Origin of the sequence: Pontibacter sp. E15-1, assembly GCF_022601975.1 — a bacterium.
Lineage (GTDB): Bacteria > Bacteroidota > Bacteroidia > Cytophagales > Hymenobacteraceae > Pontibacter.
Genome location: NZ_JAKVIR010000023.1, coordinates 1 through 104924 on the forward strand (window position 1 = coordinate 1; position 104924 = coordinate 104924).

The window sequence follows — 104924 nt, forward strand, 5'->3', positions numbered from 1 at the left end:
GCGGTAAAGTCGGGCATGGCGGTAATAGATTTAGTTTGGTCACTAAATATTACGTGCCATGCCTTTTTTATTCATAGCATCTCTACCACACAACTTGGGTTACGTATAAAGCAGCACAGATTCTCGAAAAACAGAAAGAGCAGCGGATACATACATCCGCTGCTCTTTCTGTTTGGGACGAGGCTAAACTATACCGGTTTGAACCATACCTTGAGGATGCTGATAAAATGTACCTAATCTTGGTTGTTACTTGTCTTTCTGCACCTTAATGAAAACTGGGAAATGATCGCTGTAGCCCCCGATGTATAGATTCCCGGAGTATGTACGGATGGGGGTGTCCCGATATTTTCCGTAAAGAAACTTGATGTCGTTGCGATCATACACGGCGGCAGAGCCGCGTACGTACTGAAGCCCTGGCTTGCCGTTCAGCAGCGACTTTGAGATCAGAATCTGGTCAGGCATTTGGAAGTCCCCCCGGCTTGCATAGCTGCCTAAGCCATTTACATAAGGCAGGTATAGGGTATTAAACAACTCCTCTTGATAAGAAGGATCAGGACGGCCATTCGCTTTCAGCGCATCACGCATCACGGTAGTGCGCGGCTCCGCGTTAAAATCGCCCAGCACAATGATTTTGGTGTTAAGGTCTGCGGCTTGTTGTGCCTTAATTTCCTGCCGGAGCACAGACGCCAATTTTCGCTGCGCCGTATCGTTTAGCTTGCCCCTTTTGTTCTTTTCAGCCGGAGGCCAGTGCACGACATAAAAAGTGACCAGTTCGCCCCTCAGCTCCCCTTTAACCTGCAGCATGGCCCACCCAGTCGGGTTCTTGCCTCCACTATCAATGGTTTTGGTGCCGGTCGGCTTAAAATGCCTGGGTTGATAGAGCAAGGCCACGTCCTGTGTCTTTTCATTAGGCAGGTCATTATGGATGATCCCGTATTTATGCTTGCGTAGGGGAGGTGTGTTGATCAGGTCTTGCAATACTTTCTTGTTCTCCACCTCGCTGAGCCCTACAACCGCCGGACCATCCTGTCCGCCTATGCCGCCAATTACAGCTGCAATGTGCTTCAGCTTTGTTTTGTAGCGTGTGTCAGTCCATGCTTTTGCGCCTGTCGGCAGGTAGGCGTCGTCGCCATCCCCCGGATCATTTTTCGTGTCGTAGAGGTCCTCTGTGTTGTAAAAGGCCAGTGTGTAAGGCTTTATTTTGGAGGAGCTTATAGGGAACTTGGAGCAGCTGGAAACCATGCTCAGGGTAAAAAAAAGTAAGAGAGTTTTAATTCCGTGCCGCATCATGTAACTTTGTACGCATATATCTGAATAACCATATTACGAGATTACTATACTATAAAGTTTAAAAAACTGATAAATGAAGAAGTCTGAAATATACTTTAGCATTGCCCTGGATGATAACCGCGTGCCCGAAGCCATCAGCTGGCGGGCTACCGACGCAGGCGACAAGATTCATTTTGCGAAGGCCATCAACATCTCGCTCTGGGACAGGGATGAAACCGGAACTATGAAAATCGACCTGTGGACGAAAGACATGCCCGTAGACGAGATGAAATATTTCTACATCGACACAATGGGGGCCATGGCCCAGAGCATTGCAACCGCTACCAGCGACCAGGTGATGGCCAAGAAAATGCGCGACCTCTGCGAAGAACTGATGAAGCACGTTGAGGACGAGAAGCAACAAGGCGACCAGGCATAAATTCCCTTATACATATACAAACCGAAAGCCGCCCTATAAAGGCGGCTTTCGGTTTGTATAATTTAGACTGTGCTTAATTGAAAGCGGTTGCGTCTCCGGCAAGCGTTTCAGGAGTAGTCAGGTCAATGTTAGCAGCTATCTCTCTATCCAGTGCCTGATAATTTTTACGGTTGCCAAAGTAGTGGTTGTATTGCACGGTACTCAGCACGTCTTCCATCAGGCGGTCTCGCTCGGCATACACATTCTGGCTCAACCGTTCAATCTCAGCCGCGTTACCCGCATTCTGTAGCTCTATGTCGGTTAACTGTTCGGCTACCCGCGTGTTTATTTCCAGCGTTTTCCTCGACTGGTAATTATTAAGTTGTAATCCGGTGATCATGTGGTTCGACAACTGCTTGGCCCGTGCACCAGCCATTGTCTTGGTCGCTTTGTCGCCAGCAGGCCTGGTAGGCAGCTTGGTTCCGGTGGCTTTCACCGCAAAGGTAGAACCAAACAACATGCTCAGCATTACAAAAAATCTTCTCATTTATATACCCTTCCTTTCGTTTCGTAATTAAAAAAATGTCCTTTCAGTTATACGTGTAAAGAAAGCCCCCGAGTTTTAAATTTGGATTATTTAAGTGCCAAGACAGTCAATATTATTCGCTACACACTGATAACCAGTGTATATGCAAAAAGCGGCATCCTGAATGGATGCCGCTTTTTACACGATGATGAAAGTATTACTGGAAAATACCTGACTGATATTAATTTACGTTCCCTGCCGTAGCGCCTGCAGAGGCAACATTATTATTGTTGCCACGATAAGCAGTGTTCGCCATAAACTCTTTGTCCAGAGCCAACAGGATTTTACGACTGCCATAATAATCGTTATACTGCTCTGTGCTTAGTATATTCTCCAGTTTGGTATCGCGGATAGCACAAACGCCATCGCACAATTCCTTTATCTTGTTCTGATTGCCAGCATATTCCTGCTCAATGGAGAGCATTTTCTGAGCGACAAAAAGATTAATTTCACTTATTTTCCTTGACTGATAGTTGTTGAGCCTGAATTCCCGAATCATCTGATGCGAAAGGTTTGTGGCTCTCTCCTGAGCGATTGTAGCTAAATTACCCTGTGCAGAGGCTGCAAAAGCGGAACCAAATATCATGCAAGCTATTACCAGTATCTTCTTCATAGTTTTCCTTTCTTTCGTTTTAAGTTTGAGTTGTTTTGTGTGTATGCAACGCGGGTCGGGTCTGAAAAATTCCGAAAGCGGTACAATTTATTAACGACTTATATAGTGCATATATTATGCCAAAAAGCCTGTTTTTATTATAAAAACAGGCTTTTTGCTTGTATGGGGAATGTTTCTTTTACCACTTGTTTTTCCACATCATCGACTCGACAGGCGTAATGGTGCGGCGGTTGTATTTCGCATCCTCCTTGGTGTTGTAATAGTTTTCTATACCGCCACTTACCTCGAAGTATATGAGCTGTCCCACCGGCATTCCGTAGTATACCCTAACCGGCATCGACACAGAGATCTCCAGCGTCCAGGTGTTGCAAAAGCCAACGTCGCCTTTGCCGGCTGTGGCATGAATGTCGATGCCTAGCCTGCCCACACTTGATTTACCCTCTAGAAAAGGCACGTGTGCATGTGTCTCCGTATATTCGAGCGTGACACCCAGGTACAGCATGCCAGGCTGAAGCACGAAGCCCTCCTCAGGTATGTCAAACACTTCTATCTCGTTATGCTTGCGGGCATCCAGCACTTCATCTTTGTATGTGGCCAGATAACGCCCCAAATGCACATCGTAGGAGTTCGTGCCCAGGCAATCACGGTTAAAAGGCTCCACCAATATGGTGCCTTTCTCTATTTCTGTTAAAATCTGCTTGTCTGTTAAAATCATGGTGTGGCAATCATATAGGGTGTAAAAGTAAACAAATCTGCCGTGAAATGACAAAGCGGGCAAAGGAATGCAACGGAAGGAGAGGTTAATTTTATACAGACTAAGCTGCAAAGCGCAAGTTCGGGGCATCCTAAAGGCATCATACCCCATCACGTAAAAGCGCAGCGTCCGGTATGGAGCTGCGCTTTTACGTGATGGGGTATGATGCCTTTAGGCCTTTAGTACTTCCTGAAGCGATTCGTAGTTGGCCTGTATGTATTGTTCAGCCAGGTTCTCTGTGATGGCAGTGGACAAAAACAACGCCTCATACTGGGAAGGGGCAAGGTAAATTCCCCGCTGCAGCATGCTGTTAAAATATCTTCCGAACAGGGCCGTGTCCGAAGTCTTGGCCGAGTCAAAATCTACTACTTCTTCATTTGTGAAAAAGATGCTAAACATAGAGCCAATACGGTTGATGGTATAGGAAAGCCCCAGCTGCTGCATGTTCGCCTGCATGCCTGCCACTATGCTTGCGGCAGTGCTGTCGAGCTGGGTATAGGTTTCCGGGTGATCCTTTAAGAACGTAAGCATTGCCATACCTGCCGACATGGCGATCGGATTGCCAGACAATGTACCCGCCTGGTATACCGGACCGGCCGGAGACACATAGTCCATAAGCTCGCGCTTGCCGCCATAGGCACCAACCGGCATTCCGCCGCCGATAATCTTACCAAGCGTTGTCATGTCCGGGGTCACGCCAAACAATTCCTGCGCGCCTCCTGGGGCCAGTCGAAAACCAGTCATCACCTCGTCAAATATCAGCACGATGCCTTCCTGGTCGCACAGGGTGCGCAGGCCTTGCAAGAAACCTGGCTGGGGTGTCACAAGGCCCATGTTGCCGGCCACGGGCTCCAGGATGATTGCCGCTACCTGGCCCTTGTTTGCCGCTGTCAGTGTTTTCAAGGCTTCCAGATTGTTGTAGGGGGCCGTGAGGGTGTCGTTGGCGGTGCCCTTTGTTACGCCCGGGCTGTCCGGAACGCCAAGCGTTATGGCGCCGCTGCCCGCCGAGATCAGGAAGGAATCGCCGTGGCCATGGTAACAGCCCTCAAACTTGATGATTTTGTCGCGACCGGTATACCCGCGCGCTACCCGTATGGCCGACATGGTGGCTTCGGTGCCTGAGTTAACCATGCGCACTTTCTCGATCCCCGGCACCATGCTTACAATCAGCTCCGCAATCTCAACCTCCTTGCGCGTGGGTGCCCCGAAAGACAGGGAGTTCGGGATCGCCTTTTGCACAGCCTCGTTCACCACCTCCGCGGCATGGCCTAAAATCATCGGGCCCCAGGAGTTGATCAGGTCCATAAATTGGTTGCCATCTTCATCGTAGAGGTAGGGGCCTTTGGCAGACACCATAAAACGAGGGTTTCCTCCAACGGCCTGGAATGCCCTGACCGGCGAGTTGACGCCACCGGGTATGCTGTTTTGCGCACGTTGGAATAGTTCGTTGCTGACAGTTGCTTGTATCATAAATGAATAGTGTCTGGGTATGGTGAATGGCTAGAAAACAGGATTAACCACAATAAGTTGCAGGTTTTCCAGCTTTGTAATGGGTACATACTGATTGTCGGGTTGCACGTGCTGCCTGTCGCTGGCGCTGGTATAGCCGATGCCCGGATAAAACACACCGGATTGAATCCCCGCACTGTTTAGTTGCTGGTTAAACTGGGCACCATACTGCTGCAGCATGGTGCCAAAGTAATAGAGCATCTCGAAACCGGCATAGGCATACACGGACGGGGGCAGGTTATAGCTGCTAAGGTATTTTTTGCGGAACCAGGCAGTGGCAGGGCGTTGCCGATCGATGTATTTCGGGCTGATAAAGTATATTTCCAGGTTGTCCAGCTGGCGCAGCGAAATCTGGTTAATGTCAAGCCACTTCTCATACGTGATAAGGGGCATCGTCGCGGCTTTCCCCTGTATTAGGCTGATCGCATTCACGGCCGCCGTCATTTTATCAGAGAACACGGCCAAATGACCGACGTCTTTCAGATCCAGAGAATTAAATAGCGTGGCTGTGGCGGTAGTCTGGCCAGAGCTGATTTTTTTATACACTTTTACTTTTCCGCCCAATTTAATAAACTGCTTTCGATAATGGGACGCGAAGGTAGTGTCGTCTTTTGCGTTCTCATACACGATAATGGCGGTTTTTGGGGAAAATTGCTGGTATGCATAAGCGGCCGCCTGCCTTGCCTGCGTGGCAACGGACGACTCAAAAAGAAACACATGCTCATTGCCGTAAGCCATCTCCAGGTCCTGCGAGAGGGGGTTGATGACGTTCACCTGGTTCTGCGTCGCAAAGCGCGCAGCCACTTTCGCAGTAGATTTGTAGATTGGGCCTACGACAAGGCTCATCTGCTTCATTTCAGGCAACTCCAGCACACGCTTCACACTCATGGTGTCGGCGCCCGTATCGTAGGTGAAAAGGTTCAGGTGAATGCCCTGCTGTTGCAGTGAGTCAAGTGCCAGTCTCATACCCGCATACATATCTGTCACGAACTGACTTTTGCGCGCCGTGACCGATGGTGCCTGCTGTAGCTGAAAGGGGAGGAGAAGGGCCACGTTAAACCCCTGGCTGTTGAGTGCCTCTTTGCTCAGGTGACGGTTCCTGTCTAGGTTGAAGCGCGACACAATGTTCTCGAGCGTCTGCCGGTCTTGCGGTCGGTACCACCCATTGAGCAGCTTGTCGGCATATACCTGCGCGACCGTTTTGTCTGAGGAGAATTGCTGTTGCAAGCGCGTGAAGGCGGCTTTGTCGTTCAGCTTGTTCAGGTAATACCGCTTCAAGCCTTCCGCGTCGCTCTCCAGCGTTGAGCCCTTGAGTTCTTGAAGCTTGCTCAGTGCCCGGGCGTAGTCGCCCTGCTCAAACAGTGTGTTCGCCAGCAGATAGTCCGCATCGGCCATGCCAGCCCATTTAGGCTGCTGGTTCTGCAGTTGCAGGAGCATCTCGTAAGCCTGATCCGGCTTGTTGTTCTTGAGCGCCGCAAGCGCATACAGGTAAGATGCCTCCGGAGCGTATGGGCTTTCACGGGAGGTTAGCGGAAGCAACTCAGCCATGGCCAGTTCGTAGCGCTCCTGCTTCAGCAGTATTTTCCCGTTGCTATAGTGTGTCGCGTTATCCTGGGCCTGTGCGGGCACCGCAAGCGCGCCCAAAAGCAGCAGGCCCGCAACCTTGTTCCAAAAGCTTCTCATCTGGTGTGTTTCTTTTAGGCAATTTTTCTTGAAAGGACAGGATGCATAGCCAAGTGGTTACCCGCTCTTCATCCCCTCCCTCCAAGGGCTATAATATTTATTCCCACTCTATGGTGGCCGGTGGCTTCGAGCTTATGTCGTAAACCACGCGGTTCACGCCTTTCACCTTGTTGATTATTTCGTTTGAAACATCCGCCAGAAACTCGTACGGCAAACGGCTCCAGTCGGCGGTCATTCCGTCTATGCTGGTTACCGCGCGCAGTGCCACCACGTTCTCGTAAGTACGCTCGTCGCCCATCACACCCACCGACTGCACCGGTGTCAGGATTGCGCCCGCCTGCCATACCTCATCATACAGCCCGCTTTTTTTCAGGTTGCTGATAAAGATATGGTCTACCTGCTGCAGTATCTGGACTTTCTGCGCAGTAATGTCGCCCAGGATGCGAATAGCGAGGCCCGGCCCGGGGAAGGGGTGGCGCCCGAGAATGGTGTCGTCGATCTTGAGCGTCTTGCCTACCAGCCGTACCTCGTCTTTAAACAGCGCCTTTAGCGGCTCCACTACCTGCAGTTTCATAAAGTCTGGCAAGCCACCAACGTTGTGGTGTGATTTAATGGTGGCAGAAGGGCCTTTCACGCTCAGCGACTCAATCACGTCAGGGTAAATGGTGCCCTGGGCCAGCCATTTCACATCCTCAATCTTATGCGCCTCGTCGTCAAACACCTCGATGAACACACGGCCGATGGCCTTTCGCTTCAGCTCAGGGTCTGTCAGGCCTTCCAGGGCGGTATAGAATTTGTCTTTGGCGTTAACGCCTTTCACATTCAGGCCCATGTGCTTGTAAGAGTCCAGCACGGTCTCGAACTCATCCTGGCGCAACAGTCCGTTGTCTACGAATATACAGTATAGGTTTTTGCCGATGGCATGGTGGATCAGCATGGCCGCCACGCTGGAGTCTACGCCCCCGGAAAGGCCCAACACCACCTTGTCGTTGCCGATTTGCTCCTTCAGGGCCGCCACCGTGCTGTCCACGAACTGCTCCGAGGTCCAGTCCTGGTGGCAATCGCAGATGTGAACCACGAAGTTGCGGAGCAGGGTCTTGCCTTCGTCGGAGTGGGTTACCTCCGGGTGGAACTGAATGCCGTAGGTGTCCTGGCCGCGGAGCTTGTAAGCCGCCACGCGAACACTCTCAGTGCTGGCAATCACTTCTATGTTTTCCGGGATGTCTCGGATGGTATCGCCATGCGACATCCATACCACGGAGCCGGGGGTAAGTTCTTTGAGCAGGCGGTCGGCATTATGGAGCTCGCTCAGGCGGGCGCGGCCATACTCGCGTATGGTGGAAGGCGTGACCTCGCCACCGTGCTCCTGTGCGATCAGCTGCGCCCCATAGCACACGCCCAGCACAGGCAGCTTGCCCAGATAGTGACTTAGGTCGATGACAGGATGATCTTCGTCGCGCACTGAGCACGGACTGCCTGAGAGGATAACGCCCTTGACGTCTTCGGTCAGGGCTGGCACATTGTTATAGGGGTATATTTCGCAATATACGTTCAGTTCGCGGACCCTTCGGGCTATAAGCTGGGTGTATTGCGACCCAAAATCGAGGATGAGAATTTTTTCTGGCATGCGCAAAGTTAAGCTGCTTTTACAGTTTTGCCAATTTTATTAGAGATAAGCATGGCCCCGTATCCATGTTTCGGGTGCTGCAGGGCATCTGGTAGCATTATAGGGCCATTTTTATACCTGCTATACCTATGTTATACCAACGCCGCACCAGAGGAAATTAATATGCGCTGCAAGCGCCTGATTAAAAGCATAATGCGGGAAAGGGGGCCATTGAATCAATTTTTTTAGGCGATAAGGCTTGCGGCCAACGGAAAGTTAGGTATCTTTGCAACGGCAAATCGGCACGGCCAGCTCCTGCTGAACTCCCCCAGGACCGGAAGGTAGCAAGGGTAGGTGGTTGAGCGGCGCGATGTTCGGTTTGCCACTTTTTTATTCCCCCCTCCGCGTCGCCACGACGAATCCTAAATTTTCCCGGCTTAACTTTCCTGATTCTCAATTAATGCGTTAGATTTGTAGCTAATCTATATACCAGCATTATGAAATTCTTTATTGACACAGCTAACCTGAGCGATATTCAGGAGGCATATGATTTGGGCGTATTAGATGGCGTTACCACCAACCCATCGCTGATGGCAAAAGAGGGTATCTTTGGCCACGACAACGTGATGGCCCATTACAAAAAAATCTGCGAGATTGTGGATGGAGACATCAGCGCAGAGGTTATTGCGACTACATTTGACGAAATTGTGCGTGAAGGCGAGGCGCTTGCAGACCTGCACCCGAACATCGTCGTGAAAGTGCCTATGATCCGCGAGGGTATAAAGGCTATCCGCTACTTCAGCGAAAAAGGAATCAAAACAAATTGCACGCTCGTTTTCTCCGCCGGCCAGGCGTTGCTGGCTGCCAAGGCAGGGGCAACATACGTATCGCCTTTCGTGGGCCGCCTGGACGATGTGTCTACCAACGGCCTGAGCCTGATAGAGCAGATCGTGCAGATCTATGATAATTACGGATACCAGACAGAAGTGCTGGCAGCGTCTGTGCGCCACGTGATGCACCTGGTGCAGTGCGCCGAGATCGGGGCCGATGTGGTAACATGCCCGCTGTCTGTGATCCTGGGCTTGCTGAAGCACCCGCTTACCGACAGTGGACTGGCTACTTTCCTGGCTGACCACGCAAAAGGCAACAAATAGTTTAAATTACGAATTGTGAGTTACGAATTACTTATGGTAAGATGAACGAGCAGCGGTATATCTCCTGCGCATCAAGCCAGATTCGTAATTCATAATTTATAATTCTCTACATGTATATCATCAAAGTAAAAGGCAAAGCCAAAATCCCGGACTATATACAGCTCCGCGACAACAACTTTGTTTTGATAGCTTACTTTAGGGCTGACCGCCCGCTCAAGAACCTCGACCGGTATGGCCTCGACGGGAAAGAGGAGGCCTTGGCTGCGGTCATCGCTTCGCTTGAGTTCGGTAAGCTTCAGGAACTAACTATTTAAGTACTGTATGAGCTTTTCCACAACCCCTGTGGTGTCTTTGCGCGATGTCGCTATATATCAGGACGTGAACACAATCCTCAGCAATGTCAACTTCGACATCAGCAAGGGTGAGTTCGTGTATCTGGTGGGGCGGACCGGAAGCGGTAAAAGTTCATTGCTCAAAACGCTCTACGCTGACCTTCCCCTTCTTACCGGGAACGGCTCCGTGGCCGACTACAAGCTGACGAATCTCCCGCGCAAGCAAGTGCCGTATCTCCGCCGCAAAATCGGCATCATCTTTCAGGACTTTCAGCTCCTGATGGACCGGTCTGTGACGGACAACCTGCGGTTTGTGCTCCGGGCCACTGGCTGGAAAGACAAGTCGAAGATTAAGCAGCGCATCTCGGATGTGCTGATGCGCGTCGGCCTGGACGCATCCTCTTCTAAAATGCCGCACCAGCTGTCGGGTGGCGAGCAGCAGCGCATCGTTATTGCCCGTGCTCTGCTCAACGAACCGGTTATACTCTTCGCCGATGAGCCTACCGGCAACCTGGACCCCATGGTGGCAGATGGCATCATGAGTCTGTTTATGGAGATCAACAACTCCGGGACAACCGTGCTGATGGCCACGCATAATTACGAGATTATTAACCGTTACCCGAAGCGCGTGCTGAAGTGTGAGCACGGAAAAGTATTGGACTCCCAGGTGCAGGAATTTACATTAATGAATGGTTTCTGAGCTGTCCATACTGATACCCATCTACAACCATGACGTTACGGCGCTGGTGCATACGCTGCTGGCCCAATGCAAACGCTTACCCCTTACCTATGAAATCCGGCTGTATGATGATGCCTCCTCCGAGCAGTTTAGAAGCATAAACCGGCCGCTTTCAGAAATCGAACACGTTGTATACCAGGAATTGCCTGAGAATATAGGCAGGGCCGTTATTCGCAATCTGCTGGCGGAGCAGGCGGCTTACAAACATTTGCTGCTGCTAGACAACGACTGCCTGCCAGTGTCTTACAATTACCTCTATAATTACTTAAAAGAGACTGCGCAGCACGATGTGATTGTGGGGGGAGTGAACTATGTGGCGGAAGTGCCCCGCCGGGATTATCGCCTGCACTGGAAATATGGGAAAAAGCGAGGATCAAGGCAGGCAGAAGCACGCCAGGAAAAGCCCTATAATGACATTTTTCTTTGCAATGCGCTTATCTCAAAGTCGGTGTTCCTGAACTTCCCGCTACGACAAAGCCTTAAGCGGTATGGCCACGAAGACACCGTGTTCGCTCATGAACTAAGTCAGCATCAAATCCGTGTGAAGCACATTCAGAACCCCGTCGTACACCTGGGTCTCGAAAAGGCCCCGGTCATGCTGCAGAAAACAGAGCAGGCGGTCCAGAACCTGGTGCAGTTATATGAGGAGGGGAATACGCTTCATTCTATCCGCCTGATAAAGGCTTACAGTATGCTCAGGGGCTTGGGCCTTCACCAGGCCTTCACTGTAATTTTTTCCAGTATAGAGCGGATCGTGCAGCAAAACCTGTGTTCTGCGTACCCGAGCCTGTTCTTGTTTGACTTATACCGGCTTTATTTACTCAGCAAGCTCATGAAATAAGGCATAGCGTACGCTACCTTACCTGCTGGCAGTTTCTTTTCTTATTTCCTGATACCGCGCTTTTGCCTTTTCTATACTGCCTCGTGCCTCCTGTCCGAGATCTTTCTCAACAGCGATGTATCGGCTGTTCAAAGCGCTCCACCACCCTTCAATCAGGTTCCAGTCACGGGTTTCGTACTGCGTGGCATTCTGGGTTACCCCGGCTATAAACCGCTCATACGTCGCGGCAATGCTTTCTGGGGCAAGGTCGCTCAGGTCATCCTGCTGGATTTCCATACCCAGTAGCTGCCGTCGTAGTTTATACCGGTGGCTTGCCTCCAGCTGCTTTCGGCGGCGGTTTTCGTTGGCCACATTGTAGCGGTCTTTCAGGTCCTGGATTTCTTCCTGCTCCTCAGGCTCATACTTGTCATTGTACTGCTCTACCCGCTGCCGGAGCGCTTGGTAATTTTCAGCTCTGGTTTGCTGCATCTGCGCCCAACTCACGCTGTCATCCTGCATGGCACGCAGCTCTGTTTCAGAAAGGGAGTCCTTTTCAAAATCGGTCACATATTGATCATACTCGGTATAGGCAATTTCACTTTCCTTCTTCTCCTTTTTACTGCCACTGTTGCAGGAAAGCAGTAACGGAACGAAAAAGATACTTGCAGTGAGTTTTAGCAAAAGGCGCATCATGTATTTTTTAATGGTTTAGCAATCTGTAACGCAGCCGTAGGTGCTTGGTTTCGGTCATAGTGCAATCGGGAGCCAGTGTGGGGGGCGGGAGCACAGGCCGGGTATAAATCCAGGCGATGCGTATATTTGCTGAAAAGCAGCTTAGTTGTAAGTATGGAAGATATAAAAATGGCGGCGACGAAAGGGCGTTACACTTTGCTAAAACCGGAGTTGGACGCGGCCTTCAGCGCTGTGATGGCGCACGGTATGGCTGGCAATGGCGAAGAGGTAAGCCGCATGGCCCGATCTTTAGAAGCGTATGCGGCTGTTGCCCACGCCATACCCTGCGCCACCGGGGCAGATGCGTTCCGGTTGGCCTTGCTGTCGCTGGATTTACCCGCTGGCGCAGAGGTAGTGCTTCCGGCTTTCAACGACCCGAAGGCGGCAGGTCTCGTGTCATCGCTGGGGTATACGCCGGTTTTCGCCGACGTGCTGCCCGATACATTTACGCTGGATCCCGTCTCTGTCAAGAATGTGCTCTCGCCCCGTACAATGGCAATCGTGCCCGTGCACCTGTACGGGCAATGCGCCCCCATGCAGGACTTGATGGCTTTGGCAGAAGAGCACAGTTTATGGGTGGTGGAGGACTGCACCCAGGCGTGGGGCGCTGTTTACCAAGGGTATGAGGGGAAAGCGCGCAGGGCGGGAAGTTTGGGCCATGTCGCGTTTGCCACTTTCTTCCCCACAAAGCCATTTATCGGTGCCGGGGAGGCTGGTGCTGTGCTCACAAATGATGCTGCGCTCTACAAACGCATGCTTCAGCGCACAGATGCTGGCCAAAACATACCTATGTCCGGTGGACCAGCAGAAGCGGCCCCGACGCTGGATGCCTTGCAAGCGGCCATGCTCGAAGTGAAAATCAAGCATTACGATGCGCTTCAGGCTGAACGGCAGGAGGTGGCGCGCTATTATGACAGCGCGTTTGAACCTGTGGGCTTGGTCCGGGCGCCAAAGCGGGCTTCGTATTCAACCCATGTATTCCAGCACTATACCATCATAGTAGCCCCGTCGCTCCGGGACGGGCTCCGCGAGCACCTGCTGCAACGCCATATTCCGAGTGAGGTGTATTACCCATACCCTTTGTGCTGGCAGCAAGCTGATGCACACCCCATACCCATCACCGGTTGCCCGGTGTCTGAAAAGCTTTCACAGAGCCTGCTTTCGCTGCCCATACATACCGCCCTGCAGGAAGATCAGCTGGAGTATATATGCCAGCATGTGCTGGAGTATATACTTCAGGTCGGGTAAATCGGCAGGTATAAATTGCTATTGGTTAGCAGGTTAACGTGTTTGGCTTGATCCAAAGCTAAGGCACCCGCTTGGTGCTGATGGCTAAAGCTTCCAGCCAGTGAGCGAATAGAGTTGCTGCCGAAGCCAGTCGTTCAGGGCGGGGTAAATGCGAAACCCCGTGCTCATACCCCCATACAGCACAACGATCAGCAGGGAGCGCACGGCCATATCCAGAAACACATTCCCAAGGAAGGGCAGGAGATAGGCAGCCCCCAGCGAGAGCCCGGCCACCAGAATCAGCTTCGCTGCACTCCACGTGAAGGGTTGCATGTTGTAGATCAGCTGCACAAAAATAAGGCGGGCAAGGTTCATGAAGCTGTAGGAAATCATGGAGGCGAAAGCGGCCCCGTTAATGCCGTAGAGCGGTATAAAGTACCAGTTCGTCCAGATGGTGAGCGCTGCCAGCACGATGTTGAAGGCCAAATCCCAGCGGTATTTTTCAGACGTGGCCAAAATTACCCCATTGAGGCTGGTGGCCAGGTCCACGATGCGCGCGACGGACAGAAACAGCACCACGTATTTCCCCGCCCGGTATGAATCGGGCATGAAGGAGTATATGTTGTCGATGTTGGCCCAGATGCCGATAAACAGGAGCAGCCCCACGATGAGGTTCACCATGGTCACGTTCTTGTAGAGGCACTCCATACCTCCCATGTTCGCGTCTTTCCAGAAATCGGCCACCTGCGGGTAGGCGATTTTCAGAATCGAACGGGCGGGCACCAGAATCGCGCTCGTCATAAAAAAAGCCGTCGTGTAGATACCGTTGTCACTCAGGCTGTAAGAACTGATCATCACCTGGTCGATGGTGGTGATGATGGTGGTGGAGATGTTGCCCAGGAAGGTGAAGAAGCCATAGTAAAGCATCTCGCGGATGGGAATGATGCGCAGCCCCGCCCACATCGGCCGCACAAAGAACTGCTTCAGCCAGATGGTATAGGCAACCAGCACCAAGGCTCCCGCCGAATTAAACACGACATAGAGCAGCACAAACTCCCTGAAATCGATCATGCCCAGCGCAAACACCGATATCAACAAGGTAGTCAGAATCCGGAGGAGAAAATCCTGCACAAAGGAGGAGACGATGGTTTTGTACAGCGACCGCAGGTAGGCCGTGAACATGTTGAAGAGCAGCGTGAAAAGCGCCAGCGGAATGATGAAGTAATAATACTCCAGTATGAGCGGCGACTTCGCCTGGTAATAGTCCACCACCACGGGCTTGAAAAGCAGGAACAGCCCGGTAGCCAAGGCAAAGCCAAGCAGCGGCACCGCCAGCAGCAGGAACAGGAACCCGTGGTGCTGCCGCTCTTTGTTGCGGAAGTAGGGGAAATAGCGGGCGCTCATGTTCACAAAGCCCAGCGCCGAGAACTGCGCGAACATCACGGAGATCGTCAGCATCAGGCGCGTGAGGCCCACCTGCGCCTCATCCAGAAAATTCGGGAAGAGCAGAATGGTGTTGACGTACCCGATCGCGATGCCAGCGTACGAGATGACGGTATTCCAGATTCCTTCGCGCTGTAATTTGCCCATGTACTAAAGCTCAGTCGTGCAAAGGTAGTCTATAAATAGAATATAGCGGAAAGATTGTGGCCGCGCGCAGGGCAGTTCTGCGCCCGAGTCTGATCCATACGCTGCGGATCTACAGTTTTGTAGCCTTTTCTGTAATCCTGGCGGTGGCTTCGGCACATGTCAGAAACGCCGTGTTGGCCTGCTGCAGTTGTCGCAGCAGGTGGTGCAGTACCTCGCTCCAATTTGGCTCGCCTGCAGGGGTAGGATACTCAGAATAAGAAGAAAAATTCTCGTTGTGCCACAGCAGCGTAAACAAGCCCCTGAATTTGATCACTTCTTCCAGCATGGTTTGCAGCAGCCTCAGCGCCTCAGAGGGCTTTACATTTAAATAGCCGGGATGGTATAGGGAGGTATCCATCAGGAGAAGTGGCAGTTCTAGATAGCCGAAGGCTTCCCCGGTTTCGAAATTGAAAGGGAAGAAAGGATGGCAGAAGGAGTTCCGAAAGCCGAAATGCTCGGCAAAGCCCAGGGTGGTATCGTAGCGCAGGCCGCTTTGCTGCAGTACCTGTGGGGTATGCTGCGGATCGTGGCACAGGTAATGGAAGCGGTTTCCGCTTACTTTTGTGGGCAGTTGTGCCATCTCAGCCCTAAGTTGCGGCCCGTGCACCGCAGTGCCGAAGCTACCGTGTATACCTACCTCGTGCCCTGACGCCATCAAGCCCAGAATGGAATCCTGACAGGCCCGACGCGTCACGTCATAGTCGGCGTTCGGATGCCCCTGATAGCGCTGCAGGCTGGTAAGAAAAAAAAAGGTGATACGTGCCTTGAACCGATCGGCTGTGGCAGTTACCTCCCGCAAATTCTGCCAGGCATCCCGCCCCCTTATTTTCTGCAGGAGCAATGAGGAGAAATCAGACAGGGCTCCTTGCTTCAATCGCTGCAGCCCGGCCACCTTCCAGGCGCTTTGAAGACGGTCCACATCGCAGGTGAGGCACGTGGCGAAGCTGTTGTTGTCCCAGGGGTCCGCTTGCAGCCCGACGTGGTATACCCGTTCCAAAGTCTCGCGCAGTATCTCGAAATAGTAGTTGACGACCGGCACCGTGATGAAGCCATGCGCTGCCTGCACGCTAGCCGGGTAAGGGTATCGGCCGAACTTGTCCCGGGCTTTACTGTGATGCTCCTGCCAGCCGCTGAGCAGGTAAAAGGCAGAGGCCAGGATATCGTAATTGATCTTTGCGCTGCCGTCCGGGAAATAGGTAACCAGCTCTTCCTGTTCGTTTTCCTCGAAAAAGAAGGGGAGCCGAACGCCATGGTATACTTTCCAGACAAGAGACTCGGGCCGCGCGCGTTTCCCCTCAAAGAATTGCCCTTCATACTGCCTGACGCTCACGCTTGCCCCATGTGCTGGCCCATACGCCAGAGGCAGTGTGCGGGCCTTCGGGTATAGGAGGTATAAGTGGCGGAGTATATAGGGTAGTATGTCCAAATGCGTTACCTGATAACCTCTACCCAGCCTTTGTAAACTCTGTGTGTTACGCTGCTGGTAAACTGGTAGTAGTACATCCCGTCGGGCATACCCACGGCAGACCAGGAATTGTCATAGTGGTCTTTTTGGTATATAGGCTTGCCCCACCGGTTCATGATTTTAAGCGCCAGAGAGTTTTGTTCCAGCCCTTGCACGACGAATGCATCGTTTTTCTGGTCTCCGTTCGGAGTAATAATGTTCGGTATGGCGAGGCATTCTCCGTTTGAAACCACAATCTCTTTTTCATACGCACAACCATTTATCGTGAGCCTGATGGAGTATGTACCCGGGCTTGTCACCGTAATCAGAGGCGTATTTTTTCCATTGCTCCACTGGTAGCTGGCACCCGCTGTGGTTGCGTCGAGTACCACAGGTGCGCTGTCGCAGGTAAAGACCTCCTTAGGGAAGTTAAAAACCGGCTCCGGAGAGAAGGAAATGCTGATCTCTTCTCTTGCCGTGCAACCAGTAGTAGTGGTCAGTTCCACCCAGTAAGTGCCACCCTGAGTGACGTTAATCGTAGCGGATGTTTCTCCGTTACTCCACAAAAGGGAGCCATTGCCCGTGAAGTCAGCACGGAGAGTACCGGCTGTGCCTGCGCAGAAACTTGCCGGTGCAACGATGGCAAGTTTCGCCTCATTGTTTGCAGTGGCGGCAAATTCCCCATAATTTTCGTTCGCGGAGTAGAGCATGATGGGGGATGATGTTGTGTCCGCTACCTGGGTCCAGTTCGCGGCGGTATTATCTTGCCTGCGGTAAAGTTTACTGCCACACTTCAACCCGTATTGCTTGAAATACACTTTATATTTTCTGCTTCCCTCGCCAACCTTAAACAGGCCGTAATATTCTTTTACATCTCCAGGCGCAGTTATACCCTTTGTCGAAGCCGGTGGCGAATTAATGGTATAAAGGTGAAACCCCTTGATTGCCGGATCGACTTCATGAACAGAAAAGTTGGCCCGGCCAGTAACCATTTCAAGGGAGGCGTCCCAATTGTTTGTGTAGCGGTACACGCTTTTGTCGCCTATGGGTGCGCCGGAAACTTTCCAGGAAGAAGCCGGGGCAACATTTTGGAGAGTTCCATTTAATTTCAGCGAACTCAAATCTTGAACTAGAGTGGTTCCACTGTTATCAAAATTAAAATAAGCCACCAACTCAGACGAAATAGCGGCTAGCTTTGAACACATTCTTTCTCTGATTTCATCTATTGTAAGGGCCTTCTTCCATATTCTAACCTCATCTATCTGCCCTACATAATACTCGTCATCCACTAAAAAATATTTTCCGATTGCAAGAGGAGCATTGTTAATCAAGCTCGTATTATAATAGTTGGTTTGAATTGATCCTTTGAGAATTCCATCTACATAAATTGACCAAGTGCTTCCATCACAAGTCCCAGCTAAATGATGCCATTGGCCATCATTTACATCGATGTTAGAATAACCTGAAATGCGGTATATACCAGAACCATCCCTTCCAGCGAAAGCTGCTTTGCCATCCTTTATAATAAGATGGTACCCACGCTCTGCTCCATAGCGGTCGTACTTCCCGGCAACCCATTGATATTTGTTTGCAGTTGTTTTTACCCAAGCTTCTACGGTGACTTGATTTGTAATGCCCCTGTTGGATGTGCTGCTAAGAACGTAGCCATAATTACCGTCCAAAATCAGGGCGTTGCCTGGGCCTTGGCCGTATGTGTTCAGGCTTTGCAGAACAATTAAAATAAAAATTGAACCGCATTGTAAAATTTTGTTCATAGGTATTAAAGCGCTTTTAAGGGGCAAATAAATTATATGTAGGAATGAATATATTAAGATTTTATCAAACTGCAAATATGTTTTAGCGCTAACTCACCGCTTTTGCCATCTTGGGGGGTGGCCACGGTTGCATTATAAAACCGTGCCCTGTGATATACCTCCGGCCTAGTATCCAGCTTTGTGGCTAAGAGTTGGACTAACTCTTCCGCGCTGCCAGTTACGTCCACCAGACCATGCTGTATAAATCCGTAGTAGTCGTGCAAGTGTTGGGTTGGGTTAAAATCATAGAAGATACTCCACACATTCAGTAGCACGGCCTCCAGGTGTATACCAGAGGTGCTGCTTATTTGCACGTCTAACTGCTTGAGATAGTCAAATACATGCTGCTCTTTACCATTAGAAATAGTTATGTTTCGGGCGATTTTTGTGAGGGCAGACCTGTTCCGGGTATCCCGGGGGTGGGGGCGGAGGATGAATGTCAGACTGGGGAACGCGTCGCTCAGCTTGCGCAGCAACCCCGCCACTTCTTGCAGGTCATCCATCATGTTACAGCCTATACCGACTGTTCTGATGTGGGTACTGTGATTGCGAAACGGCACATAGGCATCCGCTTTGGGCATGCCCACCAAGGCCACCTGCCCCTGCACCGGGCCGCATTGCAGATACTTGTCCAGCGAGTCCTGGCCCTCTAGCAGATTAAGGTCAAAGGTAAGCGGGGGAAACAAATTGCTCACGCTGGCATGTTGAATATAAACCGTTTTTATTTGAAGGGCTTTCGCGGCCAGCAGCATGGCTCTGGCATCGGCGTTATGGTCGTTGGCGAACACCACCGCAGCAGGCTGGTAGCGGCGCAGCTTCTGAAGGTATACCTCATAAAATCCGATCGCATCATACAGCAGATCGAAAAAACGAAGGGTGCTCGCTCTTTTATGACGCAAAAACTGTAACAGGAGGAATGGGAGCTTGTAGTAGTAAAGCACTTTGCGTCGCAACGACAATCGCGCTACCTCCTTTTCATACTTGCCGATGTTCTTGCCCTGCCCCGCCACCAACACACTGCCAGGCAGGCGCTGCTGCACAAACCGGAGGCTATCCACGTTGTTCTGACTCACCACATACAGCCACACCTTCCCCCGGAGTGTTGCCGGCTCCTCTACTGACCGGAAGAGGTTCCCGATCAGACGAAGCAAGGTATGGCCCACGACCCTGACCATCCGCTGTAGGATAGATTGAGGGGAGGCGGCATCCTTGGCGCTTTCTGGCAAGCAATAAAATCCGTTGGAAAAATGCAGGTAAAGGATATCACTGTAAAGGGTATACCACCGCTTCATACGCTATACCAAATCCCAACTGAGTGGGGTGCCTGCTCTTAGGTGCTGTTTGGCCGTTTTACCTAATATCTCCTCATAATGCTTTGGTGCCAGCCCCAGTCCGGGCCGGATAACCCTTAGGTTTTCCTTCGTGAAGGTTTCTCCGGGCATTATGTCTTTGGCCACGTATAGTGAGCGTTTGAAGAGGCGGCTCTTTTCTTCTGCCCGTTGCACTCCGTATTGCACATGCCCGATGGCCTGCCAGGCTCTTTCAGTTTCCACTACCAAGGCCTGCAGTTCGTCTGGTTCTAACGAGAACGCTGCATCAACGCCCCCATCGGCCCTGCTTAGGGTAAAGTGCTTTTCAATCACCGTTGCCCCGAGGGCCACGGCAGCGACGGCAGCCCCGATGCCCATCGTATGGTCAGAAAGCCCGACTTGCACATCAAATAACGCCTGCATATGCGGGATAGTAACCAGATTGGTGTTTTTGGGGCTAGCAGGGTAGGTGCTGGTGCATTTCAGCAGTATAAACTGTTCACAGCTACCCTGCCGCAGTACCTGTACTGACTGATCCAATTCTGAAACGGTTGCTGCACCTGTGCTGAGGATAACCGGCTTGCCCGTGGCCGCCACTTTTCGGATCAGCGGGTGGTCAGTGTTTTCAAAAGAAGCAATTTTATACGCAGGCGCTCCCAGACTCTCCAGAAAATCCACGGCTGATTCATCAAAAGGGGAGGAGAACGCCAGCATGCCGTTCGCTTTGGCACGCTCAAAAATAGCCTGGTGCCACTCCCAGGGGGTATAAGCCTGCTTGTATAAGTCGTATAGCTCCCGACCCTTCCACAGGGAGTCCTCGTCCTCGATGGTTAAGGCCCCGGGTAGCGTCATAGTGTCGGCGGTATACGTCTGGAGCTTGATCGCGTCGGCACCTGCGGCAGCGGCGGCGTCCACAATGGCGAGCGCCCGCTCCAAAGATTGGTTGTGGTTGCCAGACATCTCCGCGATGATGAACGGTTTGTGAGCCGGGCCAACCATCCGGCCGCCTATGTTGATTTCCTGTATCATATTCAAAAGCTAAACATAGCGTGTCAACGGATGTTTAAGGCAAATGTGAGGGCCTCAGGGTGCAATGCGTCAGGCGTAACCCTCACGAAGCCCGCTTTCTCGAATGCTCTGATAGACGCGGGGTTGCCAGGTTGCACCATACCCTGTGCTGTTTTCACTGTGGGACTGCTTGCCCGCAGTGCCTGTATTCCTTTCTGCAAGACCGTATGTCCCAAACCCTTCCCCCGAAAGTCGGCAGCTATCGAATAGCTGATCAGCGCCTGTTCGCCGGATAGGGTAAACCGTATGTTGGCGGCGGGTGTTCCGTCGGACTCAGCTATATATAAGAGGGTGTTCTCGTTTTTTAGCACCGAATGAAACCACTGGGTATGATTTTCCAAGTTTATGAGGCTGTTGTTGAAGGAGTGTTTCCGCACGTCTGGGTCGTTCGCCCATGCAAACAACAACTCAAGATCGTCAGAACTGGCCTCTCTCAGGTGCAGGCTGGCCCCAAGGCTTAGACCGGAGAATACCTGTCTGAGCCGTTCGCCGCTTTGCCCATCGAAGTGTTCGCGCTGCCTGGCTACCTGATCTTGAAAGCGTGTGGCTAGTGCAGCATCCTCTAAACGTCCGGGTAGCTGGCAGTATGGCTGGGCGATCCCGGTCTCTATCAGGAAACGGTATAAATCTGCCTGGTTATCAGCAGTCTGTTCAACGTACAGCAAACCGCCCACTGCAGCATACTCATACGCCACCCCGCTTGCCGACGTGATGGCTACGGCACAGCTTTGCATCAGGTCGCACATGTGCTGCGCCGTCAGGTTTTGGTGCAAGATTATACGCTGCTGGTGTTGGAGCCAACTTTGGAGTTCAGTTTGATGTCTGTAGGCGCTGCCGGTCACAACCTCGATTTGCAGAGATGGCTGTGCCTCACGGAGCTCTTTGGCAATCTGCAGGGTTAGATTCTGCGGGTCAGCACCACCCAGGTTTATAAGCACCCTCACTATTGCAGCTGGAAAATCTCTAGGTATGCCAGCAATAGCAAGGAAAGGGGGGCGAAGGAGCGCAAAGGAGGGGCCCAGGCAGAGCTTTGTGTAAGGAACCGACTCATACATGGCCGCCTGAACTCCTCCTGACTGATTGATCACCGCGTCGGCAACAAATGGGTACGCGTGTATGTCATCAATACATACTAGCTGAGCATTTTTGGATTTTATACCCTCCTGATAAACTGTCCCGAAGGCGTAGCCATCCAGTACCACGATTTCCTCGGCTGAGATATAGGCATCCAACTCATGTATAAACCTAAGTTCTTCCAGGGTAGCAACAGGCAGCACGATCATCCCGCCGCATACCGCCATTATTTGCTTTTGTATCTCTTTGGAAGGCGATTGAATGGCAAAAACACACTCAAATTCATCGCGCAGCATAGCAGCAAGCGCAAGCGAGCGTACCACATGTCCCAGCCCGATCTGGCTGTTACCGTCTGCCCTAAAAATGATGCGACGCTTTTTAGTCATAGCCTTTATCTTTTACATGCTTAAGCACCCTTGAAAAGCCACCAAGTTGTAATATTTTTTCAGCCTCTTTAAATTCTTGGCTTTCTGATGCGAATGCTATACGCTGTGTATGGTGCGAATTGACCTCATATAACCACTGATTCTCTTGCAGGAGTTTCTCAATATCAGTAAGCATGAAGTTTTCTAAGCAATCTGATTTATATAATTTTGCATATATCAGTGACGCCAAGGCATAGTCTGAAGGATAATCGACTGTGAGCCTTAAGGATTTGCAGCTTGATTCAAATTTCACGGTTTGCTTCTCGAAATCGTTTGCCCTGCGAATAAATGAAGTTACATGTTCCTTATCAAGGGGTTCTTTTGCACCTTGTGCTGCTTTAATCAAGGCATTAAGCTGAACTACTTCCACATTCATTCCTAAAGGGAGGCCTTCTGTTGTAGTATAGTCTACTGCCGAAGCTACATGTTGCTGGAGAGTATGCGCAATGATCTCAGGAGACACAAAAGGATTATCACCGGTTAGCCTTATAATTACATCTAATTCATGCGCTTTAGCGGTATCAATAAATCGTGCAAGCACATTCTCAGAGGAACCCCTAAAACATGTAATTTGGTTCGTAATACATAGGTGTTGAACTGCATCATCTACAGGGTGATCTGTAGTAGCTACAACTACTTTAGAAAGGCCTGTAGCGGCTGCGGCTCTAGCAACTATGTGCTCCAGCATAGTAGGACCGCCATTAAAGGGAAGCGGTAACAATACCTTGTTAGGAAGTCTTTCTGAACCAAGTCTAGCCTGAATTATTGCTCCTGCTCTTACCATGCTGTCCACCCTCCGTCAATTACCAAATTTTGGCCCGTCATATAGGAGGAAGCATCAGAAGCTAAATAAATAAATGCTCCCTTCAGTTCATCTGGATTTCCAATTCTACCTAATGGGTTCTTCTTTTTTAATTTTTCTACAAAAGAGATATCCTGCTGCACCTTGTTGCTCGGAAAAGTGCCGGGGGAGACCGTATTCACATTGATATTGTATTTGCCTAAATAGCATGCAAAATAACGCGTTAGCTGTAAGGTCCCAGCTTTAGCTGCCCCATAATGCGGAGGATTCAGAAAAGAGGGACTTTCATCGTAAATATTAAAATCAGGAGATACTAGTCCATACATAGATGAAACATTTATGATGCGTCCTCCTTGTTCTTTCATATAGGGAATAGCTTCTTTAATGCATCGGTATACGCTATTTAGGTTCCCGTCTATGCCATATGCAAACTCTTCGTCACTAAGTTTCTCTGGGTTTTGTCCTTTTGAATAGTACGCATTATTTACAAGCACATCAATGTGCCCTTCCAAATCCTGAATACTTCGAAAAGCGTTTGCAACACTTTGTGCTTGCGACACATCACAAAGCTGGAATTTGATGTTATCCAATTGTAAAAGGTCAAATGCCTCAATAAATTTATCTTTATTTCGCCCAAGTACATACACAGTGGCTCCTGCTTCTGCCAAGCCGGATGATATAGCTGTGCCGAGATAACCATAGCCTCCTGTTACCAAAACCGTTTTACCATTCAAAGAGAAAAGTTGCTCAAGTCCTGTGTTCATTTGGCTGGCCAATTATAGGGTAGGATGATTTTTTCATCGTCTACACGAAAGTTTTGAAGTTCCCGGTAAGCCTGATGTGATAATTCCTTTTTTGAGAAATCTATATTTTCCTGTAAAGTTTTAAGACTTTCGACACCTATAACAGCTTGCGAAACATTGGGGTTAGAAAGCACAAACCACAGTAACAAAGCCCCTAAGGGCAACTGATATTGTCTTGAAAGCTGATGCAGTTTTTTAATTTTTGGTGCTATAGATGAAAAAGCGCCCGGCAATTTTTCTGGTGGCATAAAATAGAGCCCCTGTAGATAAACAGAACGGACATGTGTCATGATCCCGTTTTGTCTGAGTAAGGGCAAAACGCTTTCAAATCGCCGATCGAAGACGCTGTAAGGGAATTGTATAATATCTACCTTAGCCTTGTTGTCTATAATTTCTATTGCTTCTGAAGGGTGGTAGAGAGAAATGCCTATTTTCCCTATTTTACCTTCTTTCTTCAGCTGCTCAAACTCAAGCAATATCTCTGGTTTTTTTTTATATATAGAGTAGTTGTGCAGCATATATGTAGACACAGTTGTAACCTGGAGTCTTTTCAATGATTCCTCTAATGCTTCCGCAACAGGCATATAGGAGTCCAGGGAAAGGTATTTTGTTATGATTTCAAAATCTTGCCCATTTTCATGTAAGGCGTTCCCGATAGTTTTCTCGCTATCACCATAAGCCGCAGCTGTGTCTAGGGTAGTGATGCCAGCACTGCCAGCAAGTTCAAGTATAGCATTTGCCTCCTGCTGCAAAATTTTTCCTTCCCTGTTACTAATACCGTAGTCAAGTCCAAACTGAGCAGTGCCTAAAATGAGACGGTTAATAGTATAGTCGTTAAACTGCTTCACCTGCCAACAAACTCCTTTACCTTCTCAATCACAAACGCCTGCTCTTCCTGCGTGAGCGAGGGGTACATGGGCAGGCTGAGGCATTCAGCGTAATAGTACTCCGCCTCCGGGAAATCGCCTTTGCTGGAGCCGAGGCTGCGGTAGTAGGGCATGGTATGGGCGGGTATATAATGCACCTGTGCGAAAATCTGGTTCTCCCGCAGAAAGTCATACAAGCCTTTGCGGTCCTGCACCCGGATGATGTATAAATGGTACGCGTGGCCCGTGTCACCGGCAGGGCTCAGGGACGCGGCCGCTGTTTGCATGGTTTTGATGCCCGCCACTTCCCCGAAGGCCGCATCGTAAATCCTGGCGATGCCTTTTCTGCGTGCCAGCCCTGTGTCGGCGCGCTGCAGCTGCGAGATGCCAAGGGCGCAGAGCATGTCGGGGATGCGGTAGTTATACCCCAGTTCCTGCATCTCCATATACCAGCCGCCGTGGTTTTCCTCCATACGCTCCGGGTCGCGGGTGATGCCGTGGGTGCGCAGTTGCAGTAGCTTTTGATAGTGTGCCTCGCTGTTGGTCGTGATCATACCTCCCTCGCCGGTGGCAATGTGCTTTACCGGGTGAAAGGAGAAGATGGCCAGATCAGCAAACTGCCCGTTGCCGCACATCTGCCGCTCACCATTGCTGTCGTGGAAGTAACCGCCCGGCGCGTGGGCAGCGTCCTCGAGCAGCCAGAGGCCGTGCGCATCGGCAAGTTGCCGGAAGGCTTCCATGTCCACCGGGTTCCCGGCAAAGTCGACAGGTATAATGCCCTGGTAATAGCCTTTGGGCTTGCTTTCGAGCAGTTGCCGTACCTTATCTATATCCAGCAGAGCCGTGGCAGGATCGATATCAGCAAACGCCACGGTGCCGCCGCAGTAGCGCACGCAGTTGGCCGAGGCCACAAACGTGATGGGCGTGGTGATGATGCGGGTAGTTTCGTTTACCCCCAATGCCAATGCCGCCAGATGCAGCGCCGCCGTGCCGTTCGATACCGCAACGGCATACGTTGCCCCCACATACGTGGCAAAGGCCTGCTCAAAGGCGGCCACTTTCGGGCCCTGCGTCAGCAAGTCGGAGCGCAGCGTAGCAACCACGGCTTCAATGTCTGCCTCCGTGATGTGCTGGCGACCGTATGGGATGGGGTTCTGCGTATTGGGTTCTGACTTTATCATCGAATTAGGATTAGAGACTAAAGATCAGGAATGGTGATGACAGCGTGTTCTTGCAGCTGCATCCATTTCTAATCTCATCTTCATAAAGTATACATGCCGGTTCTATACCGTAAAACCAGCGTCCACATGCTGCCTGATTTCTTCCCGCAGCTGATCCACGTTCATCCAATCGGTGTTCGTGCCGGAGTTATACTTAAAGCCTACCTCCACCATCTTGCCCTTGTGCGCTTTCAGGAAGTCGGCGGGTGCCCAGGTGGGAGTGGAGGGTAGGATTACGTAGTATTTGTCCAGCTCTACCGTGTTCAGCGAGTCTGTTTCCGTGATCATCTCCTCATGCAGTTTTTCTCCTGGCCGGATGCCCACGATTTCCTGCCTGCAGTTGGGGCCGATGGCCTCGGCGATGTCTGTGATCACGTAGGAGGGAATCTTCGGGACGAAGATCTCGCCGCCCCAATGGTGCTCCAGCGCGTGGAAGACGAGCGCGACCCCTTCCTCCAGCGAGATGTTGAAGCGCGTCATCTTAGGGTGTGTGATGGGCAGCACGCCTTCCTGCCGCTTCTTCAGGAAAAAGGGAACCACAGAGCCTCTGGAGCCAATCACGTTGCCGTAGCGCACCACAGAAAACCGGATGTCGCGTTTGCCTTTCATGTTGTTGGCGGCCACAAATAGCTTATCGGAGCAGAGCTTGGTGGCGCCATACAGGTTAATGGGGGCAGCCGCTTTGTCAGTAGACAGGGCCACTACGTCTTTCACCCCCATGTCGAGGGCGGCGTTGATAACGTTCTCAGCTCCCAGCACATTGGTCTTGATGCACTCCATCGGGTTATACTCTGCGGCGGGCACCTGTTTCATGGCGGCGGCATGCACAATAATGTCGATGCCCTCGCAAGCACGCTTGAAACGGTCTCCGTCGCGCACATCCCCTATAAAATAGCGGATGGAATTGTATTTGCTGTGCGGAAACACCTGCGCCATCTCAAACTGCTTCAGCTCGTCGCGGGAGTAGATGACCAGGCGCTTCACCTCCGGGAAGCGCGCGTACACCATCTCCACAAACTTCTTCCCAAAGGAGCCCGTTCCGCCTGTTACCAGTATTGATTTATGATTTAGGTCTAATGCCATTCGGTATATATCGAGTTTAGAGGACGGGTAGCATCGTATTACCCAATCCTGCGCAAGATACTTGTTTCCTCCACAAGTTTCAATCCTGGCCAGTTATACAGGAAGCGCTTATTTTTGCCCGGTTAGCTGCTTCACCAACTTGGCCAAGTCCGATGCAAGGGACTTTCTGGAGTAGCGCGCGTGGTTTATGTAGGGCAGGTCCTGGTTCGGGTTGATTTTCCAGGCTTTGCTCAGTTGGTCGAGGTGGTCTACCATCAGGTCGTAGGCGGTGTAATGAAAAAGCCTCCCGGCGCCACACTCGTCTATGATGCGGTCGGTGTCGGAGTGCACGGGGCCGAGGCAGATGATGGGTTTGTTGGACGCCAGGTACTCGAACAGCTTGCCCGGAACGTTGGCGTACACGGCGTCCACATCGGCGATGGCCAGCAGCAGCACGGTGCTTTGCATCAGATAGGCAATTGCCGCCTCGTGCGGCACATAGGGTATAAACTCGGTAATGCCTCCCAGTCCCGCTTGCTCGATGCGCTTTTTAAGGCCCTCCGACACCTGACCCACAAACCGCAGCCGGTAGTCAACCGCGTCGTGCACCGACATGGTATGAGCCAGTGCCTTCAGAAACACGTCAATGTTATAAGCCTCCGTGATCGTGCCGGTATAGGTGATGCACAGCTCCTGTTTGGGCGGCTGAGAGGGGAGGGTGAAATCCTGCTCGTCATACCCGTTCGGGATAACGTGGATCTTCCTCGGGTCGATGCTCACGGGCTTGTTGAGAAAAAGGCGCTTGGTGTCCTCGCTGGTCACCACGATAGCATCGGCCTGCTCCAGCACTTCCCGCTCGTATTTCTCATCGAGCCGGCGGGCCAGGGCGGTATGGTGCAGCTGGTCGTAGTAGTGGATGTTGGTCCAGGGGTCGCGCAAATCGGCGATCCAGGGCAGCTGGTGCTTCTTCTTTAGCTTCAGGCCGATGAGCTGGGTAGAGTGCGGCGGGCTTGTCGTAATCATGGCTTTGTAGTTTCCGTTCGCCAACAGCTCTTCGGCCTTTTTCAGGGCATGTTTGTTCCAGCCCACGCGTGCGTCGGGTATAAACAGGTTGCCGCGCACAAACTTAAACACCTTGTCTACCAGCGTGTCCTTTTCTTTCTGGTTGGCAAACCCGCTGAACGGGATCTCTTTCTTGCCCGTAAGCTTCTTATAGTACTCAAAAGGCTCCGTGGTTGCTGTCCGGTGCACTTGCAGGCCATCCGGAACCTCTTTTTCGAATGTCCGGTCGAGGAGGGGGTATGAGGCCTGCGCCTCGTCCACTGTCAGCACGGTGGGGCGTACCCCAAACGCAGGGAGGTGTTTGCAGAATTTCAGCCCGCGCTGCACGCCCGGTCCTCCGGAGGGGGGCCAGTAATAGGAGATGTAGAGCAGGTCAATCGTGTCTGTTGCTTTCAATCGCTTTTGTTTTCCTGTAGACTCAAATATAACGATATTATTACGCACTGCCGCAATTGCTGTTCATGCCGCCCTGTCTTGGGCTTTCTCCACAAATCGCCGTAAAAAAGAGGAGACAGGGGGATGCCGCAATTCTCCCTTCCGTTATTCGTAAATAACCAGGATAATGCTTATTTTTGTAGATAAACCCAGAGAAAGATGTTTGATAATTTAAGTACCAAATTAGACCGCGCCTTTAAAACACTCAAAGGCCAGGGAAGCATTACAGAGATAAACGTGGCCCAGACCATCAAGGAGGTGCGCCGCGCCCTGGTGGATGCGGACGTAAACTATAAAGTTGCCAAAACTGTCACCGACAAGATAAAGGAAGAGGCCATGGGCCGCGATGTGCTCATCTCCGTTTCGCCGGGGCAGCTGATGGTGAAGATCGTGCACGAGGAGCTGACCGAGCTGATGGGCGGACAGAAGCAGGACATCAGCCTGAAGGGCGAGCCGGCGGTTATCCTGATTGCGGGTTTGCAGGGTTCTGGTAAGACTACCTTCACGGGTAAGCTGGCCCACCACATCAAGCGCCAGGGCCGCAGTGTGCTGGTAGCCGCCTGCGACGTGTACCGTCCGGCCGCGATTAACCAGCTGCAGGTTTTGGCCGGTCAGGTAGGCGTGGAGGCGTATACCGAACTGGAGAATAAAAACCCGGTGCAAATTGCCCTCAACGCCATCGAGCACGCCAAAAAGACCAATAAGAAAGTTGTCATCATCGATACCGCCGGTCGTTTGGCCGTAGACGAGGCGATGATGAAGGAGATAGCCGACATCAAGCAGGCCGTAAAGCCGTCTGAGACGCTGTTTGTGGTAGACTCCATGACGGGTCAGGATGCGGTGAACACGGCCAAAACCTTTAACGAGCGCATCAACTTTGACGGCGTGGTGCTGACCAAGCTCGACGGTGACTCGCGCGGCGGTGCGGCCCTATCCATCCGCGCTATTGTGGAGAAGCCGATCAAGTTCATCTCCACAGGAGAGAAAATGGAGGCCCTCGACCTATTCTACCCAGACCGTATGGCCCAGCGAATCCTGGGTATGGGCGACGTGATCTCATTGGTGGAGCGTGCGCAGCAGGCCTTTGATGAGGATGAGGCGAAGCGCATCAACAAGAAGATCCGCAAGAACCAGTTCAACTTCGACGACTTCCTGACCCAGCTGGAGCAGATCAAGAAAATGGGTGACATCAAGGACCTGGTGGGTATGATTCCGGGAGTGGGCAAGGCCCTGAAGGATGTCGAGATCGATGAAAATGCCTTCAAACCGATCGAGGCGATCATCAAATCGATGACGCCCGTGGAGCGCGAAAACCCCGACATGATCAGCGGTAGCCGCCGCGCCCGTATCGCCAAGGGCAGCGGCACGGACCTGACACAAGTAAACAACCTGATGAAGCAGTTTAACGACATGCGCAAGATGATGCGCTCGATGAACAAGATGTCGGGCAAGCGTGGCGGGCTGGGCAACCTGGCCAACATGATGAAGCAGCGTTAAGCTTTCTTTTGATACCCCTATACCGTCAGCGGCTGCACTTGGCAAAAGTGCAGCCGCTGACGGTATAGGGGTATGCCATTGGCGGCCGGGTTGCTGCGCTAGTGCTGTATTTCTCTCTGAGAACTAGCTTCTTAGCATACCAATTTTAAACAAGCAGTTTGACAGCGGCCTAATAATTTTTTTTATCCTCCTGTTGCTCCCACGCCACAAATCCTTCTTTTGCCTCATCGGGAAGCAATTGGTGCATGGGTATCCGGCGGGCATCGATGGGCTTTTCCATTTCCTCATAGATCAGGGCGTCGTCAAAGCCAATTTTGGCAGCGTCCTGGCGGGTGTTGCCATAGTATACCTTGCTGCACCTGGCCCAGTAAATGGCGCCGAGGCACATGGGGCAAGGCTCACAGCTGGTATATAATTCGCAGTCGGAGAGGTCGAACGTGCCCAGCGCCTGCGATGCTTTCCGGATCGCGTCTACCTCTGCATGGGCAGTCGGATCGTTGGAAGAGAGCACATTATTGAAGCCGCGGGCAACAACCTCGCCCTTCCGCACGATCACAGCCCCAAACGGCCCGCCATACCCCTGCTTCATTTTCTCCACAGAAAGGCGAATAGCCTCCCGCATAAAATCTTGTTCTTTTTCCATATAGGATGCTATAGTTTGGCTGCTTTCTAATGTGTTGATCCATATATGAATCAACAACTTTTTTGCCCGCTTTGTATATTTCTGAATGTATAAAAACATTGCCCAATTTCACGATAGGAGCAGTCATACCCATAACGAAGAAAATATACGCTGTTGCTGTGTGAGAGGGAAATATATTAGTTTCTCGTGGAGAGGCAAAATCAATGCGTTACACAGAAGTATTCGCAAATAGGAGGTATACGTTGAAACACTTCAACTTAGAATTGTATTTAGCAGGCCTGCCACTACACGCGGATAGCAATCGGAATATATGGCACAGGCGTAAAAAAATAGCTTACTCGACACTTGTGCGCTTGGATTGCATACTCGTCGTGTAAGCTATTGCATTTTTACCTATCGGTATAGCTTGGGTGAAAATGTTGCTGCTTTGTTTTAGTGTATTTACGGCACTTATTCAATAAGGGTTAAAAAATATAATAAAATCTGGTTAATGTTACCTATTCACGCATCAAGCCCTGAGAATCGGCAGTTGATGCTTCAAACATCTAATCGGGGAGGGGATGCGTATGATGCAATGTGAAATGCTAAACAAGTATCCCTATGAAAAACAGATTAAGCTTATCCGGATTATGTGCGCTATTGCTCCTGCTTGGTAGTTTGGGCAGTTGCACCACCACCCGCGAAACAGAGGTGGAAGACGAGCTCAGCGACTTCAGAAGTTGGGTAACCCGCGAAACCTCGCAGCTTGCCACCCGCACAGAAGAAGACTGGAAGCGGGCAAAGCAGGATTTCAAGACACGGACAACTGAACTGGACCTGAAACAGGAAAAATTCTCGGATGAACTCAAGAAAGAGTATAGCCAACTGAAGCAGGAGTTTAATAAGGCAGACGAGTCGTATATGAGTAGCCGCAGCGAGGCGCAGATGGCTGAATGGGATCGCAATCTGCTGGGCTCATACGCCGACAAGAGCACCATAAACGAGTCGAACGTGCGCGAGGCCTACCTTGCCTTCATGCAAAATGTGCGTGCACAGAAGTCTGAGTGGACCAACAAGGAGTGGGACATGGCCAAAATGGTGCTCCAGAGTTTGAATGACCGCAAAAGTGAGCTTACCTCGGACATCGACACCGACTCGGAGGTAAAAATAAAGGCGCTGCAGATGGAGTTCAGAACCCTGGAAACGGCCGCCGACATAAGCGGAAACTAAACGATTATCCGGCCCTCTTTTGCATCGCCATAAAGAACCGATTGGCCCATAACGTGCCGGTAGCCGCTCAGCCAGGCCAGGATGGCATCGAACTGGTGCCAATTTTGAGGCCTTTCTTTTAGCGGAAAAGGCAGCAAGCCTTGCAAGCTTTCCACACAGGTGGGGAGCGTTGCAAGGCTTTTTTTATACCCCTCCGGAAGCTGCAGGAGCAATTTTGCCAGGGCAGCGGGGTATGTCTCCAGTAGGCCAACGCCTTTTTCAGCCAGCTGTACCCGCAGTTTAATGGCACGCGCCGTTAACCCGCCAATAAACATCGGAGACATAGCGCCCAGTTCACGGTCGGCCTGGCGATAGAAGAAATCGGATGAAACAGCGTATGGCGTCTGGCTGTATACGCCTGGCAACGTAAGCGGCGCATCCATATACATGATTTTGGGCTGCAGGTCTGCGGTCAGTTGCAGCAGCCAGCTGTCTGCGTCCTGCCCCTTCTGGCATTGCCATACCTGCAGCTGCGCCTGATGCAGCATGGCCACTGCTGTGGTGCCGGCAAGTTTTGCGCCGTAGTCTACCCCAAAGTGCTTTAAATTTGCTGCTTCCATGTTTGTCGATGTACGTTACTGTTCAATAAACGCAGACCTCCCCAAAAGGCTAACTTTGCCACTAAAGGGCCATGGGGGCGTCTTTGCGCTGAAAGCTTCCCGTCATTTTACCGTGCAGTGTCGAGGCCTTCCAGTATCCACTGGCGATGATGCGCCGGATCGTGAAAAGGGGCGCGTCCGCATCCTGACTGGTGGCGAGCTGGAAGGCTGCCGTGAAGCCCCGTTGCTGCAGTTCAGGTATAACTTCTTTGTTCCAGAGTCCGAAGGGATAGGCAAAGTAGTTGACGGGCTTCCCGGTTATTTCTTCCAGCACCTGCTTTGGCTTCTCTACCTGGGTATACCAATCTTCAGGTTTCAGCTTCTTCACGTTCTGATGGTCCCAAGTATGGCACCCGATCACGTGCCCGTTGTCTGCGAGTTCTTTCACCTGGGCTCTGCTCATGTAGCGTGGCCTTCCCATGGAGACCGTCATCACGAAAAAAACACCCTTAAAGCCATACTTGTCCAGAAGGGGGGCCGCCACAGTGTATTGGTCCAGGTTCGTGTCATCAAAAGTCAGCATCACGGGTTTTGCCGGGAGCGGGGCACCCGTGGTGAGGTAAGCCAGTAACTGGTCGGGTAGGATGGCGTGATACCCACTGTCAGCCAGCATTTTGAGTTGCTCTTCAAAACGTTCGGTCGGCACGATATAATCCTTGGCCTGTTTGGAATCCGAGGTGCGCCAATCCCGGATCTGGTGATAGCACAGGATGGGCACCTGCGGTTGCAGGAGAATGGTTGTCGCACTTGCCGCCAGGTTTACCACGGGAGCAGCTTGAGGTAGCGGTGTTTCTGGCTGAGGAGCCTGGGGAGGTGCAACTTCAGCTACCTCATCCGGCACCGGTGTTGAGGGTTGGTTATTAGGCGCGTCGCTTTGGCAGGAGGCGATAAAGAGTGCTGTGGCAAAAAGCAGAAGGCGACAGTGAACGAAGGGAAGCGTCATGTGTATATAGGGCAAGGTGTGGCCTAAATTACGATTTTTAGCTATACCTGATTTGCCTGGGGCGCTATCTTTTGGGAGCGGCCCGCGTTTATTTCAGAAGCTCGTGCTGTATATGCCGGATGGCGCGCAAATGATGGTCAAAATGATCCTGAAGGAAGGTGAGGGTTTGGGAGATGGTGAGCGGCCCAACATGCGGATGCTTGAATATACACCTGTCCAGTAACTCATCCGGGAAGTCGGTCAGCACGTCTTCGAGCTGAAAGCGGTTGTCGTCCCACTCGTGGCGAAGCGCAGTGAGGGAGACGTGTGAGGGTATAGCTGCGACAGCGGGCGGTGCCGCATACTTTTTACCTGAGCGCAGCGCCAGCTTTAGTGCCAGCGATTTTATGGCGTTTGACAGTGACGCAGCAGGCAGATCATGCGCGTGCTCAAGTTTGTACAAAACATAGTCCATGGCTGACTTGTCGACAAGAAGCACGTGGGCGAGATGTTGTACTATAGACCACTTGCCTTCTTCGACCGAAGTGTTTAGCTGCTCGTCATCCAGGCCTTCAAGTTCGTCCAGAAGCCGGTTTCGCGAGTTTTCTAAACCAAGGTATTTTGTCTCCAATTTAAGATTCATGAGTTGAATTGAATTTGGCGACGTTGTGCGAGGATATGCTTGCATTACTAACATGGGTTAAAAATACGGTTATTTTTATATTATCCAATATAGTATTTTAGAATTTTATACGTTATACCTGATTGGTCGCTCTTTGTATACGTGCTGAATCTGCTTTGTAGGGCCAATATTAGCCTGCGTTGGGCTTTTAGAGTTGTGTAATTGTAACGAAATTGCCTCAAATAAATTATAATCGCATGAGCAATGACCCAATGGGGGCCGCGATGCTGGATTACCTGCAGGGCAATGCCGCAGCAGAGGTGATCGTGGCCAGTAACCTGACAGAAGATGATATCATTCCGGCTTATTACCTGTTCCGGGAGGAAAAGGAAATGCCTGAGCTGGAGTTGCTGGCCCTTGCGGCTTGCCAAGGCGCTGTTCTGGATGTGGGCGCCGGCGCCGGAAGCCATACCCTCGCCCTACAGAATCGGGGCCATGAGGTTACCGCCCTCGATTTTTCTGCTGGCGCCGTGGAGGTGATGCGGCAGCGGGGTGTCCGGAACGTGCTGCACCAGGATATACTGGACCTAAAAGACGCGCGGTATGACACACTGCTTCTGCTCATGAACGGGATCGGCATTGCGGGCGACCTGTCGGGGCTCGACCGGTTTCTGCGGCACGCCAAATCCCTCCTGAAACCGGGCGGGCAGCTGTTACTGGAGTCTTCGGATATCCTATACATGTTTGAAGACGAGGACGGCTCTGTGCTGCTCGACCTGAATGCTGGCTATTACGGGGAGGTAAAATACAACATGACCTATAAAGACCACGAGAGTGGCTGGTTCAACTGGCTTTTTATCGATGCCGCCATCTTGGAGGACCATGCCACGGAGGCGGGCTTTGGCTTTGAGGTGTTGTATGAGGGCGAGTTCGGGAATTACCTGGCCCAACTGACTTTGCTAGCCTAGGCCTGGCAGAAGCACATTTAACCGAAGTCCAAATACAGTTATACATGTCAGACGCAACTTATCCTTTCATCCCATACCAGCCGATGCGCTTCTCCGAGGAGGAGACGCTGGAACGGGCGGCGGCATACCAGCAGTTTATGCAAAGGCGCCGCAGCGTCCGGGACTTCTCTGCCAGGGCGGTGCCCCGCGAAGTTATCGAGCAGTTGATCATAACGTCCGCCTCAGCCCCCTCCGGGGCACACAAACAGCCCTGGACTTTCTGTGTGGTGTCTGACCCGCTTCTGAAAAAGCAGATCCGGGAGGCTGCCGAGAAAGAGGAGCGGGATTCGTACAGTGGACGCATGACGCCGGAGTGGCTCGAAGACCTTGCGCCCCTGGGCACCGACTGGCGCAAGCCTTTCCTGGAAACTGCCCCGTACCTTATCGTCGTGTTCAGGAAAGCCTATGACTATACTCCAGACGGCACCAAACGCAACAACTACTACGTGGCCGAGTCGGTGGGCATCGCCTGCGGCTTTCTGATCGCCGCCATACATCAGGCGGGCCTCGTGACGCTGACCCATACCCCGAGCCCGATGAATTTCCTGAGCAGGCTTTTGCAGCGCCCCGACAACGAGCGCCCGTTCCTGCTGCTGCCTGTCGGGTACCCTGAGGTTGGGGCCAAAGTGCCTGATCTGAGCCGCAAACCTCTGGAGCAGGTGTCGGTATGGTATGAGCAAAAGCCAGCCCACTGACTTTTCTGTTTTTTGCGTTCTTCTTCCATCCTGGCGTGAGCAGTGCCGTAAGATAAAGCACTGCCTTCAAAATAGGCCCGCATTTGAAAAAATCATAGCCATCAAAACACATGAAAAAATCGTTTCAAACGACGTGGGATATCACCAAGGAAACCTTTAAGGACTTTTCGAATGACAAGCCGCTGGACTATGCCGCCATTATCGGCTTTTATACCATTTTCTCACTCCCGGCAGTGCTTATCATTATTATCCGCATTGCGGGGGCCGCCTTTGGCCAGGATGCCGTGCGCGGGGAGGTGGTGAAGCAGATTGGCGGGGTGGTGGGCCGCAACAGCGCCGAGCAGATTCAGAGCATCATTGAGAACGCCAGTCAGTCGGATGCCACGACCATTGGTACACTGGTCGGCGTAGCGACCATGATCTTTACGGCCACCACAGTTTTTGTGGCCCTTCAGGATTCTATCAATGCCATGTGGGAGGTAAAAGCGAAACCCGAGAGAGGCTGGATAAAGCTGATTCTTGACCGGATGCTTTCGCTTGCCCTGGTCGTGAGCCTTGGGTTTCTGTTGCTGGTGTCGCTTTCGGTGGATATTGTGATGGGGGTAATCAACAACTACTTGCGCGAGAACCTGACGGGCGTTGCGGTCTACCTGATCACAACGGCCAATGTGGTTATCTCCATCCTGATCAGCGTGCTGATTTTTGCCGCCATTTTCAAGGTGCTGCCTGATGCCAAAATAAAGTGGCGCAACGTATGGGTGGGCGCTTCTGTCACAGCCATCCTGTTCGTCATCGGCAAGTATATCCTCAACATCTACTTCCAGCACGACCCTTTGGCCGACACCTACGGGGCGGCCGGTTCTTTGGTCCTGATCCTGGTATGGGTATACTATGCCTCGGTTATCTTTCTGCTCGGGGCAGAATTTACCCAGGTATACTCTCGCGTAAACGACAAGGGCATCCGGCCAAAAGACAATGCCGTCAAAGTTAAGACGGAGGAGATAGAGTCGGAGGGCTAGAAATATCGCCTAATGGCGCACCCAGGGGTGTTGCTGCCGGGAGATGCGGAAATCCTGTATGGGTATAAACAAAACAGCGAAGCAACCTGTGAAGGTGCTTCGCTGTTTTGTTTATATACCTGATGTAAGGCAGGCTATTTTGCTTCTTTCTGGTACATTACCTGTTTTACGGCGTCGATGGTGCGCTCTACGTTGGGCAGGGAGGCCTCGATGAGGGTAGGTGCGTACGGAAGCGGCACGTCGCGGCAGGTCACGCGTTTTACCGGTGCGTCCATATAATCAAAGGCGTTGCTCTGGATATGGTAGGCCAGTTCGGCAGAGATCGATGCCAGCGGCCAGGCTTCTTCCACCACCACCATGCGGTTCGTTTTCTTCACCGACTCAATCAGTGTCTTGTAATCGATAGGGCGCACGGTGCGCAGGTCAATCACTTCGGCGCTGATGCCGTCTTTGGCCAGCTCCTCGGCGGCGGCAAGCGCCACTTTCATGATCTTGCCAAAGGAAACGATGGTCACGTCAGTGCCTTCGCGCTTGATGTCGGCCACGCCGATGGGCAGGGTATACTCTTCCTCAGGCACCTCGCCTTTGTCGCCGTACATCTGCTCCGACTCCATGAAGATAACCGGGTCATTGTCGCGGATAGCTGATTTCAGCAGGCCCTTGGCATCATATGGGTTTGAGGGCACCACAACCTTCAGGCCGGGAGTGTTGGCAAACCAGTTCTCGAAGTTCTGAGAGTGCTGCGAAGACAGCATGCCCGCACTGCCAGTCGGACCACGGAACACCATCGGGGCGCTGTACTGGCCTCCGGACATAGACATGATCTTCGCGGCAGAGTTGATCACCTGGTCGATGGCGACAAGCGAGAAATTGAAAGTCATGAACTCGATGACAGGGCGCAGGCCGTTGATTGCGGCGCCCACGCCGATACCGGCAAAGCCAAGCTCAGCAATCGGGGTGTCAATCACGCGCTCCGGGCCAAATTCGTCCAGCATGCCCTGGCTCACTTTGTAAGCCCCGTTGTAGTCGGCTACTTCCTCACCCATCAGAAATACACGCTCATCGCGGCGCATTTCCTCAGACAGTGCTTCGCGCAGGGCTTCTCTAAACTGTATACTTCGCATATATGATGTTTTAATTCTTCTGTTCTGAAAGTAAAATTAAGAGAAGTCTGTCAATTTCCAATGTCTTATTTCTTTTATGCGGCGGCTATTGCTGCAGCAAGGCATCTTTGTATGGGGCTTTGTCGCGGTAAGGCGCAAATTCAAGGTCATTAATCGCTTTTTCCATCAACGCCTTATCAGAATGCACGGCTTTGCGAAGGTGCTGCTCCAGCAACTGGGCATCGTCTGTCCGGGCCCCGATGAGGGCAAGGCTATAGTGCGCCAGTCCGTCGTTAGGCTTTTCCGCCAGTGCCTGGGTATAAAACTCTGCGGCCCCCTCGTAATTTTCTTTGAGAAGGTAGCTCAGGCCGAGGTTCATGTTGGTTTGGTATCCGGACCCGGCATAGCGTAGGCTTTCGATGGCCTCGTTATACTGACCCGCTTCAATCTCCAGCGCGGCTTTATCGGCAAACACCTGCTGCAGTAATTGCTCGTCGCCGCCAGCCTTGATGGCACTGTCATAGAATTTAAGTGCATCCAGCAAAGCGCCTTGCTGATGGTATGCACTGGCCAGGCTATAATATACCTCCAGGGAAGGATTGCGGAAACTGGCGTACGTCAGGTTATGGATGGCCTTGCTCAGCAGAGCCTGCTTCACGGCTGGCCGGTACTCTTTGCGGGCCATCTCGTTGTATACCACCCCCAGGTTATAGTAGGCGGGCCACTTGTCTGAGGTTTTGATGGCAGCCTCGTACAGTTTGCGCTTCTCGTCGAGGAGGGGGGTGAGGGTGGCCGCATGCTGCAGTTCCTGTTCCGTCAGCACGTCGCCAGCGGTGTTTTCGGTAGCCATCTTCTGCGCCAGCACATAGAGCTCATAATCCGGCTTCCGGTTGCGGTTGTAGTCAACCTCCAAGCGCGCGGCCCGCAGACCGGGGTAGATGTAGTGCTCGATGTAGGTATAAACAGGCAACTGTCGTAGGGCCTTCAGCTTTTCGGTTTGGCTCTGGCTGCTCTCCAGAATGCTGAGGGCTTCCTTTTTGTCAGGCTTGGGGAGGGGGGAGGTCTGTAACCTTTGCTTCAGCAAATCCATCGGGGCAATCTCCACAGCCGTTTGGATCGTAACCTTCTTCCCACTGTAATCAAGCGTGCCTAGCTTTTTGCGGTACAATTCCTCAAGGGCTTTGGCGCGTTTCCGGGCCAGGTTAGGGCCTGTCTCGTCTGGCGACTGGCTGGCGGTGATCGTGATCTGCTGCGTACTCACATTATCGAGCACATACTGTTGCAGCAGTTGCTCCTCGGGGCCGTGGTTGCTCTGTAGGGCGGTTTTGTTAGGGTCGAAGTAAAAGACAACCGTGCCCGGCTGGCTGGCAGCGTCCTGGTACGTGTCCGCTAAAAAGCTGAAGGAATTGTTGCGCACCAGTAGCAGCGGTGTAGTCACCAACCCGACCGCCACTTCTTTCGGGGAGGTATAGCGCACATCGCCTTTCGCGTCGTCCATGGCGCGGCCCTGCACCAGTAGCCGACCCGGGTTTTTCTCGGGAGCGTAAGGAAACACCAGTTGCCGGATGACGGTGGGGGTGCCATTTTCATAAACAAACTCCCCAAACTTGAAGCTATAGGTGGCGATGTCCTCGCGCTTCATGCCATACTCGTAAAAAATATCCAGTTTATACGTCTGTTTCTCCCGGATGAGCTTCTCGGGAACTTGTGCCTTCAGTTCGAAGTTAACATACTGTCCGTTGGCTACCAGTGGGTTAGGCATAACCGTGACGGTTTGCTTTTTTTCGGCTGTGCTCACCATGCGTTGGAGGGTGCAACCGGAGCCAGATACGCTGAGGGCAAGGGTGAGTGAGAGTATTAGATTTTTGTTTTTTTTGTACTGCTGCATATCCTGTTATTCTCTTTAGTCGTAAAATGTACTCGCAGAGCCCTATAAATCCGTTATAAATTGCACGGAATATAACCCTGTTTTTTGGCTTTTGTCGGGCAAAAGCGTAAATTTAGTTATTCTAATCTACAACAATGAAGCGTCTACAGTACTTTATCGAGTCCCAGGCATTTGGGGTATGTACGATGCTGGGTGATAAGCTTGGCATCGCTACCAGTAGCATCCGCCTGTCGTTTATATACCTTTCTTTCCTAACCATGGGCTCGCCCGTGATCTTGTACCTGATGCTGGCTTTCTGGATGAACGTGCAGAAAAGCTGGCGACGCGAGCGCAGCACTGTCTGGGACTTATAATTCCCGCACGGTCCGCTTCTGCCTCACGAAATATTGCCATACGATACTCCCCCTGTAAACGCCGGTCATCTCCGGAAAATTACCTTTTTGACGCTGTGCCTTTCGCTGACTATGCCAGTAGTTTCGGTTGCGCAGCAGATCTACATGCGCGTCTAACACAGCCCGTGCGTCCTCTTTTTGCCCGGCCATCACCATTCGCAGCGCAGCCACCCAATCGAGCAGTACCCGCAGCAATAGCGTAGAAAGCAATTCTTTGGAGGGGATATTCTTGTAAAGCAGCGCCAGCCCGTTGCGGAAGTTGAGGTATGTTTTGCGGGGGTTTGATTTGTGCAGCGTGCCACCACCGACGTGCAACACACTGCTTTGGCCGCTGTACATTACCTTATACCCGGCGTTTTTGGCCCGCCAGCAAAAGTCGATCTCCTCCATGTGCGCAAAAAAGGCGGGCTCCAATCCTCCGAGCGACCTGAATACTTCCGCACGCACAACCATGCAGGCACCGGTCGCCCAGAAAATCTCCTGCACGTCGTTATACTGCCCCCGGTCTTCCTCGAGCGTTTCGAACAGGCGGCCTCTGCAGTACGGATAGCCCAGGTAATCGAGCAGGCCCCCGCCCGCGCCGGCATACTCGAAAAAATCAGGATGCTGCTGCGAGAGGATCTTGGGCTGGCAAACCGCGATGCCGGCATCTGCGTCCATCAACCCGATGACGGGCTGCAGCCAGCCCTGCGGAACGGCCACATCGGAGTTGAGCAGCACATAGTAAGTTGCCTCCACCTGACGCAAGGCCAGGTTATACCCCTCGCAGAAGCCAAAGTTCTCGGAGAGCAGAATGCGGCGCACCTGCGGAAAGCGGGCTTCCAAAAAAGCAACGGAACCGTCGGTGGAGGCATTGTCGGCCACGATTATCTCGCAGCCAACGCTGTGCGCCACCACCGAAGGCAGAAACTCCTCCAGATACCGCAGCCCGTTCCAGTTTAGAATGACGATGGCTACGCGCGGGGAATTATAATCCAAAGCTTCCTAGGTCTAGGCCGGGTATGTTTGGCAACAGGCCTTCGGTGTGTTTCTTCATCTCTTCCTGGGCGCGCTCACCGGCTGTCAGCATGGCGTTGTTTACGGCAGCCACTACCAGGTCATTCACCATCTCGCGGTCATCGGCGTTCAGGATCGAGTCGTCAATCTCGATTTTAAGGAGCTTGCGCTGCCCGTCCACTGTGGCTTTCACCAGCCCGGCACCAGACTCGGCGGTAACGGTGATATCCTTCAGCTTTTCCTGCGCTTCTTTCAATTTGGCCTGGACTTCTTTCATCTTGCCCATCATGCCGAACATGTCAAACATAGTTTCTTGTTTTGTGGATGTAAGTGTACGTGTACGAATTTTAGGTTGATTCGCCTGCGCTCTCCGCAAATATACGCATAAGCTTGTTTTGCGGAAGCTTAAGCCCGCTTCCTCGCGCGGGCAGTATGGCTTCAGGTATGGCCTGGCCGGTATACCGTTACGGGTTTAGCGCAACAGCGTCACCGTGCCCGTTCGGCGCTTTGCCGCCCCAGATTTTGAGACAGCGTTTATCTCATAGGCATACGCCCCGGTCGGCAACAATTTTCCGTTGTAAGTTCCATCCCAGGCGGGTTCGGACGCAGTGCCTTCATACACCACACGGCCTGAGCCGTTGTAAATCCGAATAGTGTAGTCGCTAAAGAAGCGCCCCTTCACCTCAAATGTGTCGTTCAGGCCGTCCCCGTTTGGGGTGAAGCCGCTGGGCACATACAGCTGTAGTTCCTGTTCCACCTCCACCACATTGGAGTAGGTGACGGAGCCATCGCTTAAGCTGCCTTTAATGCGATAACGAAGCCGCTGCAGTTCATCTTGCAGCGACCGGTCAGTATAAGTTTCGCCGGAGGCCGGGTAACTGCTGATGCTGTTGCCTGCCTCATCCAGTACTTCAACAGTATAGCTGACCATACCTGTCGGAAAACCTGTGTAGGCAGACCATTCCAAAAAGACAGCGGCACCGTCTGGCTGTTGTTTTGCCCTCAGGAAAATAGGGCAGGAGATAGCGCTAAGCGGTGAGGTATTGCCGCAAGCGTTGGTATAGGTGGCGCGGTAGCAGGTCGCAGCTAGTGGGTCGCTGTCTGTGAACTGCGTCTGCTGCCCCTGTGCGAGGGCTTTGAAAATGCCGCCAGCGACACTTCGCTCCAGGTAAACGGTAGGCCCATCCTCACCCTCCGGCAGTTGCACCAGTACCTCTACCTGGTTGCTTATGGTATAAGTGGAGAACAACGTCGGGGGGGCAGGTATGGCTGACGAAAGCACCTGTACTTCCTGGACGACTGACTGGGACACGCTGCCATCGGAGGCCAGGGCGCGCACTTCATAGCGATAGGCCTGACCGCAACGCACGTCCGTGTCCGTGTATTTGGTGGCAGTCTGGGGCAGTGTCTGGAGCAGGGTGCCGTTTCTATATAGCTCAAAAGTGCCGGTGGCAAGCATGCTCTGCCACGCAATTTCCACCCGCTCGTCGGCAGTTGCACTTGACTGGATGGCCACAGAACTGACCACGTTGGAGTTTGGCAGGGCAGATGCACAGGCATCATACGGCACGATGCGGTAATTTAACGCAGTGGCTGTGTTAACGCCGGTTATTTGTCGCGTTAAAGAACTTTGCGTCACGCTGCGGATGGTGTCGATGGTGCGGTAGCTGCCATTTTGCGATTGCTGCACCAGGTAGCCAAAGCCCGGCTGCAGGTTCTCCAGATCCAGCTGTAGCTGCCCGCTGGCCGCCTGCTCCAACACCGTGAGTCGGCTTATTTTTGGGGCCGGAACAGAGGGCAGTACGGTGACTTCTGCAGTGCGCATTCCGGCACATGCTGCACCGGCATAGGCTCCCGTCAGCGTAAGGCTATAGGTGCCCGGTGCAGTATACCGGTGCTGCAGCTGGCTGCCAGCACGAACGTTTGTGGACGTTGTGCCGTCGCCAAAGTCGAGGCTATAGCTGCTGTAGTTGCTATCGGTAACGGTGATGGTTACAGTGCCTCCTGCGCAGTTCTGGATGCTGAAGGCCGGGGCGGGAGACTCTTTCACCTCGAACACAACGGAGACCGTGTCGGTGAGCGTGTTGTTGCCATAGTTGGCGATCTGCAGCACCCGGTATAGTCCGGGGGAGGTATAGGTATGGTTTTGGGCATCAGATGCGTTTGCGATAGGAGTGCCGTTTTTGTAGTCAAACACGTAATACTCGTTCTCATCCGGCACCTGATCCCCGCAGTCCTGGAAAAGGTACTCCTGGCCAACGCAAAGTATCTTCGCTTCCTGCCCCTTCCCATCATAAGCCTTAAAGCATTTTGTTGTTCCCTGCGCCCAGGCGTGGCAACAGAAGCAGCAGAGGAGCAGTATGTGCAGGAGGTGTTTCAAAGGACAATAGGGCGAAGATTGGGTATCTATTTATATAATGCCGATCCGCTTGGTTTAGTATGTGTTCCCATCGGCCTGCAGCAAAAAATGCATATCCGAAACTTCATGAGAGAGAAGGAAGCCACAAACTTTTACGCTAAACGCGGGAACTACATGTCCTGCCATAAAGGGGATTCACGTAAAAACGCGACACTGGCAACGATATCGTAATGCAGTACCCGATCCGCGGGCATGAATGAAACCTTTTCGCGGTAAGCGGCCACCAACTTCTCCAGGGCAGGAGAGGTTTTGAGGGGACGACGGAACTCCAGCGCCTGCGCAGCGTGGAGCAACTCAATGGCCAGTATCCGCTCCACGTTTTGTACTACCTGGTATAACTTAGTGGCGGCGTTTGCCCCCATGCTCACGTGGTCTTCCTGGTTGTTGGAGGAGGTGATCGAATCGATGGAGGCGGGGCTGCAGAATTGCTTGTTCTGACTCACAATGGACGCCGCCGTGTACTGACTGATCATAAAACCGGAATCGAGGCCAGGCGTTGCCACCAGAAACTCCGGTAGGTGGCGCAACCCGGCGATGAGTTGGTACGTGCGCCGCTCGGAAATGCTGCCCAGCTCTGCCACCGCAATGGCCATATAATCGAGCGCCAACGCCAGCGGCTGCCCATGGAAGTTGCCCCCGGACAGGATTTCATCTTCTTCCGGGAAAACGATGGGATTGTCCGTCACGGCATTCACCTCCGTCAGAAACACTTGCGCTGCGTAGGAGAGGGTGTCTTTTGTGGCCCCATGTACCTGCGGAATGCACCGAAAAGAGTAGGGGTCCTGCACATGCTGCTTCTCCTGCTGCATCAGCTCACTCCCTTCCAGTACCGTACGCACCGCTGAAGCTGTATCGACCTGCCCTTTGTGGGGGCGCAGCCGGTGAATCAGGGCATTGAAGGGTTCCAGGCTGCCAGCAAAGGCATCGAGCGAAAGCGCCCCGATCACATCCGCCTGTCTGGACAAGCGCCGTGACTGTAGCAGGGCCAGCACGCCATAGGCAGCCATAAACTGCGTGCCATTCAACAGTGCCAGCCCCTCTTTTGCCTTCAGTTCGATGGGTCCCCAGCTGAACATCTCCAGCACATGCTCACTTGCCAGTTTATACCCCTGAAAGCTTACGTCTCCCATCCCGATCAGGGGCAGGCAGAGGTGCGCCAGCGGGGCAAGGTCGCCGCTGGCTCCCAAAGACCCCTGCTGGTATAACACGGGGTATACCTCGCGGTTAAAGAAATCGATGAGCCGCTTCACGGTCTGCAACTGCACGCCACTGTGCCCGTAGGCCAACGACTGTATTTTGAGCAGCAGCATAAGTTTTACGACATCCTGCGGTACCTCAGGGCCGGTGCCACAGGCATGCGACATCAGCAGGTTGCGCTGCAGTTGCCCCAGGTCTGGCTGTGCTATTCTCTTGTGGTATAGCGCCCCGAAGCCTGTGTTGATGCCGTAGATGCTTTTGTCTGTGCTGCTGATTTTCTGCTGCAAATAGGTATGGCACGACACAATGCGCTGTTCCGCCTCCTCAGACAGCGCCAGCGTTTGCCGCTCCTGCAGGATGGCTTCAATCGCCTCCAAACTCAATTGTTCCCCGGATATGGTGTGCACGTGCGGCATCCGCTAGCTTAGTTTTGTGATGATTTCTTCCAACGTCAGGTCCTGCTGCTCGCCCTGCTGCATGTTGCGCAGCTTCAGCTTGCCGGTGGCCATCTCCTCAGATCCTATCAAAATGACATACGGTATATTTTTCTGGTCGGCATAACCCATCTGCTTTTTCAGCTTGGCGGGCTCAGGGTATAACTCAGCGGCAATCCCTGCATCGCGGAGCTGCTGCAGCACCGGCAGCGCATATAGCTCCGAGGCTTTGTCGAACTGCACCAAAAGCACCTTGGTGCCTACCTGGCTGCTGCTCGGGAACAACTGGAGCTCGTCCAGCACGTCATATATGCGGTCCACGCCGAAGGAGAAACCGACCCCCGACACGCCCGGTAGCCCGAACATGCCCGTCAGGTTATCGTAGCGGCCACCGCCACTGATGCTGCCCATGTTCACGTTATTTACCTTCACCTCAAAGATACAGCCGGTATAATAGGAAAGGCCCCGGGCCAGGGTAACGTCCAAGAGCAGTCTGGGCGCTCCGGAGGCGATTTGTGCCTCCAGTGCCTGGCTGTTGAGGTGGCTGAGGTACTGCCATACGTCACGGAGGTCCTGGAGGCCTCGCTGCCCTTCTGCCGTCTCGCCCAGAAGGATTTGGAGTTGGTCCAGAAGTTCCGCTGTGCTTCCCTGAAGGGTATAAAACGGCTCCAGTCGGTTAACCGCCGCTTCCGAGATTCCGCGTTCCAGCAGGTCCTTCCGCACACCTTCCTGCCCGATTTTATCCAGCTTATCGATGGCCACACAGATATCGCTTTCGCGGCCCTTTTCGCCAATCGCCTCGGCAATGCCCGCCAGAATGCCCCGGTGGTTTATCTTGATGGTAAAATCCGTCAGTCCGAGTTCCGTCAGCACTTCGTTGATCATCTGCACGATCTCCGCCTCGCAAAGCAGGGAATTCGTTCCGACCACGTCAGCGTCGCACTGGTAGAACTCGCGGTAGCGGCCCCGCTGCGGCCGGTCGGCACGCCATACCGGCTGAATCTGGTAACGCTTGAAAGGGAAAGTGATTTCGTTGCGGTTCATCACCACAAAGCGGGCGAAAGGCACCGTGAGGTCATAGCGCAGCGCTTTCTCAGAAATTTTTCGGGTCAGGTGCTTGTGGCCCTCTGCGATATCCTCCGTCTTTGTCTTAGACAGGAAATCGCCAGAGTTGAGGATTTTGAAGATAAGCTGATCGCCTTCCTCCCCGTATTTACCCGTCAGCACAGACAGTTGCTCCATGGCGGGTGTTTCCAGCGGCAGGTAGCCGAATTTCTCGAAGGTCTTTTTGATTACCCCGAAGACATAGTTCCGCTTGACCACGACAGCCGGGCCAAAGTCGCGTGTGCCTTTGGGTATGGTAGGTTTCTCTTTGCTCATTTGTTTGCAGGTTTGCCCGCGAAGTTACTAAAAGCTGAGGAAAGGTGGGTTTGCTAAAATTGGGATCGATAGTGAACGTTAAAAATTTATATCATTAAAAAGCTGCTTTATCTCCCCTCATTATATTGTATACAGTATAAAAGATGATTTTTAGATCAAGTAAGAAAGACCAGTTTTCAAGATAAAATATATCAAGTTTTACACGGCCGCGCATTTGATATACCTCACTTGTGTCTCCTCTAAAGCCTCTAATCTGAGAAAGACCAGTAATGCCTGGCTTAATGAGATGCCGAACCATGAACTTGTCAATGATAGCTGCATACTCTTGGGTGTGCTTTAGCATGTGAGGGCGGGGACCCACGACTGACATTTGGCCAAACAACACATTGAAAAATTGAGGCAATTCATCCAAACTTGACCTTCTGAGAAATCCGCCAATAAGAGTAATACGTGCATCACCTCTACGGGCTTGTTGCGTGTTTGCATCTTTATTGGCGTACATCGTCCTTAATTTCCAGCACTTGAATTTTTTATTGTCAATGCCTGAGCGTTCTTGCTTGAAAAACACAGGGCCTTCTGAATCAATTTTTATCAGTATGGCTAACAGCGGAAGCATCCAGGACAATACGGAGACTATAATCAGTAGTGCGAACAGAAAGTCGAATACTCTTTTAAAGAATTTGTTGATGGCATCATCGAGAGGAATTGTACGGAGTATAAGTACGGGCAGTAAGTCATAGAAATCAATCTTAAGATTTTTATAAGGCAGGGATCCAGGGTCAGGTAAGAACTTGATGCGTATCAGGTTATTGTCTACAAAATTAATCAGCTGTGTTAACTGAAATTTTTTTAATTCAAAAGGTGAACAATATATCTCATCAACTCCATATTGAAGTGCATAATCCTCAACGCTTTCAATCGTACCTTTTATGTCAGAATCAGAATTGGCATTATCGTCAAAAAACCCAAGAAATCTATAGCCTAACTCCGGATGCCTTTTGAAAAATTTCTTAAGCTCTTTACCGGATTTACTATAACCTACAATAATTACATTTCTATAATTATACCCTCTAGCCCTATATAACTTTAGTACAGTAATAACTATAAGCCGCCAGCATAATACTAAAACCAGCAGAATAGCATAGTGATTAAAACGAAATGATTTAGAAATAACTGTAACATGTAAGACACTTATAGTTGCCTCGATTAAAATTACATAAAGAGTAATGGCTTTTAAAGCATTGATCAATGCTTTAGCAGTTGGAGTGACGCGGTAAAGCCTATATGTACTCACTAATGTAGCGCAAATGAACCATGCCAACCAAGCAAACAACATAAACGACCCATGTTGAATTGAAATATTGTTAGCTTCCTCGGTTCTGATTATATGAAAAGATAGGACAGAAGACAATGCGATAGCAATAATATCGCCTGTAGCATGTACTAGCTTTATATATTTGGAATATAGTCTTGGCAAGGTTACGTTAATTTAAAACACTAATTATTATACATACCCCAGGTTATATAGTATTATGGTCAGTTAACGAAGAAGGCACTGTTCATGATGTTTAATGAAAAGATTCATCCTTTTTCGTCATGTTCGACTACATCGTTACCGATTTATAACGTGCGCTTTTGTGCATTGATATATGTAATACTCACAACACAGCAAAAAACACTGACAACTCCTCTCTTGAAAGCCTATTTACTAAAATATGCAATAACTAATAAGGGAGAATGCTTTAGCGATACCTTATATCTTCATAGCCTACCATTTCGCTTTATATGTATCGCTGTTAACATACATATTAACTCATTATAAATATAAATTCGTTTATACTTAGAGGATTGTAATTTGAGCATGTCCAAATTTCGTCTTTAGAAGCGAAAAATACCAAGCCAGGATCCTTGATGGGCATTTTGCAGGCCAAATATAAATAGTAATATACCCTTATGGTTTTCGATGAATTATTAATCTTACCCGCAATTTTGGCCATGTTATATATAGACGAAAACATGTTCTGTTTGATTACAAAGGTAAAGCAATCATTTTTATCCGTATCAAAATATTTACTATATAGTTTAGTGTTTATAACTTAGATTATGCCAGTAATCTAATGGTAACAAGCATTATTTATATTTTATTTTATTAAAACCAATTCATGCATTCAAATATGTTGGGAATAAAGGTATCTGAATGCTTAAGTGGTTATTTTATGTGTATTAATAGGCATAAGTGCCTAAATTTGCCCTCCCAAATAGTATGAAACAAATTGTGTTTAAAAAGTATGAAATCAAACTTAAAAATCGCTTTGCTTGGCTGTGGGCGTATTGGCAACCGTCATGCAGAGCACATTTCTAACCAAGCCACCCTTGCCGCTGTATGCGATATAGATAAAGAGAAAGCAATGTCTCTGGCTGATCAATATCAGGTGAAATCTTACTCCTCTTTAGAGGACATGCTGGAGCAGGAAGCATGTGATATGGTGAGTATCTGTACTCCAAACGGCCTTCATGCAAAGCATACTATACTCTCACTAAGGGCTGGAAAGCATGTTCTATGCGAAAAACCGATGGCAATCAGTGTATTTGACTGTGGGGAGATGATCAAAGCCGCTGAAAATGCAAACAGACGGCTTTTTATCGTAAAACAAAATCGATTTAATCCTCCTGTAAAAGCTGTGAAAGAGCTCGTGGAGCAAGGCCGTATGGGCAGAATACTGAGTGTGCAACTCAATTGCTTCTGGAACAGGAATGCCGATTATTACCATAACTCCTGGAAAGGAACAAAGGACTTAGATGGAGGCACGCTATATACTCAGTTTAGCCACTTTATTGATTTGCTATACTGGATAGTAGGAGACGTGAAAAAGGTTAATGCTTATGTAACAAATGCCATCCACAATGATCTTATTGATTTTGAAGACCAAGGCACGGCCATACTGGAGTTTTATAATGGAGTCATCGGAACAGTTAACTATACTGTTAACTCCTTTCAGAAAAATATGGAAGGCTCTCTTACTATTTTTGGAGAAAAAGGCACTGTTAAAATCGGTGGCCAGTATCTTAATGAATTGGAGTATCAGCAGATCTTAGACTATGAAGTGTCCGGCTTACCGCCGGGAAACCCTCCTAACAATTACGGTAATTATGTAGGCTCAATGTCTAATCACGATAAGGTGTATCAGAACGTGATCGAGGTACTTGAAAGCAATGGTGTGATTGCAACGAATGGATTTGAGGGCCTTAAGACAGTTGAAATCATCGATAAAATTTACACGGCCGCTCAGCTACATGCTTAATCCAAAAATTTTGCAGGCCGGCATCAAGGATGTAGCTTTTGGCGATGGGGTAGAAGTAGTGCAACCCGTAAACTTATATGGCTGCTCTATTGGTAAAGGCTCTTTTATCGGACCTTTTGTAGAAATACAAAAGGATGTTTTGATAGGGGAGAACTGCCGTATACAGTCACACACTTTCATTTGTGAGCTTGTCACAATCGGATCAGACTGCTTTATAGGGCACGGTGTCATGTTTATCAACGATTCCTTCTCCTCAGGCGGTCCCGCACAGGGAGACAAGACACTGTGGATGTCCACACTGATAGGCAACAGTGTCTCTATAGGTTCAAACGCAACCATTTTGCCTGTTGCCATTTGTGACGGGGTGGTGATTGGAGCTGGAGCCGTTGTGACAAAAGATATTACCAAACCCGGTATATATGCTGGGAACCCAGCTAAATTTTTAAGAGATATTCAATCATAATGAAAAAAATACCTTTTGTTGATCTAAGGGCTCAATACCTCACGATTAAAGGAAGTGTGGACGCTGCTATAGCAGAAGTACTTCACGAAACCTCGTTTATAGGTGGAAAGCACGTGAAAGAATTTGAGAAGAACTTTGCAGAACTTTATGGGGTAAACCACTGCATCAGCTGCGCAAACGGTACTGACGCGATTTATATTGTACTTAAGATGCTGGGTGTGGGGCCTGGAGATGAAGTGATAACTACTGCTTGCAGTTGGATCTCTACGTCAGAGACTATCTCACAAGCAGGTGCTAAACCTGTTTTCGTAGACATCGAACCTGATTATTTTACAATAGACCCTGCCAGAATTGAAGAGAAAATAACGAAGAAAACCAAAGCTATCATACCAGTACATCTATATGGCCAGATGGCGCAAATGGATATTATTTGTGATATAGCCGACAGACATGGACTGCATGTGATTGAGGATTGTGCTCAATCACATTTTTCGGAGTTAAATTTGCGTCGGGCCGGCACTTACGGAATTGCCTCAACATTCAGTTTCTACCCTGGCAAGAACTTAGGTGCATATGGCGATGCGGGCTGCATCTTGACAAATGATGAACAGCTAGCCCTAAACTGTCGGATGTATGCTAATCACGGAGCTTTGGTAAAGCACCAGCACCAAATGGAAGGCATCAACTCGCGGCTTGATGGCCTGCAAGCCGCTATACTCAATGCAAAGCTGTCATACATTCTGGAGTGGACGGAGAAAAGAAACATGGTGTCGGGATGGTATCTTAAAAGCCTGAAAGGAGTTAAGCAAGTAGCACTGCCAGTAATTAGGCCGAATGCTATGCATTCTTTTCACTTATTTGTAATAAGGGCAGAACGGCGCGAAGAACTCATAAAATATCTTAGTGAAAACGGTGTGGAGACGGCTATTCATTACCCGGTTCCCCTGCCATTTATGGAAGCCTATAATTATCTCTGCCACACTCTGGAAGATTTTCCTGTTTCCAGGGATTATCAGAGCAGCATCTTATCTCTACCGATATACCCGGAAATTTCGGAGGAACAAGTTACCTATGTGTGTGGGCTTATCAAGCTTTTTTATAGTTAGAGTGATTCCACCAGTAAAGGTGTTTTTATCTGTGGCTTGTTTTATCATACAGCTTCGATCGGAGGATGAACAAGCCATAGATAAAGGCAAATAACATGACACCAAGATTCGTTTGCAACACAGATTCTGTAGTCATGCTCATCATCAGGACCAGGAAGAGCATGAAGACTACCCAATCTTTCTCTCTTATAGCTAATACCAGTGGCACTAGCAACGCTCCTGACAGCAGTAGTATTCCTATGATTCCTAATGTTAAAAAAGATTGAAGATATTGATTATGAGGATTATAACTTAACAAATAAAGCACGTCACTAAAGTTATGGGCTTTATAGCACTTATTTAAGGATGTTTGATAATCGCCCGTTCCTGTGCCCCATATGTAGTTGTCTTCAATAACTTTTAAACTACAGTATAGCTGACCAACTCTTAAGTTTGTGGAATTATGGTAGGCTCCCTTTGGAGGGACAAATTCAGTATCTGCAATTTCTTTAAATCTTGCTCGTATGTTTGGTATATAAAGGATTGCACTTATAACGGACACCGAAAAAAACAGGAGAAGGACCAAGCCTAGAAAATATTTTCGCCGGTTAAGAATAAGGATCGATAGCCAGGCAACAACCGTAACTGTTACAGCTATCAAAGACATCCGAGCTCCCATCAATATGACAACGCCGAATGAAATCATAAGCGCTAATATCAGGACAAGTTTCCTAATGAGTGTCATACCCGTCCAGTACTGCATCAGAAAATAAACTAAAACTTGAAAGCAACAAGCCGCAATAAGAGCAATATAAACCGGGTGTTGAAACAAATAACTTGCTAAGTTATCCCTTGAAAAAGCAAAGGCTACAGAAACTTCAGGTGCTTGCACAGAAATAAGCAGCAATAAAGCCTTAAAGATGAGGTAGAGGTAAGCAGCGCAACAGGATAACACAAAGAAAAGGAGAATCTTATCGGTTTCTTTTCGGTCCAGCCCATTCTTCCAAACCATAGAGACGTATAATGGCACGACAAGCAAGGCAAGTTTGGTTTCTATGTTATGCCAACCTCTGGATAAATCATCAGAATAGAGCAGCCCAATGGCATGCATAATCAGGAATAGCGGTGGTAACAAAGCAGGTAAATATAAAGAGCCCCTGATATCAGGTTGCTTTCTTCTGTTGTATAAAACCACGATACCACTGATAAACATAAGTACCACCACTGCCCGTTCCAGATGCAGCGGCTGAGGAATTGTTATTCCTAAAAGGCACACTAATATAAAAGGTGTTTTATTACGGTAGCTACTGAGTAGATTCATCCGGCTTTTAAGCGTTCTTATTTTTAATTTGATGGGTTTTTGCTGCTAGGTTTGTTTTCTTCCTTTCCCTATCCACGAGCCATCCCCACTTATTGAAATACTGAACCATAGACCTCAAGTGGTAATAAAATATTCTGATTTTTTTGGAAGAGGCTCTTTCATAACGATGGTAGATTCTCTCGTTTGCATAGAAAACTAGCCTACTGCATGCTCCAATTCTGCGGCACAAATCCAGATCTTCCATATACATAAAAAACCTTTCATCGAAACCTCCCACTTTTTTCAATACTGAAGTTCTGGAGAACAGAAAGCAACCCAGTAAAAAAGGAACTTCAAGGTTATGTTCGAAGCTTTCATCCTCATATTGATGTTGCCTGATCCTGCCTCTGAAAATCTTTTCGCCAAGTGGTATTCTTCTGGCAAACATATCCAGCGGACTCGGAATGAGCCTGCACGAGAGTTGGATAGATTCATCAGGGTAAACCACTTTAGGGGATACTAAGCCGACTTCGTTATTGGCTTCCATATATGTGAAGAGGTTGTCCAACACGGAGCTACCAAAATACACATCTGGGTTAAGGATAAGGCAATACTTACTGTCCTCCAGACTTTTCTGAAGCGCATAGTTATGTGCCTTGCCGAAGCCCACATTTTGATTATTATAATGGTATAACAGGCGCGAATCCCGAACTACTTCATTTCTTAGCTTATCTGTAGGGGAGTTATCAATAATATAAAGGCGAACCTGTAGCTTCGTGTTAAGAAAGCTCTCGATTGCTTCATTCAGTATGGCTGGATCATTGCAATATGTAACGATCGAAGCTGTAATATCAAACATGTTGCCCTTCGTTTTTGTAAAGAAGCACGCTGAAAAGCTCTTTCCACCCAACAACTTCTAATTTGGTTCGAGGCTGATTCTCGCACTCGGTTTTATCAAACACAAGGCAATTGTTAAGTGCCGCTTCCATGGCATCAGCAAGTTTTGGAGGGTTATCGGGCTCTACAAATTTTGCCTTGCTATAGCCTTCAGCTGTCTCCTTTGCATATGGGAGATTTGCCAGGAGCATAGGTTTGTTATACTCCCTGAACTCTGTAATAGGCAAACCCCACGTCTCAAGTTTGGACGGAAATAGAAGGCAATCGGCTTCAGCATATATGTCAAACACTTCATTTCGGGGTAGCAAACCCTTCCACTCAATCAACGGATCATTTTTATATAGCCTGTATAAGTGTGCTGCATATTTATTCTCATTTCCCGCTAAGGTGACTATTAATTTGAAGTTATGGTAGCCCCTCTGCTGCAATAGCTTAGACGCTTCAAATGCCACTTCAAAATTTTTGAATACTCTTGGAAAGCTCGGGTAAAAGAATATGAAGTTTTGCTTCAGGCCATTTTGGGCAAGTAGCTTTTTTGAGTGGTTTAGTATTGCAGAACCAGGCTGAACATTTACTGTAGGATGAGAAACAATAATATTATCGACATTAAACAACTTCTTAAATTCTTCTCTGAGCCATTTTTGCTGTACAATTATATAATCGTTCTTCTTTATATTTATTCTATATAGGTACTTATAAAACGCTGAAAATGCCACTAATTTAGGCTCCATCTTAAGGGTCTCTAAGGTAGTACTGTAAAAAGGAGTTGAATTATGGCAATAAACAGCTTTTATCTTTGCGTCTATGTTCGGGGACATATCATGTAAAGAAAGCCACAATAGGGGAGAAAGCTCCCGAGAAAGCTTTTTAAAATAAAAGTATTCATACCATATGCGTCTGAACCAAGAAGATTTGGCATCCTCATACTCTATGTATGTAACATGTTTAGTTTGAAAGAAACTTTTCTTATGAACTAGAGCAACGATATTGTAATCTTGATGAAGATAAGTGTCTAAATATGCAAGGCAATCTGATAAAATTGAGAGTATACCCCCTTCAACCATATTGATTCCTGATACCACAATTGTTTGCTTAGGTTTTTTGCTCATCGGTTTTCGTCAGAGATGTAGCTTATAAATATAAAGTGATCATTAATCCTTAACCTGGGAGCCCCTATTTCATAGCTTAACTTTTTTACGCTATAGTTAAAGTCTTATAATGCTTTATCAACGAAACTGTAGCACTAATCATGTCTAACGATTTAAAATTAAGTTCGCTTTATACTGCCTGTATGTAAAATTAAAGATAAAGAGAAATAGAAAGAAACCTAGTACTGAATAGTTGCCAAACCTGAAAAGCCTCATCAAAAAGAATAGGAGACAACCATTGTTAATAAGCCACAAATTTTTTGATAACTGATTGTAAGAATTATCAAATTTCTTAATATTAAGAGCATACAGGAAGACAAGAGAAAGGAGTAAACCGAAAAGGCCAAGCTCAGATAAAATTCTTAGCAATAAAGAGTTTGCGTCATCTTTATTAAACTCTACTTCTTTATAGCTCTGTGTTTGAAAGTTATAAACTTTATCTCTGTATTTGTCATAATTATACCTATGAGTACCCAAACCAGATCCAAAAATTGGATTATGCCTAAGTGATTCCAGGGTTATTTGAAAATTAATATATAGTGTGTAAGTGCTTAGGTTTACATCACCCAATTTTTGGGATTGTTTAGGGTTTATAACGCTTACAGTATCGTCAATCCTGTATTTAATGAATGGTACCTTGACATATATAAAATATAGCATTGATCCTATTACAACGGCAGCCAAAGCAGTATAGAAAATATACGACTTTCTCATTTTCATGCTTAGTAAGTTGTATTTGTTAAGTGCTATAATGATAAAAGAAGCAACTAACCCAAACATGGCTACACCTGACATAGTAAGCAGCCATGTGATAAATATCAGCCAAGCCTGCTTATGAGAAATCAGAGATGTCTCACTTTTAAACAAGAGTTTATTTATTGCTAAGAAAAAGGCAGGAGCAAGGGCTATGGCCAAATGTGCTGGCTCGCTTACAATAGATGTTACTTTATATTTGTAGCCATATTCGATATTAAAAAATATATATGTTAATTCCTGAATGATTCCAAGAACGCATACTAAGTAACAGGATTTTAGATATATACGAAATACTTCAATTACATCGTATTTATTGATCTTTATAATTAAATAATAAGGTATTGATGAAATAAGTATTGCGATAACTTGTTTTATTGGCGAAGTTATAGGGTACTCATTGAGAAGTGTTTTTACTAAGCTGATAAAAAAAATTAGAAGCAATATAATTAGAAACTTTCTGTCAATGGGTAACTGCTGCTTTACAATGTAGTACAGTATAACAACTACTGAAAAAATTATATAATAGAAATAAAAGTCAAAGGGAGTTCTGGTGAGCACAAAGTCATCCAAGAAGAGAGTGAATATGGTAATGAAACTGAGAATTCTTTTCATACCTTACTTGGATATGGATAACATCGTTCTTATATAAAACTTGGAAAGCGCAATAATGTATTCTGCCTTGCTGATTAAGCTGTTTCGTCCGCCGGTTTTTACTTTTGCTCTATATGCCTCTTTAAATACCCGAATATTGCTGTTGCTGAAGCCTCCCACCCGCATCAGCACAGTTATCTGCTCCATATGTGAGGCAATAAGCTTTTCCCTTGGCCTAAGCAGGAACTCATAGTCTGCAGCAATTTTAAAACTTATGTCAAACATCCCATACTTTCTAAATAAGTACACATTGTGAAATGCACCGACATGACCTATATCCATAAATTTTCTAAATCGTTGCCATGACCATGGCTCGCCTTTTATTCTTATCGGTTTCAATCCAAAGTCTACAAGTTGTATTTTGGCAGATATGAATTCGAGGTTTGGATTATTGGCCTGTTTAATATGATCTACAAATTGCTCAACGGCTTTAGACAAAACAACATCATCAGCACCTACAAAGGCAATCCATTCGCCTGTTGCCAGCAATATGGCCTTGTTCCAAGCATCATAAATACCTTTGTCTGGTTCACTGATCCAGAACGAAATGCGATCGTCATATTTTTTAATGATATCAAGTGTGCTATCAGATGAACCGCCGTCAATAATGATGTACTCTATATTTTTATACGTCTGACTGAGAATACTCAAGATAGTTTGCTCCAAGTAAGCCGCTCCATTGTAAACAGCCGTTACAATAGTGACTCTGGGAAAATCAAGGTTACTCAAGGCGTTGATTTCTTTCCGACTGTTGCCTCCTTCTACTCTCATCTACCAATTCGTTTCAATGTGATCTGAGTGCCAAGGCTAATAAATACTTTTATTAATGAAATTGCTGAATTTATTTATGTAGGCTGCCACATTTGAATCAAATGCTCTATTAGTTATTTTAACTGAAGCTTTTAACTGTAATACTTTCGCCATCGCAGCTACGCTACCGGGAGTATAGACTGATATTTTGTCAGAGAATTTTTCGATCTCGAATATTTTCTCTTTATCAGCTTCATCACCAGGCATGATTACATGGCATCCGGCATATAAGCCTTCATATATTGTTCTGCCAATACAAAACTGAGGGTCTGCTCGTAAGATGTAATCACTAACTAAATATACATTTTCTATATTGGGCTCTTCGCCATAAAACTCAATGCGAGAGTCTTCTTTTGCAAGGTCTTTACAGTAATTCAGAAAGTGCTTGTCACCGCCATCACCAACAACAAGCAAAATTGCATCTTTATTGATGACTTGTTTAAAGGCTTTGATCACTAAGTCAACCCCTTTTATTTTAACGACTTTTCCAATGATAGAGAAAATGGTTTTTCCACCCTGAATTTTGACTTTAGTGTATATCTCCTCAATATTTATAGCAGATAAGTGTTGCATATCAAAAGGGTTGTTCAGAACGATACTGTTCTTAAGGGGTAGGTTTCGGAAAGGCTTTTCCGTTGCTTCGTCGATATAAATGACGCCAGCAGCCATTTCTAAGGATTTGATCGCCTTCAGGTTAGAACCGTCAAAAATATCCCTAATATGTATGATAAATTTAAAATCACTGTTGATGATATCGTGTAACACAAGCGAGTTCAGATGAATGTAATCGTAGTCGTTGGATTTGATAAAATGATAAATGCTGGCGGCATCTTTCAGCCACAGCATTTTTGTCAGTTTCAGGATAAGCTTACTCGCGTTTTTACCAATGTAACTTGGGTCGAATGGCAAATGAAATTCGTGAATAGAACGAACGTTGCTACCAAAAAAACTGCGGACTTGCTCAAGATCATTTTTCCTGAAGAATCGCCTACGGATAACCAAATCCACCTCCACATCCCTCAGATTTCGGATAAGTGTCTGTAGGCTTCTTGAAGCACCATAAAGACTAGTATCGTGGGTAATGAAGAGAACTCTCTTTTTGTTTAGCATCAGTTTCTTACTTCTTCCCGAGAAAGGCATGCTTTGCTTTGCTTAACTTGCTTTTTATGGCACTAAAAGATGGGTAATGGCTATGGGGTATGGGTTGCTGTGACATTATTTTATCGAACTCATCACGAGAGATATCGAATTTTTTTAGCATATATTCAATATCATCATTCAGTTTCCCCTGATCATACAATTCTTTAGACATTTCCATCAAGCCTTCTTCTCTGCTTAGCTGATTTGTTAAGACAAGGCTTGAGATATGGGCGCGCCTCTTGTCTATGCCGAACTTGAAAGGTAAAATATATACCTGATAAAATTGAGTGAATTTTGATTCCCAATGTTTCCCTCCATAATCTCTCCAATTCAGTTTTTCCTTCAAAAACTCCATTGCCTCAGACTTATTGTATGGCAGGTAATTAAGTAGAGGCACCGTCTTAACTTTATTGAAATATGAATACCTCCAATATTCAAATGTGCTGAACATGGGGTAGCTGCTCAACTTTTTAAAGCTGCCATATTTCTTATAGATAGCGTTGATATTGCGGCTATCAATCTTGTTGACATAAAACCATGATTGCGGCATTACGTTCTCAGTCGCGAAATTAGTGCCGCTCAAAAAATAACTGACCTTGTGTTCCTTAGCTATCCGATCCAATATCACAAAGATAGCATTGTCCGTGACAACTTCGATGTCAACAACTGACGCCTTTAAATAAGCAAGCTGTATGTCTTTAAATTCTTCCCAGTCAACAACATATGTATAAAGGTCAATGTCCAATTTCTTTACTATGTTCTCGATATTCTTTACGGCGAGTTCTGAATTCCATCCGTTATCTAAATGTACGCCCAGTGGTCGCAAGCCTAACTCTTTCGCACAATAAGCCAGGTAGGAGCTATCAACGCCTCCACTCAATCCAATAATACAGTCATAGTCCTTGCTTTTGCCTGCCTCTTTAATTTCTGCTACTAGCTTTTGAAGCTTTGCTTTTTTCTCCTCATCCGTATAATAAAGCACTTTAGCCATTGCGTCAAATTCATGGCAATGGTTACAAACGCCTTCATCATCAAATTGGATAGCAGCATCCGATGTATCCATAATACATCGGATGCAAATCTGGTAAGCTCTTTTCATTTTTTTAGTTTAACGATGCTTCAAGCTCAGCATATTCAGGATATGTAATCAGCACTGCACGGTGCTTGCCATGAAAAACAAACATGCTTCCTGCCGCAACAGCGGAAGCACCCCCTCTTGTTTTAGCTTCTCTAAAATCTGCTAATTTACCAGCTCCACCACTGGCTACTATAGGGATGTGTACACTGCTTGAAATCTTATTTAATAAATCAATATCATATCCCTCACCTGTGCCATCTCGATCGATAGAGTTGACAATAATCTCACCTGCCCCTAATTGCTCTACTCTTTTAGCTAAGTCAACCGGCGAGATCCTTACTTTTTTTTGGCCTGACTCAATAAACACCTCTGCCTTCCCGAATATGCTCTTCTTTATGTCAATTGCCACAACAATACTTTGGCTTCCAAACTGAGCGGCTGCCTCTTCAATCAGGTTTGGGTTTAAATGTGCTGCAGTATTCAGAATAACTTTTTCTGCTCCTACGTTTATGATCCTTCTTACCTCATCGATATGGGATATCCCCCCACCATAACCAAATGGCATAAAGCACTCAGCAGCAATCTCCGAGATCATTTTAAAATTTGGGCCGCGTTTCTCAATAGTTGCGGTAATATCCATGAAAATGAGTTCATCAACTTCCTTATCATTGAATATCTTTACTGCATTTATCGGGTCCCCAACGTATTTAGGGTCTTTGAACTTTACCGTTTTTACTAATCCTTGGCCCCGAAGCAACAGGCATGGTATAACTCTGGTTTTCAACATAGTGGCGCTATAAGTTGGCAAAGTTACTTAATAATCTCATTCCGAACTTGTGGCTTTTTTCAGGATGGAATTGCACACCCATGATGTTGTTCTTTTCGATTGCCGAGGTAAAGTCAAACCCATAGTGTGTTTTCAGTAATTCGTCTTGGGGCTGATTACAGGCAAAATGGTAGGAGTGCACAAAGTAAAATCTGAGCTCCTCCAGCATATCTTTCAAAAGGGCACTCTGTTTTGAATTTGCGACTAGGTTCCACCCCATATGAGGCACTTTAAGGCCGCTATTTGCACCGTCAAAACTGAACCTTACGCTCTGGCCGTCTATCCAGCCTAATCCTGATTCGTGCCCTTCTTCGCTTCTGTTTCCCAGCAGTTGCATACCTAGGCAAATGCCCAGCACAGGCACTTTCTGTTCCAGGGCCTTCCAATTTAGCAGCTCTACCATACCTCGCGCTCTGAGCTGTGCCATTCCATTATCAAATGCCCCTACACCTGGCAACAACAGTTTCTCTGCTCTCTCAATTTCTTGAAGCGAGGAGCTTATCTGTGCTTTTGCCCCTATTTTTTTAAGCATGTTCAGTATTGAGCCCAGATTGCCAAGGCCATAGTCTATTATTGTGATCATAGGTGTGGCGTTTCATGTAAGTATGAAACAAAGATAAGGCAGTTGGTTGATATTACTAATTGGATTAGATGGCCATTTATTACAGCTAGCACTCTTTGAAGTAGTGACAGCGAAAGGACTTTTTAAATTGTTTTTTAAGCCCTGAAAATCCTGAAAATATTCCTAAAGCTGAAATCCTACCACTGAAACATACCCTTTCTGACATCAGGGGAGGCTACTGCCGATTATTCATTCCAATAGACCCGAAAATATAACTTACTCATTTTTTGTGGCATAAATCCTTTCGATCATTTCCACTACTTTTAATCCTTCCAGAGCATTGGTAGTGATTGTGGATCTGCCTTTAAGCGTGTCTACCACATTTTCGAAGATGGAGCGGTAGTTAGAGGCAGAGCCTTTGTAGTGGACATAGTCGTTTGCAGGGTTGGAGGGGGGGAGATCTGGCATAGTATAATCCTGAATGTGGCAGTACTCTACTTCATTCATGTATTGTCCGCCGATTTTCACGCTTCCCTTGGAGCCGAGTATGGTCAAGCTGCTTTCCAGATTGGTGTCCCACACGGCTGATGAATAATTGATACTGCCCATACCCCCGTTGATGAAATCAAACGAAACAAACCCGGAGTCTTCGAAGTCTGTGGAGTGCTTGTGGGCAAAGTCATTAAACTTTGCCTGAATGTTGGTGATGTCGCCAAACAGCCAGTACATGATATCGACGAAATGCGAAAACTGCGTGAACAGGGTCCCGCCGTCCAGCTCCTTGTTTCCTTTCCAGCTGCCGGGTTTGTAGTAGCGGTCGTCGCGGTTCCAATAGCAATTGATCTGCACCATGTATACATCGCCCAGAATGTTGTTCTCGATCACATCCTTTATCCAGACAGAGGGCGGGGAGTACCTGTTCTGCATCACGCAGAATATATTCCGGGATACCTGAAGCGCCTTGAAAATAACCGCCTCACAGCCTGCCTTTGTCAGCCCCATCGGCTTTTCGCAGACCACGTGCATTTTCTTGTTTAAGGCGGCAATTGCCTGGGTGGCATGCAATCCGTTAGGTGTACAGATGTTTACAACATCTGGCTGCTCTGCATCCAGTAATGCATCGATAGACGCGTAAAAAGGCACATCATATATTTCTGTGCCTACCTCAGAGGCGGGACGTATGTCGCAGAGGGCAATAAGCTCTGCCTCCGGATGACGCAGTATCATTTCTGCATGCCTTTTGCCAATATGGCCGCAGCCAACAATGGCAAACTTAACTTTGTTTTCTATGTAGGTCATTTGGGGTAATTAGCTTACTCGGATTACATGCTTGTCTTGCAGCCGGTACGTCTGGCCACTTTCAGGGCAGGCGGCATTGCCTTGTGCATCAAACGAGAGCTTGTGTCCATATTCGCTCATCCAGCCAATTTGTCTGGATGGGTTACCAACTACAAGCGCAAAGGCGGGAACGTCTTTGGTTACCACGGCTCCAGCTCCAATGAAGGCGTATTCGCCTATGTCATGGCCGCATACCACAGTGGCATTGGCTCCGATGGTAGCCCCTTTGCCTACATGGGTTCGGGCATACTGGTCGCGTCGGTTAATGGCGCTTCGGGGGTTCGTCACATTCGTAAACACCATGGAAGGCCCCAGAAACACATCATCATCGCAGGTTACCCCGGTGTAAATAGAGACGTTGTTCTGTACTTTCACATTGTTTCCTAATACAACCTGTGGCGAGATCACTACATTCTGGCCGATATTGCAATTCTCACCAATTCGGCAGTCTGGCATGATATGGGAGAAGTGCCAGATTTTACTTCCGGCCCCGATGGTGCAACCCGCGTCTATAATCGCAGTCGCGTGGCTAAAAAATTCCATTCTTGTTATAATCCTTTACTTGTTATGAACTCGACCACAGCGTCTGAAATGTATAGCAACTCCTCTTCCTCTTGCTCTGTATGGATAGGCAATGAGATCACGCGCTCCGAAAGCATCTCAGAAACCGGGAAATCTCCTTTCGTATACACATAATTACTGTAAGCTTTCTGAAGATGAAGTGGTATAGGATAATATACCATCGATGGGATGCCCTTCTGTGCGAGATAGTCCCTTAACTCTTCTCTGTCGAAATCGTGGCAGACCAGGGTATACTGATGAAAAACATGCGTCGAAGAGGGGCTTCGCTCAGGAATGGAGATGGAGGCGTATTTTTGTAAGGCGTTGTCGTAAAATGCTGCCGATTTGTTTCTTTGCGTATTGTATGCGTCGAGTTGTTTGAGCTTCACACGCAGAATGGCTGCCTGAAGTGTGTCTAACCTGGAATTAACCCCAACGATATCATGATGGTACTTTACCCGCTGGCCGTGGTTTGCAATCATCTTGATACGAAGGGCAAGTGCCTCGTCCTGGACAAAAATTGCCCCGCCATCGCCGTAACAACCCAAATTTTTTGAGGGGAAGAAAGATGTTGTACCGATCGTGCCCATGGTGCCGGCGTGCTTTGTAGTACCGTCACTAAAGGTATAAGTTGCACCAATGGCCTGCGCCGTGTCTTCAATTACATGAACCTGATGCTCTCTCGCGATTTGCATAATCGGCTCCATGTCAGCACATTGCCCAAAAAGGTGCACAGGCACGATGGCGCGGGTTTTAGGGGTGATTTTGGCTGCCACATGCTCAGGCGAAATCATAAAGGTGGTCGGGTCCACATCCACAAAAACAGGGGTGAGACCCAATAATGCTATCACTTCGGCTGTGGCCACATAAGTAAAGCTTGGAACAATGACCTCATCACCTTCTTTCAGGCCCAGAGCCATCATGGCGAGTTGCAAGGCATCAGTGCCGTTTGCACAAGGGATAACATGCCTTGATCCAGTATAAGTAGCTAATTCTGTAGCGAATTCAGCTACAGCAGGGCCATTGATATATGCTGCTGATTGAATGGTATTTTGAATGGCAGCGTCAATTTCTACCTTTACACGGTAGTATTGACCCTGTAGGTCAACCATTTGTAGTTTCATAGGTGAATGGTGGTGCTGAGGGCATGAGCTGTAATAACATATAGCTCATTTTCAATGGTCCAAAATTACACAAAATAATTTCACAAACTGCAGTTGTAAACTTATTCAATATTGCTAGTATATTTGTCCGGATACAATTTTAAGTAAATGTTAAAGGAACATCAGCAGGAAAGAATGCAAAATGAACGCGATGAAGTTGATCTGAGGGTTGTCTTTGACTACATCCAGCGGTTTTTTCAGAGTATTGGCAATAAGATCAGCTATGTTGCTCGTGCCATTAAATCCCAGCTTATACCCTTTTTAATGATACTATTAATTGGTTTAGGAATTGGATATGCTGATTATTCCTTAGAAAGACCATATTATACCTCGTCTATGACGATGGTCTTGGCGGAAATAAGAAATGAGTTTGTGGAAGACCAACTGAACAAGCTTTCATCGATGGTCGGGGAAGGCAATGTCGAGGGGCTTGCCGCTAATTTAGATATTTCCGTTGAGGCAGCACGCCAGATCAAGTCCTTAATGTTTTCTAACCTTGACCAGCTAAGAATCGCTGAAGACAGCGTTTTAACAGGCTCTCCTTTCAAAGTAGAGCTTACCCTCTATGATAAGCAACTGTTTAGTTCGATGGAGCCGGCTATCACAAATTATCTTGAGAACAACCCTTACTTCTCCAAGCAAAAAAGGATCAAGCAGAAAAAAGTGGAGGACTTGATTTCGAAGTATAAGTCTGAGATTGTTTCTATGGACACGCTCAAGTCTGAAGTGATTAACCCCCGGGGACCTGTAAACGGATTTGTATATGGCGAGCCAATCGATCCGACGAACCTGTACCGAGAAAGCATTAGTTTATACCAAAAGCAAGTTGAACTAGAAGCTTCGTTAGAGCAGATTGATAATATTCAGGTTGTCACTGGCTTTTACTCGAGAAATAAGCCTTCGGGGCCCAGATTGTTAATCTATATGGTATCCAGTGCCGTTGTAGCTTTGTTCATAGGCATGTTTGTAGCCCTATATCTGGAAAATAAGAAGAGAAATCGCGCTTAATTTTTTTCACCGGAATGAAGAAGAGCCGCTGCCTTTTAAAGGGCAGCGGCTCTTCTTCATTCCGGTGAATAGTATTTACTCTTCCTTCCGCGTTACCCAGCTCAGGTTATATAGGTCCTTGCGGCGGTCTTTCAGGTTGCGCACGCTACCTGCGGCGTTAAGGTCTTTCAACAAGTCCAGATCTAAGTCCGCTATTAGCGTCATCTCGGTGTTAGGGGTAGCCTCAGCAATTACGGCGTCATGCGGGAAGGCGAAGTCAGAAGGGGAGAAGACGGCAGACTGGGAATACTGAATGTCCATGTTCTCCACCTTCGGCAGGTTACCGACACTACCCGTGATGGCCACATAGCACTCGTTCTCGATGGCGCGTGCCTGCGAGCATAGGCGTACCCGAAGGTAGGCGTTTTTGGTATCCGTCCAGAAAGGCACAAACAGGATTTTCATGTCCATGTCTGACAGCATGCGGGCCAGCTCCGGGAACTCCACGTCGTAGCAGATCAGGATACCGATCTTTCCAATGTCTGTGTCAAAAATCTTCAGTTTATGGCCTCCGCGCATACCCCAGTAATGCGACTCGTCGGGCGTAACGTGCAGTTTGTACTGCGCATCGTAGGTGCCGTCGCGGCGGCAGAGGTAGCTTACGTTGTAAAGCTTGTTGTCGTAATACTCCGGCATGCTGCCAGCGATGATGTTGATGTTATAGGAGAGCGCGAGCTGCACCATGCGCTCCCGGATCTCCTCGGTATACTCGGCCATGCTCCGGATCGCCTCTGAGGGAGACTCCTCGTTGGTGAGGGCCATCAGCGGCGCATTGAAGAACTCAGGGAACACCACGATGTCCGACTTATACGAGCTTACCGTGTCGACAAAAAACTCCACTTGTTGCATAAAATCCTCCAGATCCTTTACCGCGCGCATCTGCCATTGCACAATACCGATGCGCACCACCGTCTTGCGGCCACCGATAATTTCCTCCTTCTCCTCATAATACACGTTGATCCACTCCAGGAGTGTGGCGTATGAGCGTGATTCCTTGTCGTCGGGCAGGTAGTTTTTCAGAATTTTACGGACGTGGAAACCGTTGCTGAGCTGGAAGGAGAGGACCGGGTCAGACAGTTCTTTGTTGCGTACCATCTCGATGTACTTGGCCGGCGTCAGCTTGTCGGCATAGTCTTTATACCCAGGTATACGGCCTCCGGCAATGATGCCGCGCAGGTTCAGGTTCTCACAGATTTCCTTGCGGGCATCGTAGAGGCGGCGGCCCAGGCGCAGGTTGCGGTATTCCGGGTGCACAAACACATCGATGCCATAAAGCGTCTCGCCATCCGGGTCGTGGGATTTGAAAGTGCCGTTGTCGATGATCTGCTCGTAGGTATGCTTGTCGCCATACTTGTCGTAGCTGATCACCAGGCTCAGGGCGGCAGCCACCACCGTGCCGTTGTCCTCGATGCATATCTGGCCCTCCGGAAACTTCTTCAGCAGGTTCGAGAACTCTTTGCGTGTCCAGGCGCCGTCTATGTTACGGTACACCAGGTTCATGATTTCTTGTACTTCTTTGTAGTCTTTCAGCTCCAATTGGCGGAGCAGCAATCTATGTTCAAAACTGGTTTCGATTTTTTCGCTCATGTGTGGGGTTGTGTAACGGGAATCCAAGGTACTAAAGGTTCTACTTCCTGCAAAAGGTTTTAATGTAGTGCCTTGGGTAGCTTCTAGTTAAGTTTAAAGGAATGTACTTTTTATAGTTATGTTCAAGGCTATTTTACATTAACATGTTTCATTTGGTTTAAGAAAGCCATAATTTAGCACCTTTAAATTAGAGGAATTTTATTCTCACATACCTGTCCTATATGAGTCTGAAAGGGAAGACAGTGCTTGTTACAGGCGCTGACGGTTTTATTGGAAGCCACTTAACGGAAATGCTTTTAAAGGAAGATTGTACCGTCAAAGCTTTTGTGCTTTACAATTCTTTCAATAGCTGGGGCTGGTTAGACAGCCTCCCGACACATAAAAAAGACAAACTGACGATCTTCTCTGGTGATGTAAGAGACCCAAACGGAGTGCGGACGGCTATGCAGGGGGTAGACTATGTTTTCCACCTCGCGGCTTTGATTGCCATCCCTTATAGCTACCACTCCCCAGACAGCTACGTGGATACTAACATCAAAGGGACGCTGAATGTTTTACAGGCCGCTCGCGATTTAGGCACGGAAAGGGTGCTGGTCACTTCTACCTCCGAGGTATATGGCACGGCGCAGTTTGTACCTATCACTGAACTGCACCCAAAACAGGGACAGTCTCCTTATTCGGCCACTAAGATTGGAGCTGATGCGATAGCCGAGTCTTTCTACAGAAGCTTTAACCTGCCTGTGACTATTGTCAGGCCGTTTAATACCTACGGGCCGCGCCAATCGGCAAGGGCGGTTATACCGACCGTTATCACGCAACTGCTCAAGGGCGTGGAGGAAATCAAACTGGGAGACTTGACACCAACGAGAGACCTGCTTTTTGTGAAAGATACTGCCAGGGGCTTTATTGAAATAGCAAAGTGCCGCGAGCTGATCGGGCATGAAGTGAACCTGGCCACGCAGTCCGAAATTGCAATTGGGGAACTGGCGCAGGAACTGATCCGCCAGATAAACCCTAATTCAAAAATAGTAACGGACAATCAGCGGCTGCGCCCTGCAAAAAGTGAAGTATTCCGGTTATTTGGCTCCAATGAGAAAATAAAACAGTATACTGGCTGGCAGCCAAGTTATTCTTTAAAAGAAGGACTCGCCGAGACAATAGCCTGGTTTAGCGATAAAGAGAATCTGAGCCAGTACAAAGCTGATATTTATAATATCTGATATAAGGCTTTTCATAGACAAACAATGCCTGCTAACTTCGAAAGTGCCATCGCCCATATAAAGTCCCTTTATCCGGATGAGGAATTCATCCCTTTGCATGAGCCCAAATTTATAGGCAGAGAGAAGGAGTACGTGGCGGACGCCATTGAGTCCACGTTTGTCTCTTCGGTTGGAGCCTATGTGAACAAGTTTGAAGGCATGATGGCCGATCTGACCGGGGCAAAATTCGCTGTTGCCACCGTGAACGGGACAGCTGCTTTACATATGGCCCTGCTGGTGGCCGGTGTGAAACAGGGGGAGGAAATCATTTCGCAGGCGCTGACGTTTGTCGCCACAGCCAACGCGATTAGTTATATAGGAGCAATTCCTGTTTTCGTGGATGTGGATATGGATACGCTGGGGATGTCTGCTGAGAAGCTACAGGACTTTTTGAGTAGCCACTGTGAGCTGCGAAACGGGTTCACCTACAACAAGGTTTCCGGCAGGCGCGTGGCTGCGTGTGTGCCTATGCACAGCTTTGGGTTTCCCTGCAAGATAGATGAAATTGCCGCCATTTGTGCTGAATGGAACATTGCCCTTGTGGAGGATGCCGCAGAGTCACTGGGAAGCTATTACAAGGGAAAGCACACGGGGGTATTTGGGCAACTGGGCACTTTCAGTTTCAACGGGAATAAAACCATAACGTGTGGGGGAGGAGGTGCGATTGTAACAGACGATGAAGATCTCGCCAAGTTGGCCAGGCACCTAACCACGCAAGCGAAAGTGCCACATGCCTGGGAATTTAACCATGATATGATCGGCTATAACTACCGCATGCCGAACCTGAACGCTGCCATGGCCTGTGCTCAGTTAGAGCAGCTGCCCCGCTTTGTTGAAAACAAGCGGGAACTGGCAGGCTTATACCGTGATTTCTTTTCTTCGGTTGGTATAGCCTTTCAGACAGAGACGGCTGATGCACAGGCAAACTACTGGTTGAATGTTCTTTTGATGCAGGACAGAGGCGAAAGGGACGCTTTCCTGGAGGTCACAAACAAAAGCGGCGTGATGACTCGCCCGGCCTGGACGCTCATGCACAAACTTCCCATGTTCAGGGATGCGCAGCATGATGGCCTACAGAACAGCCTATGGATAGAGGATCGATTAGTGAATATACCAAGTAGTGTCAGGATAGCATGATAGAGCAAATAGCGTTAGTCGGATACTCCGGACACGCTTATGTCGTAGCCGAAGCCATAGAACTGTCCGGGCATAAACTTATTGGGTATTTTGAAAGAGAACAAAGCAGCCTAAATCACTTCAGACTGCCTTATCTTGGCTTTGAGGGGAACTATGAAAATTTAGCAATTGTAATCGCAAACAGCGGTAAGTTTTTTGTCGGTATCGGAGACAACAGGGTCAGAAGGCGCGTCCTGAATGATTTGCGCGCGGCCGGTTTGCAAACAACCCTCATTGCCCACCCGCGAAGCGAAATCTCGCCGAGGGCAATTTTAGGAGAAGGGACATTTGTGGCTGTGGGGGCAAAAATCAATACCCTGGCAACCATAGGAGAAGGAGTTATACTAAATACAGGATGTATTGTTGATCATGAATGCAGCGTTGGTAATTTTGTACACGTTGCCCCAGGGGCAGTGCTCGCCGGAAATGTAGAGGTTGGAAACGAGGCCTTTATAGGTGCAGGCGCTGTCGTGAAGCAGGGTATAACGATCGGCAGCAATGCCATCATCGGTGCCGGTGCAGTTGTATTGAGAGACGTACCCAATAACCAGATTTGGTTTGGGAACCCAGCCAGACCATATATAAAATGAAAAGATCCATCATCATAGCGGAGGCCGGCGTTAACCACAATGGCGATATCAACCTTGCAAAACAGCTGATTAATGTTGCAGCCCAAGCAGGGGCAGACTACGTCAAGTTCCAGACGTTTAGAGCCGAGAAACTGGTGAGCAAGGAAGCACAGAAAGCTGACTATCAAAACAGGAACTTTCAGGAAGAGGACAACTCGCAGTATGGGATGCTGAAGAAGCTGGAGTTAAGCGAGGAAGACCATCATATCTTGTTAGCGCATGCCGTCAATAAAGGGATTAAATTCTTGTCTACTGGCTTCGATGAAGACAGCATTGACTTCCTGGAAAAGCTGGGTGTAGATATCTTTAAAATACCCTCCGGTGAAATAACCAACTACCCATACCTCCAGCATATAGCCCAGAAAGGCAAACCTGTCATCCTGTCTACAGGCATGTCAACGATGGACGAGATCGGTGAAGCGATCGAAGTGCTTATCTCGTCTGGAGTATCCAGGGCGAATTTAACAGTACTGCATTGCACCACCGAGTATCCGGCCCCACTAGCGGAGGTGAATCTAAGAGCCATGACGCAGATAGGTGAGGTGTTCGGGGTAAAGATCGGGTACTCTGACCATACCCCCGGGATAGAGGTGCCCATTGCTGCAGCAGCCTTGGGAGCAGCCGTCATAGAAAAGCACTTCACACTGGACCGTGAACTTCCCGGGCCTGACCACAAGGCCTCCCTAGAGCCAATGGAATTGAGCGCCATGATCAAATCTATCCGAAATGTCGAATTGGCCTTGGGAAGCCCTGAAAAGGTCGTGACCCCTTCTGAAGAGAAAAACAGGGCAGTTGCGCGGAAGAGTATTTTTGTGGCCCACGATTTACACAGTGGGCATATACTCAAACAGGAAGACCTTGTGATGAAGCGCCCCGGCAATGGTATTTCTCCGATGCGACTGAATCAGGTATTAGGAAAGGAGCTTGTGAAAGAGGTGAGAGCAGACGCCATGCTACAATATGACTTTCTGAAATGAGAATAGCTGTACTGACAAGCTCAAGGGCTGACTATGGTATATACCTGCCCCTCCTGAACAAACTACAGGCAGATGCTTACTTTGATCTAAGACTGCTGGTATTTGGCTCGCACCTAAGTAAATTCCACGGGTATACCGCCATTCAGATCGAGAAGGATGGTTTTCAGATTGATCACCATGTAGAAACGGTCCTGTCGGCTGACTCGAAAGAGGCTATCAGCACCTCTATGGCCTTGACCTCTCTTAAATTCGCGGCAATATGGGCACAGGAAGAAGACAGGTATGACTACGTGCTCTGCCTGGGCGACCGTTACGAAATGTTCTCCGCTGTCAGTGCTGCAGCTCCATTTCATGTTAAGTTAGCGCACCTGCATGGCGGGGAAACCACCCTGGGCGCTATTGATAATCAGTTTAGGCACAGTATCTCGCTGTTCTCTACCTTGCATTTTACTTCAACTGAAGCTGCTGCACAACGAGTGAGCGCTATTACTGAGGATACCGACAATGTGTATTGTGTAGGCGCATTAAGCTTAGACAATCTAGCAACCGTCCCGCTGCTTACACTGGATGAATTTCAGAGAAAATTCGGGATAGATTTAAGCATTCCCTCCGTGCTCTTCACCTTTCACCCGGAAACGGTAAACCCACAGCACAATAGCTTGCATATTTCAGAAATAGTGGCTGTTTTGGAAAGACTAGAGTACCAGGTTATCGTTACGTTGCCAAATGCCGATACGTCCGGCAATACCATCCGGCAGAAACTGCTGGAGTGTGCTGATACCAGCAGACAAATAAAAGTTGTCGAGAACTTTGGTACCCAAGGATACTTCACCTGCTTGAAGCACTGCGCTTTTCTGCTAGGCAACACCTCCAGTGGCATTTTAGAGGCAGCCTCCTTCGGGAAATATGTTGTAGACTTAGGGAGCAGGCAGGCCGGCCGGGAGCATGGCCCAAATGTGCTGAAATGCCGCATCAGCCAAACGGAGATTTTGTCAACTGTCAACCGAATACCTTCACTGCCACCCCTGGATCATACGAACATCTATTGGCAAGGGGGAGCTGCCGATAAGATCATCCGTGTGCTCAAGACCATCTAACTACATATGATACAAACTGAAAACCATCTGATCAAGGAGACCGACTCCATTAAATCAGCGCTTATCAAGCTAAATGAGCTTGGTGTCTACCTGACTCTTTTTGCTGTTGACGAAGACAGAAAGTTAGTGGGCACTTTAACGGACGGTGATATTCGCAGAGCACTCATTCAGGACATACCCGTGAGTGAACCGGTGAGTAAGGCAATGCACAGAGATTTCTTTTATCTCCGGAAAAACAAATTCTCATTGGATGCCATACAGCAAATCAAGGAATTGCAGCTTCATCTGGTGCCATACCTGGATGAGGGGGGGAAGCTGCTTAAGATTATAAATTTCGACTCGAAGAAATCGTTTTTGCCGATTGATGCATTTATCATGGCTGGCGGCAAAGGGCTGCGTCTCAGGCCTTTAACGCTAAATGTGCCAAAGCCCCTGCTAAAAGTGGGCAATAAACCTATAATGGAGCGTAACCTGGATTTGCTGTGCAATTTCGGTATTCAAAATGCCTATATCTCCATCAATTACCTGGGCGAGCAAATCATCGAGTATTTTCAACACGACTACAAGGGAGAAATAAAGCTTGAGTATGTACGGGAAGGGAAGCCGCTGGGAACTTTAGGGTCCATGTCTTTGGTAGATGGTTTTGAGAACGATTACATTCTGCTGATGAACTCGGATCTCCTGACTAACATAGACCTGGAGGACTTTTTTTTCGATTTCCTGAAAAGTGATGCCGCTATGGCCATTGCCACTGTGCCATACAAAGTGGATGTACCTTATGCTGTGTTAGAGACTTCCAATAACTTTGTTTCGAATCTGAAAGAAAAGCCAAGTTATACCTATTACTCAAACGGGGGGATTTATCTTATTAAAAGAGAACTGACAAAGTTGGTCCCATTTGACAGTTTCTATAACGCAACAGATTTAGTCGAAAATTTGATTGCGTCGAAAATGAAAGTGCTTTCCTACCCTTTGCGGTCCTATTGGCTTGATATAGGAAAACACGAAGATTTTGAAAAAGCTCAGGAAGATGTGAAACATATAAAATTCTGATGGAGATCTTATACCTCATCCCGGCTCGGGGCGGCTCGAAGGGTATACCCGGCAAAAATATAAAGCCGCTAAATGGTAAACCCCTGATTGGATACACAATCGAATTTGCAAGAAAAGTAGCCCTTAACGAAAGAAATATTTACCTCTCCACCGATTCTGATGAGATTATTCGAGTTGCTGCGGAGTTTGGCCTGGAGGCACCTTTTGTGCGCCCTGCTTCACTGGCGAGTGACAGCGCAGGCATGAATGACGTTATTGTGCACGCGATTAACCATTTTGAAGCTGCCGAGAACAAGAGAGTTGACGCTGTGATGCTGCTTCAGCCAACAGCCCCGTTCAGGAAGACTATACACCATGAGGAGGTGCTTTCGTTGTACAAAGACGGTTTCGACATGGTGGTGTCTGTGCTGGAGCCACCATACAACCCATACTATACCTTGTTTGAGGAAGATGAAAATGGTTTTCTTGCTAAGTCAAAAAAGGCTAATTTTGAGCGCCGCCAGGATATCCCGAAAGTTTACGCTTACAACGGCTCAATCTATCTCTTTAACGCAGCCAAGGTAAAGGAGCAGCCTTTGCACTCTCTCAAGCGGGTGGTGAAGTATGTAATGGATGATATTCACTCTATTGACATCGACTCAAACCTGGATTGGATTTTGGCGGAGGCCATTTTGCGCAACGGACTTATACATGAAAACAGTTAGAATTATACCTAGGTTAGACATAAAAGGCCCAAACCTGGTGAAGGGAATACATTTGGAGGGACTCAGGGTACTGGGTAAGCCAGAGGATTTTGCGCAGTACTATTATGAAAATGGGGCTGACGAGCTTATCTACCAAGACGTTGTAGCAAGTTTGTATGAACGAAACAGCTTAAAAGACATTATCTCAGCTACTGCAAAAAATATTTTTATTCCACTCACAGTGGGTGGGGGCATTAGAACGCAAGAGGATATCAAAGAAATCCTTCGGGCCGGGGCAGACAAGGTTTCTATAAACACTGCCGCAGTTAAAAACCCGACGTTCATCCAACAAGCCTCCAGAAGATTCGGCTCTTCCACAATCGTTGTGGCCATCGAGGCTATCCGGCAGCCAGATGGGAAATACTTTATTTTTACAGATAACGGAAGGGAGTATACGGGCATTGATGCAATAGAGTGGGCCGCCCAAGTAGAATCACTTGGCGCCGGTGAGTTGAGCGTTACTTCTGTAGACAACGAAGGGACTGGGAAAGGGCTTGACCTTGAGCTCGTAAAACGTATATCAGATTCCGTTTCTATACCTGTTATTGCCCATGGAGGCATCGGAAGTGCAAAGCACATGGCTGAGGCTAACGTGAAATGCAGTGTGGACGCCTTTGCCGTATCCTCTATATTGCACTATGATTTCATCAAGCAGGCGCTTCACAACAGGGCATATGAAACTGAGGGAAATATCGACTTCCTGTTGAGTGGTAGAACCAAGGGCAACATCGAGACTATTGGCATACCAGATTTAAAGAATTACCTCAACAGAGAGGGTATAAGCTGTAGAGTTTGATAATGGAGAAGAACGTTGTATTAGTAGACTACGGGTTAGGCAACCTCTTTAGTATAAGCCAGGCATTTAAAAAAACAGGCGTTACTCCTGTCATAAGTTCTGACATAAGAGATTTGTTGCAGGCTACCCATATCGTGTTACCGGGAGTCGGCGCTTTCGGTGATGCCATGACAAACCTAAAGCAACTGGGATTGATTTCGCCTTTGCTTGAAAAAGTTTCTTCCGGCACACCGCTGCTAGGTGTTTGCCTGGGTATGCAGCTTCTGTTTGAAGCGAGTGAAGAGTATGGCGTACATCAAGGGCTAGGCCTAATCAAAGGAGGTATAAAACGGTTTCCCAATGAGATTGACAGCAAAAAGCTTAGAGTGCCCAACATCGGGTGGCTGGGAATAGAACACGCTGATAACGAGAAAAGCCTAAAAGGTATACCCTCCGGAGAATTTATGTACTTTGTGCATTCATACTATACAACCCCAGATGACAGCGAGGATGTATTAACCACCACCGTATACCAAGGGTTTGAATACTGCTCATCTGTCAGTAAAAACAATATCGTAGGTTTTCAATTCCATCCGGAGAAGAGCGGACAGAGCGGCCTAAAACTATATGATAACTTCATAAACAATTTTTAATATTCAATATTAATGGAGCATAAAAACACTCAACAGCGATACAATTTACCTGATGAGATACTGTATTGTAAGAAATGTACTGTTTCTAACCAGCGGCCCCGCATCATTTTTGACGAGGAAGGGGTGTGTTCTGCCTGTCGTTTCGCGGAGTTCAAAAAAAGTAAAATCGACTGGGGGAAAAGAGAGGAGGAACTGATCGCGCTGTTAGACAAGCACAGAAGGAACGACGGTTCTTATGATGTGTTGGTGCCCTGCAGTGGCGGTAAAGACGCAGCCTATATAGCCCATGAGCTGAAGCACAAATATGGTATGAATCCCCTGACGGTTACTTGGGCACCGCATCTATACACTGAGATCGGCTGGCAAAACTTACACAATATGACAAGGGTAGGTGATTTGGCTAACATACTTGGCACCCCTCCCGGAGAGACACACCGTAAGTTAACCAAACTGGCCTTCGAGATCCTGGGAGATCCTTTTCAACCATTCATTTACGGCCAGACAAACTTCCCCTTGCAGACCGCTGTTCGATATCAGATCCCACTTATCATGTATGGTGAGAATGGCGAGGTAGAATATGGCGGGGATATGAAAAACGCATTCAGCCCTACCCGCAACTATAAAACAGACCACGTCAAGCATTATTTCTCAGGACTTGCACCTGAAGATTTAGTGCGATATGGCATCAAGGAGAATGACCTAGTGCCCTATATGGCACCGCCTAACGAGGAACTTGACAGACTAGGCACTGAACTGCATTTTTATGGTTACTATAAAAAATGGGTGCCCCAGGAAAACTATTACTATTGTGTAGAGAACACTGGGTTTCAAGCCAATCCTGTCAGAAGTGAAGGCACTTACTCTAAATATGCGTCCTTAGATGATAAAATAGATGGGTATCATTATTACCTAGCGTTCATTAAGTTCGGCTTAGGCAGGTGCACGAGCGATACCGCGCATGAGATCAGAGACGGCCATTTGACTCGGGAAGAGGGCGTGGCATTAGTGAACAGGTTTGATGGAGAGTTCCCAAAAAAATACTTCCAGACTTTTTTGGAGTACTGCGACATTACGGAAGATTACTTCTGGGAGGTGGTCGACAGTTGGCGCTCACTGCACCTATGGGAAAAGGTAGAGGGAGAATGGAAGTTAAAGCAAAAGGTTAGTTAGCAATAAGGAGTATAATGAAACACCAATTAAAAGAAGGCCTTAAAGCTTCGTTGGGAAAGCTTGGGTACAGCTTTGTTAAAACTGATAACAAGCACCAGGAAGAAGAAGACTTAGCCATCTATAGGAAAAATTATTTACCAGATAGCCTTGAGCATAAACGTTTCTATAATGTAGGAAGTGGTGATTTCTATCACCCTTATTGGTCTAACTTAGATTATGTAAGCGATTGGTATAAAGATGTTCAAAAAAATGTGATTCACATTGATCTCATGGAGAAAAAACCTCTTCCTATTGCAAGTAACTCAGCGGAAGTTTTTTACACGAGTCATACTATAGAGCATATTAAGGATGATGCTGTTCAAGTTTTATTTAATGAAGCTTATAGAGCATTAAAAAAAGGAGGATATTTTAGAGTTACCACCGGTCCTGATGCAGATAGTGATTTTGATGCTCTAATGAGAAACGATGAGGATTGGTTTTTTTGGAATAAATGGTATGAAAAACCTGGTTCCTACGAGCAAAATTACTACAAGCCTGCTACATCCGTTCCTCTTGAGGAACGCTGGCTGCATCATGTTGCTTCGCAGTTAGCCCCAAACGACAAAAGTCCTTCGGCTCATAAAATCGATGCCAAGCAGATACGAGATATTCTTAACACAAAAACTAAAGAGGAAGCTTTAAATTATTTTACCTCTTTATGCGAATTTCAAAGCGACCGACCCGGCAATCATGTATCATGGTGGAATCGCACGAAAATCAGTTCTTATCTTGAAAAGGCCGGATTTTCACAGGTATATGTGAGTGGCTATGGGCAAAGCTATTGCCCCATACTGAGAAATACTAAATTTTTCGATAATACGCATCCTCAGATTTCAGTATATGTAGAAGCCAGAAAGTAAGGGCGCTCACTAACGAAACTGCTCAGAGCTTAGAAACTGATCTAATATGACTACTTTTATCAGTTTATCTACAAAAAACTGCAATGATTTTAAACTTGAGCTATTCTGAGGAAGATGCCTTAGCCTTTGTCAGCAAAGTAGAAGATAATAGTGATATTATTGATGTCACAGGTGTATTAAACCCATCTATGACACAGCATAAGCTATGTAGCCTGCGTCAGTTGGAAGGTGCATTAAGAGTTGAAGAAAATGCTATCAAAAAATATATCACATACTGTAGTCAGTTATCGAAGACTAGAGTTTCAGGTGATGTAACAGTTAGAGATTTACAAGTTAGCAACTTTCCATTGTATTGGGGTACGGATGTTTCCGTAAAACACTATGAGTTACATTGGTTATCAGCAATCTTTCTGCTAAAGGAATCTCTAGCTTCTGGACTCATAAACCTGGATCCTCATGAAAAACATATAGTTATTCTACCAAAGGGGAGCTTACACGCGAAAATATTTCTGATTGATATTTTTAATGGTCACGATTTAAAAGAACCTAGAATAATCAGCAGGGGAGTAAACAACGAAATTCTTATACTGGCCCTCTTTTTTAAAAATATCCTTTTTAATATTATTGGGTTTTTTCGTCTTAAAATACTGTTAGCTAAGATAGGGCTCAACTCTGAAAAATTAGAAATATCTAATTTCATAATTGCAAATATTTATGCGTCTGTATGGCCAACCGATAAATGGGAAAATTATTGGGAGGCTTATTTTGGTTATTTTAACTCTAAAACAAAGGCCTGGATAGTGCCATTGTTTAATAGCTATAGAAGTGCTTACACATACAATTTCGAAAAAGTACCATCTGAGTTTATAAAGTCCTCCCCATCCTGTAAAAGCGTCGTGCTTATATGTTTTAATATTTCTTTAAGTTATCTGAAATCATTCTTTTACTTTAAAAATCAACATACTTTCATAGGTAAGGAGATAAGAAGATCACTCCTTAATTCAGGTTTTTTATTTTCACATAAATGGTTTGCCAATTTTGCAGATTCTGCAAAAAATACTAAAACTGTAGTAACTTATGATGAGGAGTTTTATCCTTCTGGAAGATATATTTCTCATGCTTTAAGTTTAAAGCGCTCAACATCTGACATCAAGTACTTTGGTTTACAGCACGGTATCTTTTTTAACCCTAGTCATACAGTATATACGCTTACTGATGCAGAGATTACCCCTTTAAAGAATGGCGATGGGCTACCATTACCACAAAAGTTTTTAGTTTGGAGTGATTATTTTAAGAAAACATTTTTAAGCAACAATAGCATACCTGATGACTTTGTACTTCCGCTTGGGAGTATAAAGCATATTCTCAGTCCACAGGTTAAAGCACCAATTTGCAGAGACGATGGGCCCATTAATATCTTGTGGTGTACCACTCTACAGCATTTTGCAAAACTTGAATATGGATACTTTAGAAAAGGAATCGAAAAGTACGCAGATAGGGCACACCTTATAATTAGGAAACATCCGGGCAATCACATATCAAATACTTTTCTGCTCGATCTGTTAGAGAAGAGCGGTATCAAGAACTATTCTTTTTCAGAAAACAAAAATATTCTGGATGATATAGTGAATGCTGATATAGTACTATCTACTTCCTACAGTACTACTTTCATTGATGCTATGTTTTTAGGTAAACCTTCAATAAGATTTTATAACTATGCTTCTTATCCTGTATTAACTGATATAGGGGCGGGCTCTGTGATGGTATTTTCAGAGCAAGAATTTATGGGTGCTATATCCAATTATATGGATACCGGCAAAATGTTAGAATACAGCCCGAATAACTTGAGTGATTTTGTTTATAATGACATAGAGTTGTGGGATCAGCTCGTTTTATCTAATCTGAGCGCTTAACAGAGGCGCTCCTGTGAGTCAACTGGCGATAGCTGTAGATGACACTATATCCCTGTTGACTAAGGTTGTACTCCTATTGACGCAAGTAGAGCCTAACGAGGGTTTGGGATTCAGCACAACGATACGCTGGTATAAATAAGCCCAGGCTGTGGACTGGTGGATCGCCTGCATAATAAGGTGCCGAGGCTGGAGAAAATAGCCGCCGACAATGGCTACCGCACTACCATCACCGACCATGCGGATGGCAGGTACGGATAAGAGGTGGAATTAACAAAGGCCGGAATCAGCCAAAGGCTTTGTGCCGGAAAAGAACAGATGGACCGTGGAGAGAAGCTTCGGATGGCTTAACCTTAGGCGAAGATTGGCGAAAGCTATAAAAAAACGATGGAGTCAGCTGAGGCCATGCTACATGTTGCTTTCATCACTTCCCTACTCAACAGAGTAAGCGAAAAAAAACAGTTTATCACAGAATCTAAACAAACTCTTACTATCAATACTCATCATTTTCTGACTCCTACGCATTGATTAAGAAACTTTTTTCTCATTCTATTATATATGCTTTGGGACCTCAGATCCCGAAAGTTGCAGGTATTTTTATACTACCGTTGATTACTAAGTACCTGACTGCAGCAGATTATGGCATTATAGGGGTTGTAACGGCTTATACTGGTTTGTTGAGTGGTTTGCAAGATCTAGGTATTGCAGTGCCTATGGTAAACACTTTTTACAAACATCCAAAGCGTTGGAAATTTATCTGGAGGCAATTTCACGGCTTTATTTCAGTTTGGTCTGTAGTATTTGCTTTTTTACAGGCAGCCTTACTTTACGCTGTGATACCAGAAGAAGCTTATGATAACCGCTTAGCTATTATATTACTGAATGTTGTGCCAATAGCTTTGTTTAGCACGACTATAAATTTCTGCTCCAGGTATTACCAATTCGCGCAAAAGCCCTTGTACATTTCTTTTGTAAGTGCACTAGTTGGTATCATCACTATGGTACTTAATATTGTGACCATTGTGCATTTTGAATTAGGATATTTAGGTTGGATGCTCTCTAGCGCTTTGAGTACTTTCATTTCGTTTGTGCTTTATGCTATTCCGCTCTACTACAAGCACATGATCAGACCAATTCTCAGATTTAACAGAAAGTATATATATAGTCAATTAAAAGTTGCCTTACCTACTATACCGCATAACTATTCTGCTTACCTCCTAAACTCTAGCGATAGAATGGTGATGGACATATTAGGAATTAATATCAATAAACTCGGCTTATATAATTTAGCCTATACCTTTGGTAACTACTTTGAGTTTGGGGGAAATGCAGTTGGAATGGCAGTTGGTCCGTTGACTACTAATTTGATGGCGGAGGGAAACAGCAACGCAGAGGAGAAGCTAAGGAATCTGATATTCTTTTTACAGATCGGTTTTATCTCAGTCTCTTTTCTTGTGTGCCTGTGGTGTAAAGAGTTGTTTCAGTTATTGATCAATAATGTGGAGCTGCAACAGGCTTATGGCATTGCTATAATCATTATCATGGGTTATAACTATAGACCGATGTATTGGGCAGTTATAAATAGGTTGTGTTACTTTGAAAAAACACAGCATCTTTGGAAAATATCACTCGTTGCGGGTATACTTAATGTCGTGCTTAACTTCATTTTTATACCTATATACGGCTATATGGCAGCTGCTTATACTACTTTTGTTTCATTACTTGTTATTGGCTTTTCTGGGTTTCTGTTCAATACATATAAAGAAACAACAGTGGCGGACATAAAATATCAGCCACTGTTCTGGCTGGTTCTCATAATAGCGTTTACAGGAATAGTGCTGGTGCTAAAAGACACTGCTACCGTTTATAAAATAGCTATCACGGTTTTAACGCTTGTGGCCGCATTAATTGCCGCCAGAAAGTATGCTCCGGTAGATTAAACGCGTTTTATTTTATACCTCTATCTCCGGCACCTCCCCCTTCACAATAAGATTCCCCTCCGTGGCAGTTTTAATCTCCTCCACCGAGACCCCAGGGGCGCGTTCCAAAAGCTTAAAGCCTCCTTCAACCACCTCCAGCACCGCCAGGTCCGTCACGATTTTCTTGACGCAACGCACGCCGGTGATGGGCAGCGAGCATTTCTTCAGCAGCTTTGAGGAGCCGTCGCGGGCGGTATGCTGCATGGCCACAATGATGTTTTTGGCGGAGGCCACCAGGTCCATGGCACCGCCCATGCCTTTCACCATTTTGCCCGGAATTTTCCAGTTGGCAATGTCGCCGTCCTCCGATACCTCCATGGCGCCCAGGATGGTGAGGTCCACGTGCTCGCCCCGGATCATGGCAAAGCTGTCGGCGGAGTTGAAGATAGCCGAGCCGGGCAGGGTGGTAATCGTCTGCTTGCCCGCGTTGATCAGGTCGGCATCTACCTGGTCTTCGGTAGGGAAGGGGCCCATACCCAGCAAGCCGTTCTCCGACTGCAGCACCACTTCGATGCCCTCTGGTATATAGTTAGCCACAAGCGTGGGGATGCCGATGCCTAGGTTAACGTACATCCCGTTTTTTACCTCCTTGGCAATGCGCTTCGCGATGCCGTGTTTATCTAGTCCCATTTTGTCTTTGTCTGTTTTAGATTAAGCGGTTCTGACGGTGCGCTGCTCGATGCGCTTCTCATAATGATCCCCCTGAAAAATGCGCTGCACAAAGATGCCGGGGGTATGGATCATGTTGGGGTCCAACTCGCCGGCCGGCACCAGTTCCTCTACCTCCGCCACCGTGACTTTGCCAGCGGTCGCCATCATGGGGTTGAAATTGCGGGCTGTGCCTTTGTAGATCAGGTTGCCCGCCGTGTCCCCTTTCCAGGCCTTCACAAAGGAAAAATCGGCTTTCAGCCACGACTCCAGCAGGTACATCTTGCCGTCAAATTCCCGTGTCTCCTTTCCTTCCGCTACTTCGGTGCCATACCCGGCGGGGGTATAAAAGGCGGGAATCCCGGCGCCTCCCGCGCGAATCCGCTCCGAAAGCGTTCCCTGGGGCACAAGCTCCACATCCAACTCGCCGGAAAGCAGCTGTCGCTCAAACTCGGCGTTCTCTCCCACATAACTCGAAATCATTTTTTTAACCTGACGCTTTTGCAGGAGCAGGCCAATGCCAAAGTCATCTACCCCGGCGTTGTTGGATATGCAGGTCAGGTCTTTCACACCGAGCCGCAGCAGCTCCCGGATCGCGTTTTCGGGGATGCCGCAAAGGCCAAAGCCCCCTAACATCAGCGTCATGCCATCCTGGATGCCCCGCAGGGCGGCGCTGGCATTTTCTACTGTTTTGTTGATCATAGTGTAGGTAAAGTGGTTGATTCAGGTAATTTATGTATAAAATGGGCCATATCGAAACGGAGCCTTTGTATTTTTTGAAATCGACACGCACCTGCGTAAGCGGTTCAAGAGCATGCACAGGGGGTATGCGCAATATACGGGACGCAGTTTAGCGACGCATGCTGACGACGATCTCTAGTTGTACATCCTGCTTGATGCGGCGCTGTATGGCTTGTTTCACTTTTTCGAGGTCCTCGCTATTGATAGGGTCTTTCGCCACCAGCTTGATGCTGATCAGCAGGGGCATGTTGCCACGTACCACCGCCACGTCCTTGATCACGATCTCGCCTACGCGGTAATTTTCTAGGGAGCGGGTGATGTTTCGCTCGCGCACGATGTCTGCAAAGCCATACCCTAGCGGAAAGCTGATCAGCACTACCACCAGCAGCGAGGCGATTAATCCTTTGCGTGCCAGATGAAAAGGGCTAAAGCCCAGTAGCATAAAGGTAAAAGCGGCTGCCAGCACAATGCCCGTGAGGTTGGTGAAGAACAGCAGCAGCGCCCCCATAAACACATCGCCGTCGCCCCAGCCAATTCCTATACCCGACACCGCTAGTGGGGGCACGAGCGCCACGGCGATGGCAACACCGGCCAGGGTTTTGGCCACCTCTTCCCGGGCATGGGCGTAAGCGCCCGCTATACCCGAAACGATAGCTACCCCCAGGTCCAGCAAATTCGGACGTATGCGGGCAGTAATCTCGGCATTCAGGCTGTGCAGCGGTGTGAACAGCGTGATCAGAATGGCCGCGCAGTAGCTGAGCAGTAACCCCAGGCCAATTGTTTTCACGCTGCTGGCAATCAGTTGCCGCTCCTGGCGCAACACCCCCATCGACAGGGAGATGATCGGAGACATCAGGGGAGCCAGGATCATGGCCCCGATAATCACTGGGGAGGAATTGGAAAACAGGCCCAGGGCGGCCAGCAGCGTCGAGAGCACCATCAGCGTCAGGTATGGGCTTTTCACTTTCGCGTTTTCGCGCAACACCATAAAGAGATCCTTGAACTCCTCGGTAGAGGCGTGATATACCCACGACAGGGGCTTGGTGCTCAATTCCCGCAGATACGTCTCGCCTTTCGGCAGCTTGTTCACACGGTAGATTTCGGCGGGCTCGCCAGCCTGCTCGTCTGCCACCAAAAAGCGCCCCGGCACAACCTGAAAGGCATTGTTGTATACCTCCAGCTCAATGCTGTCCGCGCTCATCAGGCTATTGTCCTGGGAGAAATCTATGGGCGCAGAACTCTCAATGCGGACGCTCTTTGCCTTGATATGGCCGATAAAGGAGGGGAGTCGCTTCAGACTGGAGCCGCTGGCAAGGGAGTTGAAATAATACCGAAGCAGCTGAATGATGCTTTTGGGGGATAGTATCAGCACATGCATCCTGCCAGTGTTCATGTCGGAGCGGCTAACCAGTCTGCCCGTCAGGTAGGAGGTTTTGCCGTGCAACACCGAAATAAGGCCAATTGCAGCGGTGGTGAGAGGGGACTTGTCTTCGGTGGTAATCGTGAAAGTGCGCGGCACCAGCATCTTGCCTCCCCTGAAAACGGCGATCATTTTCTCCAGAAAAGAAAGGATGCTGTTTTTAGAAACGCTGCCTGCCATCAGGCTCAGGCTGTTGCCAAAAACAATCTTATTGACGACGGGGCGGCCGTTGCAGAGCAGCAGGTCCGCGCAAACAGCGTTTTTGGCATCATTAATGTCTTCCAGCGCCTGGTCCAGCGAGTCCGCGACGCCATAGCCCATACGCGCCTCTTTCATACGCGGGTGCGGAAGCAGCGTAAGTGTACACGCTTTGCCCAGTATGCCAGTAATCAACTCAATTAATTGCTCATCACTGAGATAGGTGATGATGTTGCTCTCTGGATGAATATCCGCTATGTCATTGATGTGATAGGGCAGAGGTGTTGGGCCATGCGCCGTTAGTGCCGGGAGCACCGTTTGTTCTACTGTTTGCTGTTCCTGTATGTCGTATAGCAGTAAAGTGTTGGTCATTCTGAGGTATAAAAGGTTGCGTGTTGTGGGCTGTGTCAGCGCGCGCGTGGCATCCATACCCATGGTGTCGCAAGGTGGTAAGCATGTGGAAAACCAGGGCGCTGTGTAACCATGTATTAGGCACCGAGCTGCGATGAAACGAACTATTTCAGGCGCCGGGTTGCCGATGTGGCCGCACAAAAGTCTTTGCTATACGGTGCTTCGTTTCGGAGGGTGGCGCATTTCAGCCTTTTTGCAGACTGCGGAAATAAAAAACGGCAGCCCTTTGGGGACCGCCGTGGTTGAGTGCATGTATAAACTATATACTTTGGAAGCGAGATTTAAACATGCGCTGAAATGCTCTTCGCATATGTTAAGCTAATGGTGCAGTAACTGTTTTGTCTGTTCTTTATCCAACGCCAGCTGCGCCTTCAGCTCCTCCAGGCCGTCGAATTTCTGCTCGTGGCGGAGCAGTGCCACAAACTCCACCGTCAGGGTCTGTCCGTAAATGTCGCGGTCAAAGCCCAGAATGTGCACCTCCAGGGTCAGCGTTGTGCCCTCCACGGTAGGCCGCATGCCGATGTTCATCATACCGGGGTGCTTCTCCTGTGCGTGCCGCACCCAAACGGCGTATACGCCCTGCCCGGGCACCTGCTTATGATTGGCGGGCAGCGCCAGGTTGGCTGTCGGAAAGCCAATGGTGCGCCCCAGCCTGTCGCCCTCCACTACCACCGACGTAAGCGGGTAGTTGCGGCCCAGGTAGCGGTTCGCCGTCTCGATGTCTCCCTCCTCCAGCGCCTTCCGGATCTTGGTGGAGCTTACCGCCACATCGTCCACATCCTGGCGCGGAATTTCCTCCACCTCAAAGCCATACTGTGCCGACCGCGCCTTCAGGTTCTCGAAGCTGCCCTCGCGGTTTTTGCCGAAGCGGTGGTCATACCCGATCACAAGCACTTTAGTGTTGATGGTGCGCACCAGCACATCCGTGATAAAACTCCGGGAACTGGTGCGGGAGAACTCCTTGGTGAACGGGATAATCAGGAGATAGTCGATGCCATAGCTGCGCAGCTGCTCAATGCGCTCCTCAATCGTCGAAAGCAGCTTCAGGTCATTGTCGTCCGGGAAGATCACGAGGCGGGGGTGCGGCCAATAGGTAATCACCACGCTCTGGCCATTGCTCTGGCGCGCGCGCTCACGCACGCGCTTCAGTATTTTCTGGTGGCCGATGTGCACCCCGTCGAAGGTGCCGCTGGTCACAACGGCATGGCTCAGCTGCGGGAAATCACTGATGTCACGGATTACTTCCATTGGCAGCTTCTATTTGCTTTCGTCTGATTTCCTGTATATCCTCAATCGTCAAAGCGTCTGTAAGTTTGTAATCGCCGATGCGCGTGCGGACCAGAGAGGAGAGATGCGCGCCGCAGCCTAACTGCTGGCCAAGGTCGTGGGCCAGACTGCGGATATACGTTCCTTTGGTGCAGATTACCCGGAAGGATACCTCGGCACCTTCCATGGCGGTGATGTCAAAGGCCTTTATTGTAATAGTGCGGGCCTTCAGCTCCGCGGACTTTCCCTTGCGGGCCAGGTCGTAGGCGCGTTTGCCGTCTACCATCACGGCCGAGTAAATAGGGGGAACCTGCTCTATTGTGCCCACAAAGGCGCTGGCGGCAGCCTCGATGCTTTCCCGTGTCAGGTGGCTGCTATCGCGGGTTTCTGTCACCTCGGTTTCGCGGTCGTAGGAGGGTGTGATCTCGCCCAGGCGGATGGTGCCGGTATACTCTTTCTCCTGACCCTGTATCTCGTCGATGCGCTTGGTGAACTTGCCGGTGCACAGAATCAGCAGCCCGGTGGCCAGCGGGTCCAGGGTGCCGGCATGGCCGACTTTTTTAACCCGGATGGTGTTGCGCACTTTCTTCACCACGTCAAACGAGGTCCAGTCGAGGGGCTTGTCCAGCAGCAGTATTTCGCCAGCGGCAAAATCGTAGTCCATAGTTATACCTTTAAATCAACCCCCATCGCCAGCAGCGCCAGCAGCGTAATACCCAGCGCGATGCGGTAATACCCGAACATCTTGAAGCCGTATTTGGTGAGGAAGCTGATGAAAAACTGAATCGCGAGCATAGCCACCACAAAGGCCACCGCATTGCCTACCAACAGCAGTTTCACGTCGTTGGGCTGTATCACCTCCAGGCTATTCATTATTTTTACGGTGTCGAACTTCAGCAAGTCTGATATCTCCAGCTTTAGCAGGTCGGTCACGAATTTATACATGCCGGCGGCCAGCATGGTGGGCACCGCCAGAAAGAAGGAGAACTCCGCGGCAGTCTTGCGGTCCACGCCCTGCGTCATACCCCCAATGATGGAGGCAGCCGAGCGGGACACGCCCGGGATCATGGCGATGCACTGGAAGAAGCCGATCACCAGCGCATTGCGGTAAGTGACCACTTCCTGGTCTGCGTTTTTAAACCACTTGTCCACGTAAAGCAGCACCACACCGCCCACCACCAGCATGATGGCCGTGATGGTGACGCTTTCCAGCATGGCATCAATAATGTCGTGCAGGGCAAAGCCGATGACGGCGGCAGGCAGAAAGGCTAGCAGAAGTTTCTGGTAAAAGGCAAAGCTCTGCAGAAAACGCCGCCAGTACAGCACCACCACCGACAGGATGGCCCCGAACTGGATGTTCACTTCAAAGATCTTGGTGATGGGCAGCTCGTTTATTCCCATCAGGCTGGAGGCAATGATCATGTGACCGGTAGAGGAAACGGGCAGGAATTCCGTAAGGCCCTCCACAATGGCTAAAATAATAGCCTGTAGTAAGCTCATCTATCCCTTCGGTTTATCTTTGGCCAAAATAGCGAATAACTCGATGCCGAAACCAGCCAGCACAACCAACGGCCCAAGCGTGATGCCCAGGAAACCGAGCCCGTACTGCTCCCCATCCAGCGTCATGATGATAAAGCCGATGGCCAGCACCACAATGCCAGCCAGCATGAGAATGTAGTTCTTCTTGCCGAAGGCAAGCTGTGTTTTTTCTTCTTCCATGTTAGTATAATTCGTCAAGTGAGAGGCGCAGGTACTTGCGTATGGCCCGGTATGAGCTCATAAACCCGATGATCAACCCGATCACCACCAGTGCCCCCATCAGGATGTAGGTTTGCTCGTCGTCGCGGAGCAGTTGCAGTTCCGTCACTTCGTGGTAAGCGTACTGCATTAGGGCGAAAAGCAGGGCAGAGGCGATAAAACCGCTCACGATGCCCTGCCAGGCGGCCCGATTGAGGAAAGGGCGCTGTATAAAAAACGAAGTGCCGCCCACAAGCTGCATGCTCCGGATCAGGAACCGCTGGGAGTAAAGCGCCAGTTTAATGGTGTTGTTGATCAGGATGGTAACGACCAGCAGCAGAATGAGGGCGAAGGCCAGCAGCACCAAGCTGATTTTCTGGATGTTGCTGTTGATAGACTCAATGAGGCTCTCCACATACTGCACCTCGTATACCCCATTCACTTCCTCCAGGTCCAGCTTAATGCTCTTTAGCTCCGGAGAGCTGGAGTGTTCGGGATCAATGCGGAGCACATAGGCATCGCGCAGCGGATTATCGCCAAGGAACTCCATGAAATCCTCACCGGTCTCCTCCAGAAAGGCCTTGGCACCATCTTCTTTCGAGATAAAGCGCACCTGCGCGTTACTACCCTGGTAGGCAACATATCCCTTGGCCTCAAATGTTTTTTGCAGGCGCACCAGCTGCACCTCCGTCAGGTTGCGGTCCAGGTATACCTGCATCTCGATGCTCTCCTTTACCTTGTCCGACAGTTTGCCGGCATGGATCAGCAGCAGCCCAAACAACCCGATCACAAACAGGGCCAGCGAAATGCTGAACACCACCATTGTGTGCGGGTAATTCCCGAGTTTTTTCTTTTTGATGTGTTTTACCTTTGTCGCCATACCTGAAGCCTTCCAGCGCAAAATTAGAAATATATTTTATATATGCAGGCAATGCGGCAGCCGAAACCATGTGCCAGGGCAAGTAATTTGATCGGCACCTCCCTTACAGCTCCAGCCGTGTGTCGGAGTCCAGGATAATGCGGTCGCGCTCCAGTTCGCGCTCCTGCTGCCGCCGTTGGCGCTTGTTGCTCACAAACAGCTCCCGGAAAGTGTCGAAGCGCTTGGTATGCAGCATACTGATGCTCTGGCTCTTCTGGATGCGGCCGGTATAGATGTCGGGGGCGGTGCTGTACTGGAGCCGCGCCCGGAGCTCTCCGCTCTGGGAGATATAATAGTCCAGGGTCCAGTCGCCGATGTAGGACGTGGAGTTGCCCGTGTCGTTATTTACTCCCCCAAACCCCGTCTCGTTGGTAAGGCGCAGGCGGCCGTCGAAGAACGAGTAGCTGAGGCGCAGCTGCAGCGAGGCCAGTTGCTGCTGTCCGATCCCGTCCAGGCCAATGTCAATCTCCAGGTTGCTGTCGATGGAGCTGAAAAGGTTGTTGAGCTGGCTAGAGAGCAAACTGCCCAGACTACCGCCCACGGCACTGGCACCCGCCCTGCTGTCGAAGGCCAGCGACCCCGTTGGCGACAGCCGCTGGAGCACAAGGAGACTGAACACCTGGCGGTTGAGTTCGCTCTCGTCGTTATTGATCACGCTGAGCTGGCTCTCGATATCCTGCGACGTTGACCCGGCCCCCTGTTCCTGCAGCTTTAGGCCCAGTTTTACCTGCGGCGAGAGGATTGGGCCGGTCAGGCCGATTACCGCCGTGACCGGGTAGCGCCGCTGAGTTGGGCTTGCCCCCTGCACCAATGTCTCGAGGGAGGCCATCTGGGTATAGTTGGCCGTGATGTTCATCTGCCCGTTCACAGGGTCGCCGTTCCAGGAGATCGTGCCGCCCGGCACCACGTCAAACTCGCGCGTCACGAGGCCTTCCAGCAGGTTCAGGTTGTAAGCGCCCTTCGTAATCTCGAAGGTGCCATACATGTTAAAGTCTCCGCGCGTGTCTATCGTCATCCGGATATCGCCGTTGCCTGATCCCCGGATCACGTCTCCCGTTGTCCGGTCGATGATAATCTCAAAATAGGCATCGTCTGTCACGGCCAGGTTGAAGTTCATGTTTATGCCCGACAAGTCAACCCGTTCTTCCACAGCCACCGCCACGCCGGTGCTATCGGTATTATTGTGGTTCACGAATTTGATAAAGTCCTTGCGGGCCACTTGCGTCTGATAGTCGAGGGGGAGCACGATGCGGGTATTCTCCTCGCTGCGGGCATCCACGGTAATGTTCAGGTTCTCGACCGGGCCGAGCACGCTGGCTGTGCCGGTGGCGAAGGCGGTGCCGTAGAAAAGCTCGTTCTGGGCCTCGCTGGTGTTCAAGACCATGAAGTTGCGGTAGCGTGCCTCCAAATCGATGACCATATTGTTGAAGCCATCGTGGGCTATTCCCCCTGTCATGGAGGCGCTGTTACCATATAGATCCTTTAGCTGCGCGTTCCGGAAACTGATGCTGTTGGCCCCAAAGTATATTCTGTCTGAAAACCTGTAAGTTGTGTTGAGGTAGTTAAAGGTAAACTGCCCGTTGTTTACCATCACCGAGCCTTTCAGTACCGGGTAATCGAGCCGCCCGAGTATGCGGATGCGGCCCTCCATCTCGCCCTCCAGATTGGAGAAAAGGGACTTCAGCACGGGCTCTACCAGCTTGATGTTGGCCTGGTCCATAACGGCCAGCATATCCAGTTGCTCATCTACCGACTCGGGGTTGTAGTTGCCCGACACCGTGAGCACTTTTTTGCCGTTGCGCTCAATGCCTACGTCTACCTCGGCTTTTTTCATGGCGTTGCTCCAGTCGGTGTTTCCCACCACATTGCCGATGTATACCTCGTCCAGGTAGAAGGAGTCTACCCGCATGTTGGCGGCCAGCAGCGCACGGTCATATATATCTTGGGCCACAACTTCGGCGTTCACCTTTCCGGCGAGTTTCATCGAAAGGAGCGGGTTTAGGTTGTTCAGCTGAAAATTGTCCATGTTCAGCACCAGCTTACTGCCCGGCTCATCCGACACGGTGCCCTCGGCACGGATCACCTGGTCCTGGTTGGTGAGCGCGAAATTCTCGAAGACGAGCCTGCGCCCGCTCTCGCTGATATAAAGCGTGTTGCCCGGCACAAATGCCCAGGGGTTTTGCTGCAGCACAATGTTCGAGCGGTTAAACACCACCTGCAGCTGGTTCTGAAGAAAGTTGAGGTCGCCGGTGATCACGGCGCGGTTGTTTTGCTCCGGCTGCCGGATGGCCGTCGAGAAGTTGATGGTGCGCTCGCTCCAGATGCCTTCCAGGTAAAAATCCTGGGTGCTGCCCGCAGAGGTTAGCGCCTGGCGGTCGGAGGTGAACTGGGCTGCAGCCAGCACATCGGGGTTGTTCTGTATTTTGGAGGTGTTCAGCTCCAGCTTGTTTCCATAGAGTTTATTGCCGCTGTACAGGATGGTGTCGAGGTCGGCATACAGGGCCAGAATAACGGTGGAGTTGTGCCGAAAGGAGCCTTCGACCTTCGAGAAATCCGAGATTCGCAGTTCGGGAAGAAACAGATCCAGCAGTGGGTTGACGTGCTTCAGGTAGATGTCATAGGACACGGTATAATCGGCGGGGTTTCCCTTTGGCTTGCGGGCATAGTATGCTTGCGTGGCGGCTGCGTCGCTTTCAAAGTTCAGCTTATACTCCTCCACCAGGTCTGCCAGGTCAGCAATCAGGGTGGTATAGGCAAAGTTTCCGCTTGCCCGCAGCGCCAGCAGGTCGGAGGTAAGGTATAGGCTACGGCTTTCGGGTGTGATCTCCGACCGGATCAGCAGCGAGTCTATCGCCAGCTCTTTCCCCTGGTATACTACTAGGGCGCTGTCAAAGCTGGCGGAGCCCCTGAAGGTGTCGAGGCGCAATCCCTCAAAGTCGAAGTTGGCCTTCCCGCTGATCACAAACGCCTCTGTAGTCAGTTTCAGCGCCTGTAGGTCTACGCGCTCCAGATTTGCGGCCATGTTAAAGGCGCGCCGTCCTTCGGCCAGGTTCACTTCTCCGTCTGCCTCAAATATCAGGTTAGGGTCCGCGATGGCCACTTTCCCGATAAAGTTCTGCTCCCGCAGCGTGCCGTTGGCTTTGATGTTCTGGTAATTGTAATCAAGCAGCTGCACCTGCTTGATGGTGGCATCGAGTTTCAGGTTTGCGTCTTTGAGCGTAAAGCCGGAACCCTCTACCTGACCGCTCATCGAAATGCGCCTGATCTGGTCTTCTGCGTTCAGCAGCCTGCCGATGTTAAAGCCATCTGTGGTCACGTAGCCTTTGTAGGAAGAGGCGCGGGTGCGGTCGTCTATTTTAAGGTTGATGTCAGACTGCAGGTTGCCCAAGGCGGTCCTGAACTTGCCGTTCGCCACAAAGTCGTTGTAGAAGCCCAAAAAGCGGCCTTCCAACTGCACGGTCCCCAGCCTGGCTACCGTGGCGTAGGTGTCTTTGGGCAGAAACTGTTTCAGGTCCCGGGCATCCAGGGTGGAGGGCTTTAGGCGCAGGTTGGCAAAGGTCTCCTCCGCGTTAGGCAATCCGTCTGCGCTAATGCTGCCCACGATATGGGTGTTCTCCCCATACGCCAGGTCCACGTTGGTGGCGTTGAAGTCCTTCACTTTTCCCTTTAGCTCAAGCGAGTTAATCAGCAGATTCTCATTATACTCCTTCAGCTGTGGGGCAAAGGTGGCAATGTCCTGTGAGTAGATCCTGGAGTTCTCCAGGTTTCCTGTCATCGTCACGCTGTCCACAAAATTCGAGAAGTCCCCGAACTGGCTGTAATCGAAGCGCAGGTAGTGCTGCAGGTTGCTTTCGTTCACCTGCAGGTCAAGTGCGTCCCATTCCCAGAAGGTGTCGGCGTAGGTCATGCGGGTGTCGAGGTTGAGCAGGCGGGTGTTGGAGCGCGTTTCGATGGCCGTCAGCCCGGCCACAGTAACTCGAAGCGTATCCTCCAGCTGCAATTCGCTGAAGCTGCCCGTAATGTGGTCAAGCGTGAGGTGGGCGTAGTCCATGCCGTAGTCCGTGCGGGCTTGGTTGAAGTCATCATAGGTGAATCGACCGTCTTTGATGCGCAGCTCGTTAAGCCCGAAGGTGAAGGGGGCGCTGGCGGGCTTCGTGGTGTCCTTCACAAAAAGCTCGCCCAGCTTATTTAAGAAACTATTTAGGTTAAGCGTGTCAGTTCCCTCATATACAGCCAGGTTTGCGCGGGGACGGTCCAGCTCCAACGTGTTCAGGAGCAACGTGTTTGGGTCGAAGATAGAGAAGGCGTCGATGGCTGCCGCTGCCTTGCCGATGTATAGCATCTCATTTTCGCGTCTGTCCAGCACCCGTACTTCCTCCAGAATGATATTGCTGAAAAAAGCGATGTCGATGCGGCCGATGGTCACTTTGTGGCCCACTGTCTCAGACAGATAGGCGGCCGCCTTCTGTGCCAGCTTCGTTTGCACCCCAGGGAATCGGATAGCCACAAAAACTGCCGCAAACAGCAGCATCAGCAATAGGAATAGCCCCAAAGCTGTTTTAAGAATAGCTTTTCCTATAACTTTGAAGTAATTTGTTGACTGTTCTTTTTCCAAAAGATGACTGAACCTACGATTTTAGCGATCGAATCTTCCTGCGATGAAACCTCTGCCGCCGTTATACGCGGAGGAAAAGTGCTCTCGAACATTGTGGCCACGCAGGCCGTGCACGAGCTTTATGGCGGTGTGGTGCCGGAACTTGCCTCCAGAGCACACCAGCAAAACATTATACCTGTGGTAACGCAGGCTTTGCTTACGGCAAATGTAGCAAAAAGTGAGCTAAATGCGGTTGCCTTCACGCGTGGCCCCGGCCTTTTGGGCGCGCTGCTTGTCGGGTGCTCGTTCGCCAAGTCGTTTGCGCTTGGCCTCGGCATCCCGCTGATTGAGGTAAACCACATGCAGGCGCACATCCTGGCCCATTTTATAGACGACCCAAAGCCTGCTTTTCCCTTCCTCTGCCTCACCGTGAGTGGGGGCCATACGCAGGTGGTGCTCGTGAAAAGCCATCTTGAGATGGAGATCCTGGGCCAGACCACCGACGACGCCGTGGGGGAGGCCTTCGACAAAATCGCCAAGATGCTAGGCCTGGCATACCCCGGCGGACCGATGCTGGACAAAACCGCCGCCCAAGGCAACCCGGACGCCTTTTCCTTTCCGGTGAGCAATATGCCAGGGTATGACTTTTCTTTCAGCGGCATCAAGACATCGGTGCTTTATTTCCTCAGAGATAAAACGAAGGCAGCACCAGCTTTCGTACAGGAGAACATGGCCGATATCTGCGCCAGTGTACAGAAAACGCTCATCAAAACCCTACTGAAGAAACTGAAGCAGGCCGCCGCTGATTTAGGGATCCGGGAAATCGCCATTGCCGGTGGCGTGTCTGCCAATACCGGACTGCGCCATACCCTGCAGGAGGAGGCAAAAAAACATAACTGGAACGTATACATCCCAGCATTTCAGTATTGCACCGATAATGCAGGTATGATTGCCATTTCAGCTCATTACCAGTATCTTAAAGGCGACTTCGCAACGCAGTATGTAAGCCCGGAACCAAGGATGAGAATTTAGTTATTCGTTGATCGTTTTTTGTGTTTAGTGTATCGTTGTTCGTGTTTTGTATATAGTATATTTGATGATGGGGTCGTTTAACATGTACACGGCAGCAACTTAAAGAATTAATTTTGTGGACTCTTGAATACAAAAGTTAGGATATCTGTTTGGAGGTATACTCATTTTTAAAGATATCTCCATTATAGAGCCCTCCCGCAGTTTATATATTTATATATAAACCCAAACCACTCATACCATCGAAAAACGATCAACGAAACACAAAAAACGAAAAACGATCAACGATGTTAATTCCAGGAGACACCAGAACTTACGTAAAGCATGTGACGGCCGCAGACTTTGCCTCCTTTGAGGATGGGTTGGTACATGCCGTGTGCTCTACGTTTGCGCTGGCACAGGCCGTGGAATGGGCTGGGCGGCTCTTTGTGCTGGAACTGAAGGAAGGGGATGAAGAAGGGATCGGCACGTTCCTGATGATCGCCCACAAGGGACCCGCCTTTGCGGGGGAGGCGCTTGAAATTACGGCAACGCTGCAGAAGTATGACGGCCGCGAGGTTGTCTGCTCTTTTGTGGCACAAGTTGGTACCCGCGTGGTAGCCACCGGCGAAACCGGACAGAAAATTCTAAAGAAAGAAAAATTAGCCAGCATACTGGCACCCAGAAACAACTAAATGGCAAAAGAAAAAGACAGAATTCAGAAGCACGTGAACATTGTGAACCGCAAGGCTTCCTTCGAGTTCCAGTTTATAGAGAAATATATTGCCGGTATGATGCTGAAGGGTACCGAGATCAAGTCGATACGGGAAGGCAAGGTGAACCTGCAGGATGGGTACTGCGTGTTTCAGCGCCAGGAGCTTTGGTTGCACAACGCGCACATCGCGCCTTACACAGAGGGCACGCACTACAACCACGAACCGACCCGCCCCCGTAAACTGCTCCTGAGCAAGAGAGAGCTCCGCAAGCTGGAAAGTGGGGCAGAGGAGCAGGGAATCACGATCATACCCTACCGCGTATTCATTTCAGAGCGGGGATTCGCTAAAGTGGAGATTGCGCTGGCCCGTGGCAAAAAGCTGTACGACAAGCGCCAGGACATCAAAGAAAAGGACGTGAAGCGCGAGATGGACAGAGCGGGGTATTAAGGATAATTTTGAATAGTTGAATGAATGAATTTTGAATGAGGGTATAACTCCTATTCGGTTGGTGAAAATGCGAGTCTCTTAACTGGCTTGTCACACATCCATGAAATTTATACTTCCTGCTTTTCCCTTTTCAAAATCTTTTATTTAAAACACCTTATTCAGTTATCCAATTTTCAATCATTCAAAATTATAAAAAAGTGGAATACGGAATATGCATGCTCAGCCTGGTGCCGATGCGCGCCGAGACGTCTGACAAGGCCGAGCTTGTGACGCAAGTGCTGTTTGGCGAGTGCTATGAGGTAGTGGCCACCGAGGGCAACTGGCTGCAGCTGCAACTGGCCAGCGATGGCTACCGTGGCTGGATCGATCAGAAGCAACATACCCCCGTTACGGCGGAGTACTATAAGGAGTGGCGCCGTGCTTCCCATCAGCGCGTAACCGACCTCTTTCAGGTGATCCGGAAGGGCACGGTGCAGATTCCGGTGAGCATTGGCAGTTACCTCCCGTTTTACAACGGCAAGCAAATCGACATCAACGGGGAGAAGTATAGCTACGACGGGGAAGCCTCCAGCACCGATGTGCTGCCCACCAAGGAGCAACTGGCGGCATTTGCCACAAGGTTTTTAAAGGCACCCTACCTTTGGGGCGGGAAGTCTATCTTCGGGATCGACTGTTCCGGGTTTATGCAGCAGCTTTATGGCATTTGCGGCTATCAGCTGCACCGCGATGCCTACCAGCAGGTGGCGTATGGGGAGGAAGTGCACTTTGTGGAGCAGGCAAAACCTGGTGACCTGGCCTACTTCTCTAATGAGGAGGGAAGGATCGTGCACGTCGGGATGGTGTTGGATGACCAGCAGATCATACATGCCCACGGCGAGGTGCGCATCGACCGGCTGGACCACGTCGGGATCTACAACGATACACAGAAACGCTACTCACACCAGCTGCGCATCATCAAACGTATTTTGCACTAAGTTGCGGGGCAATTCTTTGAACCTACATTTTAAATAGTTAGTTTATACCGTACAAGCTGAGCGATCGTTCATTAGTGCGGCCATGAAAGACAAAGTACTCATCCTGAACCAAGACTTCAGTGCCATTGCGGTTTGCTCTGTGCACAAGGCCTTTCTGTTGGTATACCTCGACAAGGCCGAGATGGTGACCAAGGCCGAGAACGCATTTCTGCATACCATCACCACCGCCTTTCCCATACCCTCCGTTATCCGGTTGCAGCGGTATGTCCGGGTGCCATACTATGGCATCGCACTGAGCCGGCACAACGTGATGCGCCGCGACAACTACAGCTGCCAGTACTGCGGCGCGGCCAAAAACCTGACCTTGGACCACCTGATGCCGCGCTCCCGCGGAGGGGCTACCGCTTGGCAAAACCTGGTCACGGCGTGCTCGCGCTGCAACTCCCGCAAAGGCGACCGCACCCCCGAGGAGGCGGGCCTCAAACTGCAGCGGCTACCCAGCCGACCCTCGCTGCTGACGTTCCTGCAACTGCACCTGAACACCTCCAACCAGGATTGGCGCACCTACCTGGGCGTAAAGGAGTAGATCAAGCTTTTCTTCAGTATACCTTATACCATTATCGAATGGATTTAGCGTATTAAAGTATTTTCGTGCAGTGTTTATACCTGCTGTTACGCAATACCCACTTTTGTCCTCCTTTGAATTTGTCCCCCTTTGAAGGTAGGGCCGTTAAGTTCTAACGAAAATTGTCCCCTTGAGGGGACCGCAGGGGTGTAAAGCCAGCAAAAAGTACTTTTCGCAAAGAGTAAACACCCCTCTAACTCCCCTCAAGGGGAGAATTGTTATTTTGGTGTTTTGAAACTTTACGTAAGGGCACACTACCAACTCTTAGAACTTAACAGCCCTAGCCTTTGAAGGGGGTAGGGGGATGACACTCCCTGCGGGCAATCAGCTGTGAGATATTTTAGAGGCTGTTTCTCATCAAGCAAGAGCAGGTAAGGTTCTTCAGGCCGCATCTCATACCTTCAAAGGGAGACTTTTACGAATTGCGCGGCTCTCTTGCGTAACGTCAAATTTGACTGTGCAAAATATAATTGATAGTGGTATTAGTACAGAGCAGGGGCGAGGTGTTTTTTGCCATTAGCATATTGACTCCTTCAATCAGATAAATTCCGCCTGGCAAGGGGATAAACACTTCATTTTCAGTGATGCTGACTCACTTTCGTGTGGTGTTCGCCATGTGCACGCCTATCTGCGCCGGACATTTCGGAAAGATATAGCAAAACTCAGGTTAATTGCTTATTTTTGCGCTTCATTCGATTGAATGGGTCCCGGAAGCAGTTTCGGGGAATGTATCATTAAACCAAACCAGCCGATTGCTCTACGCTGGTGGCTACTCCGGAGCAGTAAAACATTATGAGTAATTCTCCAGAAAATTTTGACTGGGACAAATTTGAGTCCCAGGGTTTCGGTTCAGGCTACAGCAAGGACGAGAAAGCCGAAATGGAAAAAATGTATGGCGACACCCTGACTACCGTACAGGAGCAGGAGGTTGTTAAAGGAATCGTGGTAGGCATCACTGATCGTGACGTGATCCTGAACATCGGTTTCAAATCTGACGGCCTGGTGCCTATTTCTGAGTTCAGGGATCTTCCTGACCTGAAAGCCGGCGACGAGGTTGAAGTATTCATCGAAGACCAGGAAGACCCGAACGGTCAGCTGATCTTGTCTCGCAAGAAGGCGAAGATCGTTAGCGCCTGGGCGCGCATCTACGACGCACTCGAGAATGACAACATTCTGGACGGCGTTGTGAAGCGCAGAACAAAAGGTGGTCTGATCATGGATATCCATGGTGTGGAGGCCTTCTTGCCAGGTTCGCAAATCGACGTGAAGCCTATCCGTGACTTCGACGTGTTTGTGGGCAAGAAAATGGAAGTGAAAGTTGTGAAAATCAACGCCGCTTTCGACAACGTAGTTGTATCGCACAAGGTACTGATCGAGAAAGACCTGGAGCAGCAGCGTGCCGCCATCCTGAACAACCTGGAGAAAGGCCAGGTACTGGAAGGCGTAATCAAGAACATGACAAACTTCGGTGTGTTCATCGACCTTGGTGGCGTAGACGGTCTGCTTCACATCACTGATATCTCATGGGGACGTATCAACCACCCAGAGGAAGTATTGAACCTTGACCAGAAAGTGAACGTGGTAGTGCTTGACTTCGACGAAGACAAGAAGCGTATCTCTCTGGGCATGAAGCAACTGACGCCGCACCCTTGGGATGCATTGCCAGCTGAGATCGAGGTTGGCTCTAAAGTGAAAGGCAGAATCGTAAACGTAGCTGATTACGGTGCGTTCCTTGAGCTGATGCCAGGCGTAGAAGGTCTGATCCACGTTTCAGAAATGAGCTGGTCGCAGCACCTGCGCAACCCACAGGACTTCATCAAGCAGAACGATGAAGTTGAGGCAGTTGTATTGACCCTGGACAGAGAAGAGCGCAAGATGTCTCTTGGCATCAAGCAGCTTACGGAAGACCCATGGACGAAAGAAGATGTGTTGACGAAGTATGCTGTGGGCACCAAGCACACTGGTATTGTTCGTAACCTGACAAACTTCGGTCTGTTCCTTGAGTTGGAAGAAGGCGTTGACGGTCTTGTACACGTATCTGACCTTTCGTGGACGAAGAAGATCAAGCACCCGTCTGAGTTTGTGAAAGTTGGTGAGAACCTGGACGTAGTTGTATTGGAGCTTGATGTTCCGAACAGACGACTTGCCCTGGGCCACAAGCAACTGGAGGAGAACCCTTGGGATACGTTTGAGTCTGTGTTCAACATCGGATCTGTGCACAAGGCTACAGTTCTTGATAAGTCTGACAGAGGAGCGGTACTTGAGTTGCCATACGGCATCGAAGGTTTCACTTTCCCTAAAGGCCTGACAAAAGAAGACGGTTCTCAGGTAGAAGCTGGCGAAACGCTTGACTTCCGCGTAACTGAGTTCTCGAAAGAAGATCGTAAGATCATCCTTTCGCACACTGCTTCGCATTCAGAGGTTGAGTCTACAAGAGCTTCCAGAGCTACGAAGAAGACCGCCGCTGGCGCACCTGCTGCATCTGGCGAGAAGAAAGACAAGGCTCCTAAAGTAATGAAGGAAGCTGATCGTTCTACGCTTGGTGATCTTGATGCCCTGTCTGCCCTGAAAGAGCAGATGCTGGAGAATGAGAAAGAGGCTGGCGTGAAGAAGTTAGAGGCTGCTGCTGCAAAGAAGACGCCTTCTAACGATGAGGAGTCAACTGAGTCAACAGATGCTGCTGAAGACGAGACCAACGCATAGCTGTAAATGTTATAGAATGAAAAGCCCCGGAGCAATCCGGGGCTTTTTTTGTTTCTTAATTTCCATGTAGGGCTGCTAGTTCACGATGAGCACTTTCACCTCTTCGAGCAGCAGGTAGCCGTAGTCGTAGCAGAAGTGGTAAGTGTTGCCGTTTTTGGTGCGGTAGAGGTGGGTAAAATGCCGAAAGTCGAAGCCTTGCTGCTGAAGCACCTCCCGGCGCAGAGATGATTCTCAATTACTCATGCAAGAGCAATTCCCCTCTTGAGAGGGGTTAGGGGTGTGTTTTCTTTTTATCCAGTATCCATTTCTCAATTACGCGGAGCACGTTTGTCATATCGCATTTCACCTCTTTGTCCGTAAAACGCAGGAACCGTACGCCCAACGATTCCAACCTACGCTGCCGTGCAATATCTTCATCAAAGCTGTAATCATGGCTGTCTCCGTCTACTTCAATGGCAAGCATTAGCGCAGTGCAATAAAAGTCGACTATAAAGTCGTCTAGCGGCTTCTGACGGTGGAAATCGAGCCCGAGCACGCGCTACCCTTTAGTTCCTGCCAGAGTAACACCTCGCCTAAAGTCCTATTGTTCCGAAGCTGTCTGGCCAGTTCTTTCAGGTAGGGCTTATAAGGTATAAATATTTTCTTTTTCATGATAGGTAAAAGACACACCCCTAGCCCCTCTTTTTAAAGAGGGCTCCACGCCCAGAGGGGAATTATTCCTGACTATGTATTATTTCATAATTGAATTATAATACCGATTAACATAGTACGTGCCTTAACCTATTAAAGGGTGGCTGCGCTGCCTGTGGTGCGCCTGCAGCCTTTAGAACATGAAGGCAAAACGCTCATCCAGCTTTCATTCCAGTACAACAAGGAAATCTATACCTGCCTGTGGCGCTATGAAGGCTGCAAGTGGATACGTGACCTAAAATGCTTTGCCATGGAGACTGAAAGCAAGTACTTCCATGAGTTGCTAGATACTTTGGAAGGGGGTGCGCAGGTATGGCTCTCGCAGACGCTCCATATCAGGGACGTGCCCCTGCAGGCCAGGCTGTGGGAGCAGAGCTATGTGAAAGCGGCGAACTACATTCCCTGCCCTCTGGCTTTTGTGGAGAAACTTTTCCTGCTCAATTACTCCCTCAACACGATACGGACTTACCATGCACTGCTGCTGCGCTTCCTTAATGGGAACAGGGAAGTCGGTCTGGAACTGATAAACGGCTATACGGCAGAGGAGATTAACCGCTACCACCGGGGTATGGTGCAAAGTCAGAAGTACTCCCACTCCTCGGTGAGTCAGAGCATCAATGCCGTTAAGTTCTATTACCAGCGCGTGCTGGGCCGCCACAGCGTGAAGCCCGAGGACGTGGAGCGCCCGGAGAAGCCAAGCCGCCTGCCGCAGGTGTTCAGCAAGCAGGAGGTGCTGCGCATCCTGTCGGCAACGGAGAACCTGAAGCACCGCTGCCTGCTGCAGCTGCTTTACGCGGGTGGCCTGCGCATCAGCGAGGTGATCAACCTCAGGATCACGGATGTTCGCTCGGAGCGGAACCTGCTTTTCATACGCGGGGGCAAGGGCAAGAAAGACCGCACGACGCTGCTCTCGCATAAGCTTTTGGAGAACCTGCGAGCTTATTACAAGCAGTATCGGCCCAAGGTATGGCTTTTTGAGGGACAGACCGGTGGGCAGTACACCGTGGAGAACATCCGGAGCGTGTTCAGGGCCAGCATGGAGAAGGCGGGCGTGCAAACAAAGGCCACGCCGCACACGTTGCGCCATTCATTTGCGACACACCTGCTGGAGCAGGGCACTGACCTGCGCTATATCCAGACGCTACTTGGGCACCGCTCGAGCAGAACAACCGAGATCTACACACATGTTACCAGCTACGCGTTAGATAAAATCACCAGCCCGCTGGATAGCTTGTAGAATTAAACTATATTAGTTAAAATTAATATCACAAATGAGAATCGGGATTCATAAGGAGGAGAGTACTCAGGAGGTGTCTGAAAACAGCGCAAACACCTTCGCTCATAGTGCCCATAACCGTATGTTCACGCTTTCGAGGTAGTTAGCGGCAATGCATATATGAAAACAACCAAATGATAACTATAATACTAGCATTAGGGCTATTAATTCTCGCTGGACTTGTGGTCAAATATGTGTTAATACCTAAACCTATAGACACGCGGTCGCTAGTTGACAGCAAAATTTATTACACTTCGACAAGTAGAGAATGGTGGTCAAGAAAAAGGGGGAAATATAATTTAGCACTTGTAGCTGCAGGAATTTCCGCTTTCCTTGCTTATGCTATCCTCGGCGGACTTTTAATCGCTCCTTATGACTATAATTTTGAAATAACTCTGTTCACAATATTTTTCCAAGGGATTGGCTATTTGTTTATGATGCTTATTGCCAATTTATTTTACAACCTTGGATACATAGTGGATAAGAACTTCAACAAGGACAATAGCCAATCCTATAGGCAAAGCTTATTTAACCTAGGACTTTGGTTCTCAGTTGGAATACCATTTTTGGTTCCAATTTTAATTATTGTTGAATATTTCGTTCGCTTTGCATAAGCAATATTGAGTTAGAAAAAAGCACAAACCGCTAACAAGGTATAAACGTCAGCCTTCGGCCGACGGCCTCGGCCGTCGTTTATACTAGCCGTTGTAGCGTATTTAATTTATGAAATACCTTATCCTAATAAGTATATTAACTTTAATCTCCTTTGTCGGATTTGGTCAAACAAAAAAGTTGACTAACGAAGACATTAATAATAGTGGCGCTATTAAGTTAGTGTTTGTTACCAAAGCTAATGAAGCCCGAGAACTTGCAAAAAAGGATATTGAGAATAACATGCCTTTTCTGTTGCTACGAAGCGGTATAGCCCCTGTAGTATATAGTGCAGACAGCTCCTTTGAAAACAAGTATAATGTCTACTATTATGAAGATGGTTGTACGGGGCCAGATTATAGTCTAACGGAAGAATATAACTTCGTGATTCTCGACCATTTGCAAAGGACATATGGAAAGGAATGGAGGAGAAAAATAAGAAAAGATGTGGTAGGGTATAAAAAGTGGAGAAGCAATAAATAAAAACCAGCTACAACCACACCTAAACTTTAGCTACGCCACAGTTTAGCCAAGTCCGTTGTGCGGGATTATAAGTATGAAAGAAGAAGACCTATATGATAGCTATAGATGTCCCAACTGTAATCAGTTAAGGAATGTTAATGAATTGACTCAATTGTTTAAATGGTACGAGCAATTCAAGTTTCCTTACATGATTTCGGTTTTGGGTGCAGCACGGCAAGGTCATCTGAAATGGGCTTGTGATAACTGCATTCTAAATGAAAAAGTGATTTTGGGAAAGCCAGAAGAACAAAATTGGACTGGGATCACATATCCTTTCTTCACTTACAATGATGAAACACTAAAATGTCAGAATTGTAATTGCCTCTTCGAATTTTCAAAAGAAGAAAAGAAGTTCTGGTACGAAGACTTGAAGTTTATTGTCTGGTCATACCCAAAGTACTGCCCAACATGTAGAAAGAGAATCAGAGAGCCTAAGGTTAAAAGCAAAAGGCTAACTAATCTGATAAATAATGTAGAGCAAGCAAACGCTGACGAGTTAGAAGAGATAATAGAAATCTTCTTGGACTACAGAAATTTTGAAAAGGCTAGATACTATCTATCGGTCTTGAAAAAGAAAAACTATGTAAATGAAGTCAGAATTGCTCTCATCAAAGACAAAATAAATAACCTCGCACAACAAAGTTCATAATACAGGCTTCAGCTATGCTTCGCCCACATTATGCACGAGCACGTTAGGTGATATTGGAACTATGAAATCTCAAAAAGATAAACTCTTCGTTATGAAAGCAAAGTTAAGTGTGTTCCTATTATTATTTTTTTTGTTAAGCTGCAGCAAGGATAATTTGTGTAGAAATGAAGCCTTCTGTGTAGAGGTGAATGGTAAGAAGTGGTGGCCTAAGAGTAATGATTTTAAATCAAGCCCCCTCACTTTCCATTTATTAGATGACAATAATCAGTTTTGGATTGGGGCCTACAATGGTTCAAGTTCTGTATTAGTCGGAGTAATTGACCACACAAGAGGTATAGGAGTAGGTGATTATGTTCTAGCAGGACAAACATGCTGCAGTGGCAGTTATACAAGAGAACATAATATTAACTTCAAAACAGACGCTTCACATACAGGAAAGTTAACAATTACTTCATTAGATAGAGTCAAGAAAACGGTTGCTGGAACTTTCTACTTTAGGGGAAGGAATTCTGTTACGGGAGAAACTGTGGAAGTAACTAAAGGTTCGTTTAACAGTAAGTATTCAGAATATTAACAGGTTTTAAGCTTGTAATTTGCCAGTCCTTCAAAATGGAAAGCAAACTTTGACAGCAAGATTATAGTATTGAAAAGGTAAAACAAAACCACCTAACACAGCCTATAAGTTAGGATTCGGCTCCGCCTCGCACACCTTATTAGGCGAGGCCGTTAGCACAAATAAATAATGAATAAAGAAGACCAAATTTGGCAAGGTTTATTTCTAACCATTCCTACTGTTTTCGCTTATAACTTAGCTGATGTCATAGCACCTGATGATCAAACTTCAATCCTGTATGCTATGCTTTTTGGAGGAATTGGAGCAATGATAGGTTACGGTTTATTTTATTTGCTAAAAGGTAAATCAAAGCAGATAAAAATTCTATCGACAGTAGGGATTACAATTGCTGGTTTTTTTTCAATCTTCCTTTTATCCGCCAAACCCTCCGATAAAGAAATTATAAAACAAAAATGGGTTACACAAACAATTGGTAATGTTCAATTTGACAATCCTGAGAAGTTAAATTTAATATCTGCGGAAATACCAGAATCAGTAAAATGGTATTACAAAGAATTAAAAATGTACTCAGATGGAAATAAAGATAGGATAACCCTTTTTCTGGATTCTAAAATTGCTACCGATACAATTTCAATTGTTGGTTGTGCTTTAAAAAGTATGATGGATTGAGAAAGAGATAGCAGCGGAGTTGTTAGAAATGGATGTGTGTGTTAGAAATCCAGATCTATTGTCCCCACTGCTACAGTTATAGCGTAGTCAAAAACGGTAAAAAGGTTACAGGCCAGCAGAACTTTATGATACCTCGATTGAGTTAGACCACGAAGCGCACTTTGTTAGTTGAATTAAGCTGCCATCTGATACAGGTTAGCTGGCTTATTTCGGTTAATGCCCTGGTGGGGCTTCTGGTTGTATTTGACTATCCAGCGGCTAATACCCCGGTACAAGGTAATGCCATCATCGGCTGGGTTTAAGTAAATATGCTGGTATTTAATCGTGCGCCAAAATCTTTCGATGTAAATGTTGTCCAAAGCCCTCCCTTTACCATCCATGCTTATACGAACAGCCTCACTTTTCAGGTAGTCTACATACTCTCTGCAGGTGAACTGGCTGCCCTGGTCACTGTTGACTATCTCGGGTTTGCCATGCTCGGCCACCGCCTGGCGGAGCACCTGCAGACTGGCTCCGGCATCTAACGTGTTAGACAAGCCCCAGCCAACAATATAGCGGCTATACACATCAATCACGGCCGTCAGGTACATAAACCCTTTCTGCAGGGGAACATAGGTGATATCTATTGCCCACACCTGGTTGGCTCTTTCTACTTTCAGATTCCGCAGCAGGTAAGGGTAAATATACTTCTTGTCCCCCAGCTGCGTCAGATGCTTTCTGGGGTAAATGGGCCGTATGCTGGCCAGGCGCATCAATCTTCTGACCCGCTCGTAACCCGCTTTATAGCCCTTATCCGCTAGCATGGACTGCATCGTCAGCACCCCGGCTGTTGGTTCTTCCAGTATGTGCGCATCCATGAGCCGCATCATCTGCAAGTTGTCCGCAGTCTCCTGTTTGGGCACATAGTAGAACGAGGCCCGGCAAAGGCAGAGCAG

Annotated in this window: 99 protein-coding genes and 1 other RNA gene; 42 read left to right on the forward strand and 58 right to left on the reverse strand. The window is 48.8% G+C overall.

All coding sequences use genetic code 11. From position 1 onward, the window contains the following. Window positions 1-246 precede the first annotated feature (246 nt). Complete coding sequence (locus MKJ04_RS16010; protein WP_241642662.1) at window positions 247-1242, reverse strand: endonuclease/exonuclease/phosphatase family protein; 996 nt, start codon at window positions 1240-1242, stop codon at window positions 247-249. A 121-nt stretch (window positions 1243-1363) separates the two neighbouring features. Here MKJ04_RS16010 and gldC point away from each other — a divergent pair, with 121 nt between their 5' ends. Continuing rightward, window positions 1364-1708, forward strand: coding sequence for a gliding motility protein GldC (gene gldC / locus MKJ04_RS16015; RefSeq protein WP_241642663.1), 345 nt, complete (start codon window positions 1364-1366; stop codon window positions 1706-1708). A 73-nt stretch (window positions 1709-1781) separates the two neighbouring features. On the opposite strand, the gene MKJ04_RS16020 is transcribed toward gldC, so the two are convergent. The 6 genes from MKJ04_RS16020 to guaA all read right to left on the reverse strand — a co-directional run bounded on the left by MKJ04_RS16020 (window position 1782) and on the right by guaA (window position 8459). Continuing rightward, window positions 1782-2234: a hypothetical protein gene (locus tag MKJ04_RS16020; protein ID WP_241642664.1), complete on the reverse strand. Its 453-nt coding sequence runs from the start codon at window positions 2232-2234 to the stop codon at window positions 1782-1784. A 220-nt stretch (window positions 2235-2454) separates the two neighbouring features. Further along, window positions 2455-2886, reverse strand: a complete 432-nt coding sequence (locus MKJ04_RS16025) for a DUF4890 domain-containing protein (RefSeq protein WP_241642665.1) — start codon at window positions 2884-2886, stop codon at window positions 2455-2457. Window positions 2887-3064: 178 nt separating this feature from the next. After that, window positions 3065-3601, reverse strand: coding sequence for a dCTP deaminase (gene dcd, locus MKJ04_RS16030; protein WP_241642666.1), 537 nt, complete (start codon window positions 3599-3601; stop codon window positions 3065-3067). A gap of 210 nt (window positions 3602-3811) precedes the next feature. Then, window positions 3812-5110 carry a glutamate-1-semialdehyde 2,1-aminomutase gene (gene hemL / locus MKJ04_RS16035; protein WP_241642667.1) on the reverse strand — a complete coding sequence of 433 codons (1299 nt, stop codon included), beginning with the start codon at window positions 5108-5110 and terminating at the stop codon, window positions 3812-3814. A gap of 30 nt (window positions 5111-5140) precedes the next feature. Continuing rightward, the gene (locus MKJ04_RS16040) at window positions 5141-6832 is read right to left on the reverse strand and encodes an ABC transporter substrate-binding protein (RefSeq protein ID WP_241642668.1); all 1692 of its coding nucleotides are present in this window, start codon (window positions 6830-6832) and stop codon (window positions 5141-5143) included. Between the two features lie 97 nt (window positions 6833-6929). Next, complete coding sequence (guaA, locus tag MKJ04_RS16045; RefSeq protein ID WP_241642669.1) at window positions 6930-8459, reverse strand: glutamine-hydrolyzing GMP synthase; 1530 nt, start codon at window positions 8457-8459, stop codon at window positions 6930-6932. A gap of 269 nt (window positions 8460-8728) precedes the next feature. On the opposite strand from guaA, the gene ffs reads away from it, so the two are divergent. From ffs to MKJ04_RS16070, 5 genes are all read left to right on the forward strand, one after another. Further along, window positions 8729-8828, forward strand: an RNA gene (gene ffs / locus MKJ04_RS16050) — signal recognition particle sRNA small type. A 107-nt stretch (window positions 8829-8935) separates the two neighbouring features. Beyond that, window positions 8936-9592, forward strand: coding sequence for a fructose-6-phosphate aldolase (fsa, locus tag MKJ04_RS16055; RefSeq protein WP_241642670.1), 657 nt, complete (start codon window positions 8936-8938; stop codon window positions 9590-9592). Window positions 9593-9702: 110 nt separating this feature from the next. After that, window positions 9703-9906, forward strand: coding sequence for a fructose-6-phosphate aldolase (locus tag MKJ04_RS16060; RefSeq protein ID WP_241642671.1), 204 nt, complete (start codon window positions 9703-9705; stop codon window positions 9904-9906). 7 nt (window positions 9907-9913) lie between these two features. Next, window positions 9914-10624: a cell division ATP-binding protein FtsE gene (locus MKJ04_RS16065; RefSeq protein WP_241642672.1), complete on the forward strand. Its 711-nt coding sequence runs from the start codon at window positions 9914-9916 to the stop codon at window positions 10622-10624. Further along, window positions 10614-11504: a glycosyltransferase gene (locus MKJ04_RS16070; protein ID WP_241642673.1), complete on the forward strand. Its 891-nt coding sequence runs from the start codon at window positions 10614-10616 to the stop codon at window positions 11502-11504. The genes MKJ04_RS16065 and MKJ04_RS16070 overlap by 11 nt, the downstream gene beginning before the upstream one ends. A gap of 18 nt (window positions 11505-11522) precedes the next feature. Here the strand turns inward: MKJ04_RS16070 and MKJ04_RS16075 are convergent, their stop codons facing one another. Beyond that, window positions 11523-12176 carry a hypothetical protein gene (locus MKJ04_RS16075; protein ID WP_241642674.1) on the reverse strand — a complete coding sequence of 218 codons (654 nt, stop codon included), beginning with the start codon at window positions 12174-12176 and terminating at the stop codon, window positions 11523-11525. 153 nt (window positions 12177-12329) lie between these two features. Here MKJ04_RS16075 and MKJ04_RS16080 point away from each other — a divergent pair, with 153 nt between their 5' ends. Continuing rightward, window positions 12330-13463 (forward strand): DegT/DnrJ/EryC1/StrS family aminotransferase, encoded by a 1134-nt coding sequence (locus MKJ04_RS16080; RefSeq protein WP_241642675.1) that lies wholly within the window; start codon window positions 12330-12332, stop codon window positions 13461-13463. A gap of 84 nt (window positions 13464-13547) precedes the next feature. Here MKJ04_RS16080 and MKJ04_RS16085 read toward each other — a convergent pair whose 3' ends face one another. From MKJ04_RS16085 to MKJ04_RS16140, 12 genes are all read right to left on the reverse strand, one after another. Beyond that, window positions 13548-15032: a lipopolysaccharide biosynthesis protein gene (locus MKJ04_RS16085; RefSeq protein WP_241642676.1), complete on the reverse strand. Its 1485-nt coding sequence runs from the start codon at window positions 15030-15032 to the stop codon at window positions 13548-13550. Between the two features lie 109 nt (window positions 15033-15141). After that, on the reverse strand, window positions 15142-16497 hold the full coding sequence (locus tag MKJ04_RS16090) for a DUF7033 domain-containing protein (protein ID WP_241642677.1): 1356 nt from the start codon (window positions 16495-16497) through the stop codon (window positions 15142-15144). Between the two features lie 5 nt (window positions 16498-16502). Then, entirely contained in the window at window positions 16503-18290 is a 1788-nt protein-coding gene (locus MKJ04_RS16095) for a LamG-like jellyroll fold domain-containing protein (RefSeq protein WP_241642678.1), read from the reverse strand. 53 nt (window positions 18291-18343) lie between these two features. Further along, entirely contained in the window at window positions 18344-19555 is a 1212-nt protein-coding gene (locus MKJ04_RS16100; protein ID WP_241642679.1) for a hypothetical protein, read from the reverse strand. Window positions 19556-19624: 69 nt separating this feature from the next. Beyond that, window positions 19625-20668 carry a pseudaminic acid synthase gene (gene pseI / locus MKJ04_RS16105; protein ID WP_241642680.1) on the reverse strand — a complete coding sequence of 348 codons (1044 nt, stop codon included), beginning with the start codon at window positions 20666-20668 and terminating at the stop codon, window positions 19625-19627. A gap of 23 nt (window positions 20669-20691) precedes the next feature. Further along, window positions 20692-22167 (reverse strand): UDP-2,4-diacetamido-2,4,6-trideoxy-beta-L-altropyranose hydrolase, encoded by a 1476-nt coding sequence (gene pseG, locus MKJ04_RS16110; RefSeq protein ID WP_241642681.1) that lies wholly within the window; start codon window positions 22165-22167, stop codon window positions 20692-20694. Continuing rightward, window positions 22160-22990 (reverse strand): cytidylyltransferase domain-containing protein, encoded by an 831-nt coding sequence (locus MKJ04_RS16115; protein WP_241642682.1) that lies wholly within the window; start codon window positions 22988-22990, stop codon window positions 22160-22162. The genes pseG and MKJ04_RS16115 overlap by 8 nt, the downstream gene beginning before the upstream one ends. Further along, window positions 22984-23772 (reverse strand): SDR family NAD(P)-dependent oxidoreductase, encoded by a 789-nt coding sequence (locus MKJ04_RS16120; RefSeq protein ID WP_241642683.1) that lies wholly within the window; start codon window positions 23770-23772, stop codon window positions 22984-22986. Before MKJ04_RS16120 ends, MKJ04_RS16115 begins: the two co-directional genes overlap by 7 nt. Beyond that, a complete protein-coding gene (locus tag MKJ04_RS16125; RefSeq protein WP_241642684.1) occupies window positions 23769-24659 on the reverse strand; it encodes an aldo/keto reductase in 891 nt (296 codons plus the stop codon). Before MKJ04_RS16125 ends, MKJ04_RS16120 begins: the two co-directional genes overlap by 4 nt. Next, complete coding sequence (gene pseC / locus MKJ04_RS16130) at window positions 24656-25858, reverse strand: UDP-4-amino-4,6-dideoxy-N-acetyl-beta-L-altrosamine transaminase (RefSeq protein ID WP_241642685.1); 1203 nt, start codon at window positions 25856-25858, stop codon at window positions 24656-24658. Before pseC ends, MKJ04_RS16125 begins: the two co-directional genes overlap by 4 nt. A 102-nt stretch (window positions 25859-25960) precedes the next feature. After that, window positions 25961-26980 (reverse strand): UDP-N-acetylglucosamine 4,6-dehydratase (inverting), encoded by a 1020-nt coding sequence (gene pseB, locus MKJ04_RS16135; RefSeq protein WP_241642686.1) that lies wholly within the window; start codon window positions 26978-26980, stop codon window positions 25961-25963. Window positions 26981-27088: 108 nt separating this feature from the next. Then, window positions 27089-28417: a glycosyltransferase family 4 protein gene (locus MKJ04_RS16140; RefSeq protein WP_241642687.1), complete on the reverse strand. Its 1329-nt coding sequence runs from the start codon at window positions 28415-28417 to the stop codon at window positions 27089-27091. Between the two features lie 198 nt (window positions 28418-28615). On the opposite strand from MKJ04_RS16140, the gene ffh reads away from it, so the two are divergent. Then, on the forward strand, window positions 28616-29953 hold the full coding sequence (gene ffh, locus MKJ04_RS16145; RefSeq protein WP_241642688.1) for a signal recognition particle protein: 1338 nt from the start codon (window positions 28616-28618) through the stop codon (window positions 29951-29953). A gap of 169 nt (window positions 29954-30122) precedes the next feature. Here the strand turns inward: ffh and MKJ04_RS16150 are convergent, their stop codons facing one another. Then, the gene (locus MKJ04_RS16150) at window positions 30123-30596 is read right to left on the reverse strand and encodes a nucleoside deaminase (protein WP_241642689.1); all 474 of its coding nucleotides are present in this window, start codon (window positions 30594-30596) and stop codon (window positions 30123-30125) included. A 600-nt stretch (window positions 30597-31196) separates the two neighbouring features. Here MKJ04_RS16150 and MKJ04_RS16155 point away from each other — a divergent pair. Continuing rightward, entirely contained in the window at window positions 31197-31805 is a 609-nt protein-coding gene (locus MKJ04_RS16155) for a hypothetical protein (protein ID WP_241642690.1), read from the forward strand. On the opposite strand, the gene MKJ04_RS16160 is transcribed toward MKJ04_RS16155, so the two are convergent. From MKJ04_RS16160 to MKJ04_RS16170, 3 genes are all read right to left on the reverse strand, one after another. After that, window positions 31802-32404 (reverse strand): hypothetical protein, encoded by a 603-nt coding sequence (locus MKJ04_RS16160; protein WP_241642691.1) that lies wholly within the window; start codon window positions 32402-32404, stop codon window positions 31802-31804. The genes MKJ04_RS16155 and MKJ04_RS16160 overlap by 4 nt on opposite strands. A gap of 61 nt (window positions 32405-32465) precedes the next feature. Further along, on the reverse strand, window positions 32466-33386 hold the full coding sequence (locus MKJ04_RS16165) for a polysaccharide deacetylase family protein (RefSeq protein WP_241642692.1): 921 nt from the start codon (window positions 33384-33386) through the stop codon (window positions 32466-32468). A gap of 88 nt (window positions 33387-33474) precedes the next feature. Continuing rightward, a complete protein-coding gene (locus MKJ04_RS16170; RefSeq protein ID WP_241642693.1) occupies window positions 33475-34008 on the reverse strand; it encodes a DinB family protein in 534 nt (177 codons plus the stop codon). Window positions 34009-34244: 236 nt separating this feature from the next. Between MKJ04_RS16170 and MKJ04_RS16175 the strand changes: the two genes are divergently transcribed. The 3 genes from MKJ04_RS16175 to MKJ04_RS16185 all read left to right on the forward strand — a co-directional run bounded on the left by MKJ04_RS16175 (window position 34245) and on the right by MKJ04_RS16185 (window position 36708). Then, the gene (locus MKJ04_RS16175; protein ID WP_241642694.1) at window positions 34245-34955 is read left to right on the forward strand and encodes a class I SAM-dependent methyltransferase; all 711 of its coding nucleotides are present in this window, start codon (window positions 34245-34247) and stop codon (window positions 34953-34955) included. 44 nt (window positions 34956-34999) lie between these two features. After that, on the forward strand, window positions 35000-35689 hold the full coding sequence (locus MKJ04_RS16180) for a nitroreductase family protein (protein WP_241642695.1): 690 nt from the start codon (window positions 35000-35002) through the stop codon (window positions 35687-35689). Between the two features lie 110 nt (window positions 35690-35799). Then, window positions 35800-36708: a YihY/virulence factor BrkB family protein gene (locus MKJ04_RS16185; protein ID WP_241642696.1), complete on the forward strand. Its 909-nt coding sequence runs from the start codon at window positions 35800-35802 to the stop codon at window positions 36706-36708. A 134-nt stretch (window positions 36709-36842) separates the two neighbouring features. On the opposite strand, the gene MKJ04_RS16190 is transcribed toward MKJ04_RS16185, so the two are convergent. Together MKJ04_RS16190 and MKJ04_RS16195 are read right to left on the reverse strand one after the other, a co-directional pair. Further along, window positions 36843-37832 carry a pyruvate dehydrogenase complex E1 component subunit beta gene (locus MKJ04_RS16190; protein ID WP_241642697.1) on the reverse strand — a complete coding sequence of 330 codons (990 nt, stop codon included), beginning with the start codon at window positions 37830-37832 and terminating at the stop codon, window positions 36843-36845. 85 nt (window positions 37833-37917) lie between these two features. Next, a complete protein-coding gene (locus MKJ04_RS16195; RefSeq protein WP_241642699.1) occupies window positions 37918-39573 on the reverse strand; it encodes a tetratricopeptide repeat protein in 1656 nt (551 codons plus the stop codon). 260 nt (window positions 39574-39833) lie between these two features. On the opposite strand from MKJ04_RS16195, the gene MKJ04_RS16200 reads away from it, so the two are divergent. Beyond that, window positions 39834-40052 carry a PspC domain-containing protein gene (locus tag MKJ04_RS16200; RefSeq protein ID WP_241642700.1) on the forward strand — a complete coding sequence of 73 codons (219 nt, stop codon included), beginning with the start codon at window positions 39834-39836 and terminating at the stop codon, window positions 40050-40052. Here the strand turns inward: MKJ04_RS16200 and MKJ04_RS16205 are convergent. From MKJ04_RS16205 to MKJ04_RS16230, 6 genes are all read right to left on the reverse strand, one after another. Next, window positions 40047-41069 (reverse strand): glycosyltransferase family 2 protein, encoded by a 1023-nt coding sequence (locus MKJ04_RS16205; RefSeq protein WP_241642701.1) that lies wholly within the window; start codon window positions 41067-41069, stop codon window positions 40047-40049. The two genes, MKJ04_RS16200 and MKJ04_RS16205, sit on opposite strands and share 6 nt — an antisense overlap. Beyond that, entirely contained in the window at window positions 41059-41394 is a 336-nt protein-coding gene (locus tag MKJ04_RS16210; RefSeq protein WP_241642702.1) for a YbaB/EbfC family nucleoid-associated protein, read from the reverse strand. The genes MKJ04_RS16205 and MKJ04_RS16210 overlap by 11 nt, the downstream gene beginning before the upstream one ends. A gap of 165 nt (window positions 41395-41559) precedes the next feature. Next, window positions 41560-43467, reverse strand: a complete 1908-nt coding sequence (locus tag MKJ04_RS16215; RefSeq protein WP_241642703.1) for a gliding motility-associated C-terminal domain-containing protein — start codon at window positions 43465-43467, stop codon at window positions 41560-41562. 149 nt (window positions 43468-43616) lie between these two features. Further along, window positions 43617-45119, reverse strand: a complete 1503-nt coding sequence (gene hutH, locus MKJ04_RS16220) for a histidine ammonia-lyase (RefSeq protein ID WP_241642704.1) — start codon at window positions 45117-45119, stop codon at window positions 43617-43619. 3 nt (window positions 45120-45122) lie between these two features. After that, on the reverse strand, window positions 45123-46517 hold the full coding sequence (hisS, locus tag MKJ04_RS16225; protein WP_241642705.1) for a histidine--tRNA ligase: 1395 nt from the start codon (window positions 46515-46517) through the stop codon (window positions 45123-45125). Window positions 46518-46611: 94 nt separating this feature from the next. Beyond that, the gene (locus tag MKJ04_RS16230; RefSeq protein WP_241642706.1) at window positions 46612-47994 is read right to left on the reverse strand and encodes an undecaprenyl-phosphate glucose phosphotransferase; all 1383 of its coding nucleotides are present in this window, start codon (window positions 47992-47994) and stop codon (window positions 46612-46614) included. An 811-nt stretch (window positions 47995-48805) separates the two neighbouring features. Here MKJ04_RS16230 and MKJ04_RS16235 point away from each other — a divergent pair. Genes MKJ04_RS16235 through MKJ04_RS16250 form a run of 3 tightly spaced genes read left to right on the forward strand, consistent with a single transcriptional unit; the run spans window position 48806 to window position 51388 of the window. Continuing rightward, window positions 48806-49819 carry a Gfo/Idh/MocA family protein gene (locus MKJ04_RS16235; RefSeq protein WP_241642707.1) on the forward strand — a complete coding sequence of 338 codons (1014 nt, stop codon included), beginning with the start codon at window positions 48806-48808 and terminating at the stop codon, window positions 49817-49819. After that, the gene (locus tag MKJ04_RS22895) at window positions 49812-50282 is read left to right on the forward strand and encodes an acyltransferase (RefSeq protein WP_317246725.1); all 471 of its coding nucleotides are present in this window, start codon (window positions 49812-49814) and stop codon (window positions 50280-50282) included. The genes MKJ04_RS16235 and MKJ04_RS22895 overlap by 8 nt, the downstream gene beginning before the upstream one ends. Continuing rightward, window positions 50282-51388 (forward strand): DegT/DnrJ/EryC1/StrS family aminotransferase, encoded by a 1107-nt coding sequence (locus MKJ04_RS16250; protein ID WP_241642708.1) that lies wholly within the window; start codon window positions 50282-50284, stop codon window positions 51386-51388. Before MKJ04_RS22895 ends, MKJ04_RS16250 begins: the two co-directional genes overlap by 1 nt. A 25-nt stretch (window positions 51389-51413) precedes the next feature. On the opposite strand, the gene MKJ04_RS16255 is transcribed toward MKJ04_RS16250, so the two are convergent. From MKJ04_RS16255 to MKJ04_RS16310, 12 genes are all read right to left on the reverse strand, one after another. Beyond that, window positions 51414-52688 (reverse strand): O-antigen ligase family protein, encoded by a 1275-nt coding sequence (locus MKJ04_RS16255; protein ID WP_241642709.1) that lies wholly within the window; start codon window positions 52686-52688, stop codon window positions 51414-51416. A gap of 7 nt (window positions 52689-52695) precedes the next feature. After that, a complete protein-coding gene (locus tag MKJ04_RS16260) occupies window positions 52696-53526 on the reverse strand; it encodes a glycosyltransferase family 2 protein (protein WP_241642710.1) in 831 nt (276 codons plus the stop codon). Then, the gene (locus MKJ04_RS16265; RefSeq protein WP_241642711.1) at window positions 53519-54673 is read right to left on the reverse strand and encodes a glycosyltransferase; all 1155 of its coding nucleotides are present in this window, start codon (window positions 54671-54673) and stop codon (window positions 53519-53521) included. The genes MKJ04_RS16260 and MKJ04_RS16265 overlap by 8 nt, the downstream gene beginning before the upstream one ends. Window positions 54674-54817: 144 nt before the next feature. After that, window positions 54818-56080 carry an O-antigen ligase family protein gene (locus tag MKJ04_RS16270; protein WP_241642712.1) on the reverse strand — a complete coding sequence of 421 codons (1263 nt, stop codon included), beginning with the start codon at window positions 56078-56080 and terminating at the stop codon, window positions 54818-54820. A 3-nt stretch (window positions 56081-56083) separates the two neighbouring features. Next, on the reverse strand, window positions 56084-56890 hold the full coding sequence (locus tag MKJ04_RS16275) for a glycosyltransferase family 2 protein (RefSeq protein ID WP_241642713.1): 807 nt from the start codon (window positions 56888-56890) through the stop codon (window positions 56084-56086). A 36-nt stretch (window positions 56891-56926) separates the two neighbouring features. Continuing rightward, on the reverse strand, window positions 56927-58069 hold the full coding sequence (locus MKJ04_RS16280) for a glycosyltransferase (RefSeq protein ID WP_241642714.1): 1143 nt from the start codon (window positions 58067-58069) through the stop codon (window positions 56927-56929). Beyond that, window positions 58047-59168, reverse strand: coding sequence for an N-acetyl sugar amidotransferase (locus MKJ04_RS16285; RefSeq protein ID WP_241642715.1), 1122 nt, complete (start codon window positions 59166-59168; stop codon window positions 58047-58049). The genes MKJ04_RS16280 and MKJ04_RS16285 overlap by 23 nt, the downstream gene beginning before the upstream one ends. A gap of 4 nt (window positions 59169-59172) precedes the next feature. Continuing rightward, complete coding sequence (locus MKJ04_RS16290) at window positions 59173-59934, reverse strand: AglZ/HisF2 family acetamidino modification protein (protein WP_241642716.1); 762 nt, start codon at window positions 59932-59934, stop codon at window positions 59173-59175. A 7-nt stretch (window positions 59935-59941) separates the two neighbouring features. Beyond that, a complete protein-coding gene (hisH, locus tag MKJ04_RS16295) occupies window positions 59942-60556 on the reverse strand; it encodes an imidazole glycerol phosphate synthase subunit HisH (RefSeq protein WP_241642717.1) in 615 nt (204 codons plus the stop codon). A gap of 255 nt (window positions 60557-60811) precedes the next feature. Then, window positions 60812-61834, reverse strand: a complete 1023-nt coding sequence (locus MKJ04_RS16300) for a Gfo/Idh/MocA family protein (protein ID WP_241642718.1) — start codon at window positions 61832-61834, stop codon at window positions 60812-60814. A gap of 9 nt (window positions 61835-61843) precedes the next feature. After that, the gene (locus MKJ04_RS16305; RefSeq protein ID WP_241642719.1) at window positions 61844-62416 is read right to left on the reverse strand and encodes an acyltransferase; all 573 of its coding nucleotides are present in this window, start codon (window positions 62414-62416) and stop codon (window positions 61844-61846) included. 5 nt (window positions 62417-62421) lie between these two features. After that, the gene (locus tag MKJ04_RS16310) at window positions 62422-63558 is read right to left on the reverse strand and encodes a DegT/DnrJ/EryC1/StrS family aminotransferase (RefSeq protein ID WP_241642720.1); all 1137 of its coding nucleotides are present in this window, start codon (window positions 63556-63558) and stop codon (window positions 62422-62424) included. A gap of 147 nt (window positions 63559-63705) precedes the next feature. Here MKJ04_RS16310 and MKJ04_RS16315 point away from each other — a divergent pair, with 147 nt between their 5' ends. After that, window positions 63706-64605 carry a chain length determinant protein gene (locus tag MKJ04_RS16315; protein ID WP_241642721.1) on the forward strand — a complete coding sequence of 300 codons (900 nt, stop codon included), beginning with the start codon at window positions 63706-63708 and terminating at the stop codon, window positions 64603-64605. A gap of 75 nt (window positions 64606-64680) precedes the next feature. Here MKJ04_RS16315 and MKJ04_RS16320 read toward each other — a convergent pair whose 3' ends face one another. After that, complete coding sequence (locus tag MKJ04_RS16320) at window positions 64681-66231, reverse strand: carbon-nitrogen hydrolase family protein (protein ID WP_241642722.1); 1551 nt, start codon at window positions 66229-66231, stop codon at window positions 64681-64683. 221 nt (window positions 66232-66452) lie between these two features. Between MKJ04_RS16320 and MKJ04_RS16325 the strand changes: the two genes are divergently transcribed. The 13 genes from MKJ04_RS16325 to MKJ04_RS16385 all read left to right on the forward strand — a co-directional run bounded on the left by MKJ04_RS16325 (window position 66453) and on the right by MKJ04_RS16385 (window position 80512). Further along, the gene (locus MKJ04_RS16325; protein WP_241642723.1) at window positions 66453-67451 is read left to right on the forward strand and encodes an NAD-dependent 4,6-dehydratase LegB; all 999 of its coding nucleotides are present in this window, start codon (window positions 66453-66455) and stop codon (window positions 67449-67451) included. A gap of 24 nt (window positions 67452-67475) precedes the next feature. Beyond that, window positions 67476-68627 (forward strand): LegC family aminotransferase, encoded by a 1152-nt coding sequence (locus MKJ04_RS16330; RefSeq protein WP_241642724.1) that lies wholly within the window; start codon window positions 67476-67478, stop codon window positions 68625-68627. Further along, window positions 68624-69256, forward strand: coding sequence for an acetyltransferase (locus MKJ04_RS16335; RefSeq protein ID WP_241642726.1), 633 nt, complete (start codon window positions 68624-68626; stop codon window positions 69254-69256). The genes MKJ04_RS16330 and MKJ04_RS16335 overlap by 4 nt, the downstream gene beginning before the upstream one ends. Further along, complete coding sequence (gene neuB, locus MKJ04_RS16340; RefSeq protein ID WP_241642728.1) at window positions 69253-70272, forward strand: N-acetylneuraminate synthase; 1020 nt, start codon at window positions 69253-69255, stop codon at window positions 70270-70272. The genes MKJ04_RS16335 and neuB overlap by 4 nt, the downstream gene beginning before the upstream one ends. After that, window positions 70269-71369, forward strand: a complete 1101-nt coding sequence (gene neuC, locus MKJ04_RS16345) for a UDP-N-acetylglucosamine 2-epimerase (RefSeq protein WP_241642729.1) — start codon at window positions 70269-70271, stop codon at window positions 71367-71369. Before neuB ends, neuC begins: the two co-directional genes overlap by 4 nt. Window positions 71370-71375: 6 nt before the next feature. After that, complete coding sequence (locus MKJ04_RS16350; protein WP_241642731.1) at window positions 71376-72422, forward strand: nucleotidyltransferase family protein; 1047 nt, start codon at window positions 71376-71378, stop codon at window positions 72420-72422. Continuing rightward, window positions 72422-73126, forward strand: a complete 705-nt coding sequence (locus MKJ04_RS16355) for a cytidylyltransferase domain-containing protein (RefSeq protein WP_241642733.1) — start codon at window positions 72422-72424, stop codon at window positions 73124-73126. Before MKJ04_RS16350 ends, MKJ04_RS16355 begins: the two co-directional genes overlap by 1 nt. Continuing rightward, complete coding sequence (gene hisF, locus MKJ04_RS16360) at window positions 73113-73961, forward strand: imidazole glycerol phosphate synthase subunit HisF (protein ID WP_241642735.1); 849 nt, start codon at window positions 73113-73115, stop codon at window positions 73959-73961. Before MKJ04_RS16355 ends, hisF begins: the two co-directional genes overlap by 14 nt. 2 nt (window positions 73962-73963) lie before the next feature. After that, window positions 73964-74593, forward strand: a complete 630-nt coding sequence (gene hisH / locus MKJ04_RS16365; RefSeq protein ID WP_241642737.1) for an imidazole glycerol phosphate synthase subunit HisH — start codon at window positions 73964-73966, stop codon at window positions 74591-74593. Between the two features lie 12 nt (window positions 74594-74605). After that, window positions 74606-75763, forward strand: a complete 1158-nt coding sequence (locus MKJ04_RS16370) for an N-acetyl sugar amidotransferase (protein ID WP_241642738.1) — start codon at window positions 74606-74608, stop codon at window positions 75761-75763. Between the two features lie 14 nt (window positions 75764-75777). Further along, window positions 75778-76662: a methyltransferase domain-containing protein gene (locus MKJ04_RS16375; RefSeq protein WP_241642739.1), complete on the forward strand. Its 885-nt coding sequence runs from the start codon at window positions 75778-75780 to the stop codon at window positions 76660-76662. An 83-nt stretch (window positions 76663-76745) separates the two neighbouring features. After that, window positions 76746-78575 (forward strand): hypothetical protein, encoded by a 1830-nt coding sequence (locus tag MKJ04_RS16380; protein WP_241642740.1) that lies wholly within the window; start codon window positions 76746-76748, stop codon window positions 78573-78575. A gap of 521 nt (window positions 78576-79096) precedes the next feature. Next, entirely contained in the window at window positions 79097-80512 is a 1416-nt protein-coding gene (locus MKJ04_RS16385; RefSeq protein ID WP_241642741.1) for an oligosaccharide flippase family protein, read from the forward strand. Window positions 80513-80524: 12 nt separating this feature from the next. Here the strand turns inward: MKJ04_RS16385 and MKJ04_RS16390 are convergent, their stop codons facing one another. The 9 genes from MKJ04_RS16390 to MKJ04_RS16430 all read right to left on the reverse strand — a co-directional run bounded on the left by MKJ04_RS16390 (window position 80525) and on the right by MKJ04_RS16430 (window position 92443). Beyond that, on the reverse strand, window positions 80525-81181 hold the full coding sequence (locus MKJ04_RS16390) for a CoA transferase subunit B (protein WP_241642742.1): 657 nt from the start codon (window positions 81179-81181) through the stop codon (window positions 80525-80527). Window positions 81182-81202: 21 nt separating this feature from the next. Then, complete coding sequence (locus MKJ04_RS16395) at window positions 81203-81901, reverse strand: CoA transferase subunit A (RefSeq protein WP_241642743.1); 699 nt, start codon at window positions 81899-81901, stop codon at window positions 81203-81205. 148 nt (window positions 81902-82049) lie between these two features. Next, the gene (locus MKJ04_RS16400) at window positions 82050-83930 is read right to left on the reverse strand and encodes a DUF389 domain-containing protein (RefSeq protein ID WP_241642744.1); all 1881 of its coding nucleotides are present in this window, start codon (window positions 83928-83930) and stop codon (window positions 82050-82052) included. A 357-nt stretch (window positions 83931-84287) separates the two neighbouring features. Beyond that, window positions 84288-85217 carry a bifunctional riboflavin kinase/FAD synthetase gene (locus MKJ04_RS16405; protein WP_241642745.1) on the reverse strand — a complete coding sequence of 310 codons (930 nt, stop codon included), beginning with the start codon at window positions 85215-85217 and terminating at the stop codon, window positions 84288-84290. Further along, window positions 85201-85899, reverse strand: coding sequence for a tRNA pseudouridine(55) synthase TruB (truB, locus tag MKJ04_RS16410; protein ID WP_241642746.1), 699 nt, complete (start codon window positions 85897-85899; stop codon window positions 85201-85203). Before truB ends, MKJ04_RS16405 begins: the two co-directional genes overlap by 17 nt. 2 nt (window positions 85900-85901) lie before the next feature. Beyond that, the gene (locus MKJ04_RS16415; RefSeq protein WP_241642747.1) at window positions 85902-86735 is read right to left on the reverse strand and encodes an undecaprenyl-diphosphate phosphatase; all 834 of its coding nucleotides are present in this window, start codon (window positions 86733-86735) and stop codon (window positions 85902-85904) included. After that, window positions 86736-86954: a DUF3098 domain-containing protein gene (locus MKJ04_RS16420; RefSeq protein ID WP_241642748.1), complete on the reverse strand. Its 219-nt coding sequence runs from the start codon at window positions 86952-86954 to the stop codon at window positions 86736-86738. A gap of 1 nt (window position 86955) precedes the next feature. After that, a complete protein-coding gene (locus tag MKJ04_RS16425) occupies window positions 86956-87852 on the reverse strand; it encodes a cell division protein FtsX (RefSeq protein WP_241642749.1) in 897 nt (298 codons plus the stop codon). 103 nt (window positions 87853-87955) lie between these two features. After that, on the reverse strand, window positions 87956-92443 hold the full coding sequence (locus tag MKJ04_RS16430) for a translocation/assembly module TamB domain-containing protein (protein ID WP_241642750.1): 4488 nt from the start codon (window positions 92441-92443) through the stop codon (window positions 87956-87958). A gap of 66 nt (window positions 92444-92509) precedes the next feature. Between MKJ04_RS16430 and tsaD the strand changes: the two genes are divergently transcribed. From tsaD to rpsA, 6 genes are all read left to right on the forward strand, one after another. Beyond that, on the forward strand, window positions 92510-93517 hold the full coding sequence (gene tsaD, locus MKJ04_RS16435; RefSeq protein WP_241642751.1) for a tRNA (adenosine(37)-N6)-threonylcarbamoyltransferase complex transferase subunit TsaD: 1008 nt from the start codon (window positions 92510-92512) through the stop codon (window positions 93515-93517). Window positions 93518-93801: 284 nt separating this feature from the next. Then, window positions 93802-94188: a thioesterase family protein gene (locus MKJ04_RS16440; protein WP_241642752.1), complete on the forward strand. Its 387-nt coding sequence runs from the start codon at window positions 93802-93804 to the stop codon at window positions 94186-94188. Beyond that, entirely contained in the window at window positions 94189-94656 is a 468-nt protein-coding gene (gene smpB, locus MKJ04_RS16445; protein ID WP_241642753.1) for an SsrA-binding protein SmpB, read from the forward strand. Between the two features lie 197 nt (window positions 94657-94853). After that, window positions 94854-95630, forward strand: coding sequence for a C40 family peptidase (locus tag MKJ04_RS16450; protein WP_241642754.1), 777 nt, complete (start codon window positions 94854-94856; stop codon window positions 95628-95630). Between the two features lie 82 nt (window positions 95631-95712). Beyond that, window positions 95713-96216: an HNH endonuclease gene (locus MKJ04_RS16455; RefSeq protein ID WP_241642755.1), complete on the forward strand. Its 504-nt coding sequence runs from the start codon at window positions 95713-95715 to the stop codon at window positions 96214-96216. Window positions 96217-97047: 831 nt separating this feature from the next. After that, the gene (gene rpsA, locus MKJ04_RS16460) at window positions 97048-98958 is read left to right on the forward strand and encodes a 30S ribosomal protein S1 (RefSeq protein ID WP_241642756.1); all 1911 of its coding nucleotides are present in this window, start codon (window positions 97048-97050) and stop codon (window positions 98956-98958) included. 75 nt (window positions 98959-99033) lie between these two features. Here the strand turns inward: rpsA and MKJ04_RS22815 are convergent, their stop codons facing one another. The 3 genes from MKJ04_RS22815 to MKJ04_RS16470 form a co-directional block, all read right to left on the reverse strand. After that, a complete protein-coding gene (locus MKJ04_RS22815; protein WP_262918095.1) occupies window positions 99034-99168 on the reverse strand; it encodes a hypothetical protein in 135 nt (44 codons plus the stop codon). A 61-nt stretch (window positions 99169-99229) separates the two neighbouring features. Next, complete coding sequence (locus MKJ04_RS16465; RefSeq protein ID WP_241642757.1) at window positions 99230-99493, reverse strand: endonuclease domain-containing protein; 264 nt, start codon at window positions 99491-99493, stop codon at window positions 99230-99232. Beyond that, window positions 99457-99609, reverse strand: a complete 153-nt coding sequence (locus MKJ04_RS16470) for a hypothetical protein (RefSeq protein WP_241642765.1) — start codon at window positions 99607-99609, stop codon at window positions 99457-99459. The genes MKJ04_RS16465 and MKJ04_RS16470 overlap by 37 nt, the downstream gene beginning before the upstream one ends. A gap of 139 nt (window positions 99610-99748) precedes the next feature. On the opposite strand from MKJ04_RS16470, the gene MKJ04_RS16475 reads away from it, so the two are divergent. The 6 genes from MKJ04_RS16475 (at window position 99749) to MKJ04_RS16500 (ending at window position 103989) form a co-directional block, all read left to right on the forward strand. Then, window positions 99749-100885 (forward strand): tyrosine-type recombinase/integrase, encoded by a 1137-nt coding sequence (locus tag MKJ04_RS16475; protein WP_241642758.1) that lies wholly within the window; start codon window positions 99749-99751, stop codon window positions 100883-100885. 173 nt (window positions 100886-101058) lie between these two features. Continuing rightward, window positions 101059-101538, forward strand: coding sequence for a hypothetical protein (locus MKJ04_RS16480; protein WP_241642759.1), 480 nt, complete (start codon window positions 101059-101061; stop codon window positions 101536-101538). A 109-nt stretch (window positions 101539-101647) separates the two neighbouring features. Beyond that, on the forward strand, window positions 101648-102058 hold the full coding sequence (locus MKJ04_RS16485) for a hypothetical protein (RefSeq protein WP_241642760.1): 411 nt from the start codon (window positions 101648-101650) through the stop codon (window positions 102056-102058). A 73-nt stretch (window positions 102059-102131) separates the two neighbouring features. Continuing rightward, the gene (locus MKJ04_RS16490) at window positions 102132-102746 is read left to right on the forward strand and encodes a zinc-ribbon domain containing protein (protein WP_241642761.1); all 615 of its coding nucleotides are present in this window, start codon (window positions 102132-102134) and stop codon (window positions 102744-102746) included. 91 nt (window positions 102747-102837) lie between these two features. After that, window positions 102838-103320: a DUF6252 family protein gene (locus MKJ04_RS16495; RefSeq protein ID WP_241642762.1), complete on the forward strand. Its 483-nt coding sequence runs from the start codon at window positions 102838-102840 to the stop codon at window positions 103318-103320. A gap of 168 nt (window positions 103321-103488) precedes the next feature. After that, a complete protein-coding gene (locus MKJ04_RS16500) occupies window positions 103489-103989 on the forward strand; it encodes a hypothetical protein (RefSeq protein ID WP_241642763.1) in 501 nt (166 codons plus the stop codon). A gap of 173 nt (window positions 103990-104162) precedes the next feature. Here the strand turns inward: MKJ04_RS16500 and MKJ04_RS16505 are convergent. Further along, a partial coding sequence (locus tag MKJ04_RS16505; RefSeq protein ID WP_241642764.1) for an IS3 family transposase occupies window positions 104163-104924 on the reverse strand: 762 nt, incomplete at its 5' end.

Coding starts and splice junctions, on each gene's coding strand:
- neuC (WP_241642729.1), top strand. CDS start 70,269: ATGAGAATAGCTGTACTGACAAGCTCAAGGGCTGACTATGGTATATAC.
- MKJ04_RS16395 (WP_241642743.1), bottom strand. CDS start 81,901: ATGATCAACAAAACAGTAGAAAATGCCAGCGCCGCCCTGCGGGGCATC.
- MKJ04_RS16250 (WP_241642708.1), top strand. CDS start 50,282: ATGAAAAAAATACCTTTTGTTGATCTAAGGGCTCAATACCTCACGATT.
- hisS (WP_241642705.1), bottom strand. CDS start 46,517: ATGAGCAAAGAGAAACCTACCATACCCAAAGGCACACGCGACTTTGGC.
- MKJ04_RS16175 (WP_241642694.1), top strand. CDS start 34,245: ATGAGCAATGACCCAATGGGGGCCGCGATGCTGGATTACCTGCAGGGC.
- MKJ04_RS16440 (WP_241642752.1), top strand. CDS start 93,802: ATGTTAATTCCAGGAGACACCAGAACTTACGTAAAGCATGTGACGGCC.
- gldC (WP_241642663.1), top strand. CDS start 1,364: ATGAAGAAGTCTGAAATATACTTTAGCATTGCCCTGGATGATAACCGC.
- MKJ04_RS16255 (WP_241642709.1), bottom strand. CDS start 52,688: ATGAATCTACTCAGTAGCTACCGTAATAAAACACCTTTTATATTAGTG.
- MKJ04_RS16335 (WP_241642726.1), top strand. CDS start 68,624: ATGATAGAGCAAATAGCGTTAGTCGGATACTCCGGACACGCTTATGTC.
- pseC (WP_241642685.1), bottom strand. CDS start 25,858: ATGATAAAGTCAGAACCCAATACGCAGAACCCCATCCCATACGGTCGC.
- MKJ04_RS16265 (WP_241642711.1), bottom strand. CDS start 54,673: ATGAGCAAAAAACCTAAGCAAACAATTGTGGTATCAGGAATCAATATG.
- tsaD (WP_241642751.1), top strand. CDS start 92,510: ATGACTGAACCTACGATTTTAGCGATCGAATCTTCCTGCGATGAAACC.
- MKJ04_RS16195 (WP_241642699.1), bottom strand. CDS start 39,573: ATGCCTAACCCACTGGTAGCCAACGGACAGTATGTTAACTTCGAACTG.
- smpB (WP_241642753.1), top strand. CDS start 94,189: ATGGCAAAAGAAAAAGACAGAATTCAGAAGCACGTGAACATTGTGAAC.
- MKJ04_RS16400 (WP_241642744.1), bottom strand. CDS start 83,930: ATGACCAACACTTTACTGCTATACGACATACAGGAACAGCAAACAGTA.
- MKJ04_RS16270 (WP_241642712.1), bottom strand. CDS start 56,080: ATGAAAAGAATTCTCAGTTTCATTACCATATTCACTCTCTTCTTGGAT.
- MKJ04_RS16070 (WP_241642673.1), top strand. CDS start 10,614: ATGGTTTCTGAGCTGTCCATACTGATACCCATCTACAACCATGACGTT.
- MKJ04_RS16180 (WP_241642695.1), top strand. CDS start 35,000: ATGTCAGACGCAACTTATCCTTTCATCCCATACCAGCCGATGCGCTTC.
- MKJ04_RS16075 (WP_241642674.1), bottom strand. CDS start 12,176: ATGATGCGCCTTTTGCTAAAACTCACTGCAAGTATCTTTTTCGTTCCG.
- MKJ04_RS16235 (WP_241642707.1), top strand. CDS start 48,806: ATGAAATCAAACTTAAAAATCGCTTTGCTTGGCTGTGGGCGTATTGGC.
- MKJ04_RS16080 (WP_241642675.1), top strand. CDS start 12,330: ATGGAAGATATAAAAATGGCGGCGACGAAAGGGCGTTACACTTTGCTA.
- MKJ04_RS16495 (WP_241642762.1), top strand. CDS start 102,838: ATGAAAGCAAAGTTAAGTGTGTTCCTATTATTATTTTTTTTGTTAAGC.
- MKJ04_RS16010 (WP_241642662.1), bottom strand. CDS start 1,242: ATGGTTTCCAGCTGCTCCAAGTTCCCTATAAGCTCCTCCAAAATAAAG.
- MKJ04_RS16380 (WP_241642740.1), top strand. CDS start 76,746: ATGATTTTAAACTTGAGCTATTCTGAGGAAGATGCCTTAGCCTTTGTC.
- MKJ04_RS16305 (WP_241642719.1), bottom strand. CDS start 62,416: ATGGAATTTTTTAGCCACGCGACTGCGATTATAGACGCGGGTTGCACC.
- pseG (WP_241642681.1), bottom strand. CDS start 22,167: ATGACTAAAAAGCGTCGCATCATTTTTAGGGCAGACGGTAACAGCCAG.
- MKJ04_RS16200 (WP_241642700.1), top strand. CDS start 39,834: ATGAAGCGTCTACAGTACTTTATCGAGTCCCAGGCATTTGGGGTATGT.
- MKJ04_RS16485 (WP_241642760.1), top strand. CDS start 101,648: ATGAAATACCTTATCCTAATAAGTATATTAACTTTAATCTCCTTTGTC.
- MKJ04_RS16300 (WP_241642718.1), bottom strand. CDS start 61,834: ATGACCTACATAGAAAACAAAGTTAAGTTTGCCATTGTTGGCTGCGGC.
- MKJ04_RS16490 (WP_241642761.1), top strand. CDS start 102,132: ATGAAAGAAGAAGACCTATATGATAGCTATAGATGTCCCAACTGTAAT.
- hemL (WP_241642667.1), bottom strand. CDS start 5,110: ATGATACAAGCAACTGTCAGCAACGAACTATTCCAACGTGCGCAAAAC.
- hisH (WP_241642717.1), bottom strand. CDS start 60,556: ATGATCACAATAATAGACTATGGCCTTGGCAATCTGGGCTCAATACTG.
- MKJ04_RS16040 (WP_241642668.1), bottom strand. CDS start 6,832: ATGAGAAGCTTTTGGAACAAGGTTGCGGGCCTGCTGCTTTTGGGCGCG.
- MKJ04_RS16290 (WP_241642716.1), bottom strand. CDS start 59,934: ATGTTGAAAACCAGAGTTATACCATGCCTGTTGCTTCGGGGCCAAGGA.
- dcd (WP_241642666.1), bottom strand. CDS start 3,601: ATGATTTTAACAGACAAGCAGATTTTAACAGAAATAGAGAAAGGCACC.
- MKJ04_RS16325 (WP_241642723.1), top strand. CDS start 66,453: ATGAGTCTGAAAGGGAAGACAGTGCTTGTTACAGGCGCTGACGGTTTT.
- MKJ04_RS16065 (WP_241642672.1), top strand. CDS start 9,914: ATGAGCTTTTCCACAACCCCTGTGGTGTCTTTGCGCGATGTCGCTATA.
- MKJ04_RS16415 (WP_241642747.1), bottom strand. CDS start 86,735: ATGAGCTTACTACAGGCTATTATTTTAGCCATTGTGGAGGGCCTTACG.
- MKJ04_RS16120 (WP_241642683.1), bottom strand. CDS start 23,772: ATGAACACAGGACTTGAGCAACTTTTCTCTTTGAATGGTAAAACGGTT.
- MKJ04_RS16425 (WP_241642749.1), bottom strand. CDS start 87,852: ATGGCGACAAAGGTAAAACACATCAAAAAGAAAAAACTCGGGAATTAC.
- truB (WP_241642746.1), bottom strand. CDS start 85,899: ATGGACTACGATTTTGCCGCTGGCGAAATACTGCTGCTGGACAAGCCC.
- MKJ04_RS16455 (WP_241642755.1), top strand. CDS start 95,713: ATGAAAGACAAAGTACTCATCCTGAACCAAGACTTCAGTGCCATTGCG.
- MKJ04_RS16260 (WP_241642710.1), bottom strand. CDS start 53,526: ATGTTTGATATTACAGCTTCGATCGTTACATATTGCAATGATCCAGCC.
- MKJ04_RS16330 (WP_241642724.1), top strand. CDS start 67,476: ATGCCTGCTAACTTCGAAAGTGCCATCGCCCATATAAAGTCCCTTTAT.
- MKJ04_RS16275 (WP_241642713.1), bottom strand. CDS start 56,890: ATGAGAGTAGAAGGAGGCAACAGTCGGAAAGAAATCAACGCCTTGAGT.
- MKJ04_RS16170 (WP_241642693.1), bottom strand. CDS start 34,008: ATGAATCTTAAATTGGAGACAAAATACCTTGGTTTAGAAAACTCGCGA.
- hisH (WP_241642737.1), top strand. CDS start 73,964: ATGGAGAAGAACGTTGTATTAGTAGACTACGGGTTAGGCAACCTCTTT.
- MKJ04_RS22895 (WP_317246725.1), top strand. CDS start 49,812: ATGCTTAATCCAAAAATTTTGCAGGCCGGCATCAAGGATGTAGCTTTT.
- MKJ04_RS16095 (WP_241642678.1), bottom strand. CDS start 18,290: ATGAACAAAATTTTACAATGCGGTTCAATTTTTATTTTAATTGTTCTG.
- MKJ04_RS16420 (WP_241642748.1), bottom strand. CDS start 86,954: ATGGAAGAAGAAAAAACACAGCTTGCCTTCGGCAAGAAGAACTACATT.
- MKJ04_RS16165 (WP_241642692.1), bottom strand. CDS start 33,386: ATGACGCTTCCCTTCGTTCACTGTCGCCTTCTGCTTTTTGCCACAGCA.
- MKJ04_RS16285 (WP_241642715.1), bottom strand. CDS start 59,168: ATGAAAAGAGCTTACCAGATTTGCATCCGATGTATTATGGATACATCG.
- MKJ04_RS16155 (WP_241642690.1), top strand. CDS start 31,197: ATGAAAAACAGATTAAGCTTATCCGGATTATGTGCGCTATTGCTCCTG.
- guaA (WP_241642669.1), bottom strand. CDS start 8,459: ATGCCAGAAAAAATTCTCATCCTCGATTTTGGGTCGCAATACACCCAG.
- hisF (WP_241642735.1), top strand. CDS start 73,113: ATGAAAACAGTTAGAATTATACCTAGGTTAGACATAAAAGGCCCAAAC.
- MKJ04_RS16370 (WP_241642738.1), top strand. CDS start 74,606: ATGGAGCATAAAAACACTCAACAGCGATACAATTTACCTGATGAGATA.
- MKJ04_RS16025 (WP_241642665.1), bottom strand. CDS start 2,886: ATGAAGAAGATACTGGTAATAGCTTGCATGATATTTGGTTCCGCTTTT.
- MKJ04_RS16020 (WP_241642664.1), bottom strand. CDS start 2,234: ATGAGAAGATTTTTTGTAATGCTGAGCATGTTGTTTGGTTCTACCTTT.
- pseB (WP_241642686.1), bottom strand. CDS start 26,980: ATGGCATTAGACCTAAATCATAAATCAATACTGGTAACAGGCGGAACG.
- MKJ04_RS16315 (WP_241642721.1), top strand. CDS start 63,706: ATGTTAAAGGAACATCAGCAGGAAAGAATGCAAAATGAACGCGATGAA.
- pseI (WP_241642680.1), bottom strand. CDS start 20,668: ATGATACAGGAAATCAACATAGGCGGCCGGATGGTTGGCCCGGCTCAC.
- MKJ04_RS16160 (WP_241642691.1), bottom strand. CDS start 32,404: ATGGAAGCAGCAAATTTAAAGCACTTTGGGGTAGACTACGGCGCAAAA.
- MKJ04_RS16150 (WP_241642689.1), bottom strand. CDS start 30,596: ATGGAAAAAGAACAAGATTTTATGCGGGAGGCTATTCGCCTTTCTGTG.
- MKJ04_RS16185 (WP_241642696.1), top strand. CDS start 35,800: ATGAAAAAATCGTTTCAAACGACGTGGGATATCACCAAGGAAACCTTT.
- MKJ04_RS16190 (WP_241642697.1), bottom strand. CDS start 37,832: ATGCGAAGTATACAGTTTAGAGAAGCCCTGCGCGAAGCACTGTCTGAG.
- MKJ04_RS16480 (WP_241642759.1), top strand. CDS start 101,059: ATGATAACTATAATACTAGCATTAGGGCTATTAATTCTCGCTGGACTT.
- ffh (WP_241642688.1), top strand. CDS start 28,616: ATGTTTGATAATTTAAGTACCAAATTAGACCGCGCCTTTAAAACACTC.
- MKJ04_RS16470 (WP_241642765.1), bottom strand. CDS start 99,609: ATGAAAAAGAAAATATTTATACCTTATAAGCCCTACCTGAAAGAACTG.
- MKJ04_RS16310 (WP_241642720.1), bottom strand. CDS start 63,558: ATGAAACTACAAATGGTTGACCTACAGGGTCAATACTACCGTGTAAAG.
- MKJ04_RS16390 (WP_241642742.1), bottom strand. CDS start 81,181: ATGGGACTAGATAAACACGGCATCGCGAAGCGCATTGCCAAGGAGGTA.
- hutH (WP_241642704.1), bottom strand. CDS start 45,119: ATGCCGCACGTGCACACCATATCCGGGGAACAATTGAGTTTGGAGGCG.
- fsa (WP_241642670.1), top strand. CDS start 8,936: ATGAAATTCTTTATTGACACAGCTAACCTGAGCGATATTCAGGAGGCA.
- MKJ04_RS16060 (WP_241642671.1), top strand. CDS start 9,703: ATGTATATCATCAAAGTAAAAGGCAAAGCCAAAATCCCGGACTATATA.
- MKJ04_RS16210 (WP_241642702.1), bottom strand. CDS start 41,394: ATGTTTGACATGTTCGGCATGATGGGCAAGATGAAAGAAGTCCAGGCC.
- MKJ04_RS16375 (WP_241642739.1), top strand. CDS start 75,778: ATGAAACACCAATTAAAAGAAGGCCTTAAAGCTTCGTTGGGAAAGCTT.
- MKJ04_RS16085 (WP_241642676.1), bottom strand. CDS start 15,032: ATGGGCAAATTACAGCGCGAAGGAATCTGGAATACCGTCATCTCGTAC.
- MKJ04_RS16355 (WP_241642733.1), top strand. CDS start 72,422: ATGGAGATCTTATACCTCATCCCGGCTCGGGGCGGCTCGAAGGGTATA.
- neuB (WP_241642728.1), top strand. CDS start 69,253: ATGAAAAGATCCATCATCATAGCGGAGGCCGGCGTTAACCACAATGGC.
- MKJ04_RS16405 (WP_241642745.1), bottom strand. CDS start 85,217: ATGGAAGTAATCCGTGACATCAGTGATTTCCCGCAGCTGAGCCATGCC.
- MKJ04_RS16500 (WP_241642763.1), top strand. CDS start 103,489: ATGAATAAAGAAGACCAAATTTGGCAAGGTTTATTTCTAACCATTCCT.
- MKJ04_RS16115 (WP_241642682.1), bottom strand. CDS start 22,990: ATGGTAAGAGCAGGAGCAATAATTCAGGCTAGACTTGGTTCAGAAAGA.
- MKJ04_RS16350 (WP_241642731.1), top strand. CDS start 71,376: ATGATACAAACTGAAAACCATCTGATCAAGGAGACCGACTCCATTAAA.
- rpsA (WP_241642756.1), top strand. CDS start 97,048: ATGAGTAATTCTCCAGAAAATTTTGACTGGGACAAATTTGAGTCCCAG.
- MKJ04_RS16320 (WP_241642722.1), bottom strand. CDS start 66,231: ATGAGCGAAAAAATCGAAACCAGTTTTGAACATAGATTGCTGCTCCGC.
- MKJ04_RS16280 (WP_241642714.1), bottom strand. CDS start 58,069: ATGCCTTTCTCGGGAAGAAGTAAGAAACTGATGCTAAACAAAAAGAGA.